General features: G+C 61.3%; 109 protein-coding genes, 1 tRNA gene and 1 riboswitch (2 of these 111 only partly in view). Of the genes, 45 read left to right on the top strand and 65 right to left on the bottom strand.

Going from position 1 to position 111,059, the window contains the following annotated elements:
• Positions 1-284 carry the 5' end (the start) of a haloacid dehalogenase type II gene (locus JYU29_RS09000; RefSeq protein ID WP_213984481.1) on the bottom strand. Its footprint begins 433 nt before the window's first position, so only the first 284 of its 717 coding nucleotides appear in the window; the start codon lies at positions 282-284; its stop codon lies beyond the left edge, outside the window.
• A gap of 108 nt (positions 285-392) precedes the next feature.
• Here JYU29_RS09000 and JYU29_RS08995 point away from each other — a divergent pair, with 108 nt between their 5' ends.
• Positions 393-1,286, top strand: a complete 894-nt coding sequence (locus JYU29_RS08995) for a LysR substrate-binding domain-containing protein (RefSeq protein ID WP_213984480.1) — start codon at positions 393-395, stop codon at positions 1,284-1,286.
• Between the two features lie 25 nt (positions 1,287-1,311).
• Here the strand turns inward: JYU29_RS08995 and JYU29_RS08990 are convergent, their stop codons facing one another.
• From JYU29_RS08990 to JYU29_RS08950, 9 genes are all read right to left on the bottom strand, one after another.
• Positions 1,312-1,893, bottom strand: a complete 582-nt coding sequence (locus JYU29_RS08990) for a YqaA family protein (protein ID WP_213984479.1) — start codon at positions 1,891-1,893, stop codon at positions 1,312-1,314.
• Positions 1,894-1,924: 31 nt separating this feature from the next.
• A complete protein-coding gene (gene pdxY / locus JYU29_RS08985; RefSeq protein WP_213984478.1) occupies positions 1,925-2,779 on the bottom strand; it encodes a pyridoxal kinase PdxY in 855 nt (284 codons plus the stop codon).
• A gap of 92 nt (positions 2,780-2,871) precedes the next feature.
• Complete coding sequence (locus JYU29_RS08980; protein ID WP_213984477.1) at positions 2,872-4,917, bottom strand: ASKHA domain-containing protein; 2,046 nt, start codon at positions 4,915-4,917, stop codon at positions 2,872-2,874.
• Between the two features lie 76 nt (positions 4,918-4,993).
• Positions 4,994-5,965, bottom strand: coding sequence for a methyltetrahydrofolate cobalamin methyltransferase (locus JYU29_RS08975; RefSeq protein ID WP_213984476.1), 972 nt, complete (start codon positions 5,963-5,965; stop codon positions 4,994-4,996).
• 31 nt (positions 5,966-5,996) lie between these two features.
• Positions 5,997-6,860 carry a methylenetetrahydrofolate reductase gene (locus JYU29_RS08970; protein ID WP_213984475.1) on the bottom strand — a complete coding sequence of 288 codons (864 nt, stop codon included), beginning with the start codon at positions 6,858-6,860 and terminating at the stop codon, positions 5,997-5,999.
• Positions 6,861-6,877: 17 nt separating this feature from the next.
• Positions 6,878-7,180 carry a virulence factor gene (locus tag JYU29_RS08965; RefSeq protein WP_213984474.1) on the bottom strand — a complete coding sequence of 101 codons (303 nt, stop codon included), beginning with the start codon at positions 7,178-7,180 and terminating at the stop codon, positions 6,878-6,880.
• 111 nt (positions 7,181-7,291) lie between these two features.
• Complete coding sequence (locus tag JYU29_RS08960; RefSeq protein ID WP_213984473.1) at positions 7,292-7,963, bottom strand: exopolysaccharide biosynthesis protein; 672 nt, start codon at positions 7,961-7,963, stop codon at positions 7,292-7,294.
• 81 nt (positions 7,964-8,044) lie between these two features.
• Positions 8,045-8,620 (bottom strand): DUF4893 domain-containing protein, encoded by a 576-nt coding sequence (locus JYU29_RS08955; RefSeq protein WP_213984472.1) that lies wholly within the window; start codon positions 8,618-8,620, stop codon positions 8,045-8,047.
• Between the two features lie 33 nt (positions 8,621-8,653).
• Positions 8,654-9,289, bottom strand: a complete 636-nt coding sequence (locus tag JYU29_RS08950) for a DUF1638 domain-containing protein (protein WP_347879873.1) — start codon at positions 9,287-9,289, stop codon at positions 8,654-8,656.
• Between the two features lie 103 nt (positions 9,290-9,392).
• On the opposite strand from JYU29_RS08950, the gene JYU29_RS18320 reads away from it, so the two are divergent.
• Entirely contained in the window at positions 9,393-9,548 is a 156-nt protein-coding gene (locus JYU29_RS18320; RefSeq protein WP_250157318.1) for an entericidin domain-containing protein, read from the top strand.
• A gap of 107 nt (positions 9,549-9,655) precedes the next feature.
• Here JYU29_RS18320 and JYU29_RS08945 read toward each other — a convergent pair whose 3' ends face one another.
• Positions 9,656-10,354, bottom strand: coding sequence for a corrinoid protein (locus JYU29_RS08945; RefSeq protein ID WP_213984471.1), 699 nt, complete (start codon positions 10,352-10,354; stop codon positions 9,656-9,658).
• Between the two features lie 265 nt (positions 10,355-10,619).
• Between JYU29_RS08945 and JYU29_RS08940 the strand changes: the two genes are divergently transcribed.
• From JYU29_RS08940 to JYU29_RS08930, 3 genes are all read left to right on the top strand, one after another.
• Positions 10,620-12,200 carry a trimethylamine methyltransferase family protein gene (locus tag JYU29_RS08940; protein WP_213984470.1) on the top strand — a complete coding sequence of 527 codons (1,581 nt, stop codon included), beginning with the start codon at positions 10,620-10,622 and terminating at the stop codon, positions 12,198-12,200.
• Between the two features lie 261 nt (positions 12,201-12,461).
• Positions 12,462-12,626 carry a hypothetical protein gene (locus JYU29_RS08935; RefSeq protein WP_213984469.1) on the top strand — a complete coding sequence of 55 codons (165 nt, stop codon included), beginning with the start codon at positions 12,462-12,464 and terminating at the stop codon, positions 12,624-12,626.
• A 90-nt stretch (positions 12,627-12,716) separates the two neighbouring features.
• Positions 12,717-13,472, top strand: coding sequence for a dienelactone hydrolase family protein (locus JYU29_RS08930; RefSeq protein WP_213984468.1), 756 nt, complete (start codon positions 12,717-12,719; stop codon positions 13,470-13,472).
• A 55-nt stretch (positions 13,473-13,527) separates the two neighbouring features.
• Here JYU29_RS08930 and JYU29_RS08925 read toward each other — a convergent pair whose 3' ends face one another.
• The 3 genes from JYU29_RS08925 to JYU29_RS08915 are packed head-to-tail and all read right to left on the bottom strand — an operon-like array spanning position 13,528 to position 16,313.
• Positions 13,528-14,343, bottom strand: a complete 816-nt coding sequence (locus tag JYU29_RS08925; protein ID WP_213984467.1) for a DUF1206 domain-containing protein — start codon at positions 14,341-14,343, stop codon at positions 13,528-13,530.
• 58 nt (positions 14,344-14,401) lie between these two features.
• Complete coding sequence (gene bmt, locus JYU29_RS08920) at positions 14,402-15,415, bottom strand: betaine--homocysteine S-methyltransferase (protein ID WP_213984466.1); 1,014 nt, start codon at positions 15,413-15,415, stop codon at positions 14,402-14,404.
• A 55-nt stretch (positions 15,416-15,470) separates the two neighbouring features.
• On the bottom strand, positions 15,471-16,313 hold the full coding sequence (locus JYU29_RS08915) for a helix-turn-helix domain-containing protein (RefSeq protein WP_213984465.1): 843 nt from the start codon (positions 16,311-16,313) through the stop codon (positions 15,471-15,473).
• Positions 16,314-16,475: 162 nt separating this feature from the next.
• Between JYU29_RS08915 and JYU29_RS08910 the strand changes: the two genes are divergently transcribed.
• The 3 genes from JYU29_RS08910 to JYU29_RS08900 are packed head-to-tail and all read left to right on the top strand — an operon-like array spanning position 16,476 to position 18,477.
• Positions 16,476-17,489 carry a fatty acid desaturase gene (locus JYU29_RS08910; protein ID WP_213984464.1) on the top strand — a complete coding sequence of 338 codons (1,014 nt, stop codon included), beginning with the start codon at positions 16,476-16,478 and terminating at the stop codon, positions 17,487-17,489.
• A 46-nt stretch (positions 17,490-17,535) separates the two neighbouring features.
• Positions 17,536-18,282: a phosphate/phosphite/phosphonate ABC transporter substrate-binding protein gene (locus tag JYU29_RS08905; protein WP_213984463.1), complete on the top strand. Its 747-nt coding sequence runs from the start codon at positions 17,536-17,538 to the stop codon at positions 18,280-18,282.
• A 24-nt stretch (positions 18,283-18,306) separates the two neighbouring features.
• Positions 18,307-18,477 (top strand): hypothetical protein, encoded by a 171-nt coding sequence (locus JYU29_RS08900; RefSeq protein ID WP_213984462.1) that lies wholly within the window; start codon positions 18,307-18,309, stop codon positions 18,475-18,477.
• A 62-nt stretch (positions 18,478-18,539) separates the two neighbouring features.
• Here JYU29_RS08900 and JYU29_RS08895 read toward each other — a convergent pair whose 3' ends face one another.
• Both JYU29_RS08895 and JYU29_RS08890 read right to left on the bottom strand, forming a co-directional pair.
• Positions 18,540-21,155, bottom strand: a complete 2,616-nt coding sequence (locus JYU29_RS08895) for a GcvT family protein (RefSeq protein WP_213984461.1) — start codon at positions 21,153-21,155, stop codon at positions 18,540-18,542.
• Positions 21,156-21,206: 51 nt separating this feature from the next.
• On the bottom strand, positions 21,207-22,787 hold the full coding sequence (locus tag JYU29_RS08890; protein WP_213984460.1) for a trimethylamine methyltransferase family protein: 1,581 nt from the start codon (positions 22,785-22,787) through the stop codon (positions 21,207-21,209).
• A gap of 303 nt (positions 22,788-23,090) precedes the next feature.
• On the opposite strand from JYU29_RS08890, the gene JYU29_RS08885 reads away from it, so the two are divergent.
• Entirely contained in the window at positions 23,091-24,269 is a 1,179-nt protein-coding gene (locus JYU29_RS08885) for an MFS transporter (protein WP_213984459.1), read from the top strand.
• Between the two features lie 287 nt (positions 24,270-24,556).
• On the opposite strand, the gene mmsB is transcribed toward JYU29_RS08885, so the two are convergent.
• The 3 genes from mmsB to JYU29_RS08870 form a co-directional block, all read right to left on the bottom strand.
• Positions 24,557-25,453: a 3-hydroxyisobutyrate dehydrogenase gene (gene mmsB / locus JYU29_RS08880; RefSeq protein WP_213984458.1), complete on the bottom strand. Its 897-nt coding sequence runs from the start codon at positions 25,451-25,453 to the stop codon at positions 24,557-24,559.
• Between the two features lie 103 nt (positions 25,454-25,556).
• Positions 25,557-26,732 (bottom strand): acyl-CoA dehydrogenase family protein, encoded by a 1,176-nt coding sequence (locus JYU29_RS08875; RefSeq protein WP_213984457.1) that lies wholly within the window; start codon positions 26,730-26,732, stop codon positions 25,557-25,559.
• 225 nt (positions 26,733-26,957) lie between these two features.
• On the bottom strand, positions 26,958-27,743 hold the full coding sequence (locus JYU29_RS08870) for a TSUP family transporter (RefSeq protein ID WP_213984456.1): 786 nt from the start codon (positions 27,741-27,743) through the stop codon (positions 26,958-26,960).
• Between the two features lie 123 nt (positions 27,744-27,866).
• On the opposite strand from JYU29_RS08870, the gene JYU29_RS08865 reads away from it, so the two are divergent.
• Positions 27,867-28,298, top strand: coding sequence for a tellurite resistance TerB family protein (locus tag JYU29_RS08865; RefSeq protein WP_213984455.1), 432 nt, complete (start codon positions 27,867-27,869; stop codon positions 28,296-28,298).
• On the opposite strand, the gene JYU29_RS08860 is transcribed toward JYU29_RS08865, so the two are convergent.
• The 5 genes from JYU29_RS08860 to JYU29_RS08840 all read right to left on the bottom strand — a co-directional run bounded on the left by JYU29_RS08860 (position 28,282) and on the right by JYU29_RS08840 (position 34,753).
• Positions 28,282-30,042, bottom strand: a complete 1,761-nt coding sequence (locus tag JYU29_RS08860) for an ABC transporter ATP-binding protein (protein ID WP_213984454.1) — start codon at positions 30,040-30,042, stop codon at positions 28,282-28,284. The two genes, JYU29_RS08865 and JYU29_RS08860, sit on opposite strands and share 17 nt — an antisense overlap.
• Positions 30,039-30,908: an ABC transporter permease gene (locus JYU29_RS08855; RefSeq protein WP_213984453.1), complete on the bottom strand. Its 870-nt coding sequence runs from the start codon at positions 30,906-30,908 to the stop codon at positions 30,039-30,041. The genes JYU29_RS08860 and JYU29_RS08855 overlap by 4 nt, the downstream gene beginning before the upstream one ends.
• A complete protein-coding gene (locus JYU29_RS08850) occupies positions 30,905-31,852 on the bottom strand; it encodes an ABC transporter permease (protein WP_213984452.1) in 948 nt (315 codons plus the stop codon). The genes JYU29_RS08855 and JYU29_RS08850 overlap by 4 nt, the downstream gene beginning before the upstream one ends.
• Positions 31,853-31,904: 52 nt before the next feature.
• Entirely contained in the window at positions 31,905-33,386 is a 1,482-nt protein-coding gene (locus tag JYU29_RS08845) for an ABC transporter substrate-binding protein (protein ID WP_213984451.1), read from the bottom strand.
• 89 nt (positions 33,387-33,475) lie between these two features.
• Positions 33,476-34,753: an acetylornithine deacetylase/succinyl-diaminopimelate desuccinylase family protein gene (locus JYU29_RS08840; RefSeq protein ID WP_213984450.1), complete on the bottom strand. Its 1,278-nt coding sequence runs from the start codon at positions 34,751-34,753 to the stop codon at positions 33,476-33,478.
• 121 nt (positions 34,754-34,874) lie between these two features.
• On the opposite strand from JYU29_RS08840, the gene JYU29_RS08835 reads away from it, so the two are divergent.
• Positions 34,875-35,303, top strand: a complete 429-nt coding sequence (locus JYU29_RS08835; RefSeq protein ID WP_431192853.1) for a L,D-transpeptidase — start codon at positions 34,875-34,877, stop codon at positions 35,301-35,303.
• A 3-nt stretch (positions 35,304-35,306) separates the two neighbouring features.
• Here JYU29_RS08835 and JYU29_RS08830 read toward each other — a convergent pair whose 3' ends face one another.
• The 7 genes from JYU29_RS08830 to JYU29_RS08800 form a co-directional block, all read right to left on the bottom strand.
• Complete coding sequence (locus tag JYU29_RS08830; protein ID WP_213984448.1) at positions 35,307-36,272, bottom strand: lipid A biosynthesis lauroyl acyltransferase; 966 nt, start codon at positions 36,270-36,272, stop codon at positions 35,307-35,309.
• Positions 36,272-37,297, bottom strand: coding sequence for a zinc-binding dehydrogenase (locus JYU29_RS08825; protein ID WP_213984447.1), 1,026 nt, complete (start codon positions 37,295-37,297; stop codon positions 36,272-36,274). The genes JYU29_RS08830 and JYU29_RS08825 overlap by 1 nt, the downstream gene beginning before the upstream one ends.
• Positions 37,297-38,565, bottom strand: a complete 1,269-nt coding sequence (locus tag JYU29_RS08820) for a beta-ketoacyl-ACP synthase (protein ID WP_213984446.1) — start codon at positions 38,563-38,565, stop codon at positions 37,297-37,299. The genes JYU29_RS08825 and JYU29_RS08820 overlap by 1 nt, the downstream gene beginning before the upstream one ends.
• A 27-nt stretch (positions 38,566-38,592) precedes the next feature.
• Positions 38,593-39,759 (bottom strand): beta-ketoacyl-ACP synthase, encoded by a 1,167-nt coding sequence (locus tag JYU29_RS08815; RefSeq protein WP_213984445.1) that lies wholly within the window; start codon positions 39,757-39,759, stop codon positions 38,593-38,595.
• A 20-nt stretch (positions 39,760-39,779) separates the two neighbouring features.
• Positions 39,780-40,067 carry an acyl carrier protein gene (locus JYU29_RS08810; protein ID WP_213984444.1) on the bottom strand — a complete coding sequence of 96 codons (288 nt, stop codon included), beginning with the start codon at positions 40,065-40,067 and terminating at the stop codon, positions 39,780-39,782.
• A 213-nt stretch (positions 40,068-40,280) separates the two neighbouring features.
• The gene (locus JYU29_RS08805; RefSeq protein ID WP_213984443.1) at positions 40,281-40,757 is read right to left on the bottom strand and encodes a pyridoxamine 5'-phosphate oxidase family protein; all 477 of its coding nucleotides are present in this window, start codon (positions 40,755-40,757) and stop codon (positions 40,281-40,283) included.
• 80 nt (positions 40,758-40,837) lie between these two features.
• Positions 40,838-41,407 (bottom strand): histidine phosphatase family protein, encoded by a 570-nt coding sequence (locus tag JYU29_RS08800; protein WP_213984442.1) that lies wholly within the window; start codon positions 41,405-41,407, stop codon positions 40,838-40,840.
• A gap of 161 nt (positions 41,408-41,568) precedes the next feature.
• Between JYU29_RS08800 and JYU29_RS08795 the strand changes: the two genes are divergently transcribed.
• The 3 genes from JYU29_RS08795 to JYU29_RS08785 all read left to right on the top strand — a co-directional run bounded on the left by JYU29_RS08795 (position 41,569) and on the right by JYU29_RS08785 (position 44,413).
• On the top strand, positions 41,569-41,826 hold the full coding sequence (locus tag JYU29_RS08795; protein WP_213984441.1) for a DUF2171 domain-containing protein: 258 nt from the start codon (positions 41,569-41,571) through the stop codon (positions 41,824-41,826).
• A 115-nt stretch (positions 41,827-41,941) separates the two neighbouring features.
• A complete protein-coding gene (locus JYU29_RS08790; RefSeq protein ID WP_213984440.1) occupies positions 41,942-42,892 on the top strand; it encodes an AEC family transporter in 951 nt (316 codons plus the stop codon).
• A gap of 63 nt (positions 42,893-42,955) precedes the next feature.
• Entirely contained in the window at positions 42,956-44,413 is a 1,458-nt protein-coding gene (locus JYU29_RS08785; protein ID WP_213984439.1) for an NAD-dependent succinate-semialdehyde dehydrogenase, read from the top strand.
• Between the two features lie 46 nt (positions 44,414-44,459).
• Here JYU29_RS08785 and JYU29_RS08780 read toward each other — a convergent pair whose 3' ends face one another.
• A complete protein-coding gene (locus JYU29_RS08780; protein ID WP_250157317.1) occupies positions 44,460-44,909 on the bottom strand; it encodes an Lrp/AsnC ligand binding domain-containing protein in 450 nt (149 codons plus the stop codon).
• A gap of 141 nt (positions 44,910-45,050) precedes the next feature.
• On the opposite strand from JYU29_RS08780, the gene putA reads away from it, so the two are divergent.
• Positions 45,051-48,710: a bifunctional proline dehydrogenase/L-glutamate gamma-semialdehyde dehydrogenase PutA gene (gene putA, locus JYU29_RS08775; protein ID WP_213984438.1), complete on the top strand. Its 3,660-nt coding sequence runs from the start codon at positions 45,051-45,053 to the stop codon at positions 48,708-48,710.
• A 111-nt stretch (positions 48,711-48,821) separates the two neighbouring features.
• Here putA and hmuQ read toward each other — a convergent pair whose 3' ends face one another.
• Both hmuQ and JYU29_RS08765 read right to left on the bottom strand, forming a co-directional pair.
• A complete protein-coding gene (gene hmuQ, locus JYU29_RS08770; protein ID WP_213984437.1) occupies positions 48,822-49,136 on the bottom strand; it encodes a heme-degrading protein HmuQ in 315 nt (104 codons plus the stop codon).
• Between the two features lie 20 nt (positions 49,137-49,156).
• Positions 49,157-49,594 (bottom strand): hypothetical protein, encoded by a 438-nt coding sequence (locus JYU29_RS08765; RefSeq protein ID WP_213984436.1) that lies wholly within the window; start codon positions 49,592-49,594, stop codon positions 49,157-49,159.
• Between the two features lie 181 nt (positions 49,595-49,775).
• On the opposite strand from JYU29_RS08765, the gene hemP reads away from it, so the two are divergent.
• Entirely contained in the window at positions 49,776-49,934 is a 159-nt protein-coding gene (gene hemP / locus JYU29_RS08760) for a hemin uptake protein HemP (protein ID WP_250157366.1), read from the top strand.
• A gap of 78 nt (positions 49,935-50,012) precedes the next feature.
• Here hemP and rirA read toward each other — a convergent pair whose 3' ends face one another.
• Positions 50,013-50,492, bottom strand: a complete 480-nt coding sequence (gene rirA / locus JYU29_RS08755; RefSeq protein ID WP_213984435.1) for an iron-responsive transcriptional regulator RirA — start codon at positions 50,490-50,492, stop codon at positions 50,013-50,015.
• A 154-nt stretch (positions 50,493-50,646) separates the two neighbouring features.
• On the opposite strand from rirA, the gene JYU29_RS08750 reads away from it, so the two are divergent.
• The 3 genes from JYU29_RS08750 (at position 50,647) to JYU29_RS08740 (ending at position 53,101) form a co-directional block, all read left to right on the top strand.
• Positions 50,647-51,207, top strand: coding sequence for a GNAT family N-acetyltransferase (locus tag JYU29_RS08750; RefSeq protein ID WP_213984434.1), 561 nt, complete (start codon positions 50,647-50,649; stop codon positions 51,205-51,207).
• A gap of 85 nt (positions 51,208-51,292) precedes the next feature.
• Complete coding sequence (locus JYU29_RS08745) at positions 51,293-52,573, top strand: DUF445 domain-containing protein (RefSeq protein WP_213984433.1); 1,281 nt, start codon at positions 51,293-51,295, stop codon at positions 52,571-52,573.
• Between the two features lie 69 nt (positions 52,574-52,642).
• Complete coding sequence (locus JYU29_RS08740) at positions 52,643-53,101, top strand: phasin family protein (RefSeq protein WP_213984432.1); 459 nt, start codon at positions 52,643-52,645, stop codon at positions 53,099-53,101.
• A 6-nt stretch (positions 53,102-53,107) separates the two neighbouring features.
• Here the strand turns inward: JYU29_RS08740 and maiA are convergent, their stop codons facing one another.
• Complete coding sequence (gene maiA, locus JYU29_RS08735; protein ID WP_213984431.1) at positions 53,108-53,758, bottom strand: maleylacetoacetate isomerase; 651 nt, start codon at positions 53,756-53,758, stop codon at positions 53,108-53,110.
• A 188-nt stretch (positions 53,759-53,946) separates the two neighbouring features.
• On the opposite strand from maiA, the gene JYU29_RS08730 reads away from it, so the two are divergent.
• Positions 53,947-55,005 carry a sugar phosphate isomerase/epimerase family protein gene (locus tag JYU29_RS08730; protein ID WP_213984430.1) on the top strand — a complete coding sequence of 353 codons (1,059 nt, stop codon included), beginning with the start codon at positions 53,947-53,949 and terminating at the stop codon, positions 55,003-55,005.
• A 3-nt stretch (positions 55,006-55,008) separates the two neighbouring features.
• Complete coding sequence (locus JYU29_RS08725) at positions 55,009-56,181, top strand: Gfo/Idh/MocA family protein (RefSeq protein WP_213984429.1); 1,173 nt, start codon at positions 55,009-55,011, stop codon at positions 56,179-56,181.
• A 51-nt stretch (positions 56,182-56,232) separates the two neighbouring features.
• On the opposite strand, the gene JYU29_RS08720 is transcribed toward JYU29_RS08725, so the two are convergent.
• The 6 genes from JYU29_RS08720 to JYU29_RS08695 form a co-directional block, all read right to left on the bottom strand.
• A complete protein-coding gene (locus JYU29_RS08720; protein ID WP_213984428.1) occupies positions 56,233-56,682 on the bottom strand; it encodes an RrF2 family transcriptional regulator in 450 nt (149 codons plus the stop codon).
• Between the two features lie 504 nt (positions 56,683-57,186).
• The gene (locus JYU29_RS08715; RefSeq protein ID WP_213984427.1) at positions 57,187-57,618 is read right to left on the bottom strand and encodes a GNAT family N-acetyltransferase; all 432 of its coding nucleotides are present in this window, start codon (positions 57,616-57,618) and stop codon (positions 57,187-57,189) included.
• Positions 57,611-59,878: a glycosyltransferase gene (locus tag JYU29_RS08710; RefSeq protein WP_213984426.1), complete on the bottom strand. Its 2,268-nt coding sequence runs from the start codon at positions 59,876-59,878 to the stop codon at positions 57,611-57,613. Before JYU29_RS08710 ends, JYU29_RS08715 begins: the two co-directional genes overlap by 8 nt.
• 74 nt (positions 59,879-59,952) lie before the next feature.
• Positions 59,953-60,252 (bottom strand): hypothetical protein, encoded by a 300-nt coding sequence (locus tag JYU29_RS08705; RefSeq protein WP_213984425.1) that lies wholly within the window; start codon positions 60,250-60,252, stop codon positions 59,953-59,955.
• A 45-nt stretch (positions 60,253-60,297) separates the two neighbouring features.
• Positions 60,298-61,032 carry a WbqC family protein gene (locus JYU29_RS08700; protein WP_213984424.1) on the bottom strand — a complete coding sequence of 245 codons (735 nt, stop codon included), beginning with the start codon at positions 61,030-61,032 and terminating at the stop codon, positions 60,298-60,300.
• Positions 61,033-61,075: 43 nt separating this feature from the next.
• On the bottom strand, positions 61,076-62,233 hold the full coding sequence (locus tag JYU29_RS08695) for a DegT/DnrJ/EryC1/StrS family aminotransferase (RefSeq protein ID WP_213984423.1): 1,158 nt from the start codon (positions 62,231-62,233) through the stop codon (positions 61,076-61,078).
• Between the two features lie 348 nt (positions 62,234-62,581).
• Between JYU29_RS08695 and dusA the strand changes: the two genes are divergently transcribed.
• A complete protein-coding gene (dusA, locus tag JYU29_RS08690) occupies positions 62,582-63,625 on the top strand; it encodes a tRNA dihydrouridine(20/20a) synthase DusA (RefSeq protein WP_213984422.1) in 1,044 nt (347 codons plus the stop codon).
• A gap of 9 nt (positions 63,626-63,634) precedes the next feature.
• Here the strand turns inward: dusA and JYU29_RS08685 are convergent, their stop codons facing one another.
• Both JYU29_RS08685 and JYU29_RS08680 read right to left on the bottom strand, forming a co-directional pair.
• Positions 63,635-64,348 carry a TIGR02281 family clan AA aspartic protease gene (locus tag JYU29_RS08685; protein ID WP_213984421.1) on the bottom strand — a complete coding sequence of 238 codons (714 nt, stop codon included), beginning with the start codon at positions 64,346-64,348 and terminating at the stop codon, positions 63,635-63,637.
• 2 nt (positions 64,349-64,350) lie between these two features.
• Positions 64,351-64,581, bottom strand: coding sequence for a DUF1289 domain-containing protein (locus JYU29_RS08680; protein ID WP_213984420.1), 231 nt, complete (start codon positions 64,579-64,581; stop codon positions 64,351-64,353).
• A 123-nt stretch (positions 64,582-64,704) separates the two neighbouring features.
• Between JYU29_RS08680 and JYU29_RS08675 the strand changes: the two genes are divergently transcribed.
• Positions 64,705-65,688: a nicotinate-nucleotide--dimethylbenzimidazole phosphoribosyltransferase gene (locus JYU29_RS08675; protein ID WP_213984419.1), complete on the top strand. Its 984-nt coding sequence runs from the start codon at positions 64,705-64,707 to the stop codon at positions 65,686-65,688.
• Between the two features lie 12 nt (positions 65,689-65,700).
• On the opposite strand, the gene JYU29_RS08670 is transcribed toward JYU29_RS08675, so the two are convergent.
• The gene (locus JYU29_RS08670) at positions 65,701-67,221 is read right to left on the bottom strand and encodes a sensor histidine kinase (protein ID WP_213985004.1); all 1,521 of its coding nucleotides are present in this window, start codon (positions 67,219-67,221) and stop codon (positions 65,701-65,703) included.
• 128 nt (positions 67,222-67,349) lie between these two features.
• On the opposite strand from JYU29_RS08670, the gene JYU29_RS08665 reads away from it, so the two are divergent.
• The 3 genes from JYU29_RS08665 (at position 67,350) to JYU29_RS08655 (ending at position 69,149) form a co-directional block, all read left to right on the top strand.
• Positions 67,350-67,961, top strand: a complete 612-nt coding sequence (locus JYU29_RS08665; protein WP_213984418.1) for a glutathione S-transferase — start codon at positions 67,350-67,352, stop codon at positions 67,959-67,961.
• A 38-nt stretch (positions 67,962-67,999) separates the two neighbouring features.
• Positions 68,000-68,581, top strand: coding sequence for a uracil-DNA glycosylase family protein (locus JYU29_RS08660; protein ID WP_213985003.1), 582 nt, complete (start codon positions 68,000-68,002; stop codon positions 68,579-68,581).
• 73 nt (positions 68,582-68,654) lie between these two features.
• The gene (locus JYU29_RS08655; RefSeq protein WP_213984417.1) at positions 68,655-69,149 is read left to right on the top strand and encodes an Lrp/AsnC family transcriptional regulator; all 495 of its coding nucleotides are present in this window, start codon (positions 68,655-68,657) and stop codon (positions 69,147-69,149) included.
• Positions 69,150-69,164: 15 nt separating this feature from the next.
• On the opposite strand, the gene JYU29_RS08650 is transcribed toward JYU29_RS08655, so the two are convergent.
• The 8 genes from JYU29_RS08650 to moaA form a co-directional block, all read right to left on the bottom strand.
• Positions 69,165-70,034, bottom strand: a complete 870-nt coding sequence (locus tag JYU29_RS08650) for an NAD(P)-dependent oxidoreductase (protein WP_213984416.1) — start codon at positions 70,032-70,034, stop codon at positions 69,165-69,167.
• A gap of 32 nt (positions 70,035-70,066) precedes the next feature.
• Positions 70,067-70,894 (bottom strand): ABC transporter permease, encoded by an 828-nt coding sequence (locus JYU29_RS08645; protein ID WP_213984415.1) that lies wholly within the window; start codon positions 70,892-70,894, stop codon positions 70,067-70,069.
• Positions 70,891-71,604 (bottom strand): ABC transporter permease, encoded by a 714-nt coding sequence (locus JYU29_RS08640; protein ID WP_213984414.1) that lies wholly within the window; start codon positions 71,602-71,604, stop codon positions 70,891-70,893. Before JYU29_RS08640 ends, JYU29_RS08645 begins: the two co-directional genes overlap by 4 nt.
• Before the next feature lie 106 nt (positions 71,605-71,710).
• Entirely contained in the window at positions 71,711-72,472 is a 762-nt protein-coding gene (locus JYU29_RS08635; RefSeq protein ID WP_213984413.1) for an ABC transporter substrate-binding protein, read from the bottom strand.
• A gap of 112 nt (positions 72,473-72,584) precedes the next feature.
• Complete coding sequence (gene mobB, locus JYU29_RS08630; protein ID WP_213984412.1) at positions 72,585-73,097, bottom strand: molybdopterin-guanine dinucleotide biosynthesis protein B; 513 nt, start codon at positions 73,095-73,097, stop codon at positions 72,585-72,587.
• Positions 73,094-73,699: a molybdenum cofactor guanylyltransferase MobA gene (gene mobA, locus JYU29_RS08625; RefSeq protein ID WP_213984411.1), complete on the bottom strand. Its 606-nt coding sequence runs from the start codon at positions 73,697-73,699 to the stop codon at positions 73,094-73,096. The genes mobB and mobA overlap by 4 nt, the downstream gene beginning before the upstream one ends.
• A gap of 14 nt (positions 73,700-73,713) precedes the next feature.
• Positions 73,714-74,634: a DMT family transporter gene (locus JYU29_RS08620; RefSeq protein WP_213984410.1), complete on the bottom strand. Its 921-nt coding sequence runs from the start codon at positions 74,632-74,634 to the stop codon at positions 73,714-73,716.
• Positions 74,635-74,728: 94 nt separating this feature from the next.
• The gene (gene moaA, locus JYU29_RS08615; protein ID WP_213984409.1) at positions 74,729-75,718 is read right to left on the bottom strand and encodes a GTP 3',8-cyclase MoaA; all 990 of its coding nucleotides are present in this window, start codon (positions 75,716-75,718) and stop codon (positions 74,729-74,731) included.
• Between the two features lie 114 nt (positions 75,719-75,832).
• Here moaA and JYU29_RS08610 point away from each other — a divergent pair, with 114 nt between their 5' ends.
• The 3 genes from JYU29_RS08610 (at position 75,833) to JYU29_RS18555 (ending at position 78,709) form a co-directional block, all read left to right on the top strand.
• The gene (locus JYU29_RS08610) at positions 75,833-76,189 is read left to right on the top strand and encodes a gamma-butyrobetaine hydroxylase family protein (RefSeq protein ID WP_213984408.1); all 357 of its coding nucleotides are present in this window, start codon (positions 75,833-75,835) and stop codon (positions 76,187-76,189) included.
• Between the two features lie 378 nt (positions 76,190-76,567).
• Positions 76,568-78,508 carry a L,D-transpeptidase family protein gene (locus JYU29_RS08605; RefSeq protein WP_250157316.1) on the top strand — a complete coding sequence of 647 codons (1,941 nt, stop codon included), beginning with the start codon at positions 76,568-76,570 and terminating at the stop codon, positions 78,506-78,508.
• A 114-nt stretch (positions 78,509-78,622) separates the two neighbouring features.
• Positions 78,623-78,709 (top strand): small membrane protein YohP, encoded by an 87-nt coding sequence (locus JYU29_RS18555; protein WP_453901275.1) that lies wholly within the window; start codon positions 78,623-78,625, stop codon positions 78,707-78,709.
• Positions 78,710-78,803: 94 nt separating this feature from the next.
• Here the strand turns inward: JYU29_RS18555 and JYU29_RS08600 are convergent.
• Positions 78,804-78,878: transfer RNA gene (locus JYU29_RS08600), tRNA-Val, on the bottom strand.
• 84 nt (positions 78,879-78,962) lie between these two features.
• Positions 78,963-79,646, bottom strand: coding sequence for an HAD family hydrolase (locus JYU29_RS08595; protein WP_213984407.1), 684 nt, complete (start codon positions 79,644-79,646; stop codon positions 78,963-78,965).
• A 131-nt stretch (positions 79,647-79,777) separates the two neighbouring features.
• Here JYU29_RS08595 and rpiA point away from each other — a divergent pair, with 131 nt between their 5' ends.
• The 4 genes from rpiA to JYU29_RS08575 all read left to right on the top strand — a co-directional run bounded on the left by rpiA (position 79,778) and on the right by JYU29_RS08575 (position 84,074).
• On the top strand, positions 79,778-80,476 hold the full coding sequence (gene rpiA / locus JYU29_RS08590; RefSeq protein WP_213985001.1) for a ribose-5-phosphate isomerase RpiA: 699 nt from the start codon (positions 79,778-79,780) through the stop codon (positions 80,474-80,476).
• A gap of 18 nt (positions 80,477-80,494) precedes the next feature.
• On the top strand, positions 80,495-81,079 hold the full coding sequence (locus JYU29_RS08585) for a DUF2059 domain-containing protein (protein ID WP_213984406.1): 585 nt from the start codon (positions 80,495-80,497) through the stop codon (positions 81,077-81,079).
• Positions 81,080-81,183: 104 nt separating this feature from the next.
• Positions 81,184-82,572: a glutathione-disulfide reductase gene (gene gor, locus JYU29_RS08580; protein ID WP_213985000.1), complete on the top strand. Its 1,389-nt coding sequence runs from the start codon at positions 81,184-81,186 to the stop codon at positions 82,570-82,572.
• A 128-nt stretch (positions 82,573-82,700) separates the two neighbouring features.
• The gene (locus tag JYU29_RS08575) at positions 82,701-84,074 is read left to right on the top strand and encodes a class II 3-deoxy-7-phosphoheptulonate synthase (protein ID WP_213984405.1); all 1,374 of its coding nucleotides are present in this window, start codon (positions 82,701-82,703) and stop codon (positions 84,072-84,074) included.
• Positions 84,075-84,172: 98 nt separating this feature from the next.
• On the opposite strand, the gene JYU29_RS08570 is transcribed toward JYU29_RS08575, so the two are convergent.
• A complete protein-coding gene (locus JYU29_RS08570; RefSeq protein ID WP_213984404.1) occupies positions 84,173-84,760 on the bottom strand; it encodes a DedA family protein in 588 nt (195 codons plus the stop codon).
• 180 nt (positions 84,761-84,940) lie between these two features.
• Between JYU29_RS08570 and JYU29_RS08565 the strand changes: the two genes are divergently transcribed.
• The 4 genes from JYU29_RS08565 (at position 84,941) to gltX (ending at position 89,449) form a co-directional block, all read left to right on the top strand.
• Positions 84,941-86,635 (top strand): NAD+ synthase, encoded by a 1,695-nt coding sequence (locus tag JYU29_RS08565; protein ID WP_213984403.1) that lies wholly within the window; start codon positions 84,941-84,943, stop codon positions 86,633-86,635.
• The gene (locus JYU29_RS08560) at positions 86,632-87,042 is read left to right on the top strand and encodes a GNAT family N-acetyltransferase (RefSeq protein ID WP_213984402.1); all 411 of its coding nucleotides are present in this window, start codon (positions 86,632-86,634) and stop codon (positions 87,040-87,042) included. The genes JYU29_RS08565 and JYU29_RS08560 overlap by 4 nt, the downstream gene beginning before the upstream one ends.
• A gap of 28 nt (positions 87,043-87,070) precedes the next feature.
• Positions 87,071-87,255: riboswitch (cobalamin riboswitch) on the top strand.
• Positions 87,256-87,331: 76 nt separating this feature from the next.
• Complete coding sequence (bluB, locus tag JYU29_RS08555; protein ID WP_213984401.1) at positions 87,332-88,018, top strand: 5,6-dimethylbenzimidazole synthase; 687 nt, start codon at positions 87,332-87,334, stop codon at positions 88,016-88,018.
• Between the two features lie 57 nt (positions 88,019-88,075).
• Positions 88,076-89,449 (top strand): glutamate--tRNA ligase, encoded by a 1,374-nt coding sequence (gene gltX, locus JYU29_RS08550; protein ID WP_213984400.1) that lies wholly within the window; start codon positions 88,076-88,078, stop codon positions 89,447-89,449.
• Here the strand turns inward: gltX and JYU29_RS08545 are convergent.
• From JYU29_RS08545 to dgcA, 6 genes are all read right to left on the bottom strand, one after another.
• Positions 89,367-90,452, bottom strand: coding sequence for a DUF2865 domain-containing protein (locus JYU29_RS08545; protein WP_213984399.1), 1,086 nt, complete (start codon positions 90,450-90,452; stop codon positions 89,367-89,369). The two genes, gltX and JYU29_RS08545, sit on opposite strands and share 83 nt — an antisense overlap.
• A gap of 123 nt (positions 90,453-90,575) precedes the next feature.
• Complete coding sequence (locus JYU29_RS08540; RefSeq protein WP_213984999.1) at positions 90,576-92,900, bottom strand: NADP-dependent malic enzyme; 2,325 nt, start codon at positions 92,898-92,900, stop codon at positions 90,576-90,578.
• A 93-nt stretch (positions 92,901-92,993) separates the two neighbouring features.
• Positions 92,994-93,785, bottom strand: a complete 792-nt coding sequence (locus JYU29_RS08535; RefSeq protein ID WP_213984398.1) for a glycosyltransferase family 25 protein — start codon at positions 93,783-93,785, stop codon at positions 92,994-92,996.
• Between the two features lie 22 nt (positions 93,786-93,807).
• On the bottom strand, positions 93,808-94,653 hold the full coding sequence (locus JYU29_RS08530; protein WP_213984397.1) for a fumarylacetoacetate hydrolase family protein: 846 nt from the start codon (positions 94,651-94,653) through the stop codon (positions 93,808-93,810).
• Positions 94,654-94,686: 33 nt separating this feature from the next.
• On the bottom strand, positions 94,687-95,466 hold the full coding sequence (locus JYU29_RS08525) for an SDR family oxidoreductase (RefSeq protein ID WP_213984396.1): 780 nt from the start codon (positions 95,464-95,466) through the stop codon (positions 94,687-94,689).
• Positions 95,467-95,557: 91 nt separating this feature from the next.
• Positions 95,558-96,541: an N-acetyl-D-Glu racemase DgcA gene (gene dgcA, locus JYU29_RS08520; protein ID WP_213984395.1), complete on the bottom strand. Its 984-nt coding sequence runs from the start codon at positions 96,539-96,541 to the stop codon at positions 95,558-95,560.
• Positions 96,542-96,607: 66 nt separating this feature from the next.
• On the opposite strand from dgcA, the gene JYU29_RS08515 reads away from it, so the two are divergent.
• The 4 genes from JYU29_RS08515 to JYU29_RS08500 all read left to right on the top strand — a co-directional run bounded on the left by JYU29_RS08515 (position 96,608) and on the right by JYU29_RS08500 (position 100,688).
• On the top strand, positions 96,608-97,786 hold the full coding sequence (locus tag JYU29_RS08515; protein ID WP_213984394.1) for an ABC transporter permease: 1,179 nt from the start codon (positions 96,608-96,610) through the stop codon (positions 97,784-97,786).
• Between the two features lie 80 nt (positions 97,787-97,866).
• Positions 97,867-98,631, top strand: coding sequence for an ABC transporter ATP-binding protein (locus JYU29_RS08510; RefSeq protein WP_431192852.1), 765 nt, complete (start codon positions 97,867-97,869; stop codon positions 98,629-98,631).
• Positions 98,632-100,005: an MlaD family protein gene (locus JYU29_RS08505; protein ID WP_213984392.1), complete on the top strand. Its 1,374-nt coding sequence runs from the start codon at positions 98,632-98,634 to the stop codon at positions 100,003-100,005.
• Between the two features lie 83 nt (positions 100,006-100,088).
• Positions 100,089-100,688 (top strand): ABC-type transport auxiliary lipoprotein family protein, encoded by a 600-nt coding sequence (locus JYU29_RS08500; RefSeq protein ID WP_213984391.1) that lies wholly within the window; start codon positions 100,089-100,091, stop codon positions 100,686-100,688.
• A gap of 70 nt (positions 100,689-100,758) precedes the next feature.
• Here the strand turns inward: JYU29_RS08500 and JYU29_RS08495 are convergent, their stop codons facing one another.
• Positions 100,759-101,274, bottom strand: coding sequence for a GNAT family N-acetyltransferase (locus JYU29_RS08495; protein ID WP_213984390.1), 516 nt, complete (start codon positions 101,272-101,274; stop codon positions 100,759-100,761).
• Positions 101,275-101,341: 67 nt separating this feature from the next.
• The gene (locus JYU29_RS08490) at positions 101,342-108,160 is read right to left on the bottom strand and encodes an apolipoprotein A-IV repeat region-like domain-containing protein (protein ID WP_213984389.1); all 6,819 of its coding nucleotides are present in this window, start codon (positions 108,158-108,160) and stop codon (positions 101,342-101,344) included.
• Between the two features lie 318 nt (positions 108,161-108,478).
• Here JYU29_RS08490 and JYU29_RS08485 point away from each other — a divergent pair, with 318 nt between their 5' ends.
• Positions 108,479-108,811 (top strand): Hpt domain-containing protein, encoded by a 333-nt coding sequence (locus JYU29_RS08485; protein WP_213984388.1) that lies wholly within the window; start codon positions 108,479-108,481, stop codon positions 108,809-108,811.
• Between the two features lie 94 nt (positions 108,812-108,905).
• Positions 108,906-109,226 (top strand): 2Fe-2S iron-sulfur cluster-binding protein, encoded by a 321-nt coding sequence (locus JYU29_RS08480; protein WP_213984387.1) that lies wholly within the window; start codon positions 108,906-108,908, stop codon positions 109,224-109,226.
• Positions 109,227-109,255: 29 nt separating this feature from the next.
• Here the strand turns inward: JYU29_RS08480 and JYU29_RS08475 are convergent, their stop codons facing one another.
• On the bottom strand, positions 109,256-109,861 hold the full coding sequence (locus JYU29_RS08475; protein ID WP_213984386.1) for a DUF922 domain-containing Zn-dependent protease: 606 nt from the start codon (positions 109,859-109,861) through the stop codon (positions 109,256-109,258).
• Positions 109,862-110,066: 205 nt separating this feature from the next.
• On the opposite strand from JYU29_RS08475, the gene folP reads away from it, so the two are divergent.
• Positions 110,067-110,840: a dihydropteroate synthase gene (gene folP, locus JYU29_RS08470; RefSeq protein ID WP_250157314.1), complete on the top strand. Its 774-nt coding sequence runs from the start codon at positions 110,067-110,069 to the stop codon at positions 110,838-110,840.
• Positions 110,841-110,858: 18 nt separating this feature from the next.
• On the top strand, positions 110,859-111,059 hold the 5' portion of the coding sequence (gene folB / locus JYU29_RS08465) for a dihydroneopterin aldolase (RefSeq protein ID WP_213984384.1). Its footprint extends 162 nt past the window's final position; 201 of the gene's 363 nt are visible here — the first part of the coding sequence; the start codon lies at positions 110,859-110,861; its stop codon lies beyond the right edge, outside the window.

Here is a 111,059-nt window from a genome sequence, read left to right as displayed (position 1 = left end):
TCGGTCGAACTCACGCCTTGGTCGAGGAAGGCTGCGCGAAAACCGATGCGTAGAATGTCCTTGTAGAGCCGATGCGGCTTCTCCGCCGTCAATACGCGGCTTTGCGCGGAAAAGCTTTCGAGGATCGCAGACGGATTTACGCTCTTCACGTCGTGCGCTGCCAGGATGTCACCGATCTTGCGCAGAAGCACCTCATGCCATTGCACCAACGTGCCATAGCAGTCGAAGGTGATGATCTTTGGCGCAGGATCACGCTGGAAAGTTGAGGGTGCAGGCTGACGCATCAAGTGAACCTTCTTCTGCCCCAAAGGGGGGCTTCTGCTTGACTATGGAGCAGGCGCGATATTCAATCGAACGAAATCCAGTGAAGCTTTGGATCAGGAAATCTGATTATGAACGCGCCGCTCAATCATCCGTTGCCGCTGCTTGAACTGGATGTCTTGCGGACATTTGTGGCGATTGCCGATACCGGCAGTTTTACGCTTGCGGCGAATGCCGTGTTCCGCACGCCTTCGGCGGTTTCGATGCAGATCAAGAAGCTGGAGGAGAATCTCGGGCGGCAGGTGTTCCTGCGTGATGCCCGCTCGGTTTCGCTGACCAAGGATGGTGAGGTTCTGCTTGGTTATGCGCGCCGTCTGCTTGCGCTTAATCGCGAAGCCATGGCCAAGTTCATTATGCCGGAGATCGCGGGCGTGGTGCGGCTTGGCTCGCCGGACGATTACGGCGAGCGCATCCTGCCGGCCGTGTTGAAGCGCTTTGCCCAGTCGCATCCGTCGATCGCCGTTGATGTGACGATCGATCAGAGCGTCAACCTGAAGCGAAGACTGGCCGATCGCGAGTTAGATCTGACGCTGATCACCACCTGCCGCAATCTGGAAGACGCCGAGATCCTGTTGACCGAACCAGTGGTTTGGGCGGGCGCAAAAGGCGGCACCGCGCATCTGCGTGAGCCGCTGCCCGTGTCCTTGTGGGAAGAAGGCTGCGTTTGGCGCGCCAATGCGCTCGAAGCGCTGGGCAAGGAGGGGCGCGACTACCGGGTCGCCTATATGAGCGCGCATACCGCCGGCCAGCGCGCTGCGATCACGGCGGATCTGGCGGTGGCTCCCATGGCCAAAAGCTTCATCGGCGACGATCTGGTTGCTCTTGGCACCAAGGATGGCTTGCCGGAGCTGTCGAACTACAACCTTGCTCTGGTGATGGCCGCCAATGCCTCGGCTCCGGTTCGCGCGGCGGCGGATCATATCCGCGCGACCTTTGAAGGGTTTCGCCAGACCGGGACGTTCTGATTTGGGGTAGGCGGTTCGGCTTGAGCTAGAACAGAAGCTTGAGCGCGAGAAAGCCGCCGATCAGCAGCACCATGCCTACGGTAAACACGAGTCCCAAGCGCTTTTCGATGAACGCGCGGATTGGCTGGCCGAACCAGTAAAGTAGCGCTGAGACGATGAAGAAGCGTGCCCCGCGGGCCACGATGCTGGCCAGAATGAACACGGGCAGCGACAGACCGGTGGCGCCGCTTGCGATCGTGATGACCTTGAAGGGGAACGGCGTCAGGCCGGCGATGAGGACGATCCAGACGCCCCATTCGTTGTAGGCCGACGCGAACTCCTCGAACTTGTCGGCATAGCCATAGAAGCTGAGGATCGGCTGCGCCACCTGTTCAAACAAAAGAGCGCCGATCAAATAGCCGAACAGGCCGCCCAGAACCGACATGACCGTGCAAATGAAGGCGAGGCGCCAGGCTGCCGAACGCCGGGCGATCACCATCGGGATCAGGATTGCGTCCGGCGGGATCGGAAAGAAAGAGCTTTCAACGAAGGACACGGCACCCAATGCCGATGTTGCGTGCCGGTGTTGGGCCAGACTCAGGGTCCAGTCATAGAGACGACGCAGCAATGGCATATCCTTTGGAAGGGTAGAGCCGCGTCTATACGTTGATTTGTTCAACTGTAAACCGCGTGGTGGGCGTCACGAACTCGTCTTGCGCCGCAACCGTCAGGATTTCGCGCGACCCTGCTTCGGCGGTACGCTTTAAAAGCCCGTGTGTTGCGCTGGCGGCATGGGCCAGCGCTGCTTCCGGCGATTGTTCCTGCAGGAACTTGCCGAAGAACAAGGCGGCGATCGCATCGCCTGCGCCATTGACGCCGATTGGCAGAAGCGGCGTGCGAACCCGCATCAGGCTGGATGCTGCCGACACCACGATATCGACGGCGTCATCCGGCGTATCGTCGAGCTGCACGCTTGTGACCATGACGATCTTGGGCCCGATTGCATGAACGGCCTTGATGGCCTTCACGAGATCGGCGCTGCGCGTGACCTTGACCCCCGACAGGTACTCCAACTCGAACTGGTTCGGCGTGACGATGTCGGCGGCGGCGACCGCACGGTCTCGCATGAATTCGGGAATGCCTGGGCGCACGAACACACCGCGTCCCACATCGCCGATCACCGGATCGCAGCAATAAAGCGCGTTGAGGTTGGCTTCGCGTACGCGTGTCACCGCGTGGAGAATGGATTCACCGATACCGGCATCGCCCATATAGCCCGACAACACGCCATTGCAGCGCTCAAGCGCGCCGCGCTCGGCGATGCCGTCGATCAGCACGCGCACGTCTTCGCCGGTGTAGACCTGGCCCGTCCACTTGCCGTAGCCGGTGTGGTTGGAAAACTGGACAGTGTTGATCGCCCACACGTCGATGCCCATGCGCTGGAGCGGAAACACCGCCGAGGCGTTGCCGACATGGCCATAGGAAACCCAGGACTGGATCGACAGGATGTTCATGACCGGCCTCGTATTGTGAGTATTGGGTGCCAGCTATTCCTCGTTGGGCGCGATGGCAAGCGGCTGATCGGGAAAGCGACTGTTCCAGTTTCCTAGTCGCGTCCGCGCCGGCCCTCACGTCCGCGCCGACGTCCTCCGCCGCCATCGCTTGCTGCATCTGCAAGCACCTTGCGCGGCGGCAGCTTAACCTGCTCGGCCAGCTTAGGGAAAAGATCGACCTTGTTCGGCAGCGCCATGGCATGCACGAAATGCTCCTGGAACTTCGGCTCCAGCGCCGTTTCGATCTTCTCGATCCTTTGCACGGTCGCCTCGATTTCGCGCCGATGGTCGCGATTTAGCAGGGCCATGAGGGCGCCGGTGCCGGCTGCATTGCCCACGGCTTTCACTTCGCTCAGATCGCAATCGGGGATCAGACCCAGCACCATCGCGTATTTCGGATCGATAAAGGAGCCGAAGGCGCCAGCGAAGCTGATTGTGTCGACTTGGGTCACGCCCTGCTTTTCCATCAACAGCTTCACGCCAGCATAAAGCGCGGATTTCGCGAGCTGGATGGCTCGAATGTCGTTTTGCGTGACCGTGATGCGCGGCGTGCCGTCATGCAGGAGATAAGAGAAGGTGCGGCCGTTGGGCAGGATACGCGCGCTGCGCTCTCCCATCGCGCCATCCACCACGCCGTCTTCGGAGATAATGCCGGCCAGATACATTTCCGCGACGACTTCGATGATCGCCGAGCCGCAGATTCCGGTGACGCCGATCGCTCCGATGGACTGGGCAAAGCCGTCCTCATCTGACCACTTGTCCGAACCGATGACGCGGAACGTCGGCTCCAGCGTTTCGGGGTCGATGCGCACGCGCTCGATCGCGCCAGGGGCCGCACGCTGGCCGGACGAAATCTCCGCGCCTTCAAAGGCCGGGCCGGTCGGGGACGAAGCCGCGACAACGCGTTGACGATTGCCCAGCACGATCTCGGCATTGGTGCCGACATCCACCAGCAACATCATCTTGTCTTGCCGGTACGGACCTTCCGACAGCGTTGCGCCGGCGGCATCAGCGCCAACATGGCCGGCGATGCAGGGCAGGATGTAAACGCGCGCACCATGGTTGATGTCGAGGTCGATTTCACTCGCCCAGCTATGCACCGCACCGGAAACAGCCAGCGCGAATGGCGCCTGTCCGAGTTCCGTTGGATCGATGCCTAGGAACAGGTGGTGCATGATCGGATTGGCAACGAAAACCGAATCCAGAATGTCGTTGCGATCGACATTGCCTTCTGCGCAGACCTTGGTGATCAGCTCGTTGATCGCTTGCCGCACGGCAACCGTCATGGCTTCCCGGCCATCCGGGTTCATCATCACATAAGACACGCGGCTCATCAGATCCTCACCGAAGCGAATCTGCGGGTTCGAGGTGCCGGAAGAGGCGACGACGCGGCCCGACAGCAGCGACACCAGATGGATGGCGATCGTGGTGGAGCCGATATCGCAGGCAATGCCGTAGGCTTCGTTCTTGAGGCCGGGCCACAGCGCGATCATGGTTGGACGCGAGGTCTCAAGATCGCGATGAATGGCAGCCGTGACGCCCCAGTCACCCTTGCGCAGGATCTTCTGCACTTCCGGCATGAGGTGCTGCGAAACGAGAAGATCGGTCCAGCCCCAATCCTTTTCCAGCATGACCTTCAAGCGGTCGAGATCGCCCAGCGGCTTGTGCATGTCGGGCTCATCCACCTCGACATAACAAAGCTGAACGGCGGGATTGCGCTCGATAAGACGGTCGCTCGCGGCCTTCCGGATCGTTTGCGTGTTGATGACGGTGTCTTGCGGCACGTCCACCACCAGATCGCCCTCGATCGTCGCAGAGCAGGACAGGCGGCGCCGCTCCGGCAGGCCTTTCACCCGATCGTAGCGCTCTTCCTTCGCACCTCTCGGTGAAATGTGGTCGTTTGACGAGGTGATCTTGTGCTTGGCGAAATGGCCTTCCTGTACCTCGATCTGACACCGTCCGCAGGTGGCGCGCCCACCGCACACGCTTTCGACATAAACGCCGAGTTGGCGCGCGGCATCGAGCACCGTCGTGCCGACAGGAAAGTTCCCGCGCTTGCCGGATGGCATGAACAGGACGAGAGGATCGGAAGCGGTCATGGCAGCATCATTTCAAACAAGAAGGCCCTCAACAGGCAGAGCCTGAGAGGGCCGGTTCATCAAGCGCCCGGTTGGTTTATCCCCGGTTCGTCCGCGCTTCGCGTCCACCGCGGCGCCGTCCGCCGGCTGCGGAGCCTTCGGCGCCGGGTGTGTTGACGGCAACAGGGGCAGGAGCGGCGTGTTCGCCTGGCTTGTAGTCCTTGTAGGTCTTGATCCAGGTCGTGCAGTTCTCGTCCGTGCCGGCCAGAACATTGGCGCCGCGCACGGCTTCCATTTCCTGCGGACGGCAAGGGTTCATGATCGCCGAAGTCATGCCGGCGCCGATCACCATCGGGATGAAGGACGCGTTGATGCCATGGCGATGCGGCAGGCCGAAGGAGATATTCGACAGGCCGCAGGTCGTGTTGACCTTGAGCTCCTCGCGCAAACGGCGCAGCAGCGCGAACACCTGACGGCCGGCATCGCCCAGCGCGCCGATCGGCATCACGAGGGGATCGACCACCACGTCATGCGCGGGAATGCCGAAATCGGCGCAGCGCTCGACGATCTTCTTGGCGACCGCAAAGCGCACATCCGGGTCCATCGAGATGCCGGTCTCGTCGTTTGAGATCGCGACTACCGGCACGTTGTACTTCTTCACCAGCGGCAGGATGGCTTCGAGTTTTTCTTCCTCGCCCGTCACGGAATTCACCAGTGGACGACCCTTGGCAACCTTGAGCGCGGCCTCGATCGCAGCCGTCACCGAACTGTCGATCGACAGCGGCAGATCGACGAGGCCCTGCACGATTTCCATCGTCTGCACCAGAAGCGCCGGCTCCGTCGCGTTCGGATCAACAGCGGTGACGCCGGCATTGACGTCGAGCATGGTGGCGCCGGCGGCAGCCTGTTCCAGCGCGTCCTTGATCACGGTCTCGAAGTTGCCGGCAACCATCTCCGCGGCCAGCTTCTTGCGGCCGGTCGGGTTGATGCGTTCACCGATAACGCAGAAGGGCTGGTCGAAGCCGATAACGATTTCTCGGGTCGCGGAAGCGACGATCGTGCGGGTCATGTGTGTGATGGCCTTTGGTGATCGGTTTCGGTTAAGCAAACAGTGCAGAAGGATATGCAGATGTGTTTATATCCCAAGATCCGCGTTTGATAAGCCATTCGGTCGATTTCTTCAACCCGCCGAACGGAAAGACGTGGATCTGGGTGATGGGCGAACTCGGTCGCTGCGAACTGGCTTCGATCGGACCGACAACTTCTTCCGGGTTGTGGCCCACGGCAAGCGCGGTCAGCGACATGGCGTTGCGCTTGAGGAAGTCGATCGAATTGCCGACGCCGCACATGGCCGCATATTTGATGAGGGTGGGGAACTTGGCCGGACCAGCGACACCGAGGTGGACCGGCAGGTTAATGCCTTCGGCGTGCAGACTGTCGGCCCAGCCGATGAACTTGGCGGGATCGAAACCGAACTGGGTCACGATGCGTACGTCGATCCCCGTACGATCGGCGTAAGCCTGCTTGTCGCGTAGCGCCTGCATGGCGGAATCGATGGAAAAGTCGGGGCTGCCTTCAGGATGGCCGGCCACGCCCATGGCCTTGATGCCGTTGCGCTCGAACACGCCGGTGTTCAGCACCTCCATGGCGGAAGCGAATTCGCCGGCCGGCTTGTCCAATCCGCCGCCGATCACCAGCACGTCGCTGACGCCGGCTTCGTTCACCGCGCGCATCACGCGGTCTTCGAGGGAAGCGCGCGTGGTCAGCCGGCGGCAGGCGAAATGCGGCACCGGCGTGTAACCCAGTTCGCCGACGCGCTTGGCCGCTGCCGTCAGATCGTCGATCGTGTCGGTGCCGATATCGGTGATGTAAACGCGTGTGCCGGCTGGAAAGAGACCGGGAAGCTCGGCTGATTCGAGTGCCTGTTTGGGCACGATCTCAATGGATGCGGGTATGTGAATCATTGCCAAGCCTCCTTCGGCTAGCCGTCGCTGCGCCCGCCCGCCTTCACCAAGGCGACGAGCTTTTCACGGGAATATTCCTGTTCCAGATGCGCCATCGCCTTATCGGCCTCCGCTTCCAGATCGTCGGAAACGGGCTCGGGCGTGGCGCGCCGCCAGTCGGCCAGATAAGCATCGGTATCGCCGGCACCGGTGCGCATGGCGCACATATCGATGGCCTCGGTAAAGCGCAGCGACAGTTCGCGTTTGGCGCTCTGCCGGCCTTTCTTGACGATGACCTGTGCGGGAATGTCCCGCCAATAAACGACGACCAAATCGGCCATGCTTTACGCCCTCTGCGTCTTGGGGTTGACGTTGCAGTATGTCCTTGTCTGCCGCTTGTTATGCGACGACGTGGGCGCATTCAAAAGCGACGTGACTGGCTTTGGCTGGTTTTACCAGAACCAGGCTGAAACAGCCTGCAGCGCATAGGTGACCGTGCCGGCCAGCGCCACGATCAGAACAACGGAAAATGCGCCCGCTGCGCAGGCCACGCCGAGCAAAACACCATCGCGCTCGGATAGGGCCAGAGCCGCGAGGGCGATGGTCAAGGCGGGGAACCAGTTGCCGAGCGGGATCGGCAGGGTCACGAGCGTGCCCATCACGAGCGCAAGCAGGCCGATGACGCGCTCGTCGTAGCGATCGGGCAGGGGCCAGACACGCGGCTTGATCCAGCGCTCGAGCCAAACAAGACGGGGAATGAAGCGTTCGGCCAGCGCACGAAACTGCTCGGCCTGAACGGAGCGCACGAGAATGAATTCCGGCAGCCAGGCGATCTTGCGGCCCCACACCATCTGCGCCGAAACGATCATCAGCGGCATGCCGAGCACGAGGGTGGTGCCGGGCGGCAAGGGCAACAAGTTGATGGCGGCAAAGAAGATGAGAAGGGTGGCGAAGCTGCGATCTCCCAACGCGTCGCGGATCTGGCGCACGGTGACGGGGCCGTTGGCGTTATCGGCGAGCGACTGAAAAACCTGTGACAAGCGCGGCGGCAGCGCTTCTTCTTCTTCCAGCTTGATCTGTGGAGCCTCGGTCGTGTGTGGCCCGAAGGCGGGGTCTTCAATCATGAGGCGTGTGGGTTCCTGGAATGCAGCGGGCCAGCCCCGTAAAAGGGATCATGGCAGAGGTTCACGACAATCCCGCGTGCATCATCGACGCAATTCAAGAATATCGAGCTTCGATTCAAACGCAGGTTCGGGAAACTCGATCCGAAAACCCTTTGCCGTTCGAAAGGCATAACCGACCTGATCGGCCTTTGCGTCCGTTTTATAGCGCTTTGGCTGTTCGCCGGCCACGAATTGCGTGCCGAGATAGATCAACCGGTGGTCGCTGTCGTCGTAGAACCGGCCCTGTGTGCGTTGTGATCCGCTGGTCTTGTTCAGAAACCAGCCCGCGCCGTCATCGGTTACGCGGCACTTAAACCAGCCATACACAACGGCAGCAGGATCACCGCCGAGCTTGATCGTGCGGCACTGCCAGTCGCCGGTCATATCGAAGCCGGCAAAACGCGCCAACCGTTCGGTAATCACGGTGTTGATGATGTCGATGTCCTGCTTGTCGCCGTTTTCCCGCGCATCGGTGAGAGCGGTCTTGCGGGTTATCTCGTAGTTCTGCAGCCGTGCTGCATCCTGCTTGGTGATGATGCGGGTGATGGCGCCATCAGCCTGGGCAACAGAGGCTGCGAGCCCGATAAGACCAAGGGCGAAAAACAGTCGACGAATCATGATTGTCCTTTCATCCTTCCGGCCAATCGATCCTCACAGGCTTGGCGCAGAGGATACTGCTGCAGCGCGTTGCAGGGCTGGTTCCAGGTCACCGTAGCCGGTAAAGCGATACTCGTATTCCAGCCCGAGATAATCGGCCGCCCATCTGGCTTTTTCCTGCAGGGCGGGATCATCTGTCTGCGCGAGATAAACGACCTTGGTGTAGTTCCCGAACACCATGTCGCGAAGTTCGGGATGCTTGTCCAGCTTCAGCGGCTCGATCACGAAGGCTTCGAACTGGCGCGTGATCAGGTCGGTGAGGTAAAACGCGGTGAACTCGGTTTCGGTGCTGGCCATGAAGCGGTTATTGCCGCTGAAGAACGCGTAACAATGCGGGCCTTCGATGCGCTCGATGCCTTCTTCTTCGCAGATCTTGTCCAACTCGCCTTGGGTGCCGCATTCGGCATAGCCGATAAGAATGCGGCGGTAGCCCTTTTCCCGCGCCAGGCTTATCTGCTCGCGCATGGCCGGTGCGATCTTTGCGGGGTAAACGTGCCAGATAGCCGGCAGGCAGGTGAGATCCACACCCGCAAGCTTGTTCAGCTTCGTGACGGCCAGAACCTCGCGCGCGATCGCGCCGCAGGCGATCACCAGAAGGCGTTCAGCGACCGGAAGTGAGCCCTCGGCCACCTCGCTCGAAACAGCTTCTACTTTATTTCTGATTCTTCGCTGACGCATGGGAACAAGTCGGCTTGTTTGTCGTTTTTGAGCTGAAACAACTGAGGGACGATAAATGACCAAGTCGCGCTTTGCTACCATCGCTGTTCTGGCCGCCGCGCTTATGTCCGCTGCATGTGCCAACACCATCCGCGGTGTGGGTGCGGATACTGCTAACACTGTGAACGCCACGCAGTCGGCTGGCCGCAACGTTTCGAACGCTGCGCAGTAAGTAAAGCCCGAACCGGACGCCGCGAGATCCGCCGCCGCCGGTTCATCTAAAACAAAGGCCGCGATTTCGATCGCGGCCTTTGTTTTGTCTGGATGCCTTCGATCAGCTCAGGCCGAAGCGTGGACGTTGTGCTTGCGTTTCATGAACTGCTTGGCCGTTTCCACGGCCACTGCCGCATCGCGGCAGTATGCATCGGCGCCGACAGCCTTGCCGAACTCTTCGTTCAGCGGCGCGCCGCCAACCAGCACGACATAGTCGTCGCGAATGCCCTTTTCCTTCATCGTGTCGATCACCACCTTCATGTAGGGCATGGTCGTGGTGAGCAGGGCGGACATGCCGATCAGGTCCGGCTGATGCTCTTCGATCGCGTTGAGGTAGTTCTCGACCGGATTGTTGATGCCGAGATCGACCACGTCGAAGCCAGCACCTTCCATCATCATGCCGACGAGATTCTTGCCGATGTCGTGAATGTCGCCCTTCACGGTGCCGATCACGAGCTTGCCCTGCTTCGGCGCGTTGGTGGCGGCCAGAAGCGGGCGCAGGATGAACATGCCGGCCTTCATCGCGTTGGCCGACAGAAGCACTTCCGGCACGAACAGGATGCCATCGCGGAAATCCTCGCCCACGATTCGCATGCCTTCCACCAGCGCTTCGGTCAGGACCTTGTAAGGCTCCCAGCCGCGTTCCAGCAGGATGTTGGTGCCTTCCTCGATTTCCTCCTTGAGGCCATCGTAAAGGTCGTCATGCATCTGCTGAACGAGTTCGTCGTCGGAAAGCTCGGACAGGATGATTTCGTCGTCAGACATTCTGTGCTCCCAGGCATGCGGCGCTCTTTGGTCGAGCGAGGCAGTCTTGCATAGTCTATTCCGCAAAGTGCGGCTTACGCATAGTCATTTTGCGACGCGCGTCGAGAAGAAAGCGACTGAAATCTGATTGAAAGTCTTGTCGATTTTGCGACACGTGCTGGCGCAGCCAAACCGTTTCGTCAGGGGTGCTCGACTACCATCACCGGAAAGGTCTATGAGCCGGTTCTTCAGGGTGCCCCGGTTTTCGAGTTCAGGAAAGCGAAAGATGAGCGATACAGTTGCGGCTGATCAGGATGCGGCTGCCGGCGGCGGTCGTCGGGGACGCGGTGCAAGCGGCGGAGCGGCAGCGCGTCGCGCAGCCCGCACCGGTGGCGGACCAGGCACCCAGCTCACTTACATCAAGCGCAAGATCAACAGCTTCGAGGTCCTCAACGAGGAAGGCCTGGCGCTGATCGAGCGTAATGCGGACACGGTGCTCGAAGAGATCGGCATCGAGTTTCGTGACGATGCCGAAGCGCTCGCCATGTGGAAGGAAGCGGGCGCCGATGTGAAGGGCGAGCGCGTTCATTTCCCGCGCGGCCTGTGTCGCTCGCTGTTGAAGACCGCTCCGTCACAGTTCACACAGCATGCCCGCAATCCAGAACGCTCGGTGCAGATCGGCGGCAATGCGACGGTGTTCGCTCCCGTTTATGGCCCGCCCTTCGTTCGCGACCTCGAAGGCAATCGCCGCTATGCGACGATCGAGGATTTCCGCAACTTCGTGAAGCTCGCTTACCTCGCACCGTCGATCCACCATTCGGGCGGCACGGTCTGCGAGCCCGTCGACGTCCCGGTCAACAAGCGCCATCTCGACATGGTGCATGCCCACATGACCCTGTCTGACAAGCCCTTCATGGGCTCCGTCACCGCGCCGGAGCGTGCGGAAGACACGGTGTCGATGGCGAAGATCCTGTTTGGCGACAAGTTCGTTGACGAGAACACCGTCATCATCAACCTGATCAATGCCAACTCGCCGATGGTGTTCGACGAGACCATGCTGGGCGCGGCCAAGGTCTATGCCCGCAACAACCAGGCTTGCATCGTCACGCCGTTCATTCTGGCCGGCGCCATGAGCCCGGTAACGGTTGCCGGCACGCTGACGCAGGTTCTGGCCGAGGTTCTCGCCGGCGCATCCTTCACGCAGCTGGTTCGTCCCGGCGCGCCGGTTCTGTTCGGCACCTTCGCATCCTCCATCTCCATGCAGTCGGGCGCGCCGACCTTCGGTACGCCGGAACCCTCGCTGGTGTCTTACGGCGCGGCGCAGCTCGCGCGGCGTCTCGGTCTGCCGTTCCGCACCGGCGGCTCGCTCTGCGCTTCGAAGGTTCCGGATGCGCAGGCGGCTTATGAAAGCGCCAACACGCTGAACTCCACGCTGCTGGCCGGCACCAACTTCGTGCTGCATTCGGCAGGCTGGCTCGAAGGCGGTCTGGCGTCCTGCTATGAGAAGTTCATGATGGACGTGGATCAGCTCGGCATGGCGCAGAAGCTCGCAGAGGGCGTCGATCTCAGTGAAAACGGCCAAGCCATGGATGCGATCCGCCAGGTCGGTCCCGGCAGCCATTATCTCGGTTGCGACCACACCCAGGCGAACTTCCAGTCCGCGTTTTATCGCTCCTCCATCGCCGACAACAATTCCTACGAGCAGTGGCTGGCAGAAGGCGAGAAGACGGCGCCGCAGCGCGCAAACGAGTTGGCGCGCCGCTGGCTCGAAAGCTACGAGGCGCCGCATCTCGATCAGGGTATCGCCGACGGGCTCAACGACTTCATCGCCAGGAAGAAGGAGTCCATGCCGGACGCCTTCACTTGAAAGGAGCCCGATGACAGCCGGGCTAAAGTGGCTGGACTGATCCACAAGGAAGTCTGGAGAAGCGCCTTCTCCGGACCGAAGTGACGAAACAAGCGCGCGTGGCTGTTCAAGCCATGCGCGCTTTCTCGTTCTGCGTCTCGGTTGAGCGATTTGTCAGGAGCGTAATCAAGATTCTGCCACATTATGGGAACCGCAGCGCCTCGGGATGATTGTAGCTGCGACGACCATGTTTTTTACTCCAGATATTCAAGGGACCTGATCATGAAGAAGATTCTTTCCAGCGCCGCCATCGCCGTAATGATGCTCGCAACCGCAGCTTGCACGAGCACGGGTGGCAGCAGCAGCCAGATGGACACGCAGTCGGGCGGCTCCAACGCAACTGCCGAGCAGACCGAGCGCGGCGTACCGACCCAGGCAGCCGAATAAGCTGCAACGACGCTTCAACAAAAGCCGCATCGCGCTCGCCGCGATGCGGCTTTTTGCTATTTAGACTGGTTCGAAACCAAGGAGAGGCCGATGCCGTTTAGCGAACTCAAGATCAAGACCGCCGATGGCGAGGCCGGTGCCTGGCTGTTTCGACCCGACACCCGTCCTGAAACGCTGAAGACCGGCGTCATCGTTTACATGGACGCCTTCGGCCTGCGTCCGGCGATGAGCGAGATAGGCGAGATCCTGGCCAATGCCGGCTATGTCACCCTGATCCCCGATCTGTTCTACCGCAATGCGCCTTATGGTCCGTTCGACGCCAAGACTGCGTTCAAGAACGAGGACACCGCCAAGGAATTGCGCGGCATCATGAGCGGCACCACGCAGGCCATGACGATCAGCGATACGGCTGCGTTTCTTCAAACGCTGGAAGGCGAGGGCGTGACGCGGGTCGGCGCTGTCGGCTACTGCATGGGCGGTCCGCGGGCGCTCAACGCTGCGGCGCATTGTCCCGATCGCATCGTGGCCGCTGCGAGCTTCCACGGTGGCAATCTTGCGAGCGACGCCGAAGACAGCCCGCACAAGGCAGCCAACAAGATCAAGGGTCGCGTTTATGTCGGCTCGGCCGGCGTCGACAAGAGCTTCCCGCCGGAACAGTCCGCCAAGCTCGCGCTAGCGCTACGCGAAGCGGAAGTCGATCACATCATCGAAAATTATGTCGGCATGCAGCATGGCTGGGCCGTGTCGGACCACGACATCTATGACCCTCAAGGCGCCCAGCGTGCCTGGACGCGTATGCTGACCTTGTTCAACGAGACGTTGGATACCGACGCCAGCGCCAGCTGAAGCTCTACGTCAAACCAAGGGCAGGGCGCGTCGATCGCGCCCGCCCGAAGTCTGGTCAGGCGTCGACTGGATCCACCCTGCGCCATGCGGCTTCAGCAAAGGAATAAAGCGCAAAGGCGATCAGCCCGACCGCAACGGCGATCAGCAGCACGCTGCCGAATGGCAATTCGTGGATAAAGTTGAGCGCATCTTCTGTGCCGGGCTTGCCTTCGCCCGCAAGTGAACCGTGATAAAACAGCAGAACGGCTAGCACGACAAAGATCGAACCGCGTGCCACCAGGCCGGTCACGGCAACGGGCGCGATCTTCGTCTTGGTGTCCTCATCGAGCTCCATATACTTTTCATAGCCGCGCTTCCACGCCTTGATGAAATGCGCGATCGCGACACCGGCCAGGATTGCGGCGAGCGCGAATGCCGCTGCCGTTCCGCCGATAATACCCGTGACCCAGTCGGAAAACGCACCCGCGCCGCCTTCACCGCCCGAAGCCGAGCCGCGCCACAGTGAGAACGTATAGGCGGTCAAACCGAGATAGGTGATGCCCGACGCCGCCAGGCCGATGCGGATCGCCGTGCCCTTGGCCGACAGCCCGTGATCGTCGGGATCGAGTGCGGCCTGGATGAACCGCCACAGCGCATAGGACAACAGGCCGAGGATCAGGATGATCGCGATCACCAAACCGGGACCGCTGGCCATCAGCGTCTGAACCGCGCCTTTGGAATCGGTTGTTCCACCGCCGCCTCCCAGCCCCGAAAGAAGGGCGAGCCAGCCGATCACCATGTAAACCATGCCGCGTGCGGTATAGCCGACACGCGCCATTGGTTTGATCCAGGGCCGGCTTGCATGCGCTGCCGATGCGATGTGTTGTTCCATGAATGTCTCCGCCTTTTGCGGAGCTTAACGGCCCTTTGTCGCTGCCGTTCCTTAATCTTTAGCCACGGCGGCGACGGCGGCCGCCTTCATTGCCGGATGCGGCGCCACTTTCATCGGCCTGCTTGTTGCGAAGCGGCCCGATGCGGCTGGTGATCGTTTCCACCGTGGGACGCTCGGCTTTGCTGTGCCCGTCGATGGCGTCACGCATCGCCTTCAGGTGGCCGAAGGACGTCCCGCAGCACCCGCCGATGATCGTTGCACCAGCGTCCATGGCAAGACGCGCATAATCCGCCATCAGCTCCGGCGTGCCGGAATAATGGATGTCGGTGCCGTGGAATTCGGGAATGCCGCAATTGCCCTTCACGATGATCTTGGCGTCGGGGCGCGCAGCGGTCATGTCCAGCAGCGAAGACAGGATGTCGGAGGCACCAACGCCGCAATTGGCGCCGACCGCTTCCGGTGCCTGTGCAAGTCCGTCCGCCACGCCGTGAATGTCCTTGGGGTGCAGGCCCATCATGGAGCGGCCGGCCGTGTCGAAGGACACGGTGTAGGTATAGGGCAGGCCGACCTTGATGGCCGCGTCTGCCGCCGCCCGTGCTTCCGCCGGTGCCGACATGGTTTCGATCCACGCTACGTCCACGCCGCCCGCCTTCAGGCCTTCCAGCTGTTCTACGAAGGCTTCGACGGCCTGGTCATAGGTCAACGCGCCAAGCGGCTCGAGCAATTCGCCCGTCGGCCCGACCGAACCGGCAACGATCACCGGGCGACCGGCCTTTTCGGCAACCGAACGCGCGATCAGCCCCGCCTGCTTGTTGAGTTCATGCACACGGTCCTGCGCGTGATGCAGCTTCAAACGGTGACGCGTGCCACCGAAAGAGTTGGTGAGGATGATATCGGCGCCCGCATCCACGAAGCCCTGATGCAGGTCGGCGATCTTTTCCGGCTGTGTCTCGTTCCACAGTTCCGGTGCTTCGCCGGATTCCAGACCCATGTTGAAAAGGTTCGTGCCTGTTGCGCCGTCGGCAAGCAGAACGCCCTTTTCCGCGATCAGTGTATCGAGCGGATTGGCCATGATGGTCTCCGATGTCTTGAGGTTGAAGAAGACATAAAGAAATCTTTATGTCCGGTCAAGCAAGCTGGTCGTGCAGCGAACGCGCGAAGCCCGCCGCTTCATGGGCATGGACCTGTGCCGAGCGGATCAGCGTATCGAAGTGGCGCGTCAGCGTGCGCACCGGCTCTGTGGCATTGAGCACCAGATACATGTCGCCAACATAGATCGCCGCCCGGATCGATCCGAACACGGTATAAGGTATCGAGTAACGCTCGAGCCCGTCATAAAGAAATAGCCGGAAGCTTGGATAAAGATCGTCGAGCAGCCGCGCCATATGGGCCAGCTGCGCCTTGCGCTCGGGCGCTGGGAAGTCCGTCCACATGCCCATGCCGCGCGCGAAGATCTCGAGCGTGTGCCGGGGCATGCAGACTTCCATGTCTGTTTCCGGTCGGCGGTTGTAATCCAGGCGCGATAGCGTTTCATCGATCTGGATCTCGCTGTTGCGATGCGTGCGCGAGGATTCATAGGCGATCAGCGCTTCGGTGCGCAGAAGGTCGGGCATGCCAGCCGGCACATAGCGGATCTTGGTGCCTGCCGCTTCCGCATGCCAGCGGGCAAGCAGCGCGCGATCATTGCCGCCGAGACCTTCTTCCATCTCCATGTTGACGCGCAGCTCGCCCGTCGCTCCTTCGTCCTGGCTCAGCCCCATCAGCCAATCGAGCGAAACCTTGTGCTCGGCCGCGATGTTCAAAAGCGTTTCAGCGCGCGGAAGCCGCGTCGTTGCGCCCGACATGAGCTGGGACAGCGCCGAGCGGTCCAGCCCGACCTTGGCGGCAAAAGCGGACTGGTTGAGGCTCGAGCGCTGAAGCAGGATCTTCAAACGCTCACGGAAGAGGGCAGAGAGGTCACGCTTGTCCATATGTGGCAGTTTAGAACATGATGCGCACTTTGCGCAACAAACGGGATTTTCGCTGCGCAGAATAAACCTTTGTGCGCAAAACGCGCGTTGCAGCGCAGCAAACCTGCTGACAGTTTAGTGTCAGGGAGTCGGGGGACTTCCAAGCTAATTTGAGAGAAGTTCATGGCGAGCAGCCCATCTGCCGCGCGGAAACGTGCGTCCAAAATCGAGTGGCCGACCCTGGCCTTGATCGTCGGCTGTTACGGCGTCTGGTTCCTTGCCGGCTGGATGCTGTGGCAGGACCAACCCGTTGCCGCCCTGCTGGTTCTGGCGCTGGCCGTCGCCATGCAATCCTCGTTGATGCACGAAGCGAGCCACGGACATCCGACGCGAAAAGCGATCTGGAACGAGATCCTCGTCGGCCTGCCGATCGGCCTGATCTATCCATACCGCCGGTTCAAGACGCTGCATCTGCAGCATCATGCCGATGAGAACCTGACCGATCCGTTCGACGATCCCGAAAGCTATTACCGGGCTCTTTGGCAGCATCGGAACCTGCCGCGCGCCCTGCAGATGCTGCTTTCCGTGAACAACACGATGGTCGGCCGCTTCGTGCTTGGCCCGGTGCTGGCGAATGTTGCCTTTCTTGCAACGGACCTGAAGCTTTTGGCTGCCGGCGACAAGGCGGCGCAAAAGGCCTGGCGGCATCACCTGATCGGTCTCGTCATCGTGCTGCCTATCGTGCAGGTCGGCTTCGGCATGCCGCTCTGGCTCTATGTGCTTGTACCGGTCTGGCTCGGCCAATCCTTCGTCGCCATCCGGACCTTTGCCGAGCATCAATGGTCGGAGCGGCCGGATGGGCGCACGGTGATCATCGAACGTTCGCCGCTGGCACTGTTGTTCCTCAACAACAACCTGCATCTGGTGCATCACAAGAACCCGACCGCCGCCTGGTACAAGCTGCCGGCGCTTTATGCTGCGCGTCGTGAAGAATGGCAGCGCATGAACAACGGCTATGTCTTCCCGAACTACTTCGCGCTGGTGAAAGCCTATGCCTTCAAGGCCAAGGAACCGGTGATCCATCCATTCCTGCGCCGGTCGCCGGAGCTCGGCCGCGCTTTCCGTCCCCGCATCCGTGCGCGTTCGGTTCATGGCGCGGGTACGGCTCCGGTGCCGGCTCAGCCAGCGAAAGAATAGCGGCCGCGCCATTGCATCGGTGTCGGGAAAATCGGAAAAGGCGCGCATGTCCTTGATTGCTGCTCTTCCGATGTATGACTGGCCCGAAGTTCACCACGAGGTGGACGCGCAATGGCGGCCTATCCGTGACCTTCTGAGGCAAGACGGCATCGATGCGCCGGACGAACTGACGCGCGATGCCGATCTTGCCGTTCTGTGGCGCAGCCCCGACCTGATCTTCGCCCAGACATGCTGGGGACCGATGGAGCTGGGATTGAGCGAGGATGTGCTCGTCGTCGGTCAGTCCGATTACGAGCCGTTCGAGGGTGGGTCCGGCCCGCTGTATTCGAGCGCATTCCTGATGCGCAAAGATGAGGGATCGCCGATTGAAGCGCCTGAAGGCACTGATGCCATCGTTCCGCTCGATCTCCTTCGCGGCAAACGCTTCATCTATAATTCGGAAGATTCGCTTTCGGGCTACGTCAGCCCCATGCGTGATCTGCACGCCCTTGGCAAAGGCATCGATGTCTTTTCCGAAGCTCGCGCCAGCGGTGCGCATCGAGAATCCGGATTGGCGATTGCGCGGGGCGAAGCGGATGTCTGTGCCTGCGATTGCCGCAGCTGGTCGCTGTTCCAGCGCTTCGAGCCGGAAGCTGCTGCCAAGCTTCATCCGGTCGGCTGGACGGCCAAGCGCACCGGTCAGCCCTTCATCATGGCCAGGGCATTGGAGCGCCACGAGCCAAAGCTGCGTTCCGCGCTTTTGGAAAGCGGCATTACCTCTGCGGAACTTACGGAGCGTCCACGGGTTGCCTAAGCAAGAACCTGCATGGAGATTGTAATGGACGGCTTTTCCAGTCTTTGGTCACTAACCGTCGTTCTCGGTCCGATCGTGCTCATCGTCTTGATCGCGTTTGCACTGATCCGCCGACGCCGCCTGACGCCTGCCGAACGTGTTTCGCAAAAGGCTGAAACCGAGCGCGGCTACAACGAACCAGAGCAGATGCACTGACACGAATAAAGAAGGCGAGATCACCATGATCTCGCCTTTGGCTTATCTTGAGATGCGTGGCATTAACCGCGCATCTTTTCCCCGGCCGGATCGAACAGTGGTTCGACATTGATCCGCGCCTTGCAGCGCTTGCCCAAAATTTCGATCTCGAACAGGTCTTCACTTTCGTTCTCCGCGAGAGCGGCGGGCACATAGCCCTGTGCCAGCGACGCCTGAACATAATGCGCGTAGCCGCCCGACGTCACCCAGCCCACCACACGCCAGTCACCATCGCGCAGACCGAGCACCGCCGACGCATCGCCATCCGTTTCAGAAGAGGGCGACTTGGCAGTCGCCTGCATTGCTGCACCCGTGCTGTCGAAGCGTGGCGCGCCGTAGCCATGCGGTTTCTCGACCGTGCCGTAGTCGGTGTCGCCGATCTTCGCCCAGATCGGCTCATCGCCCATCACGTCGGCATCCACCGCATCCACGATCATCGAGACACGCCGTAGCATCGGTTGGCCGGCGTCCAGCGCTGCCTTCTCCTTGGCAGCCGCTTCGCGGCCGATGAAGTCGTTCTTTTCCAGCTTCACGAAGCGATCCATGCCGCCTTCGAACGGTCCGTAGATCGGCCGCAGCTCGCGATACCAGGTGGGGAAGTTCTTCTCCAACCGCATGGAAAGCAGCGCCCGCATGCCGAAGTCGGCGATGCCGAACTCTTCGCCGGCCTCCTTGATCGCTTGGTAAACCAGCCGCTCATAGGTCGGCTGCATCCAGATCTCGTAGCCGAGATCGCCGGTATAGGAGATGCGGTTCACCATGCAGGGTGCGCCACCAACTGCCATCTCGCGGAAGTCCATGAAGCGGAAGGCCGATGTGGACACGTCTACATCCGTCAGATTTGCCAGCAGCGCCTGGCTCTTCGGTCCGGCAATCGCCAGACCCACCAGCGTCTGATCGAAGCGATGGATGCGCACCGAGCCATCACCAGGCAGACGCTGCTCGAACCAGCGCATGTGATATTTCTGCGCCGCCGACGAGCCCCAGATCATGAAGCGCACGCTTCCCGCCTTGGCGCCCATATTGGCGATCGTGAAGTCGCCGATCAGCTTGCCAAATTCGTTCAACATCGGCGTCAAAACGATGCGGCCGGGCTTGGGCATGCGGTTGGTCATGAGGTGATCGAGGAAGGCCCGAGCACCCGGACCCGACACTTCATACTTCGCGAAGTTGGCGATCTCGGTCACGCCGACCCGTTCACGCGTCGCGCGAACCTCGTTTCCGACGTTCTTGAAATCGTTGGAGCGGCGGTAAGAAACGATATCCTTCGGTTCCGTGCCTTCGGGCGCGAACCAAAGCGGTGTTTCGAGGCCCCAGCTGTCTCCCATTACGGCATTCTGCGCTACCATATCGTCGAATAGCGGCGTGGTTTGTGCAGGTCGTGCGGCGGGAAGCTCCTCGTTGGGGAAGCGGATCGAGAAGCGGCGTGAGTAGTTTTCGCGCACCTTGGCATTGGTGTAGCGAAGCGTCGCCCACTCGCCGAACCGCGCGACATCCATGCCCCAGACGTCGAAACCGGGATCGCCGTTCACCATCCAGTTCGACAACGCCAATCCCACGCCGCCGCCCTGGCTGAAGCCCGCCATGACCGCGCAGGCGCACCAGAAGTTGGTGAGGCCCTGCACCGGTCCAACCAACGGATTTCCGTCGGGGGCAAAGGTGAAGGGCCCGTTGATGATCTGCTTGATGCCGGCTTTCTCGATGCCTGGAAAATGGCGGAAGCCAACCTCCAGCGAAGGCGCAATGCGGTCGATGTCGGGCTGCAGCAATTCATGCCCGAAATCCCAAGGTGTGGTGACCGGAGACCAAGGTTTGCAAGCCTTCTCATAGGTTCCGAGCAGAACGCCGTTGCGCTCCTGCCGGGTGTAGATTTCACCTTTGAAATCCATCACGCCGATCATCTCGCGACCCGTGGATTTGTTGAACTCCATGACTTCCGGGATGTCTTCCGTCAGAAGATACATGTGCTCCATGGCCAAGAGCGGCAGTTCGACACCGACCATGCGGCCGACCTCGCGCGCCCACAGCCCGCCGCAGTTCACCACATGCTCGCAGCGCACCGTGCCGTTCACCGTCACCACATTCCAGGTGCCGTCGGCATCCTGCGTCAGTTCGGTCACCGGGTTGCGCAGCACGATCTCGGCGCCCAGTTTCTGAGCGGCCTTGGCATAGGCGTGGGTCGTGCCGGAGGGGTCGAGATGGCCTTCGACCGGATCCCACATCGCGCCGACGAAGTTCTTTTCGTCCATCAAGGGGAACATCGCCTTCACTTCCGAAGGCGTGATCAGCTCGGTATCCATACCGAGATAGCGGCCTTTGGCGTGGCCGAGACGCAGGAAATCCATGCGCTCGGGGCTGTCAGCCACCATCGCGCCGCCGGTCAGATGCAAGCCGCAGGATTGGCCGGAAATCTCCTCCAGCTCTTTATAGAGCTGCACCGTATAGGCCTGCAGCTTGGCGACGTTCGGGTCGCCGTTCAGCGTGTGGAAGCCGCCTGCCGCATGCCAGGAAGAGCCTGACGTTAGCTCCGAACGCTCGATCAGCATCACATCGGTCCAGCCGGCGCGGGCCAGGTGATAAAGCACCGAACAGCCGACGACGCCGCCGCCGATGACAACCGCTTTGACATGGGATTTCATGAATTTACGTCCGTGCGATCAGAGTTTGAGTCAGGTGATTGAAGCTTTGAATCAAAAGTCGGTCGGCGCGCCGCCCTCGGCGCGGCGCTTGTCCACAAAAGCATCGAGCTCTTCGCGGATGGAGGGGTCCATGGGTGGCTGTTCGTAGACGGCAAGGCGTTCTTTGAACACACGGTTCGCCTTGTCGAGCGCCGTTGGGCTGCCGGCTTCCGCCCAGCTTTCGTAGTTGCGCCAATCCGACAGAACCGGCGAGTAGAAGGCATTCTTGTAGCGAGATTGGGTGTGCGGCGTGCCGAAGAAGTGCCCGCCCGGGCCCACATCGCGGATCGCATCCACCGCCAGAGCATCCTCTGAAAGATCAAGCGGGGTCAGATATTCGGCCACCATTTGCAGGAGATCGATGTCGAGGATGACCTTCTCGAAGGACGCGCGCAAGCCGCCTTCGAGCCAGCCGGCCGCATGCATCATGAAGTTGCCGCCGCCCTGGATCGCGCCCCACAGCGAGAACACACTTTCATAAGCGGCCTGCGCATCCATGGCGTTGGCGGCGCAGGTGTTCGAGGTACGGTAGGGGATGTTGTAGCGTCGTGCCAGTTGCCCGCCGACGCTCTGGGCTTTCATGTATTCGGGCGTACCGAATGCCGGCGCGCCCGACTTCATGTCGACATTCGAGGTGAAGCCGCCATAGGCCACCGGCGCGCCCTTTTTCACCATCTGGGCGAAGGCAAGACCGGCCAGCGCTTCCGCATTTTGCTGCACAAGCGCTCCTCCGATCGTAACCGGGGCCATCGCCCCCGACAGGGTGAAGGGCGTTACCACCACGACCTGACCGGCCGAGGCCATCTGGATGATGCCTTCCATCATCGGAATGTCGAGCTTCAGGGGCGAATTGGTGTTGATGATGGTGAAGACGGAAGGCTCACGCTCCAGCTGCTCGCGGCTGATCCCGCGGGCAATGCGCGCCAGCTCTATGCCGTCGACGTTGCGCTCCTTGCCCAGCGAATAGATGTGGAAGACCTTGTCGGTCAGAACAGCCAGATCGCGGATGCATTCGAGGTGGCGCACCGATGGGTGGATGTCGATCGGCTCTACCGGGTAACCGCCGGTGAGATGGATGATGTTGTGCATCTGCGCCAACCGCAGGAAGTTGCGGTAGTCTTCCTGATTGCCGGGCCGCCGCCCGCGATCAATGTCCGAGCAGTTCGGTGCGGAAGCCACCATCGCAAAAACGATGTTGTTGCCGCCGAAGGTGACGTTATGCGCGGGGTTGCGCGCATGCAGTGTGAACTCGGAAGGCGCATGGGCGATCAGGTCGAGGATCAGGTCGGCGTCGAAACGCACGCGGTCAGAGCCTGGCTCCACATCCGCGCCGTGCTCCTTCATGATCTGCTTGGCACCTTCATGCAGCACATCGACACCGATCTCCTTCAGCACGCGAAGCGAGGCGAGGTGGATCGATTCCAGCTCGTCGTCTGAGACGATGCGGGTCGGCGTAAAAGGGATCTTCAGCTGTCGGAAAGCGGGCTGCTCAAAGGCACTTGCCCCACCGATGCGCTTGCCGGCGCGACCGCCGCCGCGCCGCAGCCGATCGGTCAATGGCGCAAGATCGCTGAGCAGGGGAAGATCGGTCATGGCACGGTCTCGGTAAGCGGAATCGCACCAGTATCATGGCCCCACTGGCAAATCAGATGTGACAGGCCGACGACCAAAAGCGCCAGCAAAGCGACATGCGCACGTCTGTTGTAGCGCTAATCGTCGGCCGACCCCTCCCTTGGACAAATCGTCCCGACGCCGGATTGTGTCGCTGCTCCGATGGCGGCGTATGAAGTGCCATGTTAGCTGCGCTTTTTTCGGCTTTCGACGCCAAGCGAGTCGCGCTTGCGTTAGCCGTTCCAAATTCACCTGCATTGCCATGGAATGGGGAGCTAGTATCCGATGTTGCGACCCGAATTGGCGCCCGAGGCCGCCGCCAAGACACCTGTCCCTTGGCTGGCGATCGCTGCAGTAACAGCCACGGTTTCTGTGTTTGCGATCGCGCAGGGACTGTCTTACCCGCTGCTCAGTTTCATCTTGGGGCGGCAGGGCGTATCGCCCACGATGATCGGTCTGTCGGCGGCCATGTCGCCGCTGGGCATGATGATCGCAGCCACACAGATCCCCGCAATCGTGAAGCGGCTGGGCGGCATCATGACCGTCACGCTGTGTTCGTTTACATGCGCAGTTCTGTTCGCGCTGATCGGGCTGACACAGAATGTGTGGCTGTGGTTTCCGCTGCGCTTCCTGCTCGGGATGAGCGTCATCCCGCTTTACGTCTTGAGCGAGGTCTGGATGATGTCGCTCGCGCCGCCGCAACAGCGCGGGCGCTTCATGGGTGCGTATACGTCCATCATTTCCCTTGGCTTCGCCAGCGGTCCGGCTACGCTTGCGGTGATCGGCACCAGTGGCTTGCTGCCTTTCGCCCTCGGCTTTTCAGCCTTCGTGATCTGCGGCCTGTTTGTACGTCTTGCCGCATCACGCCTGCCGCCGTTCCATGAAGATGAGCAGCAGGGGACGGTTCGCCGTTTCCTGCCGGCGGCACCCACCTTGCTGGTCGCAGTCTGGGTGGCGGCGGCAACGGAAACCTCCATGCTGGCTTTGTTTCCGACCTATGGCCGAGCCATCGGTCTTGGGGAGAATTCGCTGGCAACGCTGCTGACCGTGTATTTCTTTGGCAATGTCGCTTTGCAGGTCCCGCTCGGATTGTTGGCTGAGCGGCTGAGCGCGCGAACGGTCATGGTGCTTTGCGCCCTGTTCGCGACAACCGGTTGCGCCCTTCTGCCGCTTGTTCTCGGCACACCGTTCCAATGGCCGACCATCTTCTTCTGGGGCGCCTTTTCCTACGGAATGTACACGATGTCGGTGGTCGAACTTGGCCAGCGCTTTTCCGGTTCGATGCTGGTTGCGGGCAACGCGGCCTTTGCGATGATGTGGGGCTTCGGTGGGATTGCCGGACCGCCGATGTCAGGCGGCTTCATGCAGGGGCTTGGTCCGCACGCTCTGCCTCTCGTGCTTGGATCTTTCAGCGCCGGGCTTTTGCTGCTGGGTGTCGTGCGTGCGCGCATTCGCGCGACTTAGGTGAGGTTGACTTGTGGCAGACAGGACGTGATCGGCACGTCAACTGGACGCCCAATGGCAAAAACCGCGTTCGCATTCCTGCGATCGCGGCTTTGCCAGTGAAACGCTTGGCACTTCGCAAACTGAACACAGCGAAGCTTACTGCTCCGGTACGCAATACCTGATCCGGAGCGGGTGGCGGTGGTTTCGACCGCCATGCACATCCTTATAGAGGGACATCGTTACTGCCTGGTTACGGAGTCCTAAAGCAAAACTTAAAATGCGGATTAAGTTGAGCCTATCGGCGATCAGGCCGTTGTTTTTGCAGCATCGTCGCGCAGGAAGTTGATGATGCCCGAGAAGTCCTCGCCGCCATGGCCGAGCGCTTCGAAGCGGCTGAAGAGTTCAGCCGCCTGTGCACCCAGTGGCGTCTGGGCACCGGATGATCCAGCCGCTTCCTGGGCAAGCTTCAGGTCCTTGAGCATCAGCGCTGCGGCGAAGCCTGGCTTGTAGTCGCGATTGGCGGGCGAGGTCGGCACCGGACCGGGAACCGGGCAGTTCGTGGTGATGGCCCAGCACTGGCCTGACGACGTGGAGGCCACGTCGAACAGCGCCTGATGCGACAGGCCGAGTTTCTCGCCGAGCACGAAGGCTTCTGCCGCCGCGATCATCGACACGCCGAGGATCATGTTGTTGCAGATCTTGGCTGCTTGGCCCGCGCCGGAATCGCCGCAATGCACGGAGCGCTTGCCCATGCGCTCAAGGATCGGTTCGGCCTTGTCGAACGCATCCTTGGCGCCGCCCGCCATGAAAGTGAGGGTGCCCGCCTGAGCGCCGACCGTGCCGCCCGACACCGGCGCATCCACCGAAAGCATGTTGTTCTCGGCCGCAATCGCATGCGCCTGGCGTGCGGAGTCCACGTCGATGGTAGAGCTGTCGATGAACAGCGTGCCCGGCTTCGCTTTGGCGACCACGTCGTTGTAGACGGAGACGACATGCTTGCCGGCCGGCAGCATGGTCACGACCACGTCTGCCGATGCCACCGCCGAAGCCGCATCGCCCACGACCTTGACGCCATTCGCTCCGGCCGTCTTCAGGTTGTCGTCCACCAGGTCGAAGCCAAGCACGTCGTAGCCGGATTTCACGAGGTTGGCGGCCATGGGATTGCCCATATTGCCGAGGCCGATGAATGCAATGGTGGTCATGGTGAGGCTTCCTCCGAAATGAAGCGGTTAAGTGAGTAGGTGAGTATGGGATTAGGTGAAGGTGAGGGCGGAGAGTGTCTTCAGGCCCGTTTCCCTAATCCCTTCACCGCCCAATCAAACTCCGCGCGATGATCACGCGCATGATCTCGTTCGTGCCTTCGAGGATCTGGTGGACGCGCAGATCGCGCACCAGCTTCTCGATGCCATAATCATGGAGATACCCGTAACCGCCATGCACCTGCAGTGCGTCGTTGACGACGTCGAAGCCGGTGTCGGTCACAAACCGCTTGGCCATGGCAGACCACTTGCCAGCGTCATGGGCCTTTGCGTCGAGCTTCGAAGCGGCGGTGTAAAGGAAGATGCGCGCGGCTTGCAGCGCGGTCTCCATGTCAGCCAGCTTGAACTGCAGCGACTGAAAGCGGTCGATGGTCTGGCCGAATGCCTTGCGTTCACCCGCATAGGTCAGCGCCTTGTCGAGCGCCGATTGCGCGCCGCCCAGCGAACAGGCGGCAATGTTGAGACGGCCACCGTCGAGGCCGGCCATGGCGATGCGGAAGCCTGCCCCTTCGCCACTCAGGACGTTCTCGGCCGGCACTTCGCAGTCGGTGAAGATAACCTGGCGTGTCGGCTGCATTTTCCAGCCCATCTTCTGTTCTTCCGGACCGAAGGAAAGGCCAGGCGTGTCCTTTTCGATCACGAAGGTGGAGACACCCTTCGGACCATCCTGGCCCGTGCGCGCCATCACGACGTAAAGCTCGTTTTCGCCCGCGCCCGAGATGAACTGCTTGGTGCCGTTCAGCACATAGCTGTCGCCATTGCCGCTCGAGCGAACAGCCTTGGTGCGCAGTGCGGCGGCGTCAGAACCGGCGCCGGGCTCGGTCAGCGCATAGCTTGCCAGCCATTCCATGGAGGTGAGCTTGGGAAGGAAACGCTGGCGCTGGCTTTCATCGCCGAAGCGATCGATCATCCAGGCGCCCATGTTGTGGATCGATATGAAAGACGAGAAGGCAGGGCAGGCGGTGGCGAGCGCCTCGAAGATCAGAACGGCATCGAGCCGGCTCAGTGCCGAACCGCCGACATCGTCGTTGACGTAGATGCCGCCAAGGCCCAGCGCTGCGGTTTCGCGCACCACGTCGCTTGGGAAGAAGCCGCGCCGATCCCAAGCCAGCGCATTCGGCGCAACCCGATCGGCTGCGAAAGCCTGCACCATTTCCTGAATGGCACGCTGGTCGGAGTTCAGCTCGAACTGACCCGTTTCCGTTTCAACCGCCGCGTCCATGGCATCCTCCCAATCTGCGTGTTTTCGTTCGATCCTAGTCATTCGGCAGAATGCTTCCAATCCGCATCGGCGCACAATGGCTGTGCATGATCGCGCAAGCAAACAAACGTTTGACCAGTGGTTCTCGGCACTGTCGATAGCGCCGAACGGCCGCCTATATCAAGACGTGATTATCCGATCACCCGCTCGTACGAACGCGTGCTCAGAGCCTTGCCGATAAAGGTCTTAACCGAACAGGTAGGTGTGGAACGGGTTGTTTTGGTCGAGCATCAGCTTGATCGCCAGCGCCACACAAGTGACAACCAGCAGCGGGCGGATGAGCCGCGATCCGACCCGCATGGCAAGCGTTGCGCCAAGTCGCGCGCCGAGAAACTGCGCCACGCCCATGACGAGGCCCGCCTTCCACACCACCACGCCAACAAACGCGAAAGCACCGAAGCTACCGACGTTGGAGGCAAAGTTCAGCAGCTTGGTATGCGCCGTCGCCCTCAACAGGCCGTAGCCGGCCAATGTCACGAAGGCGAGCATGAAGAAGGATCCGGTGCCCGGACCGAACAGGCCGTCGTAGAAGGCAATCAGCGGCACCACGGTGAAGCTGAACAAGAACGGTGTCATACGCTGCGCGCGGTCGACATCGTCCATGGAAGGCTTGAGCGCGAAGTAGAGTGCGATCGCGACTAGCAGAAAAGGCAACACCAGCTGCAGCCATTCGCCTGGCAGAACGGCAGCCAGAAGAGCGCCGAACATGCCGCCGATGCAAGACGCAACGGCCGCCGGCAGCTGACTGCGCAAATCGACATGGCCTTTCTGGGCATAAGCGATGGTCGATGATGCCGACCCGAACAGCCCCTGCAGCTTGTTGGTGCCAAGCGCTTCAACCGGCGGGAAACCGGCCAGCAACAAGGCCGGAAGGGCAACGAGGCCTCCGCCACCTGCAATGGAATCGATGAAGCCGGCCACAAAGGCCGTCATGGCAAGAATGGCCAGAAGGTGAAAAGTCAGTTCAGGCATGAGGATGCAACTCGTAGCGGATTGAGGCATAAGACATCGAACAGTTCGGCAATAGCCGCTCCAGCAGCGATATACGCGGCGAGCTGTGCTTGGCCGAACGAATAATGGGGATTGGAGCAAACGATGCCGCAGGGGCTTATCAACAAACTGAAGTCGGTGTTCGGCGCCGAAGATGCCGTCGCTCGGGTAGCGGAAGATCCAATTCTCACGGCAGAACTCCTGCTGCTTTTCCGCATGATCCTGGCTGATGGCGAGATCAGCGATGCGGAACTCGAGACCTTGCGTCGGATCTGTCAGGGATCGTTCGGCATCGACGAAGCCGATCTCGATGATGTCGTGGATTACCTTCGCACCTACGGCTACGAAACGAGCGTCGCGCAGTCTCTGGCGATCTTTCGCCGTCTTGATCATGATCGGAAGCAGTTGCTGGCGCGGCATATGGCCGAGATCGCCAAGGCCGATCATCACCTGGAAAAGCAGGAAGTCCAGCTTCTCGCCCGTGCGCTAAAGCTGCTCGAGATTGAACCGTCCGAGATCGTCAACGCACCGCGCTGATGCGTCCAGCTCTGGCCGCGAGCGCCCTGTTCAGATCGGGTGCCGCAGCCACCAGCGCTTTTGCGGCGTCGGATTGGGGATGGTCGAGGATTGCCCCGGTTTCACCGCTCTCAACGATGCGGCCGTCATGCATCACCATCACATCGTCGGTGATGGCGCGCGCCACGGTCAGGTCATGCGTGATAAACAGATAGGCGACGCCCAGACGCTCGTTTAGTTCGGCGAAAAGATCCAGCACCTGCGCGCGGATCGAGACATCCAGCGCCGACACCGGCTCATCGGCAACGATCAGTTTCGGACGAGTGATGATGGCGCGTGCGATCGACAGGCGCTGGCGTTGCCCGCCTGAGAACTCATGCGGATACTTGTCCATGTCTGCCGGGGAAAGGCCAACCTGGTCCAGCGCTTTACCGACCATATCACGGCGTTCGTCGCGCGATGGCTTTGTTTGCAGGAGATGCAGAGGCTCGGCGATCAGACGTTCGACGCGGTGGCGTGGATTGAAGGAGCCGTAGGGGTCCTGAAACACGACCTGCATGTTGCGGCGGGCATCGCGCAGGTCGGCATCCCTGCTTGTTTCCAGCCGGTGGCCGTCGAAAGTGATCGAGCCGGAAGACGGGCGGTCGAGCGCCAGGATCATCCGCGCCAGAGTGGACTTGCCGCAACCGGACCGGCCGACAAGCGCAACGGACTGACCAGAACGCACGGTGAAGCTAACGTCATCAACTGCGCGGAATGACTTTTCGCGGGAAAACAGACCCGTGCGCCGGCCAGCATAATCGCGGGTGACGGACTGAACGGTGAGGAGCGGCGGCAAGGTGGCATCGCGCTTTGTACGTGAACCGGCCTTGGCCGGAAGGCGTTCTTTAGCGGCTTGCGCGGCAGCAGAATGCTCGAGGTTTGATGAGGACTGGGCCGCGGTTGCTGGTTCGATGTTACCCGTCAGAACAGACGGCGATATGCTGCGTCTGTTTACCGGCACATGGGCAGAGGCTTCAGCGAGCTGCGCCGTGTAAGGATGCGCTTTTGCCTTCAGCACGGCCGATGTTTCGCCGCTGTCGATCACCTTGCCATAGCGCATAATGGTGATGCGGTCAGCCATCTCGGCGACGACGGCCAGATCATGGCTGATCAGCAGAAGGCCCATGCCTTGCTCGTCAACCAGATCGCGCAAGAGATCGAGAATTTGCTTCTGCAAAACCACGTCGAGTGCAGTGGTGGGCTCATCGGCCACCAGCAGCTTCGGCTTCAACGCGCAGGCAATTGCGATCACCACACGCTGACGCTGGCCGCCGGACAGTTGATGCGGATAGCGTGTCAGCGGGAACTTGGATTGGGGCAGACCGACGCGATCGAGCATGCGGGCTGCACGGGCTTCCGCATCGGCCCGGCTGGCCTTGGTATGCCAGCGGATGCCTTCTGCGACCTGCTCGCCGATCGTCTTGACGGGGTTCAAAGCCGTCATCGGCTCCTGGAACACCATGCCGATGTCATCGCCACGCAGTGCCAGCATCTCGGCTTCTGTAGCGTGAAGAATATCCTTGCCGTCGAAGGAAAGACGACCGCCGGTTTTTGCGCCATAGGGCAGAAGCTGCATCAGGGTCAGCGCTGTCATCGACTTGCCGGACCCGGACTCGCCTACGACGCCCATGACCTCACCCTTTTCGAGCGCGAGGTCGATGCCTTCCAAGATCGGCAGATTGCCGATCGACAAAGTCAGTTTTTCGATCTCAAGCAGGCTCAACGAACGCGCCTCAGCCGGGGGTCGAGGATATCGCGCGCGCCATCGCCGAGCAGGTTGAGGCCGAGAACGGTAATTACGATGGCAAGGCCGGGAAAGATCGCCAAATGCGGTGCGCTCATCATGCGGGTCTGGGCATCAAACAGCATGCGGCCCCATGACGGCATGGGCGGCTGTGTGCCGAGACCAAGGTACGAAAGTCCGGCTTCGGCCAAAATGCCGAGCGCGAACTGGATCGTGCCCTGAACCAGCAAGAGGCTGACGATGTTGGGCAAGATGTGCTCGATGGTGATCAGCACCTTGTTCTTGCCGGATGCACGTGCGGCCAAGATGAATTCGCGCGGCCAAATCGAAAGAGCGCCGGCCCGCGCTACCCGGGCAAAAACCGGAATGTTGAAGATACCGATCGCAATGATGGCATTGGTCGCCCCCGGCCCGAAGATGGCGGTGATCATGATGGCCGAAAGCAGTGCGGGAAAGGCAAAAACCAGGTCATTGACGCGCATGAGCGTCTCATCGACCCAGCCGCCACTTGCCGCTGCATAACAGCCGAGTGGCACGCCGATAATGATGCCGATGCCGACGGCCAGGATCGCGACGGCAATGGAGGCGCGTGCGCCGACCATGATCATCGAGAAGATATCGCGGCCAAAATGATCGGTGCCGAAAAGGTGCTCGGCTGAAAGCCCCTTCATCTTGTTGAGCACGGACAGTTCGGTGACCGGATAAGGCGTCCAGATGAACGACAGCAGCGCCATGCCGGCAATGACCAGCGTGATGAACGCGCCAACCACGAATGAGCGGTTGCCGAGCGCCATGTGCAGGAAGCTTTGGCTTGGTGCAGTGGTTTGCGCCGGAAGGGTGCTCATGCCGACTCGCGTAGCCTTGGATCAACCACTGCGTAAGCGAGGTCGACCAGGATGTTGACCACGATCACCGAGGCGACCAGCAGCATCACGACGCCTTCCACCACGATAAGGTCCCGCTGAGTGATGGCCTGGAAGATCAGGCGGCCAAGGCCAGGCAGATAGAAGACGTTCTCGATGATGATCGTGCCGGCCAGCAGGAAGGCGAATTGCAGGCCGAGAATGGTCAGCACCGGGATCATCGCATTGCGCAGGGCATGACGACGCAATACGCGACCGCGTGGCAGGCCCTTGGCACGAGCGGTGCGGATATAGTCCTCACCGAGCACGTCCAGCAGGGCTGAGCGCGTGACGCGGGCCAGGATCGCGGCTTGTGGTAGAGCGAGTGCGATGGCTGGCAGGATCAGCGACTTGATCCCGTTCCAAATGCCACCGCTCCAGCCCGGAAAGCCTCCGGCCGGCAGCCATTGCAGCCAGACCGCAAACAAGTAGATCAGGAGAAGGGCGAACCAGAAGTTCGGAATAGCAATGCCGAGTTGTGCCGTACCCATAGACAGCGTGTCCGGCAATCGACCCCGGCGCGCAGCCGCGAAGATGCCGACGGGCAGCGCGATAATGGTCGATAGAACCAGCGACATCAGCGCAAGCGGCAGGGAAACGATCAGCCGTTCGCGAATGAGGTCGGCCACCGGCGAGGAATAGGTGTAGGAGCGTCCGAAATCGCCCATCAGCAGGCCGCCGGCCCAATGCAGGTAGCGCCAGAGGAGCGGCTCATCGAGGCCCATCTGCGTTCGCAGACTGGCGAGCGCTTCCGGGCTGCCGCTCATGCCCAGCATGATCTGCGCCGGATCGCCCGGCAGCACTTCCATCACGCCGAACACGACGATCGATGCGAGCAGCAGCGTCGCAAAGCCGATCAGGATTCGGTTCAGGATGTAGCCGGTCATGCGCGGAGAACGGCCGGTAGGCCGTGCCGTTGATCCTGCTGCTCGAGCACGCTTATTCCGTCCACTTCACCTTGGTAAGGTCATTAGCGGGAATTGGCGTGTTTTCCCAAAGACCCTCCAGCTTCGCATCCCAGACGCCGAGTTTCGGCAGCTGGAACAGGAAACCGACCGGAGCATCATCGGCCAGGATCTTCTGCGCTTGGCCGTAAAGCTCCTTGCGCTTGGCCTCGTCAGTCGTGACGTTCAGCTCTTCTATGACCTTGTTGAAGGCAGGATTCTGGTAGCCGATGTAGTAGTCGGGGCGGGCATAGATGTCGATGTCGTTGGGCTCGACATGGCTGATGATCGTCAGGTCGAAGTCCTTGCCGGTGAAGACTTGTTCCAGCCACTGCGCCCATTCCAGCGGGATCAGTTCGACATTGATGCCGACCTGAGCGAGCTCGGCGGCAATGATCTCGCCGCCACGGCGTGCATATTGAGGCGGTGGCATCTTCAAGGTCACGTTGAGGTTGGTGACACCGGCTTCGGCCAGCAGCGCTTTCGCTTTTTCGACATCATGCGGATACGTGCCAGTCAGGTCGACATAGGCGGAGTTGTGCGGAGCGAAGTGGGAGCCGATCGGGATTCCCAAGCCACCTTCCGAAGCGCCCGCGATGATCTCTTGGCGGTCTAGCGCATAGGAAATCGCCTGGCGCACCATCTTGTTGTCGAATGGCGCCTTCTTGTTGTTCATCGACAGGATCGTCTCGCCTTCGGTCGAGCCGATGACGACCTTCAGCCGCGTATCCGCCTTGATCTGCTCGATCGCATCACCCACCGGGGCGTTGGGGAATGCCTGTACGTCGCCGGAAAGCAGGGCGGGCACAGCCGCCGCCGCATCCGGAATGATGCGAAATTCGGCCTTATCGAGCGAAACCGGCTCACCCCAGTAATCCGGGTTCTTCACCAGCGTGATCGACGAGCCGCGCGCCCAGTTCTCGAAGCGGAAAGGACCGGTGCCGACAGGCTTTTCCTTGTTGGTTGCGGCACTTTCGGAACCAACGATCACCGCATCCCCCCAGCCGAGATTGTAGAGGAAGTTGCCCTGCGGCTGCTTCAGCGTAATCTTCACCGTGGCGGGATCGACGACGTCGATCGTGTCGATCTGCGCGAACAAAGCTTTCTGCGCGTTGACGGTGTCTGGTGCGATCGCGCGTTCCAGCGAGAACTTGACGTCTTCTGCATTGAACTCCGTGCCGTCGTGGAATTTGACGCCGGTATGAAGCTTGAACGTGTAGGTCTTTCCGTCCTCGGAGATTTCCCAGCTCTCAGCAAGAGCCGGCTGCACCTCGCCGGTGGGTCCGATCTTGGTCAGACCCTCGAACAGGTTTGTATAAACGACCTCGTCGATCGCTGCTGCGGCACCTGCGGTGGGGTCGAGATGCGGTGATTCGAGCACCATGCCAAGCACGAGATCGGTGCGGGCGGCAAAGGCTGCCGTGCCGGTCGAAAGCACGAGCAGGGTTGCCGCCAGAACGGATTTCCACTTGGTCATCGTCTACCCTCCGCAGATTTGGTCTGCTTGATTGAAGCTCGAAAGATCGCTCGAGTAAATCGGCATTCTCGTCATACAGGATAAGCTGGTTAGATTTCTCCACCACCCAGAAGCCGCCGCAGGGCCAGCGCCATGACCTTTGCGGATTGCACCATGTCCTCGATTCCAACCCATTCGTCAGGCTGATGCGCGAGGTCAAGGATGCCCGGACCATAGGCGATGCAATCGTAGATGTGGCCGATGCGTGCGATATGCTTCTGGTCGTAAGTACCGGGAGAGATGACGTAATCCGGTGCTCGGTCGAAGATCGCGTGAATACCTTCCGCCACCGCTTGCACAACGGGCGCATCGCGCTCGGTCATGGTTGGCTTGACCTCCATGAGGTCGCGGATCGTGTAATCGAACTTCGGCCGATCTGATTTCAGCCGGTCGAGGATGGTGGTGACTTCGCTTTTCACCGCATCGAGATCTTCTTCAAGCAGGAAGCGGCGGTCGATCACCAGACGGCAGGTGTCCGGTACGGTTGGAGAGGGCAGGCCGGGGCGGAAGTCCTCGGTCTGACCACCGTGAATTGAGTTGATGTTCATCGTGGATCGCCGCGCGCCTTCCGGCACCACCGGCATCTGCGTCTGCTTCTTGTCGAGCGCAGGAAACAGCTCGTCTTCAAACGCCTGAAGCAGCGCACCCATATGGCGCACGGCCGAGTCGCCCAGAAATGGCATAGAGCCATGGGCAATATGGCCCTTCGTTTCGATCTCAGCCCACCACACGCCGCGATGGCCGAGGCAGATGCGGTCCTTGTTCAAAGGCTCTGGAATGATGACGTGGTCGACGCGCGGAGCGGAAAAGTAGCCCTTGCCGGCGAGATAAGCGACGCCGCCATAACCGCCGGATTCTTCATCCACCGTGCCGGAAATCTCGATCGCGCCATCGAAGTCGGGATTTTCGGCGATGAACGCTTCGGCCGCGATGATGGAGGCGGCGAGCCCGCCCTTCATGTCGCAGGTGCCGCGGCCATAAACGCGACCGTCCTTTACCTCGCCACCGAACGGATCGACCGTCCAGCCTTCGCCGGCCTCCACCACGTCGATATGTGAGTTGAAATGAACGACCTTGCCGGGTCGCTTGCCTTCGTAACGTGCAATGACATTGGTGCGAGGATAACGGTCCGTGTCACCTGGAGTGCCTTCTCCGCGCACATATTCGACCGCAAAGCCGCCAGCCATCAGGCGCTCGCCGATATACTCCGCACAAGGTGTGTAAGCTTCGCCGGGCGGATTGATCGTGGGAAAGCGCACGAGGTCCTGAGTGAGGGCGATGAGATCATCGACTCGATCGTCGATGGCACGGAGAAGCTTGTCTGTCATACCGCGATATCATCAGCGTCGCGGCCGTCTGGCAAGCGGCTGGGCCGAAACTCCCACCTGATTCACGCACGATTCAGCTCCTGCATCTAGGTTGAGCAGCAGCAGGATTTCGGAGGGTATGATGGCGAAGATCTGGGCGGGGTTGGCAATTGTTGGTCTTTCTTGCGTGACGCCGAGCTTGGCCGATGCTGCGACGGTGGTGGCGCGCGTCGATCTCGCGTCACAGACGATGACGGTCAGCCGGCAGGGCAAGCTTCTTTACACGTGGAAGGTATCGACCGCGCGCAAGGGCTACGATACGCCTGCCGGCACCTGGCGGCCTTACCGCATCCACAAGCTCTGGAAGTCGCGCAAATATGACGATGCGCCTATGCCTTACGCCGTGTTCTATGACAGGGGTTGGGCGGTGCATGGCACCAATGCCGTCAGCCGACTGGGACGACCGGCCTCGCATGGCTGCGTTCGGTTGGCCACCAGCAACGCCAAGGCCTTCTATGATCTGGTTCGCGAGGTTGGACCGGGCAACACGCGCATCACTGTTGCGAACTGACGCTCAGGCGGCGGGCTTCGCCGCTATTTTTCTCTTCTTGCGCTTGCTGATCTTCCAGCGCTTGTGGAACCACATCCACTGGCCAGGATCTTCCCGCACCCAGCCTTCCACAATGTCGTTGAGGAGCTGTGTGGTGCCGGCCACATTGATGCGGCCGTTGGCGTCACGTGGAAGCACCAAGGCTTCCTGCATTTCGAGCCGATAACGATTGTTCGGCAAACGAATGCAGCGGGCCGGGTGCACGTCGCATTCGTAGTTGCGCGTCAGCTTCGCCACCAGTGGACTACTTTCGCAGGCGCGACCGAAAAAGGTGGTGGGCACGCCCTGCATGAAGTGCTGGTCGACGAGAACACCGACATTGCCGCGATTTTCCAGGATGCGTGCGACGCTGAACGCCACGCCCCGGCGCGATGCCAGCAGCGAACCCATGGCGCCGGAGCGGCGGCGCAGCACATAGTTCGCGAGATAAGGATTGTTGGGTGGCCGGAACATCGACGTCATCTGCAGGTCGAACGTCGCCGCCACGATCGGCAGGAACTCGAAATTGCCGAGATGACCGGTAAAAAACAAGCGCGGCTTCTGCTCGTCGCGAAGGCGGTGGAAGATCGGTTCTCCGACCTTGTTGATCTCGACGCGGTTTTCGCCGTTCGTTTCCGGGTTGAAGTCGAACAGCTTGTCCAGAAAGACATACTCGGTCGCGAGCCGACCCATATTTCCCCACATGTCGCGGGCAATTGATCCATGCTCTTCCGTCGACTTCTCAGGGTATGCCTGCCGCAGATTGTCGACCGCGACCTTGTGGCGGCCGGTGAGTGGGCCGAGCGTACGGGCGAACTTGTCTGCAAAGTTGAGCGCGGCATCCGGTGGTGCCAGCCGCAGCAGGGCCATGACGCCGAACACGAGCTGCGCGACGATCCAGTATTGGAAAAGCTCGAAGCGGTTCCTGAGGGTGGCGATAAAGACCCGCATCACACCCGCAGAATGATCTTGCCGAATACGTCGCGACCTTCCATGCGCTTCAGCGCCGTGTCGATGTCGTCGAAGCTCACTTCGGTATCGATCATCGGGTGAACGAGGCCTTGCGCCATCTTCTGCATGGCGTTCGCCATGTTTTCCATGCGGCAGCCGAAGGAACCGAGCAGCTTCAGCTGCTGCTGGAACAGCTGCATCAGGTTGATCTGTGTTGAAACGCCGGAAGTGGAGCCGCAGGTGACGAGGCGGCCGCCCTTCTTCATCGACAACATGGAGCCGGCAAACGTATCGGCGCCGACATGCTCGAACACCACATCCACGCCGCGCTTCTTCGTGAGCTTACGCACCACGCCTTCAAAGCGGTCTTCGCGGTAGTTGATGACGTGGTCGGCACCCAGCGCCTTGGCTGGCTCGATCTTTGCGTCGGAGCCAACGGTGGTGATCACCGTGCAGCCCATCTTCTTGGCAAGCTGGATCGCTGCCGTGCCGATGCCTGAGCCGCCGGCGTGAACCAGGATCGTTTCGCCGGGCTGCAGCTTGGCATTGTCGAACAGCATGTGTTCGACCGTTCCAAAGGTCACCGGTGCCAGGGCTGCCGCGACATCCGACACGCCGGGAGGGGCGGGGACGAGGAGGCGCGCCGGCAGATTGATGCGTTCCTGCGCAAAGCCATCGAGGTGGAAGCCGTGTACGCCCTGCACATGTTCGCAGAGGTTGTCGCGCTTCTCGACGCAGTTCTTGCAGCGGCCGCAGGTACGCGCGCCGTAGATTGAAACCAGTTCGCCCGGACGCAGGTTCGATACGCCGGGACCGACTGTCTCGACCACGCCGGAGGCTTCCGCGCCAATCACCAGCGGCATCTTGCGCTTGGCAAAGGCCATGCCGCGCCAACCCCACACGTCGATGTGGTTAAGCGCAACGGCTTTGATCACGACGGTGACTTCACCTAGCTCAGGCGCGTCGGGTTCCGGCAGATCGACCGTTTCAAGCCGGCGGTCTTCGATCAGCTGCAAAGCGCGCATCAGTTTGGCTCCCGTGCCAGTGCAAGACAGGCGTTCTGGCCGCCGAAGCCGAAAGAGTTCGACAGGATCGCGCGCACATCAGCGTCGCGCTTCACATTGGGTACGACGTCGAGATCGATTGCCGGATCCGGATGGTCGTAGTTGATCGTGGGCGGCAGCACGCCTTCCTGCATGGTGAGGAAGGAGAACACGGCTTCCACGGCACCAGCAGCCGAAAGCGTATGACCGATCATCGACTTGTTGGAAGAGACCGGGATCGACTTGATGCGCTCACCGAAGACGGTCGATAGCGACAGATGCTCCATCTTGTCGTTTTCCGGCGTCGAGGTGCCATGCGCGTTCACGTAATCGATGCCGTCGATGCCGAGGCCAGCGTCTTCAAGCGCAGCCTTGACCGCAGCGATGGCCGGCGAGCCGTCCGGCTTGGAGCGTGTGCGATGGAAGTCGTCGGCGCGCTCGCCGCAGCCCTGCAGAATGCCGAGCACCTTGGCACCCCGGGCGCGAGCGCTTTCCAGCGATTCCAACACCAATGCCGCGCCGCCTTCGGCGAGCACAAAGCCGTCGCGGTCCTTGGAGAAGGGGCGGGATGCCTTTTCGGGGGCTTCGTTGTGCGTGGACAATGCCGACAGCAGCGAGAAGCGGATCAGCGCTTCAGCGGAGGCCGAGCCGTCGGCGCCAATGGCAAGGGCGCGGTCGCTTTCGCCACGGCGGATTGCTTCAACGCCGAGCTGGATTGCGGTGGCCCCGGATGCGCAAGCGGTGGACAGCGTGATCGGCAAACCGCGTGTGCCGAAGCGAGCGGACAGCGCATCGGCGATGTAGCCAAACTGCGAGCCTTCAAACAGCGCGCGATCGTTGCGCGACCGAGCGGCGGTCAGCAGGCGAGCGTAGCCTTCTTCGTCCTCCTGGCCGCTGTAGAGCGCAAAGCGGTCAGCCCATTCCATTTCAATGGGTGGGGAGGCCAGGAAGAGAGGGCCGCCGAAATCCTTGCCAAGGCCTGCCTGAGCAATGGCTTCTTCAGCTGCCTTCGCCGCGAGTTCCTCGGTCAGGGCCGAGTTGCCCTTGCCGCTTGACGGCAGGAAATCCACCATGCCGGAGATGGTGGTGCGCAGATGGTCGGTCGGGAAGCGGGTGATCGGATGAATGCCGGACTTGCCGGCAGTCAGCGCCGCCCAGTTCTCGGCCTTGCCGACGCCGAGCGAGGTTACAACGCCCAGACCGGTGACGGCCACGATAGGCCTGCCAAGATGATCCACGGTGCTCGTCATGGTGGTTCCTTGCCGTAGGGGCGGGACTCAGGCGCGGCTGAGGGCCGCAACGCCGCCGTAGCGACGATAACCGAAGCTGGTGGCAACTGCCATGTCCAGCGGGCCCGAGAACGGTGCTTCGCCGGAAGCCATCCGGGCGGGCGCTGCGCCGTGCGAGACGGCAAGCGCTGCCAGCGCAACGGCGAACGGGAATTGCGCTTCCTTGAGGTGACCGGTCAGGCTGTTGAAGCCGCGCGGGGTCAAGCCGGCAGCCACCAGCGCGGAGCGTTCAGCATCGGTGATCGTCTCAACGCCGGTGGCGCCGGAAATCGCGAGATGCTGCCCGGATAGGTCGAGTTCGCTGAGCATGTGGGTGATCTGCGCTTCGTCGGGGGCAGCACCTGCAGCCGCGACACGTCCGAGCTTTGCGTAGATCTTGCGGCCGCGGTTTTCGGCGTGCTCGCGTGATTCCAGGACGAGGAAGGCGCCCCCGGAACCGCTGACGATGCCGCCGCCTTGTGCCTTGGCACGATCCCAAACGGGAGCCCAATCACCACGATGAAGATAGCCGCCGAGTTCGTAGTTCAGCAGCATGTCGGGATGTTCGGTCTGGTAGGATGCACCGACCAGGAGATGGGTGGACTGGCCGCTGCGGATACGCGCGGCAGCGGTTTCAATCGCCGACACGCCCGCGCCTTCTTCTCCCATGAAGGTTCGGGAGGAGCCGGTAACCTTATGAACAATCGAGATATTTCCGGCGAGCAGATTTGACAGCTGCGCCAGGAACAAGGTCGGCCGAAGGTCTGTGGTCAGGCGTTCGTTGAGAAGAACTTCCTTGTCCGAGGTGCTCTGCGACTTTTCGAGAATCGAGGTATCGACGGTGATGTCGCGCTCGCCACCGCCGGCTGCGACGATCATGTCCATGGTGGCGCACAGGGCTTCGTCGCCCTTGATGCCGGCATCGTCGAGGGCGAGGCCGGCTGCGTAGGTGCCGAGGCGTTGCCAGGTTTCCATCTGCCGCTGGTCGGAGCGCTTGGGGATCTGCAGACCCCAATCGAGCTGCGGCAGAGGATGAACCGTGTAGGGCGTGAAGCGGTCGCGATCGAGGGTGGGCTGGGGCTGATCAACGGTCAGCTGCTGCCAATGCTGTCCCGTGCCTTCGCCCAGCGAAGACACGAGCCCGATCCCGGTGATTACGACGTCGCGTGCGCTCATCAGATGTAAGTGTCTGTTATCTAAGAAGCTTTAGCGGCGACGAGGGCGTCGATCTTGGCGCACAGGTTCTTCATGACGAAGTATTCGTCCGTCGAAGCGCGGCCTTCGTTGACGTCCTGCGTCCACTTTTCGAGCGGCACCTTGATGCCGAATTCCTTGTCGATCGCGAACACGATGTCCAAGAAATCCAGGCTGTCGATGCCCAGATCGTCGATCGTATGGCTGTCGGGGGTGATGCTGTCGCGGTCGATCTCGCTGGTTTCAGCGATGATGTCGGCAACCTTGTCGAAGGTGGAAGGCACGGGCAATTCCCTTGCTGATAGCAATCAGTGATGGATTTTGGCCGCGGTTCCTAAATCGTTTTGCGGGTAAGGGGAAGGGCCTTTGCCGAAACCGGGGCTGCCAGCACGATCAAATCGGAGCGCAGAACGGTCGTATGGGAGCGCAAAACAGCGATTTGGCTGAGCAAAAAATGCAAAAAAGGCGGACGATCGTCCGCCTTTTCGCAGCTTGGTGAGAGGTCAGAACGTGACCTTGCCGTGTTCGCCAACATTCGGCGTTCCGCCGGTCACTTTCGTCCGGACAACCTCGAAGGCGTGGAGGATCGAGCTGCCGGTTGCATCCCAATACTGGCCCTCATGCGGACGGAAGGTGATGACGACCACATCGGCCGTTTCGGCATCGCCGTCGAACCATGCGTCGGCATAGGCGTTCCAGAGTTCCTTGATCATCGCGCGATCCTGGCTCTGAGTCGCGGTGCCGGAAAGCGACGCGAAGTCGTTGGTGCTTTCGTTGGCGAAGGTCAGGTTGATGTGACGCTCTTCGCTGATCTCTTCGGTCTTCGGCGCATCGGCGTTAGACAGGAAGCGAACGACGTGTTCGTTCTCGTCGAAATGCGGCGCCATTGGGCGGGAGCGGATTTCCTCGCCGTCATGGGTGGTCAGCATTGCGACCTTGAAGCTGGACAGCATCTTCCAGAATTCTTGCTTATCTTTCACGATATCGTCTCCGGTTTCGGGTCGGGCAAAGAATGCTCGGGAAGCGGGGAAGGTTCCGTGAACGGCTACTTTAAAGCCCGCTAATTGAAGATGATGCGGGCGGCGATGTGAAGGCCTTCGGGGCTGCGTCGCACGATCACCGCTTCGCCTTCACGCGCACCCGAGCCGGTCAGCGAACGGATAACGTCGTCATGGGTGACGAAGACGAGATTGCCCGAGCGGGTGAAGCCTTCCACCAGGGACAGGATCTCGTTCTTCGCCGCTTCCTGGGCGGCTTGGTCTCCCGTTGGATCAAGTGCTGGCAGATCCGTCACGAGGCTGCTGCCGAAGGCGAGGTCGGCAGTTTCGCGGGTGCGGCAATAGCGGCTTGTGTAAACCTCTACGACGGGTTGCGCGCGGGCAGCGATGAGGGAGCCGAGCCGGCGTGCCTGTTGTTTGCCGCGGTCGGAAAGACCGCGCTGGGTGCGGCAATCGTCGAGATCGATCCGGGGCGCGTCTGTCGTGCCGGCGGCATAAGCATGACGCAGGAGAACGACGTGTCCGCCTTCGCGTAGCAAAGCCCATCCGGCTTCGGTGGCGTTGGCCGGTGCGACAAAGGAAACGAGCGGGTTCAGGAGGAGAACAAGCAGCAGGCTGGCGATGCGGATCATGATGATGAGATAGCGACCCGCGACCGGAATGCCAAATCAACGAACAAGGAGTTTGCCGGTGACGCTGCGTGCTGAACTCTTGGCAGGATGAATGCATCTTTCCTGCGGCGGCTGCGTTTCTCGTCCGCACAATCAATCCGTAGATCGAAAAGGATGCTGATATGTCTATTGCCAGCAAGATCAAGGAACATGCCGAGGTTATCGGCGCAGACGGCGTTCACGTCGGCACGGTGGACCGCGTCGAAGGCGAGCGCATCAAGCTGACCAAGAAGGACAGCGGCGAGGGCAATCACGAAGGTCACCATCATTACATCTCGCTCGGCCTGGTTGCCGATGTGGAAGGTGACAAGGTTCGCCTGTCGGCCAATGGCGACGTGGCCGTGACCTTCGAGGAAGAAGAAAGCGGCAAGTCGGCCTGATCGACCCGTTCGCACTTACTGCGACGACCAAATAGCCGGGCCAATAAGCCCGGCTTTTTCTTCGTGAGACGAAAGCCGTGTTGCTCCCTGCTGCGGGCAGGCCTATCGAACTTGCATGCACGCGTTGATCGAAACCATCCTGTTCGTGTTCGGCCTAGTGGCGCTCGGCTATCTTGCCGCGCTGAGCGGCTTTTTGAAACTCGACGTGGGCGAGGCCCTGACGCAGTTTGCGGTCAGCGTCGGTTTGCCGATGCTGCTTTTCCGCACGGTGGCCACCGCAACTTTCGGCGGTACGGCGCCCTGGGCCTTGTGGGTCACCTATTTTTCTTCCGTGTTCATTGCCTGGGGTGTGGCCTTTTTCACGCTCAAGCGGGCGTTCGGGCGTGATGACCGAACGGCCATGACAGGCGGTCTGGCGTCCGGCTTCTCGAACCTCCTGATGCTCGGCATTCCGCTCAGCCTCGGCGTTTACGGTCAGGAAGGCTTCACGACGCTGTCGCTGATCATCTCGATCCATCTGCCGATCATGATGGGTCTGTCGATCCTGTTGTTCGAACTGATGCGGCCAAAAGATCTGGAACGTCCCGCCATGGGGACAGTGCTTCTGGATTTCGGCCGCAAGCTTTTGTCGAACGCCATCGTGATCGGCATTCTGATCGGCCTCGTCTGGCGCTTTTCCGGCGTGCCGATCCCTGCTTTCGTGATGCGCTTCGTGGATGCTTTTGCCAATGCGGCGGTGCCGGTAGCGTTGTTTGCGATGGGCCTGTCGCTGCGCCGCTTCGGCATCGGCGGGCATCTGAAGCCGGTTCTATGCCTGACGGCTTTCAAGCTCGTCCTGATGCCGGCTTCGGCCCTCGTCATCGCCTTGTTGCTCGACATGCCGCCGCTCAGCGCCAAGGTGGCGGTGCTGGCTGCGGCCATTCCAAGCGGCATCAATCCCTATCTGATCGCCACGCGGTTCGGCACGGGACAGGCGCTGACCTCCAACACGATGACGACCTCGACGGCCTTTGCGGTAGGAACCACGGTTGTCTGGCTCTTTGTGGCGGAGCACGTTTTCTATTAACCTGCCCGACGAGCAGGGATCATCCGGGTCCTGAAATGTCGCAGAGAAGCAGGAGGATAGTCGATGCTGCAGAAATACAGCCAGTTCATGAGGGAAGCGAACCTGATCGGCGGCGAATGGGTGCAGGCCGATTCGGGTGCGACGATCGACGTGATCAATCCCGCCACGGGTCTGAAGATCGGCACCGTTCCAAGAGGTGGCCGCGCCGAAACCAAGCGCGCGATCGAAGCGGCGAACGAGACGTTCCTGTTTTACCGCAAGACCTCCGCACTCGAACGCTCCAAGCTTCTGCGCAAGCTGCATGACGCAATCATGGACAATCAGGATTCGTTGGCCGAGCTTCTGACGCTCGAACAGGGCAAGTCGCTTGCCGAGGCCAAGGGCGAGGTCGGGGCGTCGGCTGCCTATATCCTCTGGTTTGCCGAAGAAGCGCGCCGCACCTATGGCGATGTCGTGCCGTCGCCCTGGGCTGACCGGCGCATTCTCGTCACCAAAGAGCCGACCGGCGTCATTGCCGCGATCACGCCTTGGAATTTCCCGTCTTCGATGCTGGCGCGCAAGATCGGTCCGGCGCTTGCCGCAGGCTGTACGGCGGTGGTGAAGCCTGCCTCGCAGACGCCGTATTCCGGTCTCGCCTGGGGCGCGTTGTGCGAGGAAGCCGGTTTCCCGAAAGGGGCGGTCAACGTCGTGACGGGATCGGCGAGCGAGATCGGCGACGAGCTTTGCGAGCATCCGCTGGTCAAGAAGATCACCTTCACCGGCTCCACCGAAGTCGGCAAGATCCTGATCGCGAAGTCTGCTTCGACCGTGAAGAAGGTGTCGATGGAACTTGGCGGCAACGCGCCGTTCCTTGTGTTCGACGATGCCGATCTCGACCGTGCCGTGGAAGGCGCGATTGCCGCGAAGTACCGCAATTCGGGCCAGACCTGCATCTGCACCAACCGCTTCTTCGTGCAGGAAGGCATCTATGACGCCTTTGTCGAGAAGTTCTCGGCAGCCGCCGCCAAGCTGAAGATCGGCGATGGCACGGAGGCCGGCGTGCAGCAGGGCCCGCTGATCGACGAAAAGGCGGTCGAGAAGGTTGAGGAACTGGTGTCCGACGCCAAGGAGAAGGGCGGCACGATCGTCACCGGCGGCAAGCGCCATGCGCTGGGCGGCTCCTTCTACGAGCCGACCGTGATCTCCAACGCGACCCCTGCCATGCGCTTCATGAAGGAAGAAATCTTCGGACCGGTGGCGCCCGTGTTCAAGTTCTCCAGCGAGGATGAGGCGATCGAACTCGCCAACGACACGGAATATGGTTTGGCGGCCTACTTCTACACCGGCAATCTCGGCCGCGCCTTTCGGGTCATGGAAGGGCTGAAATACGGCATGGTGGGCGTCAACGAAGGCATCATCACCACGCCGGAAGCGCCGTTCGGCGGCGTGAAGGAGTCGGGCCTCGGCCGCGAAGGCGGGCATCAGGGCATCGAAGATTATCTCGACACGAAATATGTGAGCATTGGCGGGCTGGGGCTTTAAGCCCAGCCTGGCAGGACTTGAGGGCCCGGTTTCGACCGGGCCTTTTTCATGCGCGGTCGCGTACCGTTTCCATCACTACGAAGGTAGAGGTCTGCGCGACATGCGGCAAAGCGGCGATCTTTTCGCCGAGCGCGCGGCGGTAAGCGGCGATGTCGGTGGTGCGGACCTTGAGGAGATAATCGAAGCTCGCTGCCATCATGTGGCATTGCTCGATCTCGCGCACGGCGAGGGCCGCCTTGTTGAAGGCGTCAAGCGCAGCCGAGGTGGTGTCGGACAGCTTGACCTGCACGAAGGCGATATGACCTTCGCCCATCTTGGCGCGGTCGATGACGGCCTGGTAGCCCTTGATGAAGCCATCGCGCTCCAGACGGCGGACGCGGGCTTGCACGGGGGTCTTGGACAGGCCGACTTTTTCGGCAAGATCGGCCATCGAAAGCCGACCATCGCGGCCAAGCGCTGCGATGATGTTTCGATCGACGCGATCCAAATCGTCCATGGTGATCCTGATTGTAGTTCAACTGGCCTTTGTCATGCCTTTTATAAGGGCGAACGGCGCGTTTCGCCACAATCTTTGGGCTCACGATGAATCGCGTCGGCGTGATAATCCTTCAAGCTCCTTCCAGAGGCTTTGAGTTTGATGTCTGAACCGCTTGCCGTGATCCGTGACAGAATGCGCCGCCACATCCTGCCCGACGAGGCCGAGATGGTTGCATCGCTGGTGCAGAGCGCCAATCTCGACGCGGCGATGCGCAGCGAGATTTCCGATCATGCGGCGCGGCTGGTGCGTGCGGTGCGCGAATCCAGCGAAACCGGGAGAATGGAAGCGTTTCTGGCGGAATACGGGCTTTCCACGAAGGAAGGCGTCGCGCTGATGTGTCTGGCCGAGGCGCTTTTGCGCGTGCCGGATTCCTCGACAATGGACGACCTGATCCGCGACAAGATCGCGCCGCATGACTGGTCGGCGCATTCGGGCGAATCCGCCTCGATCTTCGTGAACGCGTCCACCTGGGCGTTGATGCTGACGGGAAAGGTTCTGGACGAAGGCGATGCGGGCGTCGAGCGCACGTTGCGTGGCATGGTGCGGCGTTTGGGCGAGCCGGTGATCCGCCGCGCGGTGTCGGCTGCCATGCGCGAAATGGGCGAGCAGTTCGTGCTCGGCCGCACGATCGAGGAAGCGGTCAAGCGCGGCAAGGCGATGACGGCCAAGGGTTATCTTTATTCCTTCGACATGCTGGGCGAGGCAGCGCGTACCGAAGCCGATGCGCAGCGTTATGCGCGCGCTTATTCGGACGCGATCTCGGCGCTCGACAGTGGCACGACCGGTACGGATGTTCGTCGCACCAATGGCATCTCGGTGAAGCTGTCGGCGCTTTACCCGCGCTATGAGTTCGCTCAACGCGAGGCGGCGGTGCCGGTCATGGCCAAGCGGCTGTTGAAGCTGTGCCTTGCGGCGCGTCATGCGCGCATGGGCCTAAATATCGATGCGGAAGAAGCGGACCGTCTCGATCTTTCGCTCGACATCATCGACCGCGTGCTGGCCGATCCGGAGCTGGCCGGCTGGAACGGGTTCGGCGTGGTGGTGCAGGCTTATGGGCAGCGCGCCGGCTTCGTGATCGACTGGCTTTATGCGCTGGCGGAAAAATACGACCGCTCGATCATGATCCGGCTGGTGAAGGGCGCTTACTGGGATACCGAGATCAAGCGTGCGCAGGCGCTCGGTCTGCCGGGCTATCCGGTGTTCACGCGCAAGGTGCATACGGACGTGTCGTATATCGCCAATGCCCGCAAGCTGCTTACCATGACGGACCGGATCTATCCGCAGTTCGCGACGCATAATGCGCATACGGTGGCGGCGATCCTGGCTATGGCGAGCGATCGCACCTCGTTTGAATTCCAGCGCCTGCATGGCATGGGCGAAGTTCTGCATGAGGCTGTGCGCAAGCAGGAAGGCACGCGCTGCCGCATCTATGCGCCGGTGGGTGCGCATCAGGATCTGCTGGCTTATCTCGTTCGCCGGCTCTTAGAGAACGGCGCGAACTCGTCTTTCGTGCACCAGATCGTCAATGAAGAGGTGTCGCCCGAAACGATCGCGCGCGATCCGTTCGACGTGGTGGAACAGGAAGGCATGGGGCCGAACCCGGCCACACCGACGCCCGACAGCATCTTCACCGGTCTGCGCGCCAATTCGAAGGGCATCGACCTGACCGATCCGCTGGTGATCGCGGATCTCGATGCCAAGCGCGCGCCCTTTGCGACCAAGCAGTGGGAAGCCGGGCCGCTGACGCCGGCAACGGGCGAAACCACGCGGCGCGAGGTGATCAACCCGGCGCGGCCGGACGACGTCGTGGGCTTCGTGGACGAAGCGGGCGCTGAGTTGGTGGACCGCGCGATGACGATTGCTACGCAAGCGCAGCCGGCCTGGGCCAAGCGGCCGGTGGCGGAGCGGGCGGCGGTGCTGACGCGCGCGGCCGAGCTTTATGAAGCCAATGCGGTCGAGTTTTTCGCGCTGGCCAGCCGCGAAGCGGGCAAGACGCTGGCGGATGGTCTGGCGGAAGTGCGCGAAGCGGTGGACTTCCTGCATTACTACGCGGCTGAAGCATACCATGCGGAAGCGAGCGGTGCGGCGCGCGGCGTGATCGGCTGTATTTCGCCCTGGAACTTCCCGCTGGCGATCTTCACGGGACAGATCGCGGCAGCGCTGGTGACGGGTAATGCGGTGATCGCCAAGCCTGCAGAACAAACGCCGCTGATCGCGATGCGGGCGGTGGAAATGCTGCATGAAGCCGGCGTGCCGAAAGAGGTGCTGCATCTTCTGCCGGGTGATGGCGCAAGCGTCGGCGCGCCGCTGACGGCGCATCCGGATCTGGCGGGCGTTTGCTTTACGGGTTCGACGGAAGTGGCGCGGATCATCGAGAAGCAGCTGGCCGAAACGGCGGCTCCCGACGCGATGCTGATTGCCGAGACCGGCGGTTTGAACGCGATGATCGTGGATTCCACCGCGCTGCCCGAACAAGCCGTGCGCGATGCGCTGGCCTCGGCCTTCCAGAGTGCCGGCCAGCGTTGCTCTGCTTTGCGCATCCTTTACGTCCAGAAAGACGTGGAAGCGAAGGTGCTGGAGATGCTGAGCGGGGCGATGCAGACGCTCAACATGGGCGATCCGTGGCTGCTTTCGACCGATGTCGGGCCGGTGATCGATGCAGAAGCGCAGGATGGCATCCGCACCTATGCCGCCGACATGGAGCGGCAGGGCAAGCTGATCGCCAAGCTTCAGGCGCCAGCCGACGGCACCTTCGTTGCGCCGCATATCTTCCGGGTGAGCGGGATTGCCGATCTCGAGCGCGAGGTGTTCGGGCCGATCCTGCATGTCGCCACGTTCGAGGCGGAGCAGCTGGACAAGGTCGTGGCCGACATCAATGCGCGCGGTTATGGCCTGACCTTCGGCCTGCATACGCGCATCGACGGGCGCGTGCAGGAGATGATCGACACGGTTCATGTTGGCAACATCTATGTGAACCGCAACCAGATCGGCGCCGTGGTGGGCTCGCAGCCGTTTGGCGGCGAGGGGCTGTCGGGCACGGGTCCGAAGGCCGGCGGTCCGCACTACCTGCATCGCTTCCGCAAGCATGCTTCGGCCGGTGCGGGTGCGGGTTGGGGTGTTCCGGCGGGTGCGAGCGTGCAGGTGCGCACCGACCAGTTCGCCGATGCGGTGAAGTCGGGTTGGGGATCGCGGCACGATCGCATTGCGACACTGCGCAAGGTTCTGCGCGGCAAGGCGCGGGCGGCAATGAGTGCGGCGGCTGCGACCGAATATGGCCCGGTGGATCTGCTGGGGCCGACGGGCGAGGGCAACACGCTGCAGCTTTATCCGCGCGGCCGGGTGCTTTGCCTTGGACCGGATGCGGACACGCTGATGGCGCAGGTGGTGCAGGCGCTGGCGGCTGGCAACAGTGTGCTCGCGGTGGCTCAGGGCGCGCAGCGTTCGCTTGCAGGGCTCACCGGCAAGGAGCTGCCGCTGCGCGCCGTGGATGGTCAGGTCGATCCTAACGATCTGGCGCTCGTCAATGTGGATGCCGTGGCTTTTGCCGGTGCCGGTGAAAGTTTGCGCGCGCTTCGGCAGGGTCTTGCGCGGCGGTCAGGCGCGATCATCCCGGTGATCTCGGAAGTGTTCAACCCGACAGCCTATGCACATGAGCGCGCAGTGTGTGTGGACACGACGGCGGCAGGCGGCAATGCCAGCCTGCTGGCAGGATCGTCGGCTGGAGCGACCGGCTTCAGTGCTGGGTCGAGCGGCATCTGAGGCTTTACCATCGCCAGCCGAGGCGATCGGCTGGGGCGGGATGACCGACACCAAAACGCCCGCAGGTCATGCGGGCGTTTTTCGTTGTGTCGTGCGTTTCAACGGTGGAGTTCAGGCGCCTTCAACCGGGGTGAAGCCCTCGAACTGCGGGTGGCCCATATAGGTCGGCTTGGACGTGCCGGTGTTGCGGTGAGACGCGCGAAAGTGTTCCGAACGGGTCCAGGCGCGAAAGGCGTCTTCGCTTTCCCAGATCGTGTGCGAGGCGTAAAGCGTGTAGCCTTCCTGCTCGTTGACCGGGCCGCGCAGGAGGTGGAAGGTCTTGAAGCCTTCCATCTCGTTCAGCTTGGAATCGCGGTTCTTCCACACGGCCTCGAACTCCGCTTCGGATCCTGAAACCACCTTGAACCGGTTCATCGCTACATACATCGTCGTTTATCCTTCCGATCTCAAAGGCCGAACTGAACCGCGCCGGCGCGGGATTTGGTCTTCAGCGCGGCGCGGCACGTGGCGGTGTTTATGCCTTCGCCGGTACAATCGGTGACTTCGTTGACCAGAATGCGGCCGATCTGAGCGCAATCGGCACCGGCCAGATTGAAGCGCGTGACCTTGGTCTTGCTGGCCGGCAGCTCCTTGAACTCAAGCACGGTCAGACGGTCCACCGCGCCCTGGCTGTTGAACATCGCGATCTCGAAGGCCGCGCGGTTCAGTGTGTTCGCGAAGCCATTATTGACCACGAAGGTCAGCCGGCAGCCATTGTCGGATTTTTCCAGACCGTTCAGCTCCAGTGAAAAGGAAGGCGCCGTTTGCGCCCATCCGCTGTTCACGCAAGCCAGCATCATCAGCGTGCTCGTTGTTGCAGCCGCGATGATTGTCCCCACTCTCATTCCGATCATCCTCACATGTTTCGATCTGCGCAAACCATACAGGTCTTGCGTGTCGTTTTAAACCTGATAATCGTAGTCAAGTAATTGCGGCGGGACGTCCTGCCGCCTCGACACGAAGGAGAGAGCGATGTCGATTACCGCAACCCGCATGGACTTCCGGCCCCAGGCACGCACGATCTCCATGATCCCCGTGGAGCATCGGCAACAGGTTCTGCGGTCCGTGCGCACGCTGGCAAGCGACAGCCTTTTTCATGGCGAAACGGAAATCGGGATCGAGCATCGCGGCTCGCTTTACCGCTTGAAGATCACCCGACAGGGCAAGCTGATCCTCAACAAGTAGGGTTCAACAGGCCTTCGAAACGAAAAAACCGCGCTGGTGGTCAGCGCGGTTTTTGTTTGTCCGAGGGGCGGCGAACGATCAGCTGGCCTGTCTAAGCTCGGTGATCGCTGCCGGGCCGGTTCCGAGTTCCGGCAGACCGAGGCGGCGATGGATGTCGCTTTCCGGTGTGGTGAGGCTAGCGATCGACACGCCGGCCAGCACCTCGAAGAAGGCGTTCAGCGCCTTGCGCAGCGAGGCATTGAGGCCGCAGCTGTCGATCAGCGGGCAATCCGAATCGGCATCGAAACATTCCGCCATGGAGAAGCCTTCCTCCGTGACACGCACCACATCGAACAAGGTGATGTCGGTTGCAGGCTTTGCCAGCTTCACGCCGCCATTGCGCCCGCGAACCGTCGTGATGAAACCGTGCTCCACGAGCGGCTGAAGAATTTTGAACAGAAACAGCTCGGAAACATTGTAAGAAGCAGCGATCTCGGGGATGCGGCTGAGGCGGCCATCATTGGCTGCGCAGTACATCAGGATCCGGATCGCGTAATTGGTTTGTCGTGTCAGACGCATCGGACGTTCCCGCTTCGTATGACCCTATTATGGAAGCTTGTTTAGAATTATTCCAGAGAAAAGTGCGACCAGCTGTCTGCTTGCGGATCATGCTGCGTTGCACAATATGTGGGGTGTCGGGCCATCGCTCGGGGAGGACCCCTTTGGAGCTGACATGACTTCTGCCTCAACTGAGTTGCCAACCCTTGCAGGGGCAATCCGCCAGTTGCGTCCGTCGGATCGATGCCGGTTCAAGGAGCATCTGCTGCGATTGGACGCCGAAAGCCGGCACGATCGCTTCAATGGCGGCACATCGGACGGTTTCGTTGCCGCCTATGCGGATCGCTGTTTTCGCGATGGCGCAACCGTTGTCGCCTATGTGGAAGACGATCAGGTTCTGGGTGCGGCCGAACTCCACGAGCGGCCGGAATTCGACATCCCGACAGCCGAGATCGCCTTCAGTGTCGAGCGCAGCTTGCAGCATCATGGCATCGGCCGGCGGTTGTTTCGCCGCATCATCGGTCATGCCCAGGCGCTCGGCTATCTTCAGCTGAAGGTGACGACTCACCCCGGCAATGTCGCCATGCGGCGGCTGGCGCGCTCGTTCGGCGCGACGCTGCGCTTCATGGATGGCGAAACCACCGGCACGGTGATTCTGGCGCCGGTTGAAGAGGGCACGATGCCGATCGTGCTTGCGAGCCAGTTCAACGATCGGATCGCGCGGCAATCGGCCTGAGTGACGGGTAACGGCTGGTTCGAAACCTTTGTCATCCTACATGGCTAGGGATGACCGGCATGAACAACCAAGAGCGAGCGGCTTGATGGTTTCAAACGCTCCTTCCTTTCCCACACAAAGCGACGTCAAAAAAGCGCGTGCCCTGCGGCGCGTGAAGGCGTTGGCGACAGCAGCACTAGCGCTGTGCGTACTCGTATTCGTGCTGTGCCGCATCTATGCCGATGTGTCGCCGGTGATCGGCTTTATCGGCGCGTTTGCGGAAGCGGCCGCCATCGGCGGCTTGGCTGACTGGTATGCGGTTGTCGCGCTGTTTCGCCACCCGCTGGGCTTGCCGATCCCGCATACGGCGATCATTCCATCGAACCAGACCCGCATCGCCGACAATCTCGGCAGCTTCATCGAAAGCAACTTCCTGGCGCCGGAACCGGTGCGCAAGAAGCTGCAGCAGGTCGATTTCGCGGCGCTGGTGGCGGACTGGCTGGCCGACGAGAAGCGCTCCGAGGGACTTTCGATCTTTGTTGCCCGGCTGATGCCGAAGATGCTGGCGGCGATGGAGAATACCGGGTTGCGCGGCTTTCTTCTCAAGCGCGTCACTGACCAGCTCGAAAAGATCGACGTGGCGCCGATCGCCGCCGATCTGCTGGCGACGTTCACACATGAGCGCCGGCATCAACGGTTGTTCGACGAGATGATCGGGCTGCTCGGCGGTTTTCTGACGGACGAAGACGCGCAGGATGCCTTGCGCGACCGGATCCGCAAGGAGCTGCCGACGCTCGCCAACTTCTTCCGCGCCGATGCCTATCTCCTGAAGAAGATCCTGCATTCGGGTGCCAGCCTGATCGAAGACATCAAGGCCGATGACGATCATCCGATGCGCCACGAATTCGATCGCTTCGTCGCGCGCTTCATCGACAATCTGCGCCATTCCCCGGAATATCGCGACCGGGCGGAGGAGCTGAAGCGCAACCTTCTGGCGCGGCCGGAATTGGCGACATTGGCCGACGGGCTCTGGAAGGAAGTGCGCGGTTTCATCGATCGCGACGTGGGTGCGGCCGAATCCATGCTGCGCACGCATCTGACCGGCATCTTCGTGGAAGTGGGCCGCAGCCTTGCCGATGACGCCAATATCCGCCGCGACATGAACGAGGGCTTCGTGGTGGCGCTTTCCTCCTTCGTGGAAAGCCAGAAGAGCGGCGTTTCAAGCTTCATTTCCGAGCAGGTTCGCAGCTGGGATCTCGGCCAGTTGACGCAGGTGATCGAGCTCAATATCGGCCGCGACCTGCAATATATCCGCTTCAACGGCATGGCGATCGGCGGATTGGCGGGCATCGCGCTGCACACGATCGACGTTCTGTTTCTGAGCTGACCGGCTTGGGTTTTGCGCAGGCGCGGCTTAGGCTAGCCTACATCAAGCCGGATCACACGGGAGGAGACCATGGCGCAGCAATCCAATTCCGATTCGATCATTGATCTGTTCAAGCGGCTGGGACAAACGCTTCCCATTCCCAATCTCGATGTGGAACGGATCATCGCGCATCACCGCCGCAACCTCGAGGCGCTGGAGCAATCGGCTCGTGCCACGGCGGACGGGACATCGGCGATGATGACCCGCCAGCGCGAGATGCTCGAAAGCATGATCAGCCAGGCGACCGAAACCGCGCGCGGCATGAAGCTGCCGAGTTCTCCGCAGGAGATGATGACGAGCCAGGTGGATCTGGCGCGCCGCACGTTCGAAACGGCGGTGGAGAATGCGGGTGAGCTCGGCACGATGATGCAGCGCTCCGGCACCGCGTCGATCGACATCCTGCGCGACCGCATCAAACTGGCGATGAACGAGCTGCAGGACGGCTTCGATCCGAGGCCGGGCTCATCCTCTAGGCCCGAACAAAGCTGACGAGCGCTATTCCGCGTCGGGCTGGTTGCTCGGATGGGCGTCGATGAAGGGCCGCAGCTTGAGGCATTCGTCAACGATGCGGGTGATCACGGGATAGGCGGCCATGTCGATCTGATAGCGCTGGTTGTTCACCGCCTGCGCGACGAGGCAGATATCAGCCAGACCCGGCGTGTCGCCATGGCAGAAGGTGCCGGTTTCCGGGCTGGTGGAGAGCAGCGTTTCGAGCGGATCGAAGGTGGCGCGCACCCAGGACGCGAACCAGTCGGCGACATCGGCATCATCGGCCTTGTAGCGTTCGCGCAGGGTGTCGAGGATGCGGAAATTGTTCACCGGATGCAGATCGCTCGCGATCATCTGCGCCAGCATGCGAACACGGGCGCGGCCGAAGGGATCGGCCGGCAGCAGCGCCGGCGTCGGGCGCATTTCCTCCAGGAATTCGATGATCGCCAGCGACTGGCCGAGCACGCTTCCATCGGGCCAGACCATCGTCGGTACGAGGCCCTGCGGGTTCATCGCCAGATAATCCGGCACGCGGTTGCCGCCGGAGCGGATGTGGCGCGCGACATAGGTAAAGCTCATGCCTTTCATCGCCAGCGCAATGCGAACACGGTAGGAGGTCGAGGAGCGGTAATAATTGTGCAGAACGATCGGCAGCATGGCGACACCGTTGAAAGGAGCTTCGTCTATGCCTCGCGCTCCTTCGTGTCGAGCATGAGGCATGCGCGCAGGATCGATTTGGCGCAAAGCTGTTCCTCTTTGGAGCATGGGGAAAAACATGCTTCTTTGCATGAGCGTTGCGGTTTAAGTCGGTGAACAGCACGAAACGGAAAATGGGGAGGGTATCCATGCCGAAGACGATGAAGGGTCCGGGCATCTTTCTTGCGCAATTCGTGGGAGATGCCGCGCCGTTCAATTCGCTCGATGCAATCACGAAATGGGCGGGCGGGCTCGGCTACAAGGGCGTGCAGATCCCGTCGGGCGAAAGCAAGCTGTTTGATCTGCGCAAGGCGGCCGAGTCGATCGATTACTGCCAGGAGGTGAAGGGCATCTGCGCGCAAAACGGCGTGGAGATCACCGAGCTTTCCGTTCACACCCAAGGGCAGCTGGTGGCGGTTCATCCGGCCTATGACGCGCAGTTCGACGCGTTTGCGCCGCAAGACGTCCATGGCAAGCCCCAGGCGCGTCAGGCCTGGGCGGTGGAGCAGATGCATCTGGCGGCCAAGGCGTCGCGCAATCTGGGGCTCGACACGGTCGTCGGCTTCACCGGTGCGCTGGCCTTTCCCTATCTTTATCCTTGGCCGCAGAGGCCGGAGGGGCTGATCGAGGAAGCGTTTGGCGAGCTTGGGCGGCGCTGGAAGCCGATCTTCGATGTTTATGAAGAGCATGGCGTCGATGTCGCCTTCGAACTGCATCCGGGCGAAGACGTGTTCGATGGCGCGACGTTCGAGATGTTCCTGGACGCGGTCGTTGGTCACGAGCGCTGCGCGATCAACTACGATCCGTCGCATTTCCTGCTGCAGCAGCTCGATTATCTCGCTTTCATCGACCTGTACCATGAGCGCATCAAGGCGTTCCATGTGAAGGATGCGGAGTTCAATCCTGATGGACGGCAGGGCGTGTATTCGGGTTATCAGCCTTGGATCAACCGCGCCGGGCGCTTTCGTTCGCTGGGCGACGGGCAGGTCGATTTCACCAGCATCTTCTCCAAGCTCGCGCAGTATGACTACGATTCGTGGGCCGTGCTGGAATGGGAATGCTGCTTAAAGCACCCCGAAGACGGTGCTGCAGAAGGCGCGCCGTTCATCGAGAACCATATCATCCGCGTAACAGATAAGGCGTTCGACGATTTCGCAGGCGGCAACACGGATCGCGCGGCGTTGCGCAAGATGATGGGGATCGGCTGAGTTATGGCGGACACAGATAACAGACCGATCCGGCTGGGCATGGTGGGCGGCGGGCAGGGCGCCTTTATCGGCGGCGTGCATCGGATCGCAGCGCGGATCGACGGGCAGTACGTTTTGGTGGCGGGTGCACTGTCGTCTGATCCTGAGCGGGCGCGCGCATCGGCAAACGAACTGGGCATCGCCGAGGATCGCTCCTACGTGTCCTTCGCGGAAATGGCTGAGGTGGAGGGTGCGCTGGCGGATGGGATCGAGGCGGTCTCGATCGTGACGCCGAACCATCTGCATTTTCCGGCCGCCAAGGCGTTTCTGGAAGCCGGCATCCATGTGATCTGCGACAAGCCGGTGACGTCGAACCTGGCTGACGCCAAGGCGCTGGCCGAGATCGCAGCGAAATCCGGCAAGCTGTTCGTGTTGACCCACAACTACACGGGCTATCCGATGATCCGGCAAGCGCGGCAGATGGTGGCCGATGGCTTGCTTGGCGACATCCGGGTCGTGCAGGCGGAATATCCGCAGGACTGGCTGACGGAAAAGGTGGAAGACACCGGCGCCAAGGGTGCCGTGTGGCGCACCGATCCGGCGCAATCGGGTGCGGGCGGTTCGACGGGCGACATCGGCACACATGCCTTCAACCTTGCGCGCTTCGTGTCGGGCCTGGAGCTTGACGCGCTGGCAGCCGATCTCGACGCCTTCGTTCCCGGGCGGGCATTGGACGACAACGCGCATGTGATGCTGCGCTTCAAGCCGCGCAACGGTGTTTCGGCCAAGGGCATGCTGTGGGCGAGCCAGGTGGCGCCCGGCAATGAAAACGGGTTGCGGCTGCGGATCTATGGCACCAAAGGCGGGATCGAGTGGTTCCAGCCCGACCCGAACGGTCTCTGGTTTACACCATTCGGTGAGCCCAAGCGCCTGCTGACCCGCAACGGTGCAGGCGCGATGCCTGCAGCCACCCGCGTCAGCCGCATTCCGGCGGGACATCCCGAAGGCTATCTGGAGGGCTTTGCGACGATCTATGCGGAGGCAGCACGCGCCATCAAGGCTGCACGTCTCGGCGCGCAGGTTCCGGCGGAGGTCATCTATCCGACGATCACGGATGGCGTGGAAGGTGTCGCCTTCGTGGAAGCCTGCGTGCGCTCGTCGCAGCAGAACGGTGCCTGGACGAAGCTCGATCTTTAGGGGTGGGCGTTCGGTTGAAACGGGCTTTCCCGTCAGTCTCGGCGCGATCGTTCAGGCGTCGAGCTTGATGATGCAGGGCAGGTCGTCATTGGCGGAATCGCGCATGGACGCGAGGCTGCGATTGTCGAGAAGATCGGACATGGACTGGCGCACTTCCAGCATCATGTGCCGGACCTGGCACGTCACCTCGTCGCAATCGTCGCAGCGCCGATATTGCGTGCGGCTGGCGCAGGCGATCGGAGCGAGCGGACCATCGAGCACGCGGATCACATGGCCGATCTTGATCTCGGCGGCAGGCTTGGCCAGCCGGTATCCGCCATCCTTGCCCTTGCGGCTGAGGAGAAAACCGGCATTGCGCAGCTCGCCCAGAATGGCTTCCAGAAACTTCTTCGGGATGTTGTTGGCGACGGCGATGTCGTTGACGAAAGCGAGCCGGCCGACAGGCATCTGCGCCAGATAAATCAGCGCCTTCAGCCCATACTTGCCTTTTTTGGTCAGCATCGAATAACTACACGTTGAGACCGGAGCCGGCCTGCAGAGATGTCCCGCTTTGTTCCTAGGCAGGGATTGTGTCAGGAACAATTCCTAAGCGCTTGGACCAGCATCAATTTTTTATGCTCGGGGTAAATAGAACACGCACATTGCGTGATCGCGCAGGGGATGTGAGACATCTGTAGAGCTTCCGAGCTTCGGGTGCATTTTGCAGGATAGATGTAAAAATCTGCTGGTATGCGCAACTGTAGATCGTTCAGCGAATGATGTGAGCGACTGAGCTCGCCAAGGGGTTCTTTCCCATTTCCCAGATGGAGGTGTTTTGTAGGCGAGGCGGCGATGGCCGTTGCTGTAGCTGTCCTTAGCGGCGCAAGAACGCAGAAGGTCATGCATCAAAGCTACAGCGACCTGGCTTCGGAAAAAGCCGCTACGTAGTACTGGCGCAGCCTGTCCTTGTGCGCGGGATAGCACCGCAAGGAGTGACGCCGTCTAAGGGCTTTGTGCCATTACACTTCAGCGGGCTCTAATGGACGTTTGCAGTGGTTTTCGCATATATTTCGAAGCAGCGGTCGCATCCGAGATGTCTTCGAAGCCCATGCGCTTCCAGAGGTCGCGTGCGACGTAGTTTTCCGTATGAACCTCGAGGCGAAGCTCTTTGAAGCCTTTGGTCGCTGCAGCTTCGCCACACCAGGTCATGAGCAGTTTGCCGATGCCAGACCTTCTGCCTTCCGGGGCCACACACAACATATTGACAAAGGAGAAATCCAGGCTCGTATCGTTCGTATAGAAGGACACAAAGCCAAGAAGCTTTCCTTCGGATCTGTATTGAAGGATATCGCTTAGTGACGTTATCTTGTTGTAAACAATGTCTATGTCGCGACCGCCTAAGAAGTCATAGGGAGCTTCTTCTCGACAAAGGGCGATCAGGTTTCTGATATCAGTCATTGTTTAGCTTTCTATCGAGCTCGGGGTCTTCAATCGTGGCAATTACGTTCTTCCACCAGGTGATGTCGCCGCCGGTTGAGAAACCAAGTTCGAAACTCATACTGACTTCGGCAAAAGGCAGGCGTATGTCGAACCCGCACAAGTGGTCGCGATAAGCAGTTTCACCGCTCTCTTCGAACATCTGGGTGACGTCCAGCCTGCTGTAATCGAGAGGAAAGCTGCTGATGCCATCCTTTGTCTTCAAGTGACCCAGCACCTGTTTGCCATAAAGATGCACGCACCATCCCTCGATCTTAACAGCTCCCTGTTCGACATATTGGGGCTTTCCGTTGAACGGAAGGTCAAGGAAGGCTGAGAAATCGGCCATGTCTTCGGACGATGCGATGTCGTTCACATCGATCTTCAATCGCGAGCCGCCTACACCGCGTGCTGGCCCAAACAGCGAGCGCATGGTTTGCTGCGCCTGCCTAATCCTGCGCATGCGTTCTTGCAGGCTCAGTCCGCTCCATGAACCTTTCTCGTGAATCCTGTAGACCGACATGATGTTCGCATCGAACAGAACATCGAACTTGTCCGCAACAAACAGGTTGAATAGCCAATCGGCGGCACCAGGAATTTCATAGAAAATCGCAGGAACGGCTTCCACAGCTTCTCGGCGGTACAAGCAGCAAGAGAAGTTGGCTGTGATGTAATTCTGATAGATGTCATTGAAGCTGACCTTGGAGCCTTCAATGTCAGTTTGACCTTCGTGAGGTTCAAAGCGCCCGAATTCAACATGCTCCAAAAGCAACCTGTTGAATGTCATTCCTGCACGTGGGTTGCGCAGAAGCTGCAGAACCTGCTGTTGCAGCTTGAACGGCGAAAGCCAATAGTCGTCTCCCTCGCAGAAGGCGATAAATGGTGCAGAACTCTCCTCGACGCATCTGGAAAGATTTTTGAGCATACCATCGTTGCGACCAGAAGACAGGTAGGTGATCCGGTCTGGCTCGGTTGATACAAAACCGCTTACTATCCTGCTTGTGTCGTCTTGGGAGTTGTCATCGCCAATAATGATTGAGAACGGAAAATCACAGGTCTGGTTGAGAACAGAGCGCAGGCATTGCTCAAGCGATGAGCCATGATTGTATGTCAGAACAATCACGTCCACTGCACATGAGCCGAAGATGGAGTGTTTCAGACTTTCGGCTGAGGAAAAGTCGAACTCACCCTTGAAGCCCATCGCGGCGAATGTGCGCCTTGCAAGACTTGGAAAGTCTCGCGCTACAGCCGCAAGTTCTTCGTAAAGCCTGCGATCCAGCATTCCCTCAGCGTAGTCTGTAAAGGCATTGACGGCATTCTTAATGAATACGTCGCGGTAGAAGCCGCCAAACTGCTCCGACAGATCAGTGAAAAAGAACAACTCGCCGCGGATGTATTTCCGATGGTGGTTGAAGGCTCCGTCACTGGTCGCCCACATGCCCGCAGCATGGCGGCGATAAACCGACATAACGCGATCAATGAAGCCTATCTCGCCGATCTCGGCATGCAGAAGATGCATATGCCAATCTCCCGGAACGATGTCCGGGTTGTAGTCTTCTGGTAATCCATCCGTATAGCGCCACCGGTACATGACGCTGTTTGTCTGGATAAAGTTCTTGTGGATCAGAGCCCTTAAACTGAAGTCCTTCCAGTCTTCCGGCGGGTGGAGCTTTGGTTCGAAGCTGCCATCGTCGAACACAACTTTGACTGGATGGAAACACAGAGAGCAGACAGGATTGGCGCGCATATAATCCAGCTGCAGCTGGAGCTTATGGATGTCGGTCCAATAGTCATCGCCCTCGCAGATCGCGAGGAACTCGCCCTTGGCTCTTTCAGCCGCATCCGCAAAGTTCCTACCGGGTCCGATGTTCTGTTCGCGCCTGATGAAATTTATGCGACGATCGCGTGCTGCATACTCAGCAACAATATCTGCCGTGGAATCTGATGAGCAGTCATCTGCAACGATGACCTCGAAGTTGAAGTCGACCTTCTGAGAGAGGATGGAGTCCAGGCATTCGCGTATGAAATATTCATGGTTGAACGTCACGCAAATGATGGAAACGGTCACATCGTCGGCGCGGCTGGGCTTGGTGATGGGGCGATCGTTTGAATCGAAACCTGACCGGCCAAGTGCTTTGCCGATCGTCTGATAGTGTTTCTGCGGGGACAGCCCAGAGCCGTTAACGTCCGGATAGGCGCGGACATACCATTGTGCGTCGAACTCGTCCAAACCGTCAGTCATCTGCGAAGGCTTCCATATCTTCGTCCTCGAAGCCTGCAGACAGCTGGCAACGATCATTCGCGCGTTTGCGGCGCTTACTTAAGAAGGCGCAAACGCCTCAACACACGTCTGGTGTCTGTACGACCGAGTGAAGCTAGCTGCCGGCTCAGGCTTAAATAGCTGGCAATCTGTTGCTCGCCGCCTTGTATCCCTTGATCCTGCGGTTCAGCAGCAGACTTCTCAGTGACTACTATTGCTTTTTCCCTTGCGCCCACCATCGACGCAAGGACGGCAAGCTCAAGTTCCTGCCGTCGTATGGTCGCGAGCAATTCGGCCCGGGACTGATGATTATCCTCGGGAGCGTGGATGTCCCTGGCACTATCTTCAGGCTTCATGATGCGCCTTGCTGGTTCTGCTGGAGGGGAGGTTGAAAAAACCTGTCATTGGTCAATCACCCCCGCCGGGTGGACGGAGAAGTCGTTGAGCATGTCCACCACAACTTCCGGATGATTGAACATCAACACGTCGATGATGGAGAGGCTACTTTCAAATGCTTCTTCGCCTTGGGCGTAAGAGCGCGCTTTATATTCAAACAAACCAAGGTTGATCCCGGCTTCGCGATACTTCTGCTCGTCAAACAGGTCACGGCCATTGATCGGGTTCCAGTATTCCTCGACGTCGCCGATGGCGCGACAGACATTCAGCGCCCATTCGCCAGGAGTGGCGGGAGGGGCGATACGCAGGTCGCTGGACGAAAAAAGCTCGCAGTTGAATGGCTGGTCCAGATATTCAAATACGCCGCGCAGCGTGGCCTGATTCAGGTCGGCTAGTCGCTCATACTTGACAGAAAGAATATCGCCCACCAACGCACGCACTTTGTGGAAATTGGGTGCGCGCCTGCGGTAAACATCGAGCTGCGATATCATTCGTGATTGCCAGTTTTGGGTGTTGTCGACCAAAACTTCCTGAATGGCGTCGGTGTGAGACTTTTTCTGCAGGGCGGGACGAATGTAGTGAAAGCCGCCTCCCTGCTTTAGAATCCTGTTGCGATCGACCCAGCCGTGTCGAATGAACTGCACGGCATCAAGCAGAATGAACTCATCGACATGCCTGATCAGCGCGTAGTAGCCGATATACGGGAAGAAATAGGGTTGCATAATTGCTACGCGTTTCATTCCCAGCATCCCTTCGACCGTTTCATCTGAACGTTGGCGAGGATCACGATGCCACTCCACACGCTTCACGCAATGCGTTGATGATCCGTGACACGTCCTCGTCTTTGAGAGTGCCGTAAAGCGGTAGGCAAAGTACCTCGCGCGCCGCCCTGTGGGCGTTGGGTAGCCGCGCAGGATCAGCGCTATCCAGGTGTTTGTATTCTTCAGTGTCGCTGCACAAAGGCCAGAAATAGCGTCGCGAGAACACGTTCGCGGTCTTCAGCCTCTGGTACAGCTCGTCGCGCGTAGGTGTTCCGGCAGCCGACACGACGCGCAGGCAATAATACTGGAAGCTGTCTTCTCCAAGGTCGCCCAAGGGCGGCGTTGTGATTCCCGGAATTGCGTTAAAGGCGTCGTTGTACCTTTGGAAGATGCTACGGCGTTTCACTTTTTCATCGTCAACGAGCGGAAGCACAGCCAAGCCCATTCCGGCTTGCAGTTCGCTCATCTTCGCGTTGATGCCCGTGCCGGGAATCGATTCTTCGCTCGCGATGCCAAAGTTTCGCAGTGACCTGGCAGCTGCGTCCAGATCTTTGTGGCGTGTCGCGACCGCTCCACCTTCACCAGTGTGGAACAGTTTTGTCGAGTGGAAACTATAGGTCGACACATCTCCGAAATCGGCGATCGATCTGCCACGATAACGCGTGCCAAAGGCATGCGCGGCGTCGTAGATCACCTTAAGCTTGTGCCGCTTGGCAATGGCATCAATTTCATCAACTGCGCAGCGATTGCCATAGACATGGACGCCCACGATCGCGGAGGTTTGAGGTGTCACGGCAGCTTCAATGCGCTCAGGATCGATCGTCATTGCAACTGGATCAATGTCGACAAAAACCGGCTTGAGGCCGCACCAAGCAAGCGCATGAACAGTCGCGATGAACGTAAATGGTGTCGTGATAAATTCACCTGTGAGTTTCAGCGCGCGGCACGCAACCATCAACGCGATGGTGCCATTGCTGAGAAGTGCGAGGCTTTGAATCCCTAGGTACTCCTTCAGTGCCTGCTCAAGGTTGACGCTTTTTTGACCGCCGTTTGTGAGCTGCTTAGTTGCCCAGATGTCGACAAGCTGATCCCGGTAGGCGTCTATATCTGGCAAAAGAGGACTGGCGACGTAGATCGGCTCGTTTGCAGCAGCAGCTGCGGAATAGCGGGATTGCGTCACCAGTTATGGCCTTTTAAGCTTGTTTTTTGCAACCAAGCGGGCGAGCGCACAGTGGTTGCAGTTTCGAGCCGCTTACAGCCATAGGGATCACAGCGCGTCAACAACCGTTGCAAGGATAGTTGCAACTCGCGGTATAAGGACGCATGTAGATTCTCTGACAGGAAGCACCTAGGATCCTTGGTGGATCTCGACTGTGATCCTGCCAAAGCTGTCACGCGAGGTGCGCGCTAGCAAACTGCGCTGTTATCTTCCCTGGGCGGTGCTTAAAGTCGTCCGCTTGTTGATACTAGGCTGCAGGGTTTGTTCCTGGAAACTGGCTGACAAGAGAAAAATCGGCATCAATCAGGCATGACTGAAGACAACGCAAACCCGCATATTTCCTATGTAGTCGCAGACACCCGGCGCCCGCGCTTCGCCGTCGCCCCTATGATCGATTGGACGGATCGGCACTGCCGCTTTTTTCATCGGCAGTTGAGCCGGGAGGCGTTGCTTTATACCGAGATGGTGGTGGCGGATGCGGTGATTTATGGGGATCGGCAGCGGTTGCTGGGGTTTGATCGGGTCGAGCATCCGGTTGCCTTGCAGCTGGGTGGGTCGGATCCGCGCAAGCTGGCGGAGGCGGCCCGGATCGGGGCGGGGTTTGGGTATGACGAGATCAACCTCAATGTGGGTTGTCCGTCGGACCGGGTGCAATCCGGGACGTTCGGCGCTTGTTTGATGAAGACGCCGGATGTGGTTGCGGCTTGCGTGGATGCGATGCGCGAAGCGGTGGACATTCCGGTGACGGTGAAATGCCGCATCGGGGTGGACGATCAGGATCCTGAGCCGGGGCTCGATGATCTGGCCGACCGGGTGTTTGCGGCGGGTGCGGACGGGCTTTGGGTGCATGCGCGCAAGGCTTGGCTGCAGGGACTTTCGCCGAAGGAAAATCGGGATATTCCGCCGCTGGATTATGACCGCGTGCGGCGCTTGAAGGCGCGTTTGCCCAAGCGCTTCATCGGCATCAATGGCGGCATCCATTCGCTAGATGCGGCCGAGCCTCTGCTGGACGTCACCGATGGCGTGATGCTTGGACGGGCGGCGTACCAGACGCCGGGTCTTCTGGCAGATGTGGATAGCCGCTTTTATGGCGCGGACGCCAAGCCGGCCGATTATGATGCGGTGTTCGCGGTAATGGCGGATTACGCCGACCGGCATATTGACGCCGGCGGACGGTTGTCTCACATCGCGCGGCATATGGTGGGGCTGTTTCATGGCCTTCCCGGTGCCCGGCGTTACCGGCAGATCCTGTCGAGCGATGCGACAAAGCCTGGCGCGCGTTCTGAGGTGCTTTGGCGCGCGCTTGCCGAAGTTGATCGCTCGGCGTCTTCCACGGATGCCGTTGCCGCTTGAGGGCGGTGCCTAGTCGCGCAGGACCATGCGGTCGCCGCGCACATCATAGCCCGACAGCGTGCCCATGAAGTTCATGCCGAGCAGGCTCTGGCCCAAAGCGCCGGGTTGCGCGACGAGGATGGGAAGCGGGCCGCGTCCGATGGCGCCGATCGCGATGGTTTCGGCACGGGCGCGTGCGGCCACCGTGACGCCGTTTGCGGTGGAAACCGGAACGGCGAAGTTGAGCGCTTCCACATCGAGCCCGATCGCACGGGCGTCTTCCACCGTCAGCACGGTCATGCTGGCGCCGGTGTCGACCATGACCTGAACGGGTTTGTTGTCGATCAGGGCGCGGGCTTCGAAATGGCCGCTGCCGGTTTTCTCCACGGTGACCGTGACATTGCCCTCGCTGTCGGTGACGGACAGGGGGCTGCCTGGAACCAGGCCGGCGGTGACGCGGCTTGCGACATCCTGCAGCTCATAGCGGTAACTGTAGCCCGTCAGCATGGCGAGCACGATGAAGAGCCAGATCGCGATGTTGCGGGTGACTTCGCCGAAGGACGGACGCGACGCGACGATGCCGGCGGCAAGAACGGTGACAAGAAGGCCGCTGGTCAGAAGGCTCGCGAACTGATCGTTTTCAAAGCCGAAGGTGCTCCCGGCATCATCGTTCAGAATGAGCAGAAGCAGGCCGGTCGCCAGAACGGCAAGAACGATCCAGAGGAATTTCGGCGAACGACGCATGTTCAGCCGGAGCCTCGTTCGCGCGCCATGCGGGTGCGACGGGTTTCGCGGCGCGGCTTGCGTTCCACGGTTTCGAGGCGCGCTGGCAGGTCGGCCATCACGCTGCGACGTTCGGTTGGCGTCATGGTCAGCCAATCGGAGATCTCGCCGCGCGTGCGGCCGCAGCCGAAGCAGAAGCCTGTCTTCATGTCGATCGAGCAGACGAGGATGCAGGGCGATTCGATTGGGGTCATTCGCTGGTCAGGACGCAGGCCGGGTTTGCTTGTTCCACATGGGATGAACACCTTGCCAATGCAAGCCGGGACGGTTTATCGCCCACCCAACACCGCGTGATCGCGGTTCAGGAGACGCCAGACATGACCAGTGCCCTTCCTTTCGACGACTTTCGTGCCCTGCTGCGCGACATGCCCGAGGCGAACAGCTTTGCGGGCAACCGCGTGCGCGAGCGGATCACGCAGCTGGGCGGCGCCGGTGCGGGGCTTGGGCGGCTTGGTGAAATTGCGGACTGGTTGACGACCTGGTCGAGCCGGCCGCCTGCGGTGAACCGGCCGCTGATCGCTTTGTTTGCCGGCAATCACGGGATCGCAGCGCAGGGCCTCGGCGCGGAAGCGATCGCGGATACGGCGGCGATGGTGGATCATTGCGCGGCGGGTGGTGCGGCGGTCAGCCAGGTTTGCGGCGCGCATGATCTGGGGCTGAAGGTGTTCGATCTGGCGCTGGATGTGCCGACGGCCGATTTCACGGGCGCTGCCGCCTTCGACGAGCGCGGCTGCGCGGCCACGATGGCGTTCGGCATGGAAGCCGTGGCAGGCGGGTTCGATCTGGTGGCGCTGAGCAGCTTCGGCGTGGGCGGCGAGTTGACGGCGGCAGCAGTGGTCACTGCCCTGCAGGGCGGCAAGGCGGCAGACTGGATCGTGGCTGAAGGCGCAATGGCGGATCGGCAGGCTGAGATGATCGACGCGGCGCTGGCGTTCCATGGCGCGGGCAATCTGCGCGACCCGCTCGAGGTGCTGCGGCGGGTCGGCGGACGCGAGATTGCGGCGATGGCCGGTGCGATCATGGCGGCGCGTTCCGAGCGCATTCCGGTTCTGCTCGACGGCTATCCGGCTTTGGCGGCAGCGGCCTTGCTGCGGGCTGTGAACCCCGATGCCGTCTCGCATTGCCGTGTTGCGTCGAGCATGGGCCAACCGGCTGCGGATCGGCTGGCCGGCTTGTTGAGCGACAAGCCGCTGCTTGATCTTGGCGCCAGCCAGCCCGGCCTTGCGGCCGCACTCGCTGCTCTTCTCGTGCAGTCGACGGCGCAGGTGTTCAACGGCGTGCGGGCTTTGCCTGCCGCTTGAGGTGCAGGACGGCTACTGACGGCGGCCGCCGACGGCGGCTGTCGCAAGAGCCGGCATCGGCTCGATGACCCGCGCTGCGGGGAAGGTGGCGACGACTTCGGTGCCCTGGCGCAGCTTTGATTGCAGGTCGAAGGTGCCGCCGTGGATCTGCACGAGGCCTTGAACGATCGGCAGGCCAAGACCGGTGCCTTGTTCGGCACTCTTGATGGCGATCGTGCCCTGGCCGAAGGCCGACATGATGATCGGCAGCTCTTCCGGGGGAATTCCGGGGCCGTTGTCCTTGATCGAGAGATACTGACCGCCGCCGGCCGTCCAGCCGACGCGAACGCGGATTTCGCCGCCGCTTGGCGTGAATTTCACGGCGTTGGACAGGAGGTTCAGGGCGATCTGCCGGATAGCGCGTTCATCCGCATAAAGGCGCGGCATGTCGCGCTCGAACTCCTTCGTAATGCGGATGTCCTTGTTGCTCGTGCGCAGCTCCATCAGGTGGCAGCATTCTTCCACGATGTTGGCGATCGTGACGGCTTCCTCGTTGAGCTGGTAACGGCCGGCTTCGATGCGCGACAGGTCGAGGATTTCGTTGATCAGCTCGAGGAGATGCGTGCCGGAATCGTGGATGTCCTGCGCATAGCCGCGATAGGTCGGGTTGGGCAGGGGGCCGAGCACCTGTGTCGCCATGACTTCGGAAAAACCCAGGATGGCGTTGAGCGGCGTGCGCAGTTCGTGGCTCATGGAGGCTAGGAAGCGGCTTTTTGCGAGATTGGCTTCTTCGGCACGACGGCGGGCTTCGTCGGACATCGACTTGGCGGTTTCCAGCTCGGCGATCAGCGCATCTTTCTCGCTGCGGAACGCCAGAAGCATCACGGCGGAGCGGTTAAAGTTGCCGGCGACGTAGGTGAAGAAGGGCAGCGACGCGGCAAGCAGGACGGCCATCAGCACATCGATGGTGGTCCAGGCGGGGGCTGCAGCGACCGCGAAGGCAACGACAGGCAGGGCGAAGGTCGCCACAAGCGCGCCGCGCAGGGCTGACGCGATGATGGCCGTGACGGCGATGGCCAGAAGCAGGATCACGGCTTTGACGACCGGGAGCGGCTCCAGGCCGCAGGCGTCGCAGCGGACATAAACGAAGTAAGCCCAGCCGATGCCGCTGATCGCGTGGCCGAGAAGGAAGATCTTCGACCACTTGTTCAGGCTGATCTCGTTGACCGGCGTGCGCTCGACGCGGCGCGCCACCAGCGCGAGAACCGCGTAACCAAGCACGGTCAGAGGCGCCCACAGCAGAAGTTCGATATTCATGCCGGCCGCAAGTCCGGCGGCGGCGATCAGCACCACCAGCAGCGGCATCGCCACCACCGTGTTGATCATCGCATGGGCATGGAGCTTCAGGAGTTCGCGATCGAAAGCGGGCGAGCCGACCTGTTCGGCCAGCCGATCGCGCGTGCGGCGGATCGCCCGCGCAACTTCACTGTTGCGGCTGGGCCTGGTGCGATCCACAATGATCTTGTCAGCCGAAGCCGAGCGCTGCACCGCCATTGAACCCGCAACCAAACGCTAACAACTATCCTTAATGGCAAACTAAACGCGAATGATTAAGAACCCCTTCCGGCGGGAGGAATTGCTCGCGGGTCGAGACAAGCCGGATGGAAGGCAGGAGGAAAAGCATGAGATTGTTCGATGGTGGCCGGGCGCCCAATCCACGGCGCGTGCGCATCTTCCTGGCCGAAAAGGGCGTCGAGGTGCCGCTGGAAACGGTGGACATGAACGCGCTTGGCCATAAGTCGCCGGAAGTCACGGCGCGTAACCCGCTGCAGCGCCTGCCGGTGCTTGAACTGGATGACGGCACGATCATCACCGAGTCGGTCGCAATCTGCCGCTATTTCGAGGAGCTTTATCCCGAGCCGGACTTGTTCGGGACCGGTGCCGTCGGACGTGCGCAGGTGGAGATGTGGCAGCGGCGTATCGAGCTGAACCTGCTCAATGCCGTGGCGTCGGCCTTCCGGCACATCCACCCCGCGATGAAGGAGTGGGAAGTGCCGCAGCTGCCCGAATGGGGTGAAATCAACAAGCCGAAGGCGCTCGACTTCTGCCGTTTTCTCGATGGCGAGCTGGCGCAGCGCGATTTCGTGGCAGGCGACGCCTATTCGATCGCAGACATCACCGCACTGGTGGCGGTGGACTTCATGAAGCCCGCCAGGATCGCCGTGCCCGCCGAATGCAGCAATCTGTTGCGCTGGCATGAGGCCGTTTCGGCAAGGCCCAGCGCGCAAGCTTGATTGAAGCACCTGCCGACCTGGACGGGCAGATTGCCTCCATGCGGGCGTGTCGCGTTTGCCGTGATGCGCCTGTGGGCAAGCCGCTGCCGCATGAGCCGCGGCCGATCTTCGTGGTGTCTGCTGAAGCGAAGATCCTGATCGCCAGTCAGGCGCCGGGCATTCGCGCGCATCTTTCGGGTGTTCCGTTCCAGGATCCGTCCGGCGTGCGGCTGCGCCAATGGCTCGGCGTCGACGAAGCCGCGTTTTATGATCCCGGCAACTTCGCGATCCTGCCGATGGGCTTCTGCTTTCCCGGCCATGATGCGCAAAAGGGCGATCTGCCGCCGCGGCGCGAATGCGCGCCGATCTGGCGCGAGCCGGCGCTGGCTTCGATGCCGCAGGTCGAGCTGATCCTGGTGATCGGCATTTATGCGCATCAGTATCATCTGGGGCGTGGGGCTTCGATGACCGACACTGTGCGCGACTGGCGCGCGATCCTGCATGCGAGCGAGCGGCCGCGCGTTCTTCCGCTGCCGCATCCATCCTGGCGCAACAGTGGTTGGCTGAAGAAAAATCCCTGGTTCGAGATCGAGCTTCTACCTGAACTGCGCGCGCAGGTGAGGACGCTGATCGGCACTTAGGTCTGCAAGAAACTAGTTGTTGATCTGCGGGAACTTGGCTCTAATGAGGCATAATTTTCTACGGAGACTGCCGATGGACCGGCTTGATCGCAAAATCCTTCGCCTTTTGCAGGAAGACTCAACGCTTGCCGTGGCCGATGTGGCCAAGAAAGTCGGGCTGTCCACGACGCCGTGCTGGCGGCGCATCCAGAAGCTGGAAGAAGAAGGCGTCATCCGGCGTCGCGTGGCGATCCTCGATCCGGTAAAGATCAATGCGCGGGTGACGGTGTTCGTTTCCATCCGCACCGGATCGCACAGCCATGAATGGCTGAAGCGGTTTTCGGAAGTGGTGCAGGATTTTCCCGAGGTGATCGAGTTCTACCGCATGAGCGGCGACGTCGATTATCTGATCCGGGTCGTGGTGCCGGATATCGCGGCCTATGACGCCTTCTACAAGCGGCTGATCGCCAAGATCGAGATCCGCGACGTGTCGTCGTCATTTGCGATGGAGCAGATCAAATACACGACGCAGCTGCCGCTGGATTACATGGTGTTGGACAAGGAGTCCGGATCCAGCAGCAGTGCGTAACGTTGGTTGGGCGGCTTACTTTTCCAGCCGCGCCAGAAGCGAGGACGTGTCCCAGCGCTGGCCGCCCAGCGCCTGCACATCCTTGTAGAACTGGTCGACCAGGGCGGTGAGCGGCAGCTTGGCGCCGTTACGGTCGGATTCTTCCAGAACGATGCCAAGGTCCTTGCGCATCCAGTCCACCGCGAAGCCGAAGTCGTATTTGCCTTCGTTCATGGTCTTGTGACGGTTTTCCATCTGCCAGGAGCCGGCGGCACCCTTGGAGATGACGTCCACGACCTTGTGAATGTCGAGCCCGGCCTGCTTGCCGAAGTGGATGCCTTCTGCGAGGCCCTGAACGATGCCGGCGATGCAGATCTGGTTGATCATCTTGGTCAGCTGGCCGCTGCCGGCAGGACCCATCAGGCCGACCATCTTGGCGTAAGCGTCGATTACCGGCTTGGCGCGCTGGAAGGCGGCTTCGTTTCCGCCGACCATGACGGTCAGCTGGCCGTTTTCCGCACCGGCTTGGCCGCCGGACACCGGCGCATCGAGGAAGTGGAAGCCGGCTTCTTTTGCAGCGGCATCGAGTTCGCGTGCGACTTCCGCCGAGGCCGTGGTGTTGTCGATGAAGATCGCGTTTGTCTTCATGGTCGCGAAGGCACCATCTTCACCGGTCGTGACGGAACGCAGGTCGTCGTCATTGCCGACGCAGCAGAACACGAAGTCCTGATCCCTCGCGGCTTCGGCAGGTGTTGCCGCATGCTTGCCGCCGAATTCCTTTGCCCACTTTTCAGCCTTGGCAGCGGTGCGGTTGTAAACAGTGACCTCGTGGGCGCCCTTGGTTTTGAGATGGCCGGCCATGGGGTAGCCCATCACGCCCAGTCCGATGAAAGCGACTTTAGCCATGGATGGTCTCCTTTTGCTGCTTTGTCCGGGATCTAGCGCTTCAGGTGGCGCGTGACACGTTTCTCGACCCATTCGATGATGTTGCGCAGCGTTTCCACGATCGCGAGGTAGATCAGGGCTGCGTAAAGGTAGGTCTGGAAATCGAAGGAGCGGGAATAAGCGCGGCGTGTTTCGCCCATCAGGTCATAAACGGTGATAATGGCGACGATGGCCGAGCCCTTGATCATCAGGATGATCTCGTTGCCGTAAGGGCGCAGCGCCACGATCAGCGCTTGCGGGGCGATCACCAGCCGCAGCGTTTGCAGGCGCGACAGGCCGAGTGAGGCCGCACCTTCCCACTGGCCGCGGCCGACGCTTTCGACTGCGCCGCGCAGGATCTCGGCCTGATAGGCTGCTGTGTTCAGCGTGAAGGCGAACAGGGCGCAGTTCCAGGCATCGCGGAAGAAGCTCCAAAGGCCGACGGTTTCGAGCTGGGGCCGAAAAGAGCCGAGGCCGTAATAGATCAGGAAGGTCTGCGCGATCAGCGGGGTGCCGCGGAAGAAATAGACATAGGCGTAGGCGAGCGCATTGGGGATGCGCCGCTTCGTCATGCGACCCCATGCGATCGGGATCGACAGGATGGCGCCAAGGATGATCGACAGGAAAACGAGCTGCAGCGTGACGATCAGGCCCGACCAGTAGCGGCCGGCATAGCGATCGAACAGCTCGGGGTTCCAGGACTGAACGAGGTAAAGCGCGAGGCCGGCAATCGCCAGCGCCCACAGCGTCACCAGAATGGTGCCGGCGATGCGGGTGCCGGTCCAGCGACGGCGTGGCGGTGCGGGGCGTTCCACCGTGTCGGTGGCTGCAACGACGCTCATCGCGTGCCTCCGCTCTTTTCCGCCCAGCGCTCGATGGCGCTGAACACAAAGGAGGAAAGAATGGCGAGCACGAGGTAAAGCAGGCAGGCGAGACCGAAGAACAGAAACGGCTCCTTGGTCACGCGTGCGGCGACGCCGGTCTGGCGCAGGATGTCGGAAAGGCCGATCACCGACACGAGCGCGGTGTCCTTCAGGAGGATCAGCCAAAGATTGCCGAGGCCGGGCAGCGCAATGCGGATCAGCTGCGGCAGCACCACCAGGCGCATCGTCCTGTTATGGCTGAGGCCAACGGCATAGGCGCCTTCATACTGCCCGCGCGGGATGACGCGGAAGGCGGCGAGAAAGACCTCGCTGGCATAAGACGAGAACATGATGCCGAGCGCCACCATTCCGGCAGCGAAGGCGTTGATCTCGATCGTCGTTTCGGTGCCGATAAAGGCGGTGATCTGCTGCAGGCCGAGTTGCGCGCCGTAGAAGATCAGGAACAGCGTGAGGAGTTCGGGCAGGCCGCGAAAGATGGTGGTGTAGATATTGCCGGCGAGCCGCATGGAGGGCTCTTGCGCCTGCTTCATGACCGCCACGAAGAAGCCGAGCACGAGGCCGAAGGGCAGGGTCGCCAAAGCCAGCCCAACGGTGACAAGCACGCCGGACGCGATATCGTCGCCCCAGCCTTCGGGACCGAAACTCAGCAGGTTCAGCGCAGCGTCCATGCAGCGATCTGTTTATCCGCGACACTCATGAAGAAGCCGGAACGAGCCGGCGGGTGTGTTCCGCTGGTTCTGTTCCGGCTATGATCGGGTTCAGGTTTCCGCGGGATCAGCCGCCGTAAACGTCGAACGGGAAGTACTTGTCGTTGACTTCCTTGTACTTGCCGTTGGCGCGAATGGCTTCGAGCGCCTTGTTGAACTTTTCGGCCAGTTCGGTGTCGCCCTTGCGCACGGCGATGCCGATCTTGTCGTCGGAGCTGACGGGATCGCCCTTGAACTCGCAGCAGGTGCCGTCTTCGCCGTTGATGAAGCCATACTGCACGCCGAAATCGCCGAGAACGGCGTCCGTGCGGCCGCTTTCCAGATCAGCCCAAGCTTCGACCTGGGTCGGATAGGCCTTCACGTCTGCATCCGGATAGGTCTTTTCGGCGAACTCGGCGGAAATCGTGCCCTGCTGGACGCCGATGGTCTTGCCGTCGGTTTCACTGGCCGTGAACTCGGAGTCCTTCGGCGCGATGAAAACGAGCGAGTTGCTGTAGTAGGGCTTGGTGAAATCGACCTGCTGCTTGCGCTCGTCGGTGATCGACATGGAGGCCACGATCGCATCGAAACGCTTGGCCTGCAGTGCGGGGATGATGCCGTCCCAATCCTGCGTGACGAACTCGCACTTTGCCTTCATCTCTTCGCAAAGCGCCTTGGTGATGTCGATGTCGAAGCCTTCCAGCTCGCCCGATGCCGTCAGGTTGTTGAAGGGCGGGTAAGCGCCTTCGGTGCCGATCTTGATCGTGGTTTCCTGCGCGGAAGCGATCGAGGCCATGGACAAGGTGAGCAAAGCTGCGGAGGCCGCAAGGCAAAGCTTGGAAATGCGCATTCGTGTTCCTCTCGGTTCGTGTGCGTGCAGACCTTGGCGTTGTGGCCGGATTGACTGCTGCAAGCCCGGATAATCCCATTGTTTTTGCAGTGATTGCAACGGGTAAACAGCGTCAGCGCCGCGAGATGGAAAGGGTTTCCACGATGAAGTCCGCGATGGTGGGAATGTTATCGAGGTCGAATACAGGAAGCGCGGCGCCTTCAACCGGGTGATCGGTCGCGAGCGCTACGATCTTCGGGTCGCTTTCCGCCAGCGGCGCGCGGGTCGCCGTGTCCTTGCGGCGGGCTTCGATCTTGAGGTGATCTTCGCGTTTGTAGCCTTCCACCAGCACGAGATCGCAGGGCGACAGGCGGTCGAGGATTTCCGTCAAAGACGGTTCGGCATCGCCGCGCATCTCGTGCATCAGCGCCCAGCGGTGGGAGGACACGATCGCGACTTCCGAAGCACCGGCGGCGCGGTGGCGGAAGGAATCGGTGCCGGGCACGTCGATGTCGAAGTCATGATGCGCGTGCTTGATCGTCGACACGGTATAACCGCGCGCGGTTAGCTCGGTCACAAGCCGCTCGGTCAGGGTGGTCTTGCCGGAGTTCTTCCAGCCGGTGATGCCGAAAACGCGGTGGGTCATGACAGGCTTGCCGCAAGGCGCTGCGCTTCAACGAGGTCGTCGGGCGTGTTGATGTTGAAGAATGGATCGAAGGAGGCGGTGTCGAACGCGACGCGGACGTGCGGATGATCGGAAATGAAGTGGTTCACGCGGCGGCTGGCCTGTGTGTGGAGGAAGGTTTCGAGATCTGAGCGCAAGGCGACAGGCCAAAGGGCGAAGGTCGGGTGGATGCGCGCGTTGGAAGTCGCGACGGCGATGCTGGAAGATGGCGCTGCAGCCTGAAGACGCGACACCAGCTCGTTCGGAAGAAATGGCGTGTCGCCGGCTACCGTGATGAGGTTTTCGACGCCGATCTTTTCTGCCCAGAGGAGGCCGGTGAGGATGCCGGCGAGGGGACCTTCGAAGCTGCCGAAGGTGTCTGGCAGAACGGGAAGATCGAAGGACGCGAAACGTTCGGGATCGCCATTGGCGTTGAGGGCGAGTGTGTCCAACTGCGGGCGCAGTCTGCGGGTGACTTCATCGAGAACCGTGCCGTTGCCTAGCGGAAGCAGGGTCTTGTCACCGCCGCCCATGCGGCTCGATCGACCACCGGCGAGGATCATCCCTGCGATGCTGCGGCTCATCGGATCATGCTCTGTCAAAGGCCGTCCGGCGCCATGCCGGGAGCCGTTGCTGCCGCAGCCGGCTTTGCTCGGCCCACCTTGCGTTCGCGCCAGAAGGCATAGCTACCCGAGGCGATGATGATGGCGCCGCCTACCATCATAGGTACGTCGGGATAGTCGTTGAACACCAGGATCGTGAGCAGGATGGACCAGAGAAGCGCCGTGTAGCGGAAGGGCGCAACCGATGACATTTCGCCAGTGCGTACGGCCATCGAAACAAACTGATAGCCGATCACCACCGCGCCGCTGGAAAGCACGAGAATGCCGATTATGGACGGCTGCATAGGCTGCCATCCACCGAAAGGCACAAGGGCAACCGCTCCGCTCAGCGTCACGGCAACTGAGCTGATCAGGGCGATGTAGAGCGTAGGAATGGAACGCGGAACGCGGGACGTCGCAAGGTCGCGAACAGTGCAGGCAGCCACCGCCATCAAGGCCAGCAGCGCAAACACGTTGAAGCCCTCGAGCCCGGGCCGCACGATGATTAGGACGCCCAGGAAGCCGACGGTCACGGCACTCCAACGCCGCCAGCCGACGGGTTCCTGCAGAAACAGCGCCGCAGCCATGGTGATTGCAAGCGGAAGTGCCTGCATGATCGCTGTCGCGTTGGCGAGATGCATATGCATAAGGGCCGTGAGAAACAGGAACGTCGCCACGAGTTCGCCCGCCACGCGCAACAGGAGCGACGGCGTCAACACTGTGCGAAGCGGACGCCAGGCGCCCTGTTGCCAGGTTAGGAGCGCAACGATTGTCGTGGCGAAGATGCCGCGCACCAGCATGATCTGCGCCGGGCTGATGTGAATGCCAGCCAGCTTGGTGAGTGCATCATTGGCCGTGAAGCCCGCCATGGCCACAACCATGAACAGACTGCCGCGCATGTTCTTTGAAAGAGGCACCGCAAGATTCCTGTTGCGCTCTGTCCTGTCTCAACTGACGGGATCGCGCAAGCCGGGATCGATGGTCCAGCCGGGTCTCGCGTCGCGACCGGCGTCAGCCGCCGGTGACGCTCATATGGCGCGACACGGCCGGACGGCGCGTGGTGCGATCAATGATGAAGTCATGGCCTTTAGGCTTGCGGGTGATAGCTTCGTCGATCGCCTGCGCCAGCAGCTCGTTGCCTTCGGACGCGCGCATCGGTGTGCGCAGATCGGCGGCGTCTTCCTGGCCGAGGCACATGTAGAGCGTGCCGGTGCAGGTGAGGCGAACGCGGTTGCAGCTTTCGCAGAAATTATGGGTCATCGGCGTGATGAAGCCGAGACGACCGCCGGTTTCCGCCACTTCGACGTAACGGGCCGGGCCGCCGGTCTTGTAGGGAATGTCGTTCAGCGTGAACCGCTGTTCGAGATCGGAGCGCAGCTGGCTGAGCGGCAGATACTGGTCTGTGCGATCGGCGTCGATCTCGCCCATCGGCATGGTTTCGATCACCGTCAGATCCATGCCGCGGCCATGCGCCCAGCGCATCAGGTCGGGGATTTCCTGATCGTTGAAGTTCTTGAGCGCGACGGCGTTGAGCTTGATCTTCAAGCCGGCAGCCTGTGCGGCATCGAGGCCGGCCATGACCTGCTCAACATTGCCCCAACGCGTGATCGCGCGGAACTTGGCGGGGTCGAGCGTGTCGATCGACACGTTGATGCGCTTCACGCCGCAATCGGCGAGCTCTGCAGCGTGTTTGGCGAGCTGCGAGCCGTTGGTGGTGATGGTGAGTTCATCCAGCGCGCCCGATTTCAGGTGGCGCGAAATCTGGCGAACAAGGTGCATGATGTTCTTGCGCACCAGCGGTTCGCCGCCCGTCAGGCGAAGCTTGCGCACGCCTTTTTCTACGAACACAGTGGTCAGGCGGTCGAGTTCTTCGAGGGAAAGCAGGTCGCGCTTGGGCAGGAAGGTCATGTCTTCCGCCATGCAATAGGTGCAACGGAAGTCACAACGGTCCGTCACCGATACACGGAGATAGGAAATCCGGCGTCCAAACGGGTCGATCATTGAAGCTTGGCCTTGGGCTTGCGCGCGGGTAGGGCTGACACAGGATATAGGGTCCGGTTCACGATACAACCACCCCGCTTTGCGCGGCCGATGGTTTGTGCAAGAAGGATGTTTATGGCCGCTCCTTCAGAATTGCGCGTGTCGAAAGACCGCAAGCTCCTTACCGTGACGTTTCCCAACCACGCTCCGTTCGAGCTGCCCGCCGAGCTTCTGCGCGTGACATCGCCGTCGGCCGAGGTGCAGGGCCATTCGCCCGAGCAGCGGGTCACGGTGCCGGGAAAGCGCGAGGTTGCGATCGCGCGCATGGAGCCGATCGGCAACTATGCCGTGCGCATCGTGTTCGATGACGGGCATGAATCAGGGATCTTCACCTGGACCTATCTGCACACGCTCGGTCACGAAAAGAACGAGCAGTGGCAGTTTTATCTCGACGAGTTGTCGGCCAAGGGTTTGTCGCGCGACCCGCGCTGAGCCAGTCTCAAGCTTTCGTGAACAATCGAGCCGAAACTCCAGCGGTTCTTCATCGTGTCTGTCCCGACCCTGAACCCTTTCGGCCGGCCGGTTGGCTTGCCCGTTCATGGGTGTGGGTGCGGACAGATTGCTGAGCCCGTTTGTACCTGTACCCGGGGCCGTTCAGTTCAACTGGACGGCCCTTTTCAATCGGGTGTGTCGTGGAGGTCATCCTCCACATTTGTTGCATTCCTGCCGCAGCGGGGCGCAAACGGTTTACGGTCGCTTAACGCATTTGGCGTCAATCGATATAGTCTCAGCGCATTCTGCGTCGTTCTTCGGGACGATGATCGGGGTGCCTGCTGACGTTCGATCCAGTGCCAGACGAGGGGATGCGCTTTGCTGCCAGTTTCAAGAGTTAAAACCGGCCTGATTGCGGCCCTGGTCGCCGCCACTTCGCTGTCGAGCATCAATGTCGCTTCGGCCGACAACCTGTTCCAGCGCTTGTTCGGCAACAATCACCGCAGCGGCGTCGTTGCGAACCAGGGACCGCACGCCACGCCGCGTCGCATGCAGCCGGTGCAGCAGCAAAGCGCGCCGCAGCAGCAGCAAGCAAGGCCGGTTCAGCCAGTTTCGGTGGTCAAGCCGACCAAGCCTGCGCCGATCGTGAAGGTCGCGTCGCCAAGCTATTACACCTACAAGACCGCTGCACTCGTGCCGGTTGATTTTACCAAGCTGCAGCCGACGGGCTCGGTGGAGATCACCGGTTCGATCGAGCCGTCGGAGCCGGGCACGCCGTTTGATCGTTCGCTGTCGGGGCTGATCGACTATCAGTTGACCGCCGAGAAGGAGATCGCGGACGCGATCGAGAAGCATTATGCCTCGGAGCCGGGCTTTATCTGGGTTCTGGGCACGGCGCCACGCGTTCGCGCCGAAGCCGCGATGGCGATGCTCGCCGATGCCGGCAGCTATGGGCTCGATCCGCAGGACTATCAGGTCGCTCGCCCGCAGGTGACGGCTGAAGGCCAGCTCGCGCTGAGCGATCCGGCTCTTATCCGCTACGAGATGACGATGTCGGCGCGCGTTCTGCGTTATATCCGCGACGCCCATGCCGGCCGCATCAATCCGAACCTGCTGTCGGGTTACCATGATTTCGCAGCCAAGCCGGTGGACTACGAGGCAGCGCTGACGGCGCTTTCAAGCGGCGTCGATGTGAAGACCTATCTCGAGGGCCAGCATCCGCAGAACGCGGAATATGCCGCCCTGCGCGCCGAGTTGAAGTCGCTGGAAGCCGAGCGCGAGCGTTCGATCGTGGTTGATCCGAAGCTTCTGCTGAAGCCGGGCGAATCGAGCGCCGAATTGCCCAAGCTTCTGACGCTGATCGACCAGAAGGGCGATGCGACGTTCAAGGCAGCGCATGGCGGCGTCATCACCGCCAATGCCGGCGGCGAGCTTTATACGCCTGAGCTGGTCGAGGTGATCAAGGCCGCGCAGAAGGCGCATGGTTTGAAGCCCGACGGCGTGATCGGTGGCCGCACGGTTGCGGCGATCGCGGGCGTGTCGAAGGCCGACCGGATCGACAAGATCGAGGTGGCGCTGGAGCAGCTGCGCTGGCACCCGTCCGATCTTGGAGCGACGCATGTCTTCCTCAACGCTGCAGCGTTCAACGCCACCTATCGCGAGAATGGTGTCGACAAGCTGACGATGCGCACAGTGGTCGGCAGCCCGTCTCACCAGACGAGCTTCTTCTATGACGAGCTGACGCAGGTCGACTACAACCCGTATTGGGGTGTGCCGCGCTCGATCATCGTCAACGAAATGCTGCCGCGCCTGATCAACGATCCGGGCTATCTTGACCGTGCCGGTTACGAGGTGACGGATTCCAAGGGCAAGCGCATCCCGTCTTCCACGATCAACTGGGCGGCGCATGGCAGCAACATTCCTTACAATGTGCGCCAGACGCCGAGCGAAGCGAATGCCCTGGGCGAGCTGAAGATCCTGTTCCCCAACAAGCATGCCATCTACATGCATGACACGCCGCAGAAGAGCTTCTTCAGCCGCGATGCGCGTGCTCTCAGCCACGGATGCGTGCGTTTATCGGATCCACGTGCGATGGCAGCTGCCGTGCTCGGCACCGATGTGGCGCATGTCGCTGCCAAGCTGAAGCAGGGGCATTCCACCGAAAAGGTGCAGCGCAAGATCCCGGTCTATGTCGCGTACTTCACGGCGTGGCCGAACCAGGCGGGTGAGGTGCATTATTCGCCGGACGTCTATGATCGCGATGAGAAGGTTCTGACCGCCCTTCGCAAGACCAGCGATTCGCGCTCGCCGTCTATCTGACGGCGTTCCGTTGGCGAGTTCGGCTTGGGCGTTCGACACAATTTCGATTTGTGTGGAACGCCAGGCCGCTATCTTCGTTCTTGCTAAACAAAATTGCAGATCGGAGAACGACCCATGCTTAAAGGCCTTGGCATCACAGCCTTGATCATCTTCCTGATTGGCCTTGCAGTGGTCATCGGTTTGCTGAAGCTGATCTTCTAGCAATTCGCAAAACGCGAAACGTGACAGCCGCCGTTCTGCCTTCGGGCAGCGGCGGTTTTTTTGTTTGAAGATGATCGATTTTAGGCGAGGAGAATGGTGGGCGATACAGGGATTGAACCTGTGACCCCACCCGTGTGAAGGGTGTGCTCTCCCGCTGAGCTAATCGCCCGCCGAGGCGACCAAGCGCCTGAACGTGGCGCGGTGTTTACGAGCGGCGACCTTGCAAGTCAAGCTGCTTCGGCCTGCTTGTTGATCACGCATTCGCGGCCGCGATCAGCCGCTCGGCCATGGCAATCGTCAGCTCGTCGTAATGCGAAATGACGATGCTCGGCTCGTAGGTGGCGACGGGCAGGTCGGTGTAGCCGAAATCAACGGCGACGACGGGAATACCTGCGGCTTTCGCGGTGTCGATGTCGGTCTTCGAATCGCCCACCATCACGGCCCGTGCCGGATCGCCGCCGGCTTGTTCGATGGTGGACAGGAGATGGCGGGGGTCGGGCTTGCGCCAGGCGAAGGTGTCGGCGCCGCAATTGGCGGCGAACTGGGCGTGGATACCCAGGCCCTCGATCAGCGCATGGCTGAGCTTCTCGAATTTGTTGGTGCAGATCGCGAGCGTCCAGCCCGCATCGGCGAAGCGCTTCATGGCATCCAGCACGCCGGGGAAGGGCTGGGAGGTGCCGGGAATGTTGTCGGTGTAATGCTGCAGGAAGGTGGTGATCAGTTTTTCATGCTGATCGGCATCCAGCGGCTGGTTGGCCTGGCGGAAGGCACGCTCGATCATCGCGCGGCTACCCATGCCGAGATAAGCGTGGAAGACCTTGGGATCGATCGGCGGCAGGCCGGTGTCCTTGAGGGCGTGAGACAGGGCCGCAAGCAGGTCCGGGCTTGTGTCGACCAGCGTGCCGTCGAGATCGAAGACGATGATGGGTTGTGTCATGTCGTTCGCGATAGCTCCGGCTAGGTGCGTCGGCAAGTGCGCCGCATCGGCGTCGGGTTTCCCACATGTGCGGCTTTGCCCGCGTGAGCAAAGATGGTAGGAGCGCGGCCACGATCAACCAGAACCTGCTCATGGACGCGACGAACCGCAAGATCGAAGCCGCACGCGCCGCCTTGGCTCATGTTGAAGATGGCATGCGGCTTGGCATCGGCACCGGCTCCACAGCCGAAGAATTCGTGAAACTGCTGGCCGAGAAGGTCGCAGATGGATTGACGATCACAGGCGTGCCGACTTCCGAACGCACCGCACGGCTGTGCATGGAACTCGGCATCAAGCTTTCCTCGCTCGACGAAACGCCGGTGCTCGATCTGGCGATCGACGGGGCGGATGAGGTTGATCCTGCGCTTGATCTGATCAAGGGTGGCGGCGGCGCGCTTTTGCGCGAGAAGATCGTCGCATCGGCGGCCAAGCGGTTCATCGTGATTGCCGATGGCAGCAAGACGGTCGATTGCCTTGGCGCGTTTCCGCTGCCGATCGAGGTCAACCGCTATGGTCTGGAAGTCACCCGGCTGGCCATCCTTCGTGTGGCGCAAGAGCTGGGCCTGTCGGGCGAACTGACGCTGCGCAGCGCGCGCGACGAGCCGTTCGTCACGGACGGGGGACATCTCCTTCTCGACGCATCTTTTGGCCGCATTCCCGATTCAAGAGCGCTTTCTGCTGCCCTCGTTGCCATTCCCGGCGTCGTGGAGCATGGAATGTTTCTGGGCCTCACCACCCTCGCCATCATAGCAGGCGATGACGGCATCGAAGTGATGCAGTCTGCCGGCTGACAAGGAGTTCATCATCTTATGATTCTGACCTTTCGTGCTCGCCGGTTGATTGCCGGTCTCGCTGGCGCAGCTTTCCTGTTTGGTGCAGGGGCCGCTTTTGCACAGGAAGTGACGCCGTCGCATTTGGCCGCAGCCCGCTCGGCGCTTTCGGCGGTGAAGATCACGGATCAGTTCGATTCGATCCTGCCGGCCGGCGCACAGGCCTTGAAGCAGGAGATGATCCAGAAGGATCCGAACCTGGAAGATCTGATCATCAAGACCGTCGACGAGAAGACGCTCGAGCTGGCCAAGCGCCGCGCCGATCTCGAAAACGAGGCTGCCCAGGTTTATGCGCGCGCCTTTACCGAGCAGGAACTGAACGACATCGCGGCTTTCTACACGTCGCCGGCCGGCAAGAAGCTTCTGCAGCAGGGCGGTCGCGTGACCCGCGAGGTGATGCAGGCGGCAGAGATCTGGCAGCGCGGCGTTTCGCGCGATCTGGCTGAAGCCGTCGCAGCGAGCTTCGAACCGGCACGGCAGCAGGCCACCGGCGCCCAGCAGCCGGCGGCCGGTGAGCAGCCCGCAACTGACACGCCTGCGCCGACACCCGCGCCCGCTCAGTAACGAGCATTTTCTGCCCCGATCAGCGAAGCCCGGCCTTGTCCGGGCTTTTCTTTTGTTAAGAAGCCCATACCTCCTAGACATCAACCGCAGACGCAGGACTTCAAATCATGGCCCATGACTTCGATCTTTTCGTAATCGGCGGTGGATCTGGTGGTGTGCGGGCCGCGCGTGTTTCGGCGCAACTGGGTAAGAAGGTTGCCATTGCCGAGGAATACCGGTTCGGCGGCACCTGCGTGATCCGCGGCTGCGTTCCCAAGAAGCTGTTCGTTTATGCTTCGCAGTTTTCCGAGAAGTTTGCCGACGCGGCCGCTTACGGCTGGTCGATGGGCGAGACCAAGTTCGATTGGCCGACCCTGATCGCCAACAAGGACAAAGAAATTGGTCGGCTGGAGCAGGTTTACCGCGCCGGCCTCGATCGCACCGATGTCACGATCTTCGACGAGCGCGCGACGCTGAAGGACAAGCACACGATCCAGTTGGCTTCGGGCAAGACGGTGACGGCTGAAACGATCCTGATCGCAACCGGCGCGCGCCCCAACCCGCATGAAGCGCTGCCGGGTTCCGAACTGGCGATCTATTCGGATGATGTTTTCGATCTCAAGGAGCTGCCGAAGTCGATCGTGATCTTCGGTGGCGGCTATATCGCGGTGGAGTTCGCCAATATCTTCCATGGTCTGGGCGTCGATACGACCGTGGTTTATCGCGGCCAACGGATCCTCGGCGGCTTCGATGGGGAGATGCGTGAGCATCTTCAGAACGAGATGCAGGACAAGGGCATCCGAATCCTGTGCCACACGATGTTCAAGTCGATCGCGAAGCGGGATGACGGGCGTCTGGATGTCGAGCTTTCGGACAACCACGTCATGTGCGCCGACCAGGTGCTGATGGCGATCGGGCGCTTGCCGAACACGGACGGGCTTGGCCTGGAGGAGATCGGGCTGGAGCTCGGCCATAATGGCGCGATCCCGGTGGACGAGTATTCGCGCACGGCGGTCGACAACATCTGGGCGATCGGCGACGTGACGAACCGCGTGCAGCTCACGCCCGTCGCCATTCACGAGGCCATGTGCTTCGTTCAAACGCATTGGCACGACAATCCGACGCGGCCGGATCACGAGATCATCCCGACCGCCGTGTTTTCGCAGCCGGAGATCGGCACCGTCGGCATGACGGAAGAAGAGGCCGCCAAGACCTATCCCGATCTGGAAGTGTATCGCGCGGCGTTCCGGCCGATGAAGACCTCGTTCGCCAATCGCGACGAGCGCATGATCATGAAGCTGCTGGTTGATGCCAAGACGAGAGTGGTGGTCGCAGCACATATCATTGGACCAGATGCGGGCGAGATGGCGCAGCTCCTCGGCATTCCGATCAAGGCGAAGCTGACCAAGGATGCGTTCGACGCCACGATGGCGGTTCACCCGACAACGGCGGAGGAACTGGTCACGATGTATTCGCCGAGCTACCGCATCAAGAACGGCGAACGGGTTTCTTGATCGTCAACCGGTCTTGATCCTCGGCCGGGCTGGCATGGTCCTTAACCTTCCTGTATAGGACCGGCACTTCCCAACAACGGAGAAGATGCGGGCAAAGAAGAGCGCCGCAAAGCCAAATAGGTGCAGTGATGACGAAGTGGTCGCCGAAGTCGTGGAGAGCCAAGCCGATCCAGCAGGTCCCGTCCTATCCGGACATGGCTGCGCTGGAGGATACCGAGGCTCGTCTTGCTACGTTTCCGCCGCTCGTTTTTGCAGGTGAAGCGCGCAAGCTGAAGAAGCAGCTGGCGTCTGTCGCCAATGGCGAAGCGTTTCTTCTGCAGGGCGGCGATTGCGCCGAAAGCTTTGCCGAGCATGGCGCGGACAACATCCGCGACTTCTTCCGCGTGTTTCTGCAGATGTCGGTCGTGCTGACCTATGCCGGTGCGCAGCCGGTGGTGAAGGTCGGTCGTATCGCCGGCCAGTTCGCCAAGCCACGCTCCTCCGACATCGAAGCCAAGGGTGATGTGTCGCTGCCGTCCTACCGCGGCGACATCATCAACGGCATCGAGTTCGACGAAAAGTCGCGCATTCCCGATCCTGCGCGCCAGGAGATGGCTTACCGCCAGTCCGCCGCGACGCTGAATCTGCTGCGCGCGTTCGCGCAGGGCGGCTATGCAAGCCTCGAGAATGTCCACAAGTGGATGCTGGGCTTCGTGGCCGACAGCCCGCAGGCTGCAAAATACGAGGCGCTGGCCAATCGCATCACCGAAACCATGGAATTCATGCGTGCGGTGGGCATCACGTCGGAAAGCAATTATGCGCTGCGTGAGACCGATTTCTACACCAGCCATGAAGCGCTACTGCTCGGCTACGAGCAGGCGCTGACGCGTGTCGATTCGACGTCGGGCGACTGGTACGCGACGTCCGGCCACATGATCTGGATCGGCGATCGTACGCGCCAGCCGGATCACGCGCATATCGAATACTGCCGCGGCATCAAGAACCCGCTCGGGCTGAAGTGCGGTCCGTCGCTGACGCCGGATGGCCTGATCGAGCTTTGCGATCTGCTCAATCCGGAAAACGAGCCGGGCCGTTTGACGTTGATCGCGCGCTTCGGCGCCGACAAGGTTGGCGACCATCTGCCGAAGCTTGTTCGCGCCGTGGAAAAGGAAGGCCGCAAGGTCGTCTGGTCCTGCGATCCGATGCACGGCAACACGGTCACGGCGGCCGGCTACAAGACGCGTCCGTTCGACCGCATTCTCAAGGAAGTGCAGAGCTTCTTCGAGGTGCATCGTGCCGAAGGCACGCATCCCGGCGGCATCCATGTCGAGATGACCGGCAAGAACGTTACCGAATGCACGGGCGGCGCCCGCGCCATTCGCGATGACGAGCTGCAGGACCGCTACCACACCCATTGCGACCCGCGCCTCAATGCGGAGCAGGCGGTGGAACTGGCCTTCCTGGTCAGCGATCTTCTGAAGAAGGCGGAAACGCAGCAGCAGAAGAAGGCCGTCAACGGCTAAGCACCGGCGATCTTCTGAGACAATTCAAAACGCCGTTCGGAGATGATCCGGACGGCGTTTTTTGTGGCTCAATGAATGCTTGCAGGGGCGCTGATTGATCAGCTTTCGCTCTGCTTTTCCCGCGCCATGACCTTTCGCACGACGATCGCGGCCAACAGGCTGACGGCCAGAACAATGGCGACGGCGATGATCACGCGTTGATGGTCATGCAGGGCGTCGCCGATCAGCGCTTCCACGCCCAGTCCGAAGAAGTAGCCTATGCCGACGAAGACTGTTGCCCATACGATGGACGACAGCAGGTTGTAGATCAGGAACGTGCCCCAATCGATCTTGGCGAGCCCACAGCAAACGCCGCCGAGCAGCCTTAGCCCATAGGCGTAGCGGTTCAGGAAAACGAAGGCGCGGGGGCGTGTTTGCGCGAGGCGCATGGCGTGGCTGAAGCCGGGCTTGGTGCGCATCTTCTGAACCCAGCGATGATCGGCGAACCGCTTGCCGAACACGTAATAGGCGGTGTCGCCGACGAAGGTGCCGACCAGTGCTGCCAGATAGGTCTGCCACAAGGGCAGGAGCATCTGATGAGCAAAGAAGCCGCCGACGATTGCGACACTCTCGCCTTCGGCCGCACTTCCCGCAAACACGGCGAGCACGCCGTATTCACGGACAAATGTATCAATCGCGTCGATCATTCGGGATGTTCGGTTTCCATGAGCAGGACTGAAACGGCGTCAAACGGGTCGCTCGCATGTGCCTTGATGCTCGATGAAAGCGACATGGCGATGTCCTGACCAGATGAAGTGCGCGTTGCCTACTCCTTTGTCTTCAACACGGCAATTGCAGGCTTATAGGTCACGCGCTAGATCATTCCTATGGCTCAAACACCTTCCAACACTTCTCCGCTCAACGTTCTTCGCCTGGCGATCGCGCAGCTGAACCCGGTTGTCGGCGACATATCGGGAAACCTCGAACTGGCACGCCGGGCGCGCAAGGAAGCGGCCGGGCAGGGCGCGGACCTCGTTCTGTTCACCGAACTTTTCATTGCCGGCTATCCGCCGGAAGATCTCGTGCTCAAGCCGGCCTTCGTCGATGCCTGCGAGCGGGCGGCGCGTCAGCTGGTGGAAGACACGGCGGATGGCGGTCCGGGCGTCATCATCGGAACGCCGCTGAAGCGCACCAGCGGGATCCATAATTCGGTGATCGTTGCCGACGGCGGCCAAATCTTGGGAGAGCGCTACAAGCTGGATCTGCCGAATTACGGCGAGTTTGACGAAAAGCGCGTGTTCCAGCCCGGCCCGAACATGCCGGGCCCCGTCAATTTCCGGGGCGTGCGCATCGGCATTCCGATCTGCGAGGACATTTGGGGTCAGCTCGGCGTCTGCGAAACGCTGGCTGAAAGCGGGGCGGAGCTTCTGTTGGTGCCGAACGGCTCACCTTATTACCGCGGCAAGATGGATGTGCGCCACCAGACGGTTATCCGGCAGGTGATCGAAAGCGGCCTGCCGATGGTTTACGCGAACCAGCTCGGCGGCCAGGACGAGCTCGTCTTCGATGGCGCATCCTTCGGGATCGAAGCCGACAAGTCGCTCGCCTTCCAGTTGTCCGAGTTCGAGGAAACGGTGGCCGTGGTAACCTGGAAGCGGCGTGACGATGTCTGGGTGTGTGACAACGGTCCGATGGCCAAGCTGCCGCAGGGCGAGGAAGCCGATTATCTCGCCTGCATGATCGGCTTGCGCGATTACGTAAACAAGAATGGCTTCAAGAATGTGGTGCTCGGGCTGTCAGGCGGCATCGATTCGGCCGTGTGCGCCGCGTTGGCGGTGGACGCACTCGGGGAAGAGCGGCTGCATGCGATCATGCTGCCTTACCGCTATACGTCGGAAGAATCGCTGACAGACGCCAAGGCTTGCGCGCAAGCGCTGGGCTGCCGCTATGACATCATTCCGATTGCCGAGCCGGTGGAAGGCTTCTTGTCTTCCCTGTCGGAGACGTTTGCAGGCACGAAAGAAGGGATCACGGAGGAGAACCTGCAATCGCGTACGCGCGGCGTGATCCTGATGGCAGTGTCCAACAAGTTCGGCTCGATGGTCGTGACCACCGGCAACAAGAGCGAGATGTCGGTCGGCTATGCCACGCTTTATGGCGACATGAATGGCGGCTTCAACCCGATCAAGGACCTTTACAAGATGCAGGTCTATTCGATCGCTCGATGGCGCAATGCGCATCTTCCGGCTGGTGCGATGGGCCCGTCGGGCGAGGTGATCCCCGTCAATATCATCGACAAGGCGCCTTCGGCGGAGCTGCGCGAAAACCAGACCGACCAGGATTCGCTGCCGCCTTACCCCGTGCTCGACGACATCCTGGAATGTCTGGTGGAAAACGAGATGAGCGTGCAGCAGATCGTCACGAAAGGCCATGCGCCCGAAACGGTACAGCGCATCGAGCATCTGCTTTATCTCGCCGAATACAAGCGGCGGCAGGCGGCACCGGGGGTGAAGATCACGCGAAAGAATTTCGGCCGCGATCGCCGTTATCCCATCACCAACCGCTTCCGCGATCGGGGATGAGCGCCGTCGAGATCAGCTTCGATCGTGCAAAGCTCGATTTCGCCCGCACCTCGCAACTGCTTTGCGAGAGTTACTGGGGTGGAAATCGAACCGATGCCCTGCACGAGATCGCCTTCGCCAACTCGATCTGTGCGATCGCGCTGATCGACGGGGAGCAGGTCGGGTTTGCGCGGGCGCAAGGCGATCGCGCGCTGTTCATGCGCTTGTCGGATGTGATTGTCTGGCCGGAGCATCGCGGCAAGGGGATCGGCAAGGCGTTGGTGGCGGGTTTGATGGATCATCCCGAACTGCGCACTGTTCTGTCCTGGTCGCTTTCAACGGAGGACGCGCATGCGCTCTACGAGCCGTTCGGCTTTCGGCTGATCGAGGCCGGCAAGGAGATGCGGCTTTACCGCAGCAAGGACTAGGCTCTTGCAGGGCGGGCTGCGCTCACGCATAAACTTCATCGTCAGGTGCCGGCTGCGAAGCCGGAGAATCGGGAAGCCGGTGCGAAACCGGCGCGTGCCCAACACTGTAAGGCTGACGCGGGCTGCATCGTGCCACTGGGATCAAACCCGGGAAGGCTGCAGTCGAGGCGGTTGAAGCCGAGCCAGAAGACCGGCCTGATACGATAGACCGATCCGCGCGGACGGCGGCAGGTTGTTGGAGCTTTTCCCTGACGGGAAAGCGCTTCTATCGCATTGTTGGGGACAAACGATGCCGGACCAGCCTTGCAGCGGCGGCCTTGCGCCTGCGGCGCCCTTCACTGCCGATGAGCGGGTCGCCGTTTACAAGGCGATCCAGACGCGTCGTGACGTGCGCGATCAATTCTTGCCGGATCCATTGCCCGACGATGTGGTCGCCCGTTTGTTGGAGGCGGCACATGCGGCACCTTCGGTCGGCTTCATGCAGCCCTGGAGCTTCATCCTGGTCCGCGACGCGCAGGTGAAGGAGCGTGCGTGGGACGCTTTTGCGCGCGCCAATGACGAGGCTGCCGCGATGTTTCCGGATGCGCAGCAGGAGCGCTATCGCAGCTTGAAGCTCGAAGGTATCCGTAAGGCGCCACTCAGCCTTTGCGTGACCTGTGATCCCGATCGTGCCGGACCAGTGGTGCTCGGGCGCACGCATAATCCTCGCATGGATGCCTTTTCCACGGTTTGCGCGGTGCAGAACCTTTGGCTGGCGGCGCGGGCGGAAGGTGTCGGCGTGGGCTGGGTCAGCATCTTCCGGGATGCAGATGTGCGGGATCTGCTCGGCATTCCCGAACGCATCGAGATCATCGCCTGGCTTTGCCTTGGTTATGTCGATGCGCTTTATGAAGAGCCGGAACTGGCGGTGAAGGGCTGGCGGCTGCGTTTGCCGCTGGACGAGCTGGTGTTCCGGGATCGCTGGGGCACGCGTTAAGGCGTTGAGGCCATCAAATGCTTGCGGTTGAACCGGCTTGGAGCTACGCCGCAAGGCATGACAACAACCGTTCGCTTCGCGCCGTCTCCGACGGGAATGATCCATATCGGCAATGCGCGCACCGCGCTGTTCAACTGGCTGTTCGCCCTGAAATCGGGTGGGCAACTGATCCAGCGCTTCGACGACACGGATGCTGCGCGCTCGAAGCAGGATTATGCCGACGCGATCCTGACCGATCTTCATTGGCTGGGGATCAAGCCGGCGCGTGTCGAGTATCAGTCGAAGCGCTTCGCGATCTATGATGCGGCGGCTACCAAGCTCAAAGAAGCGGGGCTGCTTTATCCCTGCTATGAAACGCCGGAAGAGCTCGAGCGTCGGCGCAAGATCCGGCTGTCGCGCCGCTTGCCGCCGGTTTACGGCCGTGAAGCGCTGAAGCTGTCGGCCGAGGACATCAGCGCGCTGGAAGCTGAAGGCCGCAAGCCGCATTGGCGCTTTCTTTTGCCGAATTTTGGCGATGATCCGTTCAGCCCAAGCCGCACCGAAGTGCAGTGGGACGATGTCGTGCGCGGACCGCAGACGGTGGATCTCGCATCCATGTCCGACCCCGTGCTGGTGCGCGAAGACGGCACCTATCTTTATACGCTGCCGTCGGTGGCCGACGATATCGAGATGGGCGTCACCCATATTATCCGCGGCGACGACCATGTCACGAATACGGGCGCGCAGATCGCCTTGTTCCGTGCGCTGGGTGCAGAGCCGCCGGCTTTCGGGCACCACAACCTGTTGACCACGGCAAGCGGCGAAGGCCTGTCGAAGCGAACCGGCGCGCTGTCGATCACCGGCCTGCGTGAGGCGGGCATCGAGCCAATGGCGGTGGCATCTCTTGCGGTTCTGATCGGTACGTCGGAAAGCGTCGAGCCCGTTGCAACGATGGAAGAGTTGGCCGCGCGCTTCGATCCTGCCGCGACCTCCAAGTCCGCCGCGAAGTTCGATCCGGCGGAAGTGGGGACGCTGAACCGCGCCTTGATCCACCAGATGCCGTTTGCGGATGTTCAGGCGAGATTGGCTGTCATAGGTATCGACGGGCCGAAGGCCGAGCCGTTCTGGCTGGCCGTGCGGGGAAATCTGGAGACGGTTGCGGAGGCGGCCGTCTGGTGGCGCATCGTCAGCGAAGGGCCGGACAACGCCGAGAGCCTCTCGGACGAGGATCGCGGCTTCGTGGCGGAAGCCTTCGATCTGTTGCCGGCGGAACCCTGGGATCGCGGCACCTGGAAGATCTGGACCGAGGCGGTGAAGGCGCAAAGCGGGCGCAAGGGCAAGACGCTTTTCATGCCGTTGCGGATTGCGCTTACGGGGCGCTCTTCTGGCCCGGAGCTCGCAGATCTATTGCCCCTTCTTGGGCAGGCAGGAACGTTGGTCCGACGACCCTGACGCGCTTGTCGTCTTCGGACATGGAGCGAGCCGGCGCGGGGTCCGGCGGGCGCTTCGGAAGGGCTGCCTCGCGCTTTTCCGGCTCCTGCTTGGCGGGTTCGCTGGCTTTTTCCGGCTCCTGCGGCGTGCTTTGATCCGGCAGAACCCGGATGGACGGGCTCGTAGTTGCAGGCGGGACAGGTGACACGGACGTCGTCGCCGGCGCGGACGTATTCTCCTTTGGTGTCTCCGAAACCGGTTGATCGGGAACGCTGGCGATCGTTGCTTTCGGGGCAGCGGGCGCGCAGGCGGAGGCACCGCTTTGCGGCTGGTTGCGGTAGAGGTTTGCTGTCGGCAAGGCTGAATAAGGTTCGTTATTGTCGGCCGACACCATGTCGGCAGCCGCCTGATCCGGCACTTTGTGGTAGTAGAGCCGCATCTCGGTAGACGGGCAGGTCGCCTGGCAGTTTTTGGCCTCGCGGGCGAAGTCATCCCGCGTTACGCCATAGGACATTGGAAAGAAGTAGCCGTCTGACATGCGGACGCAAAGCGTGCGCAGACGCTCTTGCGCCGTGTCCGGTTGAGATGCCCGTGGAACGGCGACTTGCTGCGGCTTTGGTTGGGGCGCAGGCGCGTTGCAGCCGGCGTCGTCGATGGCGCGCTGAATGCGCTGGCGCTCAACAGAACCGTTGCGGCTGGAGCCGAGACCAAGCCGGGCGCGCTCGCGCTGCAGCTCGGCATAGTTGCGTTCCATGCGCGTCAGCGTGTTTTCGATCTGGCGACACAAGCGAGCGGTTCGGCCGCCATATCCGTAATCGCATTCGGCACGCTGCCATTCGGCTTCGGTTCGTGAAAGCTGCCGTTCCTGCTCGGCGATGGCGCGATCATATTGCCGCATCGCGGCCGAGCTTCGGTTGCCCTGGCCGGTGCTCGCGAGTTCGGCTTCCAGTTGTCGGCAAAGCCTGGACGAGGCGGCAGCGGCCTGATCAGGGACGAGCGACGCCGTCAGCAGCAAGACTGCCAACGCGCTCGTCAAAGCCGACCATCGTTTCCGTGCCGAGACCGTTCGTACCTTCATGGCGAAGCACGCTTGCCGATGATTGCGGCAAGCCTGTGCCGAAGCTTGCTGTAACCGTTGAAATCTTCGTCAGAGCGCCGCCGGATGATGCAGGCGCTGCGAGGCTTCCACAACCGACAGGGCCGTCATGTTGACGATGCCGCGCGAGGTAACCGAAGGCGTCAGGATATGCGCGGGCTTTGCCGTGCCGAGCAGGATCGGTCCAACATGCAGCGCATCCGTCATCATCTTCACCGCGTTCATGGTAATGTTCGCGGCATCGAGGTTCGGGAACACCAGAAGGTTGGCTTCGCCCTTCAATGTCGAGTGGGGGTAGATGCGGTTGCGCAGGGTTTCCGACAGCGCAGAGTCAGCGTGCATCTCGCCGTCGCAGGCGAGGTCCGGTGCGCGGCTTTTGAGGATACGTGCGGCTTCCCGCATCTTCAGCGTCGATTCGGTATCGCGTGAGCCGAAGTTGGAGAAAGACAGCATCGCAGCCTTCGGTTCGATGCCGAAGCGGCGGATTTCTTCGGCAGCGAGCATCGTCATTTCCGCGATCTCCTGGGCCGTTGGATCCACGGTGACATAGGTGTCGGTGTAGAAGGTGACGCCCTTCTGCGAGATCAGCATCGACAAAGCCGAAAGGTCGCGATCCCCTCTTTCTTCGCTCGCACCAATGATCAGGCGAACATAGCGGATGTGGCGCTCGAAACGTCCAGACAGACCGCAGATCATGGAGTCGGCATCGCCGCGGATCAGCGCAATGGCCGCAATAACCGTCGTGTCGGTGCGAACGAGGCTGCGTGCGCCCTCCAGCGTGACGCCGCGGCGGCCGGCGCGGGCGATCAGCGTTTCGACATAATCGCGGTAGCGCGGATCGTCTTCCGGATTGATGATCTCGAAATCGACACCCGGGCGGATCTTCAGGCCGTAACGGGCGAGGCGGGTCTCGATGACTGCGGGGCGGCCAACGAGGATCGGCTTGGCCAGACCTTCTTCAAGAACCACCTGCGCAGCACGCAGCACGCGCTCATCCTCACCATCGGCATAGATGACGCGCTGGGCGCCGGCGGTCTTCGCGGCGGAGAAAACCGGCTTCATGACGAGGCCGGAGCGGAACACGAAGCGGTTCAAACGATCGAGATAGGCCGGCATATCGGTGATCGGCCGGCGTGCCACACCGCTTTGCGCGGCAGCTTCGGCCACCGCCGGTGCGATGCGCAGGATGAGGCGCGGATCGAACGGCGACGGGATCAGGAAGTCCGGGCCGAACATCGGCGTGTCGCCGGAATAGGCGCGGGCCGCGACGTCAGACGGTTCTTCACGCGCAAGCGCGGCGATGGCGCGCACGGCGGCCATCTTCATATCTTCGTTGATCGCCGTTGCGCCGACATCCAGCGCGCCGCGGAAGATGTAGGGGAAGCAAAGGACGTTGTTGACCTGGTTTGGGAAATCCGAGCGGCCGGTGCAGATCATCGCATCGGGGCGGGCCGCCCGGGCGAGGTCCGGCATGATCTCAGGCGTGGGGTTGGCGAGCGCCAGGATTAGCGGTTTTTCCGCCATTTCGGCTAGAAGCTCAGGCTTCAACACGCCGGCAGCGGAAAGGCCGAGGAAGACGTCGGCACCGCCGATCACATCGGCCAGCGTGCGCAGCTCCGTTTCCTTGAGATAGGGCGCCTTCCAGCGGTCCATCTCTTCGGTGCGGCCGACATAAGCGACGCCGTAGCGATCGGTGATCCAGATGTTGTCCGGCTTTGCGCCGAGCGAAACCAGCAGGTTGAGGCAGGCAAGGGCGGCAGCGCCCGCGCCGGAGGTGACGATCTTCACCTCTTCGATGCGCTTGCCGGCAATTTCCAAAGCGTTCAGGATGGCGGCGGCAACGATTATGGCCGTGCCGTGCTGGTCGTCATGGAACACGGGAATGCGCATGCGCGCCTTCAACTGTTCTTCGATCTCGAAGCATTCCGGCGACTTCACGTCTTCCAGATTGATGCCGCCGAAGGTGGGTTCGAGAGCCGCAACCGTTTCCACCATGCGGCTGATTTCCGTTGCATCGACCTCGATGTCGAACACGTCGATGCCCGCGAACTTCTTGAACAGGACCGCCTTGCCTTCCATCACCGGCTTGGAAGCGAGCGGACCGATATTGCCGAGGCCGAGAACGGCCGTGCCGTTGGACACGACGCCGACGAGATTGGCGCGGGTCGTGTAATCGTCTGCCGCGTCCGGGTTGTCCTGAATGGCGAGGCAGGGCGCTGCGACGCCGGGGGAATAAGCCAGTGCCAGGTCGCGCTGGTTGCCGAGCGGCTTCGTGGCCTGGATCTCGAGCTTGCCGGGCGTTGGATAGCGGTGGAAAAATAGCGCGCTCTGATCGAGATCGCCGGAGGCCGGCTTTTTGTCCTGCATCTCGACCATCATGATTCTCCCAACTGAAATGAAGCAAACAAGCAATGGCGGCGCGCTGGCCGCGATATGATCCTGCCGAATAGCAATGACAGGAGACCGAAGCTAGGCCGTGCGTAAAAAGCCGTGCAAGAAGCGTCGGGAATGTGCCTTGATGCGGTAAAGCAGGGTTGGCACACGCTGGCTCCAGTGGAACTTCTTCTGCTTGGAAATCGTGCTCGCCACGCCGCGCTGATGAACAAGGCGCGGCATCATGGAGCGCACGGGTACGCCGGTTTCCCAAGGCGATTCCATGTAGTGATCCACTGGCACATAGATCGGGAAGGCGTGATCCAGCAGGTGCTGCGCCGCTGTCTTGTCGACGAGGTAGGCCGCGCAACAGGCTTGATGAGTCAGGGGGCGCACGAGGCGGTAGGTGTCGTCGATGGGTGCAACGTCACGCGTCAGACCCGGCCGCTGCCATGACAGCTTCATCAGCATGCCCGGCTTGTAGGCCCGGAGCACGCTGTGCAGCCGTTGCGTCCAATCGGGCTGAAACACGGCATCGTCTTCCACGATCAGCAGCTTGGAAGTTGCCTGGGTGGCCATGAAGCTCCAGGCGGCGGTGTGGCTGAGATAACAACCGATATCGCCCGGTGTGATCTTGCGACCGTTGGACTGTTCGAAGCGTTCGTGGCTGACCTTGGCTTCCAGCGTAGGGTCAAGCGCGCGACCGTCGACGGCACGTAGCCTGACATAAGGCAGGCCGCTCGCATCCAGTTGTTCGCGGATCGCTTCCCAGCGTTCCGGCGAGCGATCGAGATTGATCGCGCAGATCAGCACATCCCCGCCATCGCCGGGACGCGAGCGCTCCCAGTCGATTTCGGCCTGAATGGGGATGGTGCTGGTTCGCGTCATTGCTTCGGACAATCCTCGATGTTTAATCGCGCGCAACGATGCGCGAGTGCTGTTCGCCAAGCTTGTCGATGCCAAGATGCAGGCGATCGCCGACCTTCAGGAAGACCGGCGGCTTCTTGCCGGCGCCGACGCCGGGTGGCGTGCCCGTGGTGATCACATCGCCGGGCTCCAGCGCCATGAACTCGGACAAATAGGAGATGACCTTGGCAACGGAGAAGATCATCGTATCGGTGTTGCCGGTCTGGCTGCGCTCGTCGTTGACGTTCAGGAACATTTCGAGCGACTGCGGATCGGGGATCTCGTCTGCCGTGACAATCCAGGGCCCGAGCGGGCCGAAAGTCGGGGCGCTCTTACCCTTGAGCCACTGGCCGCCGCGTTCCTTCTGGTAGTCACGCTCCGACACGTCGTTGCACAGGGCGTAGCCTAGAACATGTGACAGGGCATCGGCTTCCGACACATAATCGCAGCGTTTGCCGATCACGACGGCGAGTTCGACTTCATAATCGAGCTTTACCGAGCCGCGCGGCTGGATGATGTCGTCATTGGGTCCATTAAGGCAGCTCGGCGCCTTGGAAAAGATCAGCGGTTCGCTCGGGATCGATGCGCCGGTTTCGGCAGCGTGGTCGGCGAAGTTCAGGCCCACTGCCAGGAAGTGACCGATGCGAGACAGCGGCGAACCGATGCGGGTATCGGCAGGCATTTCCGGCAGGGCAGTGAGATCAGCCTTGCGGAGTTTTTCGATCAGCTCGAACGAAACGGTGTCCGGGCTGAAGTCGGCGACTAGCGAAGACGCGTCGCGGATAATGCCGTTGTCATCAACCAAACCCGGACGTTCCTGCCCCTTCGGGCCAAAGCGAAGAAGTTTCAAACCTGCCTCCTGATGGTTCTCAATCCTGTGATCTCAAAAAGCGGAGGGATAAAGGCCGCCGTCGAGGATCATGTTTCGTCCCGTGATGTAGCCGGCATGTGTCGAGCACAAAAAGGCGCAGGCCTTGCCGAACTCTTCCGGAGTGCCGATGCGGCCCGCAGGGATCTCACGGCGCTGGCGCTCGGCAAATTCTTCCAAGGGAATACCTGCCTTGTCGGCCGCGAACTGGGTCGTGGAGCGGATGCGATCGGTGTCGAACTTGCCCGGCAACAGACCGTTGATCGTGACATTGCGATTGGCCACCGTCTTGGCAACGCCGGCCAGAAAGCCGGTGAGGCCGGCGCGGGCGCCGGACGACAGATCGAGACCGGGGATCGGCATATAGATCGACAGCGACGTGATGTTGACGATGCGCCCGAAGCCGCGCTCAGCCATGCCATCGATCACCGCCTGGATCAGTTCGAGTGGTGTGACCATGTTTTGCGTCACGCCATCGAGCATCGCCTGACGATCGAGCTTGCGGAAGTCGCGCGAAGGCGGGCCGCCATTGTTGTTGACGAGGATGTCGGGGGCGGGACACGCGGCGAGAAGTGCTGCCTGGCCTTCATGTGTTGAAACATCGGCGGCGACCTCTGTGACCTGCACACCAAAATGTTCGCGGATCTCACGCGCCGTTGCGGCGAGGGGTTCGGGGTCGCGGCCGTTCAAAACGACATTGACGCCTTCTTCCGCAAGAGCCAGCGCGCAGCCACGGCCCAATCCTCTGCTCGAAGCGCAGATGATTGCCTTTTTGCCGGTCAGTCCAAGATCCATGTCATGCCTCGCGTCATCAAGTCACCCGGGTGGTGCTGGCTATGGGAACCGCTGCCCTGGTTGTCCAGCCATTTATATCAGGCAAGCTGCATTAGCCCCACAGTGTGGAAACAGGCGGGGACACGATGGAGCCGGTGTAGGTGAGACCCGGTTCCCGATCCTTCGCCAGAAGCAGCGGTCCGTCGAGATCGACGAAGGCCGCTCCCTGCGCCAGCAGGATCGCCGGCGCCATCGACAAGGACGTGCCGACCATGCAGCCCACCATGATCTGGAAGCCGAGCGCTTCGGCGCTTTTGCGCAAGTCCAGCGCGGCAGTCAGTCCGCCTGTCTTGTCGAGCTTGATGTTGATGGCGTCATAGCGGCCGCGAAGCTCTGCAAGATCATGCACGCCATGGACGCTTTCATCGGCGCAAACAGGCACCGGGCGCGCAATGCGGCCGAGCATGTCGTCGGAGCCGGCGGGCAGAGGCTGTTCGATTAAGGCAATGCCAAGCCGTGCCGCCTCGGCAAGGTGCATCTCGATGTTGCTGGACGTCCAGCCCTCGTTCGCATCAAGGATGATGCGGCTGTTCGGTGCAGTCTCGGCGACCGCTGCCATGCGCGAGCGGTCGTCTTCCGTACCGACCTTGACCTTCAACAATGGACGCCAGGCGTTGTCGCGCGCATCCGTCGCCATCTTTTCCGGCTCGCCGAGCGAAATGGTAAACGCCGTTTCGAGCGGTTGCGGCGGATTCAAATCGGCCAGGTCGCTTACACTGCGGCCGCTCTGCTTGGCCTGAAGATCCCACAAAGCGCAGTCTACCGCATTGCGGGCAGCGCCGGCTTGCATTGCGCCAAGCAGTTCCTGGCGGCTGATTCCGTTTTCGATCGCGGATCGCGCTGTTTCGATTTGCAATCGAACGCTTTCCAGTGTCTCACCGTAGCGGCGATAGGGCACGCATTCGCCGCGACCCTGCACGCTATCTTCTATCAAGGTGCATGTGATCACCTCGGCTTGCGTTTTGGAGCCGCGCGCGATCGTGAAAGCACCGGCTATTGGAAACCGTTCTTCTTCAATTAAAAGATGACGCGGCATCAAACATCTCGCAAGTGTTGCCGTGAGCACAATGACAGTGCGCGCGGGGCGGGCTAAGAAGGCAACATGTTGACCAAAGCCGATGATGGCGCAAGCGCGGAAGCGCAGTTCCAAGACAATGCGGATGTCTCCGTCCAGGAAGACGGCGATGCGCTGACCTGCGCCTTCAACGGCGCCTGGACGACGCATAGCGTTGCCCATGTCGATGGAGCGATGCGCGAGCTCGAGACACGCGACGGTGTCCGGTCCATGCGGCTCGATCTCGCCGGTGTTTCGGCATTCGATACGGCCGGTGCGTGGCTGATCAAGCGTTTGGCGCAAAAGCAGGCCAACAAGGGCGTGGACGTCGACTTCGTCAACACTTCGCCGACGATGGCGATCCTGCTCGACGCCGTTGATGACATGGCCAAGTTCGAGGATGCGCCGACCACTGTTGGACGCTTCGACTGGCTGGCGCCGTTCGAGATCGTCGGCCGCAACGTTGCTTCGCTCGGCACCGATTTCCTGGCCGGCATGCACATCCTGGGTTCTACGATTCGCGGCGCGCAGATGAAGCTTGGCCGCGGTCACGCGATCAACCCGGCGGCGATCGCCTCGCAGATCGACAAGATGGGCGTCGGCGCCATTCCCGTTGTGGTGCTGATGGCGGCGATCGTGGGTGCGATCATCGCACAGCAGGGCGCTTTCCAGCTGCGCTATTTCGGCGCCGAAATCTTCGTGGTCGATCTTGTCGGCATTCTGATTATGCGCGAACTGGGCGTCTTGCTTACCGCCATCATGATCGCCGGCCGTTCCGGCAGTGCCATCACCGCCGAAATCGGCTCGATGAAGATGCGCGAGGAAATCGACGCGCTGCAGGTAATCGGGCTCAACCCGGTCGGCGTGCTGGTTTTCCCGCGCCTCGTTGCGCTGGTGATCGCGCTGCCTTGCTTGTCGATCATCGCGAACTTTGCCGCTTTGGGTGGCGCGATGTTCGTTGCGTGGAGCTATTCCGGCATCCCGCCGCAGGCTTTTATCGACCGTTTGCGCGAATCGATCGACCTGTCTTCCATTCTCGCCGGCCTGATCAAAGCGCCGTTCATGGCGATCATTATCGGCATCATCGGCTCGGTTGAGGGTATGAAGGTAGGCGGCAGCGCCGAATCACTGGGCCGTCAGGTCACCACGTCGGTCGTGAAATCGATCTTCATCGTCATTGTCGTGGACGGGCTTTTCGCCATGTTCTACGCGGCCATCGATTTTTGAGGCACAGGTTGGACGCGACCACTCAGCAGTCTCATCAGAACGGATCGGCGCCCGCCCACCAGGGCGGCGAGCGCGAGGTCATTCTTGAAGCGCGCGACGTCACCGTGTCGTTTGGCGAAAAGACCATCCTCGAGAACCTCGATCTGGATGTTTATCGCGGCGAAATCCTCGGTTTCGTCGGCGGCTCGGGCACCGGCAAATCCGTTTTGCTGCGCACCGTGCTCGGTTTGAACAAGAAGCAGAGCGGCACGATCAAGCTGCTCGGCGTCGATCTCGACGGAGCCGATGATCGAACGCGCATGGCCGTTGATATGCGTACCGGCGTGCTGTTTCAGCATGGCGCCCTGTTTTCGGCATTGACGGTGCTGGAGAATATTCAGGTGCCGATGCGCGAATATCTCGACCTTCCGCCCAAGCTGATGGACGAGCTGGCGCGGTTGAAGATCGATCTTGTGGGACTGCCGCAGGATGCCGGGACGAAATTTCCGTCCGAGCTGTCAGGCGGCATGATCAAGCGCGCGGCACTCGCCCGCGCTCTGGCGCTCGATCCGGCGATCGTGTTCCTCGATGAGCCGACATCGGGCCTCGATCCGATCGGCGCGGCCGACTTCGACGATCTGGTCAAGACCTTGCGCGACACGCTGGGCCTGACCGTTTACATGGTGACTCACGACCTCGACAGCCTGTTTTCGGCTTGTGACCGCATTGCGGTTCTCGGCAAGAAGCGGGTGTTGGTCGATGGCACCATCGAGGACATGCTGAAAAGCGAAGAGCCTTGGGTAAAATCCTACTTCCGCGGCAAGCGCGCGCGGCAAATCGACCTCGAAGCGCGGGAAACGGCGTAGATGGAAACCAGAGCCAACTATGTGGTCGTGGGAATTTTCACGATCGCTGCGATCCTTGCAGCCTTTGCCTTCGTTTACTGGACGGCAGTGGTGGACAACCAGGGCGAAACCGCAACGCTGCGGGTGCGAATTCCGGGCTCTGCGTCTGGTCTTGGCCGCGGCAGCGCGGTGTTGTTCAATGGCGTGAAGGTCGGTGACATTACGCGCGTCTTTATCGACCGCAACAATCCGACCGACGCCATCGCCGATGCGGAGATCAACACGTCAACGCCGATCACCCAGTCGACTCAGGCCGATATCGGTCTGGCTGGTTTGACGGGCCAGGCGAATATCGAACTCAAGGGCGGCAATCTCGCGGAGCCGAACCTCTTGCAGGAAGCCGAGCGCAACGGGGAGATCGCCCAGATCACGGCCAATCCATCGGCTGTGACCAACCTCCTGCAGACGGCACAACAGATCTTCCGCCGCGCTGATTCCGTGCTGGTGGAACTGGAAGGCTTCACCAAGGATGCGCGCGGACCGCTGACCGATACGGTTCAGAACGTGAAGGTGTTTTCCGACTCGCTGGCGCGCAATGCCGAAGGTATCGACTCGTTTCTGGCGAGCGTGAGCCGCTTGTCGGAAACGCTGGACGGCGCTTCGCAAAAGCTCGATGGCGCACTGACGGCCGCTGAAGGCCTGCTCAACGCCGTGAACCGCGACCAGGTCGCGGAAATCGTTGGCAATGTGACGACCTTCACCGAATCGCTGCGCGACTCGTCGGGCCGGGTGGATGCGATCATGTCGTCCTTGAACAATGCGGCGGACTCGGTCGAAACGGTGGTCAGCAGCGTCAACACGACGATCGCCCGTGTGGATGACGTCGTACAGGCGGTGGATCCGGCAGCCGTTCGCAACACGCTGACCAATATTGAACAGGCCGGTGTGTCGGCCAACAGGGCGATGAACAACGTCGTCGCCGTGACCGACCGGATCGGCCAGCGTGCCGATGCGATCGACCAGACGGTGGCTGATGCGCAGCAGTTCATGCAGCGCTTGAATCAGGCTTCCGTTCGTGTCGATGGTATTCTGCTCAAGGTCGACAATCTGCTGGGTTCGGGCGAGGCCAATGGGTTGATGGCGGATGCCAGCAATACGCTGCGGTCGTTCCGCCAGGTTGCGGACAATCTCAATTCCCGGATCGGCGTCATTTCCGACAATCTGACCCGCTTCAGCGATCAGGGCCTACGCAACATCGACGGGCTGATTTCGGACGGGCGTCGCGCGATCAACCGCATCGAACAGGCCTTCACGGAACTCAGCCGCAACCCGCAGCGCATCATTTCTGGTGGTGACGGTCAGGTTCGGGAATACGACGGGCGCAACCGGCGTTGACAAGCCGGGATGCTGCGACAACACATATCAACGGTTGCATTGCCCGTGCGGGCAGTGATTCAGGTGTAAGGCGGGGATTTCCAGTGCGTTCAAGAAGTCGGCTACTTGGTGTCTTCGCTTTTACCCTGGCGCTGTCTGGTTGCGCGCTGCTTGGGTCGGGGCCGGCACCGCTCGATACCTATACGCTGTCGGCGCCGCGCGCGAGCGAGGGTGCACGTCGCGGCCGTTTACAGGTTCTGATCGCCGAGCCTTCTGCGTTGAAGGCGCTGGACAGCGAGCGGATCGTCATCACGCCGGGCGTTGGCGCGATCGAATATCTCAGCGGTGCGCAGTGGTCGGATCGTTTGCCGCGCGTCGTGCAGGCACGGCTGGCGGAAAGCTTCCAGGCTTCCGGCCGCTTCGGCGGCGTGGGCAAGCCGGGTGAGGGTCTGGCGATCGACTACCAGGTCGTGACGGAGGTTCGTCGCTTCCAGGTCGACACGGCGAGCAACTCGGCCGTTGTCGAGCTGTTCATTCGCGTTCTCAACGATCGCACGGGCGTGGTTCGTGCATCGCGCACCTTTACGGCAATGGCACCACTGGGCGGCGGAACGCAGGGAAATGCCGCTTACGTGCAGGCTCTCGACAACGCCTTCAATCAGGTTGGTGCCGAGATCGTCGCCTGGACGGCGTCAGCGATCTAACGCGGCATAGGGATCAGCCGATCCCACCATTAGACATCAAACGCGCAGCCTTCGAGCTGCGCGTTTTTGTTTAAGGTGTCGGCGCGCGGCGGAGCATCGTGACGTTGTGCTCCTTGTAGATCGCGCTGCCGAAAGCCTGGTAGCCGAGCTTGTCGGCGAGGCGCAGCGAAGGCGCATTCTCCGGATTGATGATGGCAACCGCCTCGCGCTTGCCGGTCTTCGCTTCGAACCAGGCATGCGCCGCTGAAGCGGCTTCAAACGCCTTGCCCTGGCCATGGACGGACGCGCTGAAGATCCAGGCGGTTTCAGGATAGGCGTCGAACTCGGGGCCCAGTTCGCGACAGAAGTAAGCAAGGCCGGTGTCGCCGATGAGCTTGCCCGTTGCGCGATCGATCACGGCAAACAGTCCATAACCGAAGCTGGTCCAGTGACCGACGAAGCGAAGGAGCCGCAGCCAGGTTTCCTCTCTGGTCGCCGGCCGTCCGCCCAAGAAGCGGTAAACCTCCGGCTCGGCATGCATGGCATGATGCGCGTCCATGTCCTCGATCGTATGGGGCCGCAGCAACAGCCGATCGGTCGTGATCAAGAGCTTCCTCCTTGCACAAAAAAAGCGGGCCGAAGCCCGCCTTTTGCTTGTTGCTGGTGACAGCGGGTTATTTCAGCCGGCCGCTGGCGTGAGCCAGCATCGTGTAGACCTTGCCCGTGTCGGACGACAGATAGGTCTGCGCCATCATGTTATCGCGATCGTTGCGCGTGACATCGGCAAGCAGCTTATCGAAATCGTTGCAGTAACGGTCGACGGCGGTACGGAACTCCGTGTCGGCTTCATACTTGCGACGGATCTCGTCGAAGGTCTGCTGCCCCTTAAGGGTGTAGAGACGGCGCGTGAAGACGTTGCGCTCGCCCTTACGGTAGCGATCCCACAGCTCGATCGATGCGTCATGGTCGATTGCCCGGGCAATGTCGACCGACAGTGAGTTGAGCGATTCCACGACATGCAGCGGAGAGCGGGCGGGCGTGGAAGGCTGCGCGGCTGGCGCCGCAGCGGTCGTCTCTTCACGCGATGCACCGCGCAGGAGATCGCGAACCCAACCACCCTGCGGTGCCGCTTCGCGTGCCGGAGCCGGTCGCGATGGCTCGAGACGCGTGGCAGGTGCCGGTGCCGTCATCACGGTCGTTGCAGCGGGTGCTGCCGCTGGGCGTGGTGCCGCAGCAACCGGTGCCGCGCTCGGTGCCGATGGCGCAGGTGCCGGAGCAGCTGCGGGTGCCTGCTGGCGGGGAGCCGCCCGTTCCGTCGCATCGAAGGCCCGTCCGGACTTGGCGACGATGTCCGACAGTTCCTTCAACGCATTGATCTGCTCGGTGACGGCGCGGCGCATGGCCGAGGTCGACTGCTTCGTTTCTTCCGGCAGATCCAGCACGCCCTTCTTGAGCTGCGAGCGCGTTTCTTCGAGATCGGTACGGATCGCGTCGGCGGTCTTCTTCATTTCCGTTGTCGCATCGGCAAAGCGCTGCGTTGCCGATTCCACCACTTCCGAGATCGAGGTGCGGATCTGGTCCGTCGAGCTGCGGGTGCGGCCTTCGGCGCGTTCGAGCGCCTTGCCGACCAGATCCTCGAAGGAGCGCATGGTCTGCTCGATGTCTTCGGACTTCTTGACGAGACCAACGGCCAGTTCCTCAAGCGCGCCCTGACGATCATCGAGCGTCGAAGCGAGATTGCTTTGTGCGGAGCCGAGCAGGTCGGATGCGTTGGACAGAACCTTGCCGTGCTCGTCGAAACGACGGGCAATGGCGGCGATGTCCTTCAGCGTGCTGGACGACAGTTCGGTCAGACGGCCGGCATTGGCATCGATGAGGCGTGCCGAGCTTGCGAAGGTCTGCGCCGCACGTTCGGTTGTGGCGGCGAAGTTCTGCGTCGTGCCGACCAGCTTCTCGTCAATGCTGGTCAGGTTGCTTGCAGCCGATTCCACCAGCTCGCCAAGGCGGGCGTTGGAAGTGCTCAGGCGATCGATCAACTCGCCGACACCTGCGCTGAGCGAAGAGCGTGCGCCTTCCACGGCTGACAGAGTTTCCGCCGTGCGGGATGCGAGCGCGTTGACGAGTGCTTCGTTTTCCTGGCGCAACTTCTCGGCTGCACGATCAGCGGCTTCTTCCAGATTGGTCTGGAGTTCGCTGCCGCTGGCCGCGAAGCGTTCCACAAGAGGACGCGCCGTTTCATCCAGGAGCTTGGCAATCTCGGTGGAGCGATGCGCCAGCATCGCGCTCAGGTCACGGGCATGTCGCTCGATCGTCTGAGCGGCTTCGCCGGTGCGCTGACCGATATGCGTGTTGACCGCGTTGAACGTGTCGGCGAGCTCCGCAGCACTTGAAGCGAGCTTGGCTTCCGCAGCCTCAACCTGCTCGTTGAGCTTCTCGCCCACCGTGCTCGCGCTGGCTTCCAGACGCTGGTTCATGTCGCCGAGCTGTTCGCTGACGCGAGCAGCAAGTGCGCCCATGCTGGAGGTCAGGCGGCGATCGGCCTGGGTGAGTGCCGTTTCGAGCGCCTGGGTGCGGCCGTCGAGCAGTTCGGCCGTTTGCGAGGAGCGATCTGCGATGCGCTGATCGGCTTCGGCAAAGATGCCGGCCAGCTCGGCTGCGCGGCTGGACAGCATGGCTGCCGTTTCTTCCGCACGGCCGGTGAGGCGACCATCATTGGCATCGAAGGCTCGTGCGATCTCGTCGATCTTGGCGAGCAGCGCCTGAGCGGCGTTGTCGGCACGAGCCGAAAGCTGGCGGTCGGTGTCGGACAGTGTGTTGACGATCTCTTCTGCGCGAGAGGCCAACAAACCGGTGCTTTGTGCAACACGATCGGCGATGCGCTGATCGGCGTCCGTGAAGGCACTGGTGATTTCCTCGGCTCGTTCGCGCAAGCTGGCATCGCTGCCGGCAACCCGTTCGGCCAGACGTTGATCAGCCTGGTCGAGAAGGCGTGCAAGCTCTTCCGTCCGCGAACCGAGCTGCGAGCCGCTGTTGGCGAAGCGTGCGCCGATCGTGCGGTCGGCTTCGGTGAGAAGCTTGGTCAGTTCCTCGGTGCGCGAGCCGAGCAGGGCACCGCTGTTGTCGAGACGCGATGCGATGGCCTCGTCTGCGTCGCCCAGAATGCGCGCGATGTCCTTTGCACGGTCCTGCAGGGTCTGGTCGCTGGCAGCGATGCGCTCTGCGATGCGGCGATCGGTTTCCGCCAGAACGCTTTCGATGCCGTCGCTGCGTTCGCGCAGCAAGGCGTTGCTGTCGGTGAAGCGGGCTGCGAGGCGCTTGTCGGCATCAACGATGGCGCGCGCCAGTTCCTCGGCATGAGCCGAAAGCTGGTTGCCGCCCTCGGCAAAACGCGTGGACAGCTGGTCGTCGATCTTGTCGAAGCTGCCGGCGATCTCACCGACCTTGGCGTAGAGCAGTTCACCGCTCTGTTCGGCACGCTCGCGCAGCCGGCGATCGGCTTCTTCAAGCGCCTTGGTGATAACAACAGCGCGTTCGGCAAGCTGCGCACCGCTTTGTTCGGCACGTTCCTGGATGGCGCGGTCGGCATCGGCAAAGGCGTGCGCCACGTCCACGGCGCGTGCGCCGAGCTGGGAGGCAACGGCTTCCGCCATGGCAGCCAGGCGTTCGCCGTTGGCTTCCGCGCTCTTGCGCAGACGCTCGTCGGCCTCGCCAAGCGCTTCGGTGATCGAAGCTGCCCGCGCGGAGAGTTGCGTACCCGTTTGTTCGGCACGATTGCGGATGTCGCGATCGGCATCTGCGAAGGCGCGGGCGACATCTTCGGCGCGGGCGCCGAGCTGGGACGCCACTGCTTCAACCATCGCTGCCAGACGCTCCCCGCTTTCTTCCGCGCTGCGGCGCAACCGTAGATCGGCTTCTTCGAGGGCGCTGGAGATGGCAGCGGCACGTTCGGAAAGCTGGGTTCCGGTCTGTTCTGCGCGGGCGTGGATCTCACGATCGGCATCGGCGAAGGCGCGGGCAACGTCCTCGGCGCGCGCGCCGAGCTGTGCTGCGGTCGCATCCACCCGGTCGGCGATGCGTTGGTCGACATTGACGAAGGCCTTGTCGGCTTCTTCGTGCAAGGTGGAGGTGACCTCGACCAAACGATCGCGCAGCGCTCCGGCCACGACGCCGGCGCTACGCTCCAGCGTGCCGCGGACATTGTCGATGCCGGTCGCGAGCGCCGTTTCCATGGTGCGCGTGCGCTCTTCGATCACACCTGTGTGGCGGCGGAAGGATTCATCCAGGCGCTCGGCATCGGCGGTCAGAGCAACCGAAACGCTCGCAGCACTGTTGGCCAGCGCATCGTTGAGCTCGGCACGACCTGCTGCCAGAAGATCGGCAATCTGGCGACGGCTGTCGGCGAAGGACTGCGTGACGTTTTCGCCGCCTTCGGTGAGGGCACGCACATGCGCCAGAACAGTTTCATCCAGCGCGATGCGGGTTTCGTCGAGCTTCTGGAGATCGCCTTCCATGACCCGCGACAGGTAGCTGCGGCCTTCTGCGAGCTTGCCGACATGGCTGGATACGGCCGTGTCGATCTCGGAGCGAACTTCGGTGAGACGGGCGAGGTCGTCTTCGATTGCGCGGCTGAGTGCGGCGCGACCTTCTGCGAGCTTCTCGACATGACCGCCCAGTGCGGAGTCTGCCTGCAAGCGGGCTTCCGCGAAACGCTGCAGATCGTCTTCCAACGCCTTGGTGAGCTGCTCTCGGCCTTCGTCGAAGCCGCGGATCTGCTCGCTGATCATACGGTCAACGGCATAGCGGGATTCGGCAATGCGCTGCAGATCGGCATCAAGCACGGCGCTCAGGCGCTCGCGGTTTTCGGCAAAGCGGCGCTCCTGCTCGTCCACGGCCGCAGCCATGGCGCGGGCATGTTCGTGCACCGAAAGGTTGATGCCTTCGCGAGCAGCGCCCAGCGTGGTCTCGAGTGCCGTGCGCGCGTCGCCGACGCGGATGTCGAATGTCGAGGTGGCCTCGCTGAGCGACTTGTCGAGCGTGGCGCGGCCTTCGCGCAGAGCCTGTTCGAGCGTGGTGGAGGCATCGCCCAGCGTGTTGCCGAGCGCTGCTTCGCCGCCGCGGAAGGTTTCCTGCAACCGGGTCACCGCGCCGCCGATGGCAGCACCGACGCGCTCGTCTGCACCACCAAGGCTGTTGGTGAGGTTTGCCTCGCCGTCGCGGAACGTGTCTTGCAGCTTGGAAACCGCGCCGCTGATTGCGGCTTCAACACGGTCGCCCGTGCCGGACAAGGTCGCGTCGATCGAGGTTTCGCCGGCGCGGAAGCGGGCTTCCACGGTGTCGGCTGCGTTGCGGATAAGATCGTCAAGGCGGGTCGTCGCATCGCCTATGGCTGCTTCCACGCGGTCGGTTGCCCCGCCCAGCGAAGAGCCGAGCGCAACTTCGCCCGTGCGGAATTGCGTTTCCACCGTGGTGGCGGCTTCGCGTACGAGGTCGGACAAGCGGACCGAAGCGTCGCCCAATGTGGTCTGGAGATGCGCCGTGGAGTCGGCCAGCGCGTCCTCGATGGCGGAGCGTGTCGTGTCGGTTGCGGAGGACAGGGCAGCGCGTGCATCGCCCAGCGACAGGTCGATGCGGGTGCGTGCTTCTTCCAGCTTGCGCAGATCCTCGTCCAGATTGGCGGACAGGTCGTCGCGCGTTGCAGCCAAACGGCCGCTGAAGTCGGCGGCGCGGGTTTCCAGCATGGACGAGGCGGACAGAACGAGATCGGCCATTTCGGAGCCGATGCGCGCCTTGCCTTCGTCGATAACGGTAATGAGGTCCTGCTTGCCGGTCGCAAAGGTGCCGGCGATGTCGCGGGTGCGCGCCATCAGGGTCTCATTGATGCTGCGGGCGCGGGCTTCCAGCGCCGTGTTGAGCCGCTCGGCATTGCTGTCGAGGGCTTCTGCGCGGGTTTCAAAGGCGCCGATCAGCGACTGACCCCGTTCGGCCAGCGTCTTCTCGATGCCGCCAAGCTTCAGTTCGAGTTCTTCGCTGAGGGCACGCGTTGCGCCGCCGAGCAGCGACACGAAGCCGGATGTACGCTCGTCCAGCATCTCGGCCAACACGCGGTTTGCGCCGTCGGTCTGCTGGCCAAGGGTCGCGATGCGGGTGTCGAGCAAACCGGCAAAGGCTTCGCCGGAGGTGGTGATGCGCTCGGCAATGGTGTCCAAACGGCTGTCGATGGCCGTTTTCACCTGCTCGCCGCGATCGTTGAAGCTCGCAAGAAGCGCATCGCCGGACTCGGTAAGCGTGACGGCAAGACGCGTGGAGGCATCCTGGATGTTGCCGCTGATCACGGCTCCGGCCTGGCCGAGCTCTTCCTTCAGCTGTTCATGCGCGCCCGAGATGGAAGCGCGAACGCGCTCGGCGTGGCTGACCACGGCTTCGCGTTCGGCGCCGAGACCATCCACGAGGGAGCGAATGCGCATTTCATTTTCGGAATAAGCGCGCTCGAGTTCGTTGACCTCGGTGTGAACGAGCGTTTCCAGCTCAACGGCACGAGCCAGCGTGCGCTCGATGCCTTCACCCATGGCGGAAACTTCGCGACGGATGGCCTGGCCCACCATCATCACGCGATCCTGCGCGATGGTTTCGGGTTCGGCGAGACGACGCGCGACTTCGGAGATCGACTGCGCGGCAATCCGCATTTCCTGGGCGCGGCGCGTCATCACCGCGAAGGCCCAGAACAGCATGACCGGCAAAACCGTGCCGGCCGCAAGGCCCATCACGGACGGGTTCGCCAGGATTTCCGGATAGCTGGCAGGCTGCCAAATCTGCGGACCGTAAAGCGCGTTGGCGAGCAGTGCGCCGCCGCCGACCCAAGCGGTCGACAGGATGGTGGCGCCCCAATAAATGGCGCGCGACGGACGGCGTTCGGCTGCGCGCTCTACCGACGTGCTTGCGGATTTGAAGCGGTCGTTGGCGGGTGCAAAAACCGGGGCAGGGGCTGGAGCCGGATCAGCCGTGCGCGACAGCGGTGCGGCTGCGGGCTCTACGTTGGCGGCTTCAATCTTTGCCGACGGCTGCGGCTTCGGCTCTGTACGCGGTTCAGCCACAGGTCCGGCTGCAACGGGCGTGGCCACAGCTGGTTCGGCTGCAACGGGTTCTGCGGAGGAATGCGGACCGGAATAAAGCAGCGCTTCATCGAGATCGAGCGTGTCGTCCTCGGTTGCGCCGGCAATCGGGTCGAACTGCATGGAAGCGTCGGAGCGGGGCTGCTCGGGCGCTTCGGGCTGGTCGACAACAGGAACTTCTGCTTGAGCCTGAGTGTCGCCGCGACCTTCGCGCGCCAGCTCTTCGGCAGCCTGGGAGATCTGCAGCTCGAGATCTTCCATGGACGAGTCCATGTCGAAATCGCTGGTCAGGTCTAGCGCCAGTGCTTCTTCCAATTCCCGGCTGACATCCTGGTCATCGACGGCAGGATCAGGCTTGCGGCTGGAATTCACTTTAAGAGCCATATGACGCTACCCCGTACGCTGTTCGAAGGGTCCCGCGCCATTAAACGGCCACAGGAGTCCTTCGTATCCAAGCTCATATCGTACTGGCACAGATGGCCAATGAAAACTAACAACGCGCGGAATGTGTAAAAGTTTAAATACAAGGTTAACGACGACCGTGCCGATCGTGCGGTTTTCAGTGTTTCCGGGCAAGTTGTCGTTAACATGCAGGAGGGCGGGGTGCCCTTAGCCTGTGGATGAAGGGGGTGGCGACATGAGAGCATCATCAAAAATGTGGAAGGCCAAGCGCTTTTCGCCGTCGAGCGCTGGGATTGCGCGGTGAGTGAGTCTGCCGAAGCACTGCGTGCGCCGCCGATCGACCTGCACTTTCTGGCCGGCCAAACGATGGGCGACAGCGAGCTGCAAACCGAGGTTCTGGCACTGTTCAAGCAGCAGGCACAGTCGGTTGCGGAAGGCATAAGCCAGGCGACGCCGGATGAGCGTCAGCACCTCGCACATGGGCTGCGAGGCTCGGCCGCTGGTATCGGCGCTGCGACGCTCGCTCGATGTGCCGCCGAGGTCGAGCATGACCCGTCGGCGAGCGACAAAGTCGCCCGCCTGCTGCAATTGATTAGCGAAGCCATCGCGCATATCGACGAAATCTCAGCCTGACAGTTATGAGGATCAGGCGTGCGGCCATAAACACGTTGACTTGAGACATGCAGGACTTAAGTCGGTGGAGGCCTCATTTCCCGGGAAATCTACCATGACTGCTATTACGATGGTCGCCTTTGACGGCACGCGCTTCGATCTTCAGGTCGAGAACGGCACGACGGTCATGGAAGCGGCGCTGCGCAACAATGTGCCGGGCATCGAGGCGGAGTGCGGTGGCGCTTGTGCCTGTGCAACCTGCCACGTCTATGTCGATGAGGCTTTCACCGCGCTCGTTGGCGAGCCAGAGGCCATGGAAGAGGACATGCTGGACTTCGCCTATGATGTCCGGCCGAACTCCCGACTTTCGTGCCAGATCAAGGTTCGCGACGAGCTTGATGGACTGGTCATTCAGGTGCCGGAGAGGCAGGGCTGATCAAAGCCTCTTAGCCTCCACGCAACAGGCTACATGCGCTCCATGCGATATTGCAGGAGCCGCAGGATGCGCCGTTCGAAATTGATGCCTTCGATGCGGTCGAAGCGGGTTTGCTCACGATCGTGCTTCGCCAGCACCTGATCGGTCACCTGCTTGACCTTGGCCTGCGCTGCTTCGCAGCTCTTGAAGCGGCCAAGCTTGCGAAGCGTGTTCTCGAGTTCACGCGCGTGGTTCTTGCCGATGATGACGTGGCTTTCCTCGTGCCGCTTGATGTCCGCAGACAGAGTGTTCCAGATCAGCCTCGTTTCCTGATCAGCGCGACGCGGCGTTTTCCAGCGCGGCAGAATGACTTTCACCTTCAGCGTCACGGCCGCTCTTACCACCCGGCAGGCGCCGTTGGTCTCCGCGTAACCGACCTTCGAGGTAAACTCCATCTGCGCGGCACCTGGATGCCGGCTTCCCGAGCCTTTGAGCTGCGGCCCGCGCTTGTTCAGCTCATTTTCCAGTTCTTCGAGCGTTCCGCCCCGAATGTTGAAATAGCTGTAGCTCTTCACGAGGGAGGCCGCATGTGCCGGCAGGCCGAGAGAGGCGGCAATCATGGTTGCCAGAACAAGACGTTTGGTCAGCCTTTGCATGGCAAAGCTCCGTTGGGCCTCAACCATGCCCATGCTGATCTTAACAGGCAATGAGGATGAAAGGTGGCGTAGGTCAGCATTTCGCGACATTGCAAAGATTGTGAAGCCGCAGCATAGCAGGGTAATGACCAAGGAAACCGAACAACACAGTCCCTGGCGCCTGGCCCACGGCCGTAACTTGGAGCTCGGGCACGGAGCGCAGATCATGGGCGTGTTGAACGTGACTCCCGACAGCTTTTCCGATGGTGGCCAATTCTCGAGCCTCGATGCCGTGCTTCGTCAGGCCGAGCGGATGGTGGAAGAGGGCGCTTCGATCATCGATATCGGCGGCGAATCCACCCGGCCAGGCGCAGCAGCGGTTTCGCCTGAGGAGGAGCGCGCTCGCGTGCTGCCTGCGATCAAGGCGATTGCGGGACGGTTCGACGTGCTGCTCTCGATCGACACCTACCGGGCCGAAACGGCAGAAGCGGCGGTGGAAGCGGGCGCGCATATCGTCAACGATGTCTGGGGTTTGCAGCGCGAGCCTGATATAGCCGACGTGGCAGCGCGCACCGGTGCGGGCCTCGTCATCATGCACACCAATCGCGGTGGCCGCGAGATCCTTCCCGATGTCATCGAGGATCAGTTTTCCTTTCTGCAGCGCTCTCTTGCGATCGCAGGGGAAGCCGGAGTTGCAAACGAGCAGATTGTTCTCGATCCCGGATTTGGCTTCGGCAAGGAAACGCCGGCCATGAACCTTTCTTTGATGTGGCGCATGAATGAGTTGAAGGCGCTTGGCTTTCCACTTCTTGTCGGCACGTCGCGCAAGCGCTTCCTCGGCACGATTACCGGCCGCGACCCTGCGGAGCGCGATGCGGCGACGGCAGCCACCAGTGTGATCCTGCGAATGGGGGGCGCCGTCCTTTTTCGCGTGCATGATGTCGCAATGAACAAGGATGCCCTTGCCGTTGTGGATGCTATGCTTCAAGGCGAGACCTGACCTTAAGAGCGACGTTCCATGTACGTGATCCGAATGAAGAACTGCGCCTTCTTTGCCCGCCATGGGGTGATGGAGGAAGAAGAGCGGCTGGGTCAGCGCTTTTATGTTGATGCCGTGATGACGGTCGATGCCGCCGAAGCCGTTGCCGCCGACGAAATTCAGGGCACGGTCGATTACGGCGTGGCCTTCATGGTGATCGAAGAGGTCATCACGGGAGCG

It is taken from the genome of Tianweitania aestuarii, from assembly GCF_018457165.1.
GTDB lineage: Bacteria > Pseudomonadota > Alphaproteobacteria > Rhizobiales > Rhizobiaceae > Tianweitania > Tianweitania aestuarii.
This window is presented reverse-complemented; position numbering and strand designations above follow the sequence as displayed.

What these genes read in the sequence shown, in the direction of transcription:
- hemP (WP_250157366.1), top strand. Translation starts at nt 49,776, where the DNA reads ATGATCCCCGTGGAGCATCGGCAACAGGTTCTGCGGTCCGTGCGCACG.
- JYU29_RS08700 (WP_213984424.1), bottom strand. Translation starts at nt 61,032, where the DNA reads ATGAAACGCGTAGCAATTATGCAACCCTATTTCTTCCCGTATATCGGC.
- JYU29_RS08925 (WP_213984467.1), bottom strand. Translation starts at nt 14,343, where the DNA reads ATGGAACAACACATCGCATCGGCAGCGCATGCAAGCCGGCCCTGGATC.
- JYU29_RS08610 (WP_213984408.1), top strand. Translation starts at nt 75,833, where the DNA reads ATGGCCGCTCCTTCAGAATTGCGCGTGTCGAAAGACCGCAAGCTCCTT.
- bmt (WP_213984466.1), bottom strand. Translation starts at nt 15,415, where the DNA reads ATGGCCAATCCGCTCGATACACTGATCGCGGAAAAGGGCGTTCTGCTT.
- JYU29_RS08845 (WP_213984451.1), bottom strand. Translation starts at nt 33,386, where the DNA reads ATGACCAAGTGGAAATCCGTTCTGGCGGCAACCCTGCTCGTGCTTTCG.
- JYU29_RS08765 (WP_213984436.1), bottom strand. Translation starts at nt 49,594, where the DNA reads ATGAGAGTGGGGACAATCATCGCGGCTGCAACAACGAGCACGCTGATG.
- JYU29_RS08750 (WP_213984434.1), top strand. Translation starts at nt 50,647, where the DNA reads ATGACTTCTGCCTCAACTGAGTTGCCAACCCTTGCAGGGGCAATCCGC.
- JYU29_RS08900 (WP_213984462.1), top strand. Translation starts at nt 18,307, where the DNA reads ATGGACGGCTTTTCCAGTCTTTGGTCACTAACCGTCGTTCTCGGTCCG.
- maiA (WP_213984431.1), bottom strand. Translation starts at nt 53,758, where the DNA reads ATGCTGCCGATCGTTCTGCACAATTATTACCGCTCCTCGACCTCCTAC.
- JYU29_RS08595 (WP_213984407.1), bottom strand. Translation starts at nt 79,646, where the DNA reads ATGACACAACCCATCATCGTCTTCGATCTCGACGGCACGCTGGTCGAC.
- JYU29_RS08525 (WP_213984396.1), bottom strand. Translation starts at nt 95,466, where the DNA reads ATGGATCTTGGACTGACCGGCAAAAAGGCAATCATCTGCGCTTCGAGC.
- JYU29_RS08855 (WP_213984453.1), bottom strand. Translation starts at nt 30,908, where the DNA reads ATGAGCACCCTTCCGGCGCAAACCACTGCACCAAGCCAAAGCTTCCTG.
- JYU29_RS08635 (WP_213984413.1), bottom strand. Translation starts at nt 72,472, where the DNA reads ATGCGCATTTCCAAGCTTTGCCTTGCGGCCTCCGCAGCTTTGCTCACC.
- JYU29_RS08960 (WP_213984473.1), bottom strand. Translation starts at nt 7,963, where the DNA reads ATGATTGAAGACCCCGCCTTCGGGCCACACACGACCGAGGCTCCACAG.
- JYU29_RS08785 (WP_213984439.1), top strand. Translation starts at nt 42,956, where the DNA reads ATGCTGCAGAAATACAGCCAGTTCATGAGGGAAGCGAACCTGATCGGC.
- JYU29_RS08660 (WP_213985003.1), top strand. Translation starts at nt 68,000, where the DNA reads ATGCGGGCGTGTCGCGTTTGCCGTGATGCGCCTGTGGGCAAGCCGCTG.
- JYU29_RS08655 (WP_213984417.1), top strand. Translation starts at nt 68,655, where the DNA reads ATGGACCGGCTTGATCGCAAAATCCTTCGCCTTTTGCAGGAAGACTCA.
- JYU29_RS08870 (WP_213984456.1), bottom strand. Translation starts at nt 27,743, where the DNA reads ATGCCTGAACTGACTTTTCACCTTCTGGCCATTCTTGCCATGACGGCC.
- JYU29_RS08800 (WP_213984442.1), bottom strand. Translation starts at nt 41,407, where the DNA reads ATGATCCGCATCGCCAGCCTGCTGCTTGTTCTCCTCCTGAACCCGCTC.
- JYU29_RS08745 (WP_213984433.1), top strand. Translation starts at nt 51,293, where the DNA reads ATGGTTTCAAACGCTCCTTCCTTTCCCACACAAAGCGACGTCAAAAAA.
- JYU29_RS08815 (WP_213984445.1), bottom strand. Translation starts at nt 39,759, where the DNA reads ATGAGCGCACGCGACGTCGTAATCACCGGGATCGGGCTCGTGTCTTCG.
- JYU29_RS08980 (WP_213984477.1), bottom strand. Translation starts at nt 4,917, where the DNA reads ATGACCGCTTCCGATCCTCTCGTCCTGTTCATGCCATCCGGCAAGCGC.
- rirA (WP_213984435.1), bottom strand. Translation starts at nt 50,492, where the DNA reads ATGCGTCTGACACGACAAACCAATTACGCGATCCGGATCCTGATGTAC.
- JYU29_RS08565 (WP_213984403.1), top strand. Translation starts at nt 84,941, where the DNA reads ATGGCTCAAACACCTTCCAACACTTCTCCGCTCAACGTTCTTCGCCTG.
- JYU29_RS08835 (WP_431192853.1), top strand. Translation starts at nt 34,875, where the DNA reads ATGGCGAAGATCTGGGCGGGGTTGGCAATTGTTGGTCTTTCTTGCGTG.
- JYU29_RS08685 (WP_213984421.1), bottom strand. Translation starts at nt 64,348, where the DNA reads ATGCGTCGTTCGCCGAAATTCCTCTGGATCGTTCTTGCCGTTCTGGCG.
- JYU29_RS08940 (WP_213984470.1), top strand. Translation starts at nt 10,620, where the DNA reads ATGAGCGATACAGTTGCGGCTGATCAGGATGCGGCTGCCGGCGGCGGT.
- JYU29_RS08540 (WP_213984999.1), bottom strand. Translation starts at nt 92,900, where the DNA reads ATGGTCGAGATGCAGGACAAAAAGCCGGCCTCCGGCGATCTCGATCAG.
- JYU29_RS08720 (WP_213984428.1), bottom strand. Translation starts at nt 56,682, where the DNA reads ATGCTGACCAAAAAAGGCAAGTATGGGCTGAAGGCGCTGATTTATCTG.
- moaA (WP_213984409.1), bottom strand. Translation starts at nt 75,718, where the DNA reads ATGATCGACCCGTTTGGACGCCGGATTTCCTATCTCCGTGTATCGGTG.
- mmsB (WP_213984458.1), bottom strand. Translation starts at nt 25,453, where the DNA reads ATGACCACCATTGCATTCATCGGCCTCGGCAATATGGGCAATCCCATG.
- pdxY (WP_213984478.1), bottom strand. Translation starts at nt 2,779, where the DNA reads ATGAACATCCTGTCGATCCAGTCCTGGGTTTCCTATGGCCATGTCGGC.
- mobA (WP_213984411.1), bottom strand. Translation starts at nt 73,699, where the DNA reads ATGAGCCGCAGCATCGCAGGGATGATCCTCGCCGGTGGTCGATCGAGC.
- JYU29_RS08490 (WP_213984389.1), bottom strand. Translation starts at nt 108,160, where the DNA reads ATGGCTCTTAAAGTGAATTCCAGCCGCAAGCCTGATCCTGCCGTCGAT.
- JYU29_RS08830 (WP_213984448.1), bottom strand. Translation starts at nt 36,272, where the DNA reads ATGCGGGTCTTTATCGCCACCCTCAGGAACCGCTTCGAGCTTTTCCAA.
- JYU29_RS18320 (WP_250157318.1), top strand. Translation starts at nt 9,393, where the DNA reads ATGACCAAGTCGCGCTTTGCTACCATCGCTGTTCTGGCCGCCGCGCTT.
- JYU29_RS08840 (WP_213984450.1), bottom strand. Translation starts at nt 34,753, where the DNA reads ATGACAGACAAGCTTCTCCGTGCCATCGACGATCGAGTCGATGATCTC.
- rpiA (WP_213985001.1), top strand. Translation starts at nt 79,778, where the DNA reads ATGGACGCGACGAACCGCAAGATCGAAGCCGCACGCGCCGCCTTGGCT.
- mobB (WP_213984412.1), bottom strand. Translation starts at nt 73,097, where the DNA reads ATGACCCACCGCGTTTTCGGCATCACCGGCTGGAAGAACTCCGGCAAG.
- JYU29_RS08905 (WP_213984463.1), top strand. Translation starts at nt 17,536, where the DNA reads ATGTCCTTGATTGCTGCTCTTCCGATGTATGACTGGCCCGAAGTTCAC.
- JYU29_RS08675 (WP_213984419.1), top strand. Translation starts at nt 64,705, where the DNA reads ATGACCAGTGCCCTTCCTTTCGACGACTTTCGTGCCCTGCTGCGCGAC.
- JYU29_RS08480 (WP_213984387.1), top strand. Translation starts at nt 108,906, where the DNA reads ATGACTGCTATTACGATGGTCGCCTTTGACGGCACGCGCTTCGATCTT.
- JYU29_RS08865 (WP_213984455.1), top strand. Translation starts at nt 27,867, where the DNA reads ATGCCGCAGGGGCTTATCAACAAACTGAAGTCGGTGTTCGGCGCCGAA.
- JYU29_RS08665 (WP_213984418.1), top strand. Translation starts at nt 67,350, where the DNA reads ATGAGATTGTTCGATGGTGGCCGGGCGCCCAATCCACGGCGCGTGCGC.
- JYU29_RS08680 (WP_213984420.1), bottom strand. Translation starts at nt 64,581, where the DNA reads ATGACCCCAATCGAATCGCCCTGCATCCTCGTCTGCTCGATCGACATG.
- JYU29_RS08725 (WP_213984429.1), top strand. Translation starts at nt 55,009, where the DNA reads ATGGCGGACACAGATAACAGACCGATCCGGCTGGGCATGGTGGGCGGC.
- JYU29_RS08670 (WP_213985004.1), bottom strand. Translation starts at nt 67,221, where the DNA reads ATGGCGGTGCAGCGCTCGGCTTCGGCTGACAAGATCATTGTGGATCGC.
- JYU29_RS08740 (WP_213984432.1), top strand. Translation starts at nt 52,643, where the DNA reads ATGGCGCAGCAATCCAATTCCGATTCGATCATTGATCTGTTCAAGCGG.
- JYU29_RS08705 (WP_213984425.1), bottom strand. Translation starts at nt 60,252, where the DNA reads ATGAAGCCTGAAGATAGTGCCAGGGACATCCACGCTCCCGAGGATAAT.
- dusA (WP_213984422.1), top strand. Translation starts at nt 62,582, where the DNA reads ATGACTGAAGACAACGCAAACCCGCATATTTCCTATGTAGTCGCAGAC.
- JYU29_RS08820 (WP_213984446.1), bottom strand. Translation starts at nt 38,565, where the DNA reads ATGACGAGCACCGTGGATCATCTTGGCAGGCCTATCGTGGCCGTCACC.
- JYU29_RS08710 (WP_213984426.1), bottom strand. Translation starts at nt 59,878, where the DNA reads ATGACTGACGGTTTGGACGAGTTCGACGCACAATGGTATGTCCGCGCC.
- JYU29_RS08570 (WP_213984404.1), bottom strand. Translation starts at nt 84,760, where the DNA reads ATGATCGACGCGATTGATACATTTGTCCGTGAATACGGCGTGCTCGCC.
- gltX (WP_213984400.1), top strand. Translation starts at nt 88,076, where the DNA reads ATGACAACAACCGTTCGCTTCGCGCCGTCTCCGACGGGAATGATCCAT.
- folP (WP_250157314.1), top strand. Translation starts at nt 110,067, where the DNA reads ATGGGCGTGTTGAACGTGACTCCCGACAGCTTTTCCGATGGTGGCCAA.
- JYU29_RS08780 (WP_250157317.1), bottom strand. Translation starts at nt 44,909, where the DNA reads ATGGACGATTTGGATCGCGTCGATCGAAACATCATCGCAGCGCTTGGC.
- JYU29_RS08895 (WP_213984461.1), bottom strand. Translation starts at nt 21,155, where the DNA reads ATGAAATCCCATGTCAAAGCGGTTGTCATCGGCGGCGGCGTCGTCGGC.
- JYU29_RS08825 (WP_213984447.1), bottom strand. Translation starts at nt 37,297, where the DNA reads ATGCGCGCTTTGCAGCTGATCGAAGACCGCCGGCTTGAAACGGTCGAT.
- JYU29_RS08575 (WP_213984405.1), top strand. Translation starts at nt 82,701, where the DNA reads ATGACGAAGTGGTCGCCGAAGTCGTGGAGAGCCAAGCCGATCCAGCAG.
- JYU29_RS08885 (WP_213984459.1), top strand. Translation starts at nt 23,091, where the DNA reads ATGTTGCGACCCGAATTGGCGCCCGAGGCCGCCGCCAAGACACCTGTC.
- JYU29_RS08935 (WP_213984469.1), top strand. Translation starts at nt 12,462, where the DNA reads ATGAAGAAGATTCTTTCCAGCGCCGCCATCGCCGTAATGATGCTCGCA.
- JYU29_RS08730 (WP_213984430.1), top strand. Translation starts at nt 53,947, where the DNA reads ATGCCGAAGACGATGAAGGGTCCGGGCATCTTTCTTGCGCAATTCGTG.
- JYU29_RS08795 (WP_213984441.1), top strand. Translation starts at nt 41,569, where the DNA reads ATGTCTATTGCCAGCAAGATCAAGGAACATGCCGAGGTTATCGGCGCA.
- JYU29_RS08715 (WP_213984427.1), bottom strand. Translation starts at nt 57,618, where the DNA reads ATGACTGATATCAGAAACCTGATCGCCCTTTGTCGAGAAGAAGCTCCC.
- putA (WP_213984438.1), top strand. Translation starts at nt 45,051, where the DNA reads ATGTCTGAACCGCTTGCCGTGATCCGTGACAGAATGCGCCGCCACATC.
- JYU29_RS08955 (WP_213984472.1), bottom strand. Translation starts at nt 8,620, where the DNA reads ATGATTCGTCGACTGTTTTTCGCCCTTGGTCTTATCGGGCTCGCAGCC.
- JYU29_RS08645 (WP_213984415.1), bottom strand. Translation starts at nt 70,894, where the DNA reads ATGAGCGTCGTTGCAGCCACCGACACGGTGGAACGCCCCGCACCGCCA.
- JYU29_RS08930 (WP_213984468.1), top strand. Translation starts at nt 12,717, where the DNA reads ATGCCGTTTAGCGAACTCAAGATCAAGACCGCCGATGGCGAGGCCGGT.
- JYU29_RS08560 (WP_213984402.1), top strand. Translation starts at nt 86,632, where the DNA reads ATGAGCGCCGTCGAGATCAGCTTCGATCGTGCAAAGCTCGATTTCGCC.
- hmuQ (WP_213984437.1), bottom strand. Translation starts at nt 49,136, where the DNA reads ATGTATGTAGCGATGAACCGGTTCAAGGTGGTTTCAGGATCCGAAGCG.
- JYU29_RS08965 (WP_213984474.1), bottom strand. Translation starts at nt 7,180, where the DNA reads ATGGCCGATTTGGTCGTCGTTTATTGGCGGGACATTCCCGCACAGGTC.
- dgcA (WP_213984395.1), bottom strand. Translation starts at nt 96,541, where the DNA reads ATGCCGCGTCATCTTTTAATTGAAGAAGAACGGTTTCCAATAGCCGGT.
- JYU29_RS08640 (WP_213984414.1), bottom strand. Translation starts at nt 71,604, where the DNA reads ATGGACGCTGCGCTGAACCTGCTGAGTTTCGGTCCCGAAGGCTGGGGC.
- JYU29_RS08975 (WP_213984476.1), bottom strand. Translation starts at nt 5,965, where the DNA reads ATGACCCGCACGATCGTCGCTTCCGCGACCCGAGAAATCGTTATCGGC.
- JYU29_RS08910 (WP_213984464.1), top strand. Translation starts at nt 16,476, where the DNA reads ATGGCGAGCAGCCCATCTGCCGCGCGGAAACGTGCGTCCAAAATCGAG.
- JYU29_RS18555 (WP_453901275.1), top strand. Translation starts at nt 78,623, where the DNA reads ATGCTTAAAGGCCTTGGCATCACAGCCTTGATCATCTTCCTGATTGGC.
- JYU29_RS08585 (WP_213984406.1), top strand. Translation starts at nt 80,495, where the DNA reads ATGATTCTGACCTTTCGTGCTCGCCGGTTGATTGCCGGTCTCGCTGGC.
- JYU29_RS08890 (WP_213984460.1), bottom strand. Translation starts at nt 22,787, where the DNA reads ATGACCGATCTTCCCCTGCTCAGCGATCTTGCGCCATTGACCGATCGG.
- JYU29_RS08535 (WP_213984398.1), bottom strand. Translation starts at nt 93,785, where the DNA reads ATGACGCGAACCAGCACCATCCCCATTCAGGCCGAAATCGACTGGGAG.
- JYU29_RS08515 (WP_213984394.1), top strand. Translation starts at nt 96,608, where the DNA reads ATGTTGACCAAAGCCGATGATGGCGCAAGCGCGGAAGCGCAGTTCCAA.
- JYU29_RS08995 (WP_213984480.1), top strand. Translation starts at nt 393, where the DNA reads ATGAACGCGCCGCTCAATCATCCGTTGCCGCTGCTTGAACTGGATGTC.
- JYU29_RS08970 (WP_213984475.1), bottom strand. Translation starts at nt 6,860, where the DNA reads ATGATTCACATACCCGCATCCATTGAGATCGTGCCCAAACAGGCACTC.
- JYU29_RS08475 (WP_213984386.1), bottom strand. Translation starts at nt 109,861, where the DNA reads ATGCAAAGGCTGACCAAACGTCTTGTTCTGGCAACCATGATTGCCGCC.
- JYU29_RS08915 (WP_213984465.1), bottom strand. Translation starts at nt 16,313, where the DNA reads ATGGACAAGCGTGACCTCTCTGCCCTCTTCCGTGAGCGTTTGAAGATC.
- JYU29_RS08875 (WP_213984457.1), bottom strand. Translation starts at nt 26,732, where the DNA reads ATGGACGCGGCGGTTGAAACGGAAACGGGTCAGTTCGAGCTGAACTCC.
- JYU29_RS08650 (WP_213984416.1), bottom strand. Translation starts at nt 70,034, where the DNA reads ATGGCTAAAGTCGCTTTCATCGGACTGGGCGTGATGGGCTACCCCATG.
- JYU29_RS08790 (WP_213984440.1), top strand. Translation starts at nt 41,942, where the DNA reads ATGCACGCGTTGATCGAAACCATCCTGTTCGTGTTCGGCCTAGTGGCG.
- bluB (WP_213984401.1), top strand. Translation starts at nt 87,332, where the DNA reads ATGCCGGACCAGCCTTGCAGCGGCGGCCTTGCGCCTGCGGCGCCCTTC.
- JYU29_RS08945 (WP_213984471.1), bottom strand. Translation starts at nt 10,354, where the DNA reads ATGTCTGACGACGAAATCATCCTGTCCGAGCTTTCCGACGACGAACTC.
- JYU29_RS08505 (WP_213984392.1), top strand. Translation starts at nt 98,632, where the DNA reads ATGGAAACCAGAGCCAACTATGTGGTCGTGGGAATTTTCACGATCGCT.
- JYU29_RS08850 (WP_213984452.1), bottom strand. Translation starts at nt 31,852, where the DNA reads ATGACCGGCTACATCCTGAACCGAATCCTGATCGGCTTTGCGACGCTG.